This is a genomic window from Mariniphaga sp., from assembly GCF_041687215.1.
Taxonomy (GTDB): Bacteria; Bacteroidota; Bacteroidia; order Bacteroidales; family Prolixibacteraceae; genus Mariniphaga.
The window spans coordinates 1-115,343 of the sequence record NZ_JAWLCI010000006.1; the positions used below are offsets into that span (position 1 = coordinate 1).

Consider the following 115,343-nt stretch of genomic DNA (forward strand, 5'->3'; position numbering starts at 1 on the left):
AGAACAGTCGTAAAATCCAACAGGTGGAAAGGATTTTGGAATGAATTTTCTGAAAGGTATTATACAAAATTAACTGCGTAATATGAGAACTGCACCCCATTTATGCAATTCTATTTGTTTTTATTTCTGATTTTATTTCCGTTTTTTATTTGGGGGCAGAATTCGGAAAACGTAATTTTCGAAAAGTTGGAAAATGATGTCCACTGGAAATTAGAAATGTCAGATGACTGCACAAACAACTGGCAAACCAACTGGTTCCTCGATGGTGAAATTGCCAAAGTTGAAAACACAGAAAAAGGAATGCACCTGCAGGCAGGTCCCGAATTCGGCAACGACGCCCATCACATGGTTTTATGGACAAAAAAGTCGTTTCATGGAGATGTAAAAATTGAATTCGATTACACCAGAACAGACGAAGAAACCAAAGCGGTCAATATTCTTTACATTCAGGCCACCGGAAAAGAAGAAGGGGAATTTGTCAAAGATATCTCACATTGGAACCATTTGCGCACCGTGCCTTCCATGCGAACCTATTTCAACAACATGAAAACGCTGCACATCAGTTTTGCCGCTTTCCCAAACAATGAGGAAACGAAGGATTATATTCGTGTGCGCCGGTATCCGGTTTTGCCCGATAAAGGTTTCAGGGAACTGGAAGTGGAGCCCACTTTTTTTGATACCGGTTTATTTAAATCGGGTGAAACGTATATGGTCACGGTTATCAAAACAGACGGACGTTTATACTTTCAAATCATCGGAAAAGAGAAATCAAAAGTTTACTCATGGGATACCAGTCATCTTCCTCCTATAAAAGAAGGAAGAATTGGATTAAGGCACATGTACACACGTTCGGCAATTTATAGTAATTTTAAAATTTGGACAAAATGAAACTTTGGTTGAAATGTAAATATTATTAAGAATGACAATGAACAGAATAATACAAACTGGTAACCGATAAAAAGATAAACCAATGAAAAACAATTTACAAATCGCCTTTTTAGCCATCCTCTTTTTGTTATCCGGTTGTTCATTTAACAAGAATAAAAAATCAGAAAAGGTGGAAAGGCCCAACATTGTGCTGATTATTTCAGACGACCAGAGTTGGACAGATTACAGTTTTACAGGGCACGAACACATTCAAACTCCGCGTATTGACCAACTGGCAGCGCAGGGTTTAACATTTACGCACGGTTACACAACTGCGCCGCTTTGCAGTCCGGCACTGGCTTCCATTGCAACGGGTTTGTATCCGCACCAGCACGGTATTCTGGGCAACGACCCGGTTTTTTCTTCTTCAGAAAGAAAGTATTCTGCCGAATGGATGCAGGAGCGAATGGAACATTATCGTCCTTTAATTTCGAATTTTGAAGAACTGGAAACCATTGCCGATGTTTTAGGCGAAAACGGATATACCTCTTTGCAAACCGGCAAATGGTGGCTTGGAAATTTTGCAAGCGGAGGTTTCGAAAAAGGTATGACTCACGGTGATCCCGCACGCGGTGGTCGTCATGGCGACGAAGGTCTGAAAATTGGACGGGAAGGTCTCGATGAAGTTTACCGGTTTATCGATTCTGCCGAAGAACAAAACAAACCTTTTTATGTGTGGTATGCACCGTTTTTACCCCATGCACCACACACTCCGCCCGACAGCCTGAAACAAAAATACCTGCCACTGGCTCCCACCGAAGCTGTGGCAAATTACTGGGCTATGTGCGAATGGTTCGATATTACGTGCGGACAACTCATTGATTATGTGGAACATAAAGGATTGAAAAAAAATACATTGTTTGTTTATGTTTGCGACAATGGCTGGATTCAGGACCCGGACAAATCCAATGTTTATGCGCCCCGCTCGAAACGCGAACCTTATGAGATGGGAATCCGCACGCCAATTATTTTTAACTGGAACGGAAAAATAGAACCTGAATTTAATACCAAAAATCCGGTAAGCAGCATTGATATTGCCACCACTATTTACAGTATTTGCGGAATTGAACCGCCTGCCGGATTGCAGGGAATCAATGTGCTCGATACAACGGCTCTGAATAACCGGGAACTTATTTTTGCCGAAACTTTTGCACACGATTTTACGACCATCGATTCAAGTTTGTATTACCGCATGGCCATAGATTTTCCATGGAAATTAATCCTTCCGGACAAAACAAACAAACCAGAAGCTGAAACAGAGCTATTTAATATTGAAAAAGACCCGCATGAAAATGAAAACCTTGCCGGCAGTTTTCCGGATATTGTAAAAGATTTGCAGAAAAAAATAGAAAACTGGTATATTTCGAAATAAAAATTTAGAATAATGAATTCAATAAAAATCAATTTACTGGTATTGTTGTTTGGCACCTCCGGACTTGTTTCCGGAAACAAAACCGATCAAAAACAAGTTCAGGACAAACCCAACATCATTTTCATTCTCACCGACGACCAGCGTTGGGATGCATTGGGCTACGCCGGCAACAAAATCATCCAAACGCCTGAAATGGATAAGCTGGCAGAAAGCGGAGTTTATTTCCGAAACGGAATTGTTACCACTCCCATTTGCTCGGCCAGCCGGGCCAGTATTTTCAGCGGATTGCACGAGCGAACCCACAAATATACTTTTCAAACCGGGCCCATTCGTAAAGAATATATGGAAGAATCTTATCCTAAGCTTATAAAAGAGGCTGGATATTATACCGGTTTCTTTGGGAAATTTGGCGTGAATTTTTCTGAAAAAGAGAAGTTGTTTGATGTGATTGACGATTACGACCGGAACAACCAGTTCAGGGATTACCGGGGATATTTTTACAAAACAATAAACGGAGACACGGTTCATCTTACCCGTTACACCGGGCAACAAGCTTTGGATTTTATTGATGATGCCCCCACTGAAAAGCCCTTTTGCCTCTCGCTGAGTTTTAGCGCGCCACATGCCCACGATGGTGCTCCCCTGCAGTATTTCTGGCAGAAAGAGTCAGGAAAGTTGTATCAAAATATGGAAATGCCCGGTCCGGAACTGGCCGGTGACAAATATTTTCTGGAACAGCCGCTGCCTGTGCGCGAAGGATTTAACCGTCTGCGCTGGACCTGGCGCTATGACACGCCCGAAAAATACCAGCACAGCGTAAAAGGCTATTACCGGATGATTTATGGAATAGATCTGGAAATAGCCAAAATCAGAAATAAACTAAAAGAAAAAGGCCTCGATAAAAATACCGTCATTATTTTGATGGGCGACAATGGTTATTTTTTGGGCGAGCGCCAACTGGCGGGCAAATGGCTGATGTACGACAATTCGGTGCGTGTTCCGCTCATTGTTTACGATCCGCGGGTAAAACAGCACCGCGATTTGGATGATATGGCATTGAACATCGATGTGCCGGCAACCATGCTCGATTTGGCCGGGGTTCCGATACCACAATCGTGGCACGGAAAAAGCCTGTTGCCGGTTGTTTCAGGTGCGCAAAAATCACTGGATCGCGACACCATTTTAATCGAACACCTTTGGGAATTTGAAAACATTCCGCCCAGCGAAGGGGTGCGTACTTCGGAATGGAAATATTTCAGGTATGTAAATGACAAATCATCGGAAGAATTGTACAACCTGAAAAATGATCCAAAAGAAACCAACAACCTCGTTTCAAAACCGGAATATGCCGAAGTACTGAAGAAACTCAGGAACAAACTGGACAGGCTAACAGAAGAATATGCCGATCCGTATTCCGGTGTTCCTACAGGTTTGACCGTTGAATACATTCGCGATCCCCGGTTCACCAAAATTATCGATAGCAAACCAGAATTTAGCTGGTTTGTCCCGAAAGAAGCGGTCATTCAAAAAGGGTATCAAATCCTGGTTTCTTCAACCAAAGAAAATATTAAGAAAAATATTGGCGATGTGTGGGACAGCGGAAATGTGCGCAGCAACCAATCTGCCGATATTGAGTTTGGCGGTGAACCCTTGTCGGAAAACACGGAATATTTCTGGAAGGTGCGGATTTTTGATCAGGACAACCGGCTCTCGGAATATTCTGAACCACAATATTTTCAAACCGGAGAGTTTGGCGAAAAACTTACATCGCACAACTGGTTTCACGTTGAAAAAATAAAACCGGCAGCATTCAATAAGAATGCAGACAGAAGCTATTTTATCGATTTTGGAAAAGCTGCTTTTGGAACACTGGAATTGAATTATAAAGCAGAAAATTCAGAAACCCTTACCATTCGGCTGGGTGAAAAGTTATTGGACGGAAAAATTGACCGCAACCCCGGCGGAACAATCCGTTATCAGCAAGTTCAGTTGCAGGTTACACCGGAAAAGTCACACTACCAGATTGAATTAATTCCCGACGAACGAAATACCAACGAAATGGCCGTGGCTTTGCCCGATTCCTTTCCGGTGATTATGCCATTTCGTTATGTGGAAATTGAGGGAGCTCAGAATTTGACTTCGGAAGATATAGTGCAGGTCGCGTATTTTAATTATTTCGAGGAAGAAACAAGCAGTTTTTCCAGTTCCGATACCATTTTAAATCAGGTTTGGAAAATGTGCAAATATACCCAGAAAGCAACCTCATTTGCCGGAGTTTATGTGGATGGCGACCGCGAACGCATTCCCTACGAAGCCGATGCTTACCTAAACCAGTTGAGCCACTATTCAGTGGATAACGAATATGCCATTGCGCGCCGGACCATCGAATATTTTATGGAAAAACCCACCTGGCCCACAGAGTGGCAGTTGCATGTGGCGCTCATGTTTTTTCAAGATTACATGTACACCGGAAACACTGAGTTGATTGAAAAATATTACGAACCACTGAAACACAAAACGCTGATGGAACTCGAAGTTCAGGAAGGTTTGATTAGCACCCATTCGCCCAAACTTACAGGCGAATTTATGGCAAAACTCGGGTTTGCCGATACCACGCAGCGGGTCCGCGATATTGTGGACTGGCCGCCTGCCCAAAAAGACACGGGCTGGAAACTGCCGAAAGACTGGCCGCAGGGCGAACGCGATGGTTTTGTGTTCAGGCCTGTTAACACGGTCATCAATAGTTTTTATTACATGAATATGAAAATTATGGCCGAATTTGCCAGGCTGCTCAACAAACCCGAAGAAGAGCTGGATTTTGAACTTCGGGCTGCCAAAGCAAAAAAAGCCATCAACGAACATTTGTTTGTCGAAGAGGGTGGTTATTACCGCGATGGAATCGGAACCGACCACGGTTCGTCACATGCCAACATGATGCCACTGGCTTTTGGCATTGTGCCGGAAGCACACAAAAAAAGTGTGGCTGCGTACCTGAAAACCCGCGGAATGGGCCCCAGCGTTTACGGCGCCCAGTTTTTAATGGAAGCGATTTACAACGGTGGCGATGAGGATTATGCGCTCGAACTGATGACCGCTACCCACGACCGAAGTTGGTACAACATGATAAAAATTGGTTCCACCATTGCGCTCGAAGCTTGGGACATGCGTTACAAACCCAATGCCGACTGGAACCACGCCTGGGGCGCTGCGCCGGCAAATATTATTCCCCGTTATTTGTGGGGAATTCAACCCAAAACTCCTGGCTATGAGGTGGTGACCATCAAGCCACAAATGAGTACTTTAAAAAACAGTTCAATAAAAGTTCCGACCATTCGTGGTGAAATTCGCGGCGAATATAATCGTATAAACAACCGTTTAACCCGGTATAAAATTGAATTGCCTGCCAATGTAGTGGGTGAATTTAATGCCGGATTTTCTGCCGAAGATGTGGTGACCGTAAACGGAGAACCGGTGAATCTTTCCTTTGGATCGGTTCGTTTGAGCCCGGGTGTAAACGATATTGAAATTCGCGTCAATTCATTTTAAACCAAATATTTACCTGACATGAAAAAAATTATTTTGATTGTTTTATTGGCATGTTTTTCATTTGGAGCATTTTCCTATGAAAAACGAAATTTACTTCAAAAAGAGGCTGAAGAAACGAACCTGGCTCAGGCTTTGGTGAATGATTTTTCAACATTGGATTTTCCTGATTACACCGATCGTGAATTCTGGAATAACTTGCCGGAAACCATACGAAAGGAGTATATTCAGGATGCAGAAGAATACCTGGATTACGACTGGCCGATTGTTAAAGCCACCGATTACATCGAAATAATTCGCTCGGGCGACCGGAAACAGGAAGTTTATGCGGCACCGCGGGCTGCCCTCGTGGCGCTGGTAATGGGTGAACTGGCTGAAGGAAAGGGCCGGTTTACTGACCAAATTGTAAACGGCGCCTGGTATTACAGCGAACAAACCTGGTGGGGCTGGTCGGCGCACCTTACCGCACAGAAAGCGCCGCATGGTTTGCCCGATGCCGATGAACCGGTTATAGACCTCGGGGTGGGCGAAATAGCCAATGTTCTATCGTGGACCTGGTTTTTGTTTAAAGATGAATTCGATAAAATCCACCCGCTCATCTCCAAACGGCTGAAAGACGAAATCATGAAAAAAGCCGTGATTCCTTATTACGAGCGGGACGATTTCTGGTGGCAGGGTTTGGATGGTTCGCGGCATGTGAACAACTGGAATCCCTGGACCAACCACAACATGCTAACAGCTATTTTAATTTTGGAGGATGATCAACAACAGAAAATTAAAGGGGTGCAAAAAGTGGTTCGCTCGCTCGATGAATTCGTGAATGTGTATCCCGATGATGGCGGTTGCGACGAAGGACCCAGTTACTGGGGCAGGGCAGGTGCATCGCTTTACCAATGCCTCGACCTGCTGAAACGCGCTACCGGTGGCAAGTTCGATGTGTACGACAATCAGCTCATCAAAAACATGGGCAATTACATTTACAAAGCCTATATTGATTATCCGTACTTTATAAACTTTGCCGATGCAGATGCCACAACCGGAAGTCGTCCGCAAATTATTTACAGCTATGGCAAAGACATTGGCGACCCAACGATGCAAAAATTCGGGGCTTTTCTGGCTGAAAAGCAGGACTGTGGCAAAGAAACACCCGGCGGAAAAATCGACGAACAGATTATGCAGTTAATGCATTTGGAAGAAATAAAAAATGCGGAAACGGAAAATGCGCGCATCAGCGATTTTTGGCTGCCGCAAACTGAAGTGGCCGGCGCCCGCGACCAGGCAGGTTCTTCCGAAGGATTCTTTTTTGCAGCCAAAGGTGGGCACAATGCCGAAAGCCATAACCACAACGATTTGGGAACCTGTGTGTTGTATTTCAACGGAAAACCTGCGCTTATTGATCTTGGCCGCGAAACTTACACTGCTAAAACCTTTAGCAGCCGCCGGTATGAAATCTGGACCATGCAAAGCCAGTACCATCAACTGCCCAAAATAAACGGCGTGGACCAAATGCAGGGAAGAAATTTTGTGGCCTCGAATACCAACTTTAAAGCCGATGCAAAAAAAGCGGTGTTCTCAACCGACATTTCCAAAGCCTATCCCGAAGAAGCTGCTGTGAAAAAATGGGTGCGTACGTATCAGCTCGACCGCGGTAAACAGTTTATTGTTCACGACGATTATGAACTGGAAAAAGTGCTGGACGAACCCACCACCATAAATTTTGTAACCTACTGCAAAGTATCGGAACAGAAACCGGGCATTTTATTGCTGAAAGGCGACGGATTCGATCTGGAAATGAAATACAACACCAAATCGGTTACACCGCAAATAGAATTTAACGAGGTAACTGACGCCGGCCTCAGCCGCTACTGGCCCGATGGAATCACCCGAATTGTATTTACGGTAAACAACCCGAAAACCAAAGGAAAAAATGAGGTAGTGATAACAAAGAAGAATTAAAGCATGAAATATAAAAAAGTAGAAGCAGGTTTTTTGTTCTTAATCCTATTAATAATATCAGGTTGTTCTGAAAAAGAAGTTCCTTACATTTCAAATGACGAACAGCAGTTTATTGTTGAAACCGTCACCGGCTACCTCGATAGTTTGCCAATAACCGTTACTTCCGAAGTGTGCGAACGCAGTGCCGGCGGGCCCAACGACTTTTATTCCGAAGGCGATTACTGGTGGCCCGACCCTGAAAATCCGGACGGGCCTTACATTCAGCGCGACGGGGAAACCAACCCGGAAAACTTCGTAGCGCACAGGCTGGCCATGATTCGCCTGAGCAAGATTGCGGGCAAACAAACTTCGGCCTGGCTGTTAACCGGCGATCAAAAATTTGCCGATGCTGTGGGCCGCCATCTGGAAGCCTGGTTTGTGAATCCTGAAACCCGCATGAATCCCAGTCTGAATTATGCACAGGCCATTAAAGGCCGCTTAACTGGGCGCGGAATCGGAATCATCGATGCCATTCATTTGATTGAAGTGGCCCGTTCTGTAGAAATTCTGGACCAAAACAAGGCATTACCGGAAAGTTTGGTTTCACCTGTAAAAGCCTGGTTCTCCGAATTTGTAACCTGGCTCACCACACATCCTTACGGAATAGACGAGATGAACACCAAAAACAACCACGCCACATGCTGGGTGATGCAGGTTGGAATGTTTGCCCGGCTCACCGAAAATGAAAAAGTGCTGGAATTATGCAGAACCCGTTTTAAAGATATTTTGCTGCCCGACCAAATGGCTGATGACGGCTCTTTTCCGCTGGAAATCAGACGCACCAAACCCTACGGCTATTCGTTGTTTAACCTCGATGCATTTATGACTGCCGCCGAAATTTTGTCGGACGAAAATCATAACCTGTACCAATTTTCAACTCCCGATGGAAAAAACCTGGAGTTGGGTGCAGAATTTCTGTTTCCCTATGTGGAAGACAAATCGGAATGGCCCTATGGCGAGGATGTGATGTACTGGGACGAGTGGCCGGTGAGGCATCCGTTTTTGCTTTTTGCGGGCAGGGCTTACAACAAACCGGAGTTCATTGAATTGTGGAAAACGCTCGATGGCTATCCCGAAACGCAGGAAGTGATTAGAAATCTGCCCATCCGTAATCCGCTGCTTTGGGTAATGGATAAACCCGTTCAATAAAATTTGAAAATATGCTTAAAATTTTTTCGATACTCATTGGTTTTATTTTAATAACTTTTTCCTGCAAAGCCGAAACGGAAGATTTTCCGGAAGAAGAAAAACAAAAGGAGATAGTAAAAGAATCGCACCACCCATTTTTAATTGTAAAAAAAGAGCAGTTTCAGGAATTACGGCAAAAGGCTGCCAGTGAGCCCTGGAAATCGATGAAAGAAGATGCCATTTCCCGATCAAAAAACGGCAGCAAAACAGAAGCTTACGATTTGCAGGATTATGTTGGTGCGGCTGCACTGGCCTATATTCTCGAAGATTCAAATGCAAAAGTGCACGCGCAAAGGGTTCGCGATGCCATCGTAAACCAGTATTCAAAAATACGGGTTGAAGATGGGGGCGACTGGGGTGGCGTTGTTCCGCCAATGGGTTCATTTTTTGTGGCTATTCTGGCGCTCGATATTGTTTATGATGCGCTTACCTCTTCCGAAATTGAACGGTGCGAAGAGGTTATTTCAACGCAGATTTTTAAAATAAACCGCAAAGGATCGTGGGCTGATATCCGGCGGGGAACGCATGGTGCCTGGGATATTTACAAAGGCGATCGCACCACACCCGACGACGACTACTTCAACGGTATAATGGTGCAAATTACTAACGACGGCGTGAGTCCGGTTACCAACCACTATGCCTGGGAAAGGGTAGGCGGTGGCGACAGCCGCGTTTCGAAATCGGGTTACATGGATGTGCTTGAATTTACCGGCATCGATAAAAGGTATTACAATAACGAGCGGTTAAAAAAGTTTCACCGGTGGCTGTTTGGTTCCAGCGTAAACTGTGCCAAAGAGATGGCCATTTTTGGCGACATGCTTCCCACTCAGGGAATTAACAACGACATGCTGCACCGCCGCGTTGGAAATTTCGACGAAGAAGCGGCCGGGTATGCTGCCTGGTTTCATGAAGGAAGACCGGCAATCGGACATATTTTAACGTACATTCTTCCAAAGTCGGCGCTACCTGAACCGGTAGTTCCTTCCAGTCAGTTTTACGAAAACGGCGGGGCTTTTTTCCGCGAAAAGGAAGATGATCCAAACGGGTTGCACGGTGTTTTGTACAACATTAAATCTCAGGACGAGTGGCACACCCACAACGAGGTAAATGGCCTGGCGCTTTCAGGACTTGGTAACCGGTTGTTGGTTAACGGTGGACGGTTGGGTGAACCAACCCGCGCCGCTGCATTAAACAATACGTTAACCCTAAACGGGGAAAATCATAAATCTCGTCTCGGCGGTGGAATTGTGGAGGGATTTACCACCAGCCAGCTTGATTTTGCCTGCGGATTTTCAGGGCCCGCACTAACCGGAAGCAAACATTACCGAAATCTTCTGCTGGTGCATGGAAACGAAAAGGCACATGGTTATTTTGTTGTGATGGATAAGGTGGAATCAAATGCCGGAAATGTGGTCAAAAATTACATTCATCCGGCCAACGAAACAACGGTAACCGAAATATCGGCCAATTTGGAATATGAGGCAGAGATTGATCATTATCCAACCGTGCCCGGCACAAAACTTACCATTTTTTATGCCACTCTGGCTGAAGCAGTGCATGTGGAAAAAGTGCAGTCGGCGGTTCCCGACAGGTATCCAAATTACCCGGATCATAACCGGCTCGAGTCTGTTTATCCGGTTGATTCAGAGGGGAAAAGGAATTTGGTAACGGTTTTATTTCCAAGTGACGCTGAACATCCAAAAGCTGGTTTTCAGCGGATTCAGGGCGATGGATTTAACGTTTCTACTGTTACTCTGAATGAAGAAACCGATTATATTTTTGAATCTGAAGGTGTATCAAAAGTTCAGGTTGCCGGACACTCGGTTCAGGCTGAAATGGCTTTATTCAGGCAATCAGGATTTTGGTTTGTACGAAACGGAACTCATTTTTCTTCGTCTGATACCGGATTTGAATCCAATGTTCCGGTTACTGTTTATTTAAATGGAAAATCAGGTGCAATTGTCACGACCGGCGGAATAATTAAACTGAATGGGCCTGGAATTAATTCCGTTCAGTTTGATCAGGATGTTGAAGTATTGGAAACAGGCGACAATCTTGTAGAAGTGAAACTGGGAAAGGGCACCTTCTATTTTAACTAACAGGTAATTCGGATGGAAAGAAGAAATTTTCTGAAAAAATCAATATTTGGTGGAATTTCATACCTGATTCTTCCATCTTGCCTGAATTTCAGTAAAGATGCAGGTTTTGAGTTGAGTCTCGATGTCGTAACGAAACTATTCGATGGGGAAAAATGCTGGAGCCATCCGCGTGCCGGAATAGTTCCGGGTTTTGGGAAAAACGGTGCGCCACGGGTTGTAATGACCATGAACAGCCTCGATTTGGCGGGCAGCGATGTGTTTCGGGGAATGTTCGGGCTGGAAACCCATGATCTGGGAAACACCTGGAGCGAACCGGTGGAACTGGAAACGCTGAAACCCCGCTTTGAAATTATCGATGGCGTGGAACGCCCCGTGGCAGTAAGCGATTTCTGGCCGGGGTGGCACCAATCCTCGGAAAAACTGCTCGGCACCGGCCACACGGTTGTTTACACGCCCGAATGGAAAGTGACCAACCCCAGATCTCGGCACACTTCCTATTCGATTTACAATGCCGAAACCGGAAACTGGGGCGACTGGAAAAAACTGCAAATGCCAGCTGATGAAAAGTTTTACAATTCAGGTGCCGGTTGTGCCCAGCGTTTCGATTTGGAAGACGGCACCATTCTACTGCCCATATCGTTTCGTCCGCCTGGAAAAAATTCCAACGTTACCGTCTGCCGGTGCTCATTCGACGGGGAAGGATTGAACTATTTGGTACACGGCTCAGAATTAAATATTGACAATGACACCAGGGGACTGCATGAACCTTCGCTTACCCGGTTTAAGGGTGAATTTTTTATGACCATTCGAAATGACGAGAAAGGTTTTGTTGCCCATAGTAAAGACGGGTTACACTTTGGAAGTTATGTACCCTGGACATTTGACGACGGCAGCGACCTGGGAAATTACAATACCCAGCAGCATTGGGTAACGCACAGCGAAAGTCTGTTTTTGGTTTACACCCGCCGGGGCGCAAACAACGACCATGTTTTCCGGCACCGGGCACCGCTGTTTATGGCACAGGTCGATCCGGAAAAACTGTGCGTAATCAGGGAAACGGAACAAATTCTGGTACCTGAACGTGGTGCACGACTGGGAAATTTTGGCGTAACCGATGTAAGCAAAAACGAAACCTGGGTTACCGTTTCGGAATGGATGCAGCCGCATGGTGTGGAAAAATACGGCTCCGACGGCAGCGTTTTTGTGGCCAGAATTCATTGGAATTCACCGAATAAAAATTTCAGGAGTTGAATTTTCTTTACCTTTATCGCATAATTATTAAAAGTCAATACCATGTATCGTTATTCAGGCATAAGAGCATTTCTGTTAGTAGTTACATTTATTTTTTTAGGATTTTCTTTTCCCAGTAAAACTCAACAAAACCAATTGCCGGAAAAAACGCGTTATCTGGATAGAACTTTTAAAGAAGTTGACATTCAAAAAGATATAAAATTTGCTGAATCAGTGAATGAAAAAGGGGAGCTGGAAAATTTGAAGCTTGATATTTATACACCGCAAGGCGATGAACAACTGAACCGCCCGGTAATTTTATGGATTCATGGTGGTGGCTTTCGTCCGGGAAATGATAAAAGCCAGTCGTACATTGTTGAACTGGTCAAACGGTTTTCCATGAAAGGTTATGTAGGATTATCTATCGATTACAGGATTCGTGAACAGCCCAGGGAAAATCCGGAAGAAACAATTTTCGATGCTGTTGAGGATGCCGGAAAAGCCCTCGTCTGGCTTCGCGAAAACGCAGAAATGCTGAAAATCGATCCTTCAAAAATTATTGTTGCAGGAGGATCTGCCGGCGGAATTCTGGGTACGAATTTGTGTTTGAATGATAACAACAACATTCCGGGTGTGGACAATTCAGGAATAATTGCATTTGTGAATCTTTGGGGCAGTCCTTCAGCAGAATGGGGCGAACCAGTTGTGGATGAAAACGATCCGCCCACCATCATTATTCATGGCACAGAGGATGAATTGGTGGCTTATGACAACTCAGTGAAGTTAAAAGCAGAACTGGACAAAAATAACGTCAGAAACGAATTGGTCACCATTACCGGGGCAGGTCACACGCCGGTGAAACACATGGATGGATTCGAAGTAAACATTTCCCGGTTTCTGTTTGAAATAATTCAACAGCACTAAATTATACACTAAGACTGCCAATTCCGCATACTATTTTCTTGGTTTGTTTTTTGATGAGTTCTTATTTTGACCTAAATTTGAATAAGAATAATGAATATGACAGAACAGGAACTCAAAAAAATATATACTGAAATTTGCAGCAATCTGGCAGCAAGAAGGTTGAAACCGGCTTTTGATATGCTGGGAAAACTTATTGCTGAAAATGGTCTCGGTATATTTTACGACGAATATAAAAATCTGGAAGAAACCTACCACTACATGCTGAAATACACGGTGGAAGGAACTCAGGATCCTGAGCGGCAAAAGGTTTACCGTAAACTGATTGTGTCGGTTTTTGAGCTGGCTGAAAAAATAAATGAAGCCATTCGGCTCAGGTTTTCACCCACCATTGAATATGAAAAAAAGCGTGGTTTTAAAAATAATTTCATTCCCAACTTTACGGCCTGGTTGACGGAACTGGAAGATTATTACCTTCAGGATGAAAATCAGGGAGATGAGGTTGCTTCCCTTGAGGCAGCAAAAGAACATCAGCAAAAAATGCGGAGATTGTTTTACCACATCTGGTTTACAGACAAACTGTCACCTGCCGAAGCCGAACCATTGCGCAACTTTATTATGAGCCCGGTAGTTTTGGTTGCTTACAAATCGTATATGGTAACTGCCCTCATGCTCAGCCTGCAACGCTATTTCGATCCCGAAAAATTTACCCTTTTATTCGATGCCTACGATTCGGAAGAAATGGAAATTAACCAGCGCGCATTGGTTGGTTTGCTGGTAAACCTGTATCGGTACGATGCCCGAATACCCTTTTATCCTGAAATTACCGGGCGGTTGAAAATTCTGAACGAGAATCCGGAATTTAAACGGAACCTCGAACGGGTAATTGTTCAATTCATCCGAAGTAAAGAAACCGAAAAACTGCAGCAACGAATCCGTGATGAAATTATGCCGGAGATGATAAAAATAAGTCCAAACCTGAAAGATAAAATTAACCTCGACAGTTTGATGGACGAAGGATTTTCGGAAGATAAAAATCCGGATTGGGAAGAGATTTTTAAAGATTCGCCGGGTTTAATGGATAAAATGCAGGAGTTTTCGGAGCTGCAAATGGAAGGCGCCGATGTGTTTATGGGATCGTTTGCCATGCTTAAATCTTTTCCGTTTTATGGGGAAATGGGCAACTGGTTTATTCCGTTTTTTCCTGAAAATCCTGAAATTGCAAATGTTCTGAATATTAAGGATGATACCAGTAAGCGGTTGATGGAAGCTTTGGACAAGGCACCGGTTTTGTGTAACTCAGACAAATATTCATTTTGTTTCAGCATTCAGAGCCTGCCCAAAGAAAACCGCGAATTTATGACACAAGGCATTAATGCCGAAATGGATCAGCTTAAAGAATTGGAAGAAGACGAAGAACTGACACAACCCGGGCGCAAGGCAGAATTTATTTCGAACCAGTATATTCAGGATTTGTACCGGTTTTACAAACTTTTTCCGCGCAAAAACGACTTTGAAGATATTTTTAACTGGCGGTTCGATTTTCACAATAAACTGGCTCTGGGCGATATTTTAAGGGAAGACACAAAAGTATTGCGCAATATTGCAGAGTATTATTTTGGAAAGAACCATTTTGAGGAAGCTGCCGAAGTTTTTGGGTACTTAATTGAACAGGAAAAAAATGGTGAGTTGTACCAGAAAATTGCCTATTGTTACCAGAATCTGGGCGATTTTGAAAAAGCGCTGGAAGGTTATCTGAAAGCTGAATTGTATGACATAAACCGGCTGTGGAACCTGAAAAAAATAGCGCTTTGCTACCGTAACCTGAAACAACCCGGCAAAGCCCTGGAATATTACCAGGCTGCTGAAAAAATAGATTCGGAAAGTTTGAACACCCAACTTAATGTTGGACATTGCCTGCTGGAATTGGATGAATATGATGAAGCACTAAAATGCTATTTTAAGGTGGAATACCTGGCGCCCGGGAACAAAAAAGTGTGGCGGCCCATAGCCTGGTGTTCATTTCTTACCGGGAAAAAAGAACAGGCTGAAAAATATTTTCTGCAATTAATAGATGACGCTCCCAACAAACACGATTTTATGAATATGGGCCATGTACAGTGGAGCCTGGGAAATCGGAAATCAGCATTGGATTATTATAAAAAATCCATTTCGAAAGATGGTTTTTCGGAAGCAGAATTCCTTGCCGTTTTCGAAGAAGATTTGCCGCACCTGCTCAGTCAGGGTATTGAAAGTGAAGATGTACCCATTATGCTCGACCAGTTGAGGTATTTTCTGGAGGAATAAATCTGTCGAATTTTTAATCCGCAGGCAGGTTATTTGGATGTTCAACATTGAGTATTTTGCATTAAATATTTATTAAGAGAAATATTCAATATTCAATTTCGAATGCTCAATAAAGGAAAAGCTACGTAAAAAGTTCCAGTGAAAAGAAATGAATGCGATGAACCGGATTTTCATTAGTGGAGTTTGTCTTAAATCCTACTGAGAATCCTTCTGCTTCATTTTAAATATCTTTATTACTTTTGCAGCGGTTTTCATTTTCAGAAAATTATGAGTGATTCAGATTTACATTCAGTGGTTTATTCAAAAAATGTGGTGGAGTTTGTGACTGTCGCCAATGAATTTTGCGGGCTTATTGAAAAAGCCAGCACCATTCCCGTGGACCAAAATATAAAAAACCTGCAAAAAGTTTTGCCTTTGCTGTATTTGAAAGCCACACTGTTGCCCGAAACCGAAAAATTGCTGGAAGATGAATTGGAGAAATATGTTTCGGAACTGGACTATAATGTTTTGCAGCAACGCTGGCTCGAAGTTTTAGGTGAATACGATAGTTATTACGAAGTTTTCGATCCTGAAATTCAATTTGGGGAAGAAATGGTAACAGCCAGCATTTCAGAAAGCCTGCTGGATGTTTACCAGGATTTGAAGGATTTTTTGAATGCTTACAGTCTGGGCGATGAAGAAATAATGAACGATGCACTGTATGATTGTGTTTATCATTTCGAAGTTTTTTGGGGACAACGATTGGTGAACGTGCTGCGCGCAGTACATAAACTGGTTACCGACAAAGTTGAATTTCCGGCTTATAACAACTCCGGAAAAAACGACGAAGTACAACCTGGAAAAGGAAGCCCGGAATGGCTCGACAGGTTTTGGGGAACCGTTTCAGATGAGGAGTAAAAAATGTTTAAAGAAAGTATAACAAAAGAAGAATTAACAGATCTGCCGTTGCGGTGGTTTGAGGGAGATATTTATGTTATTGACAAACCCGGACAGGTGAATGATGTTGCGGAATTTCTTTCAACCCGGTCTGTAATTGGGTTCGACACCGAAACACGGCCTTCATTCAAAAAAGGAGTGGTAAACAAGGTTGCACTTTTACAACTTTCCACACAAAACGAAGCTTTTTTGATTCGGGTAAACAAAGTTGGCCTTCCGACTTCCATCAGGAATATTCTGGCCAGTCCTGAAATTATTAAAGCCGGCGTTGCCATTCGCGATGATATAAAAGGGTTGCAGGGAATTGCCAGATTTAGCCCTGCCGGATTTATTGAATTACAGGATCACGCCAAAGATTTGGGCATTCAAAATTTTAGTCTGAAAAAGCTCACAGCCATAGTTTTGGGGTTTCGAATTTCAAAATCGCAACAACTTTCCAACTGGGAGGCAGATCAGTTAACTGAAGCTCAGCAAAGTTACGCTGCCACTGATGCCTGGACCGCCCTGAATATTTACCGGAATTTTTCAAATAGCTGAATATGCCGCAGGAATTCGTAAAAATTGTATTAAAATCGGGCAAAGACCAGTCGCTGAAGCGGTTTCATCCATGGGTGTTTTCGGGTGCCATAAAAAAAATGTACGGGCAGGTTTCAGAGGGCGATTTGGTTGCGGTGTTTTCAAATAAAGATGAATTTTTGGGAATTGGTCACTATCAGGTTGGCTCCATTTCCGTGCGAATTATTTCTTTCACCGAAACTGAACTTAAATCAGATTTCTGGAAAAACAAAATTCAAAAGGCATGGAATTACCGGCAAAGTCTGGGATTTGGAAACGATGCTGAAACTAATGTTTTCCGGATTATTCATGCTGAAGGCGACGGATTGCCCGGATTGATTGTTGATTTTTACAACGGCACTGCAGTATTGCAAATGCATTCGGTAGGAATGCATCTGATGCGTAACGAATTGGTAAAAGCGCTTCAGGCGGTTTTGGGCAAAAAATTGAAAGCAGTTTACGATAAAAGCGAAAAAACGTTGCCATTTAAAGCAAATATTCAGCCCAAAGACGAATTGCTGTTTGGAAACCCAGAAAGCAATGAAGTGCTGGAATACGGTCTCAAATTTAAAGTGGATTGGGAAACCGGACAGAAAACCGGATTTTTTATAGACCAGCGCGAAAGCCGCTTGCTGGTTCAGCGATATGCCAAAAACCGCGATGTGCTGAATATGTTTGGATATACCGGCGGATTTTCGGTTTATGCCATGCAGGGCGGTGCAAAATCAGTTCATTCGGTGGATGCTTCGGCAAAAGCCATCGACCTGACCAACGAAAATCTGGAACTGAATTTTCCTGCTGATAAACGGCATGAAGCGTTCACAGCCGATGCTTTCGAATACCTGAAAGACATTCAGGAAAAATACGACTTAATTATTCTCGATCCGCCGGCATTTGCCAAACACCGCGCAACATTGCCACAGGCTTTGCAGGGATACAAACGCATTAATACGCGGGCATTTGAACAAATAAGGAGTGGTGGAATTTTATTCACATTTTCCTGTTCGCAGGTGGTTTCCAAAGACCGCTTTCGTGAAACAGTTTTTTCTGCTGCTGCCATTGCAGGCCGTACTGTTCGTATTATGCACCAGCTTACTCAGCCGGCCGATCATCCGGTAAATATTTACCATCCTGAAGGAGAGTATCTGAAAGGATTGGTGCTGTTTGTAGAGTAACTCATTTCAATTTATATATTTGCAGATTGCTGAATGTTTTAAAGGAAGTTAGAAATGGACGAGAATAAAATAGTACAACAACTCAATAAAGATTTATCCGGAAAATCGATTTTGGAAAAACTGGAATTTTTGGTTGAAAAATATGTTGGAAAAATTGTTTTTACCACCAGTTTTGGATACGAAGACCAGGTAATTACTGATATGATTTTCAAAAATGGATTACCAGTTGAAGTGGTTACGCTCGATACCGGGAGGATGTTTGAAGAAACCTATAAAGTTTTCAGAAGCACACTCGAACGGTATGGAAAACCCATAAAAGCTTATTTTCCTCCAACTGACAAGGTTGAAAAATTACTGAATGAAAAAGGCCCGTTCAGTTTTTACGAATCGGTGGAGAACCGTAAAGAATGTTGTTACATTCGTAAAGTGATTCCGCTAAAACGTGCGTTGGATGGTCATGAGATTTGGATTACCGGCTTGCGTGCTTCGCAATCGGCTAACCGAAGCGGCCTGCATGAGTTTGAGTGGGATGAAGGAAATCAAATCATAAAATTCAATCCGCTTTTGGATTGGAGCCTCGATGAGGTGAAAAAGTACGTAAAAGACAACAATGTACCATACAACATACTGCACGACAAAGGATTTGTGAGTATTGGCTGCGAACCATGTACCCGGGCAATTAAGCCGGGAGAAGATTTCAGGGCAGGTCGCTGGTGGTGGGAGCAAAATACCGGTAAAGAGTGTGGATTACATGAAAATAACTAAAGTCTGTTACTTTTTCGCCAGCTCCAGTTCATCCAAAAAAACATGCAATTCAGCTGAAGCTTTGTCCATGTCATCCTGAACCTTCAAAATTAGAGGCAGAATTTCTTCTTTCTGATTATTTTCGGCAAGCAATTGTATTTTTTTCAGGTTTTTTCCGGTTTCTTCCATCATGAATATCAAAACTGAAGATTTAGCAGTATGCGCTTCTTTCGCCAGATTTTCGATCTCGTCATCAATGAGAAACCGATGAAGATTTCTAATAAAATCAGGAATTTGTTTTAGAAAAATTCCTATTAATTCCTTTTTAAAATTGCTGTCCCCTCCGGAAATATCATCAAGATAACCGAGGTTTACGTGGTTTAATTGTCCGTCCATTTATTCTTAGAAAATTCGGGCGCAATTTATATATTATTTTTGACTTACCATTCAGAAAAACGATGATATATTTCATGTGTGGAAAATTGATGAATCTATAGTTTTGTACAATTCCTGTAATTTAAACAATTATGAAGCAAACTGCATTAAATAAAGTACACAAAGAAGCCGGGGCCAAAATGGTTGAGTTTGCCGGTTATGAAATGCCAATTGAATACAGTGGAATTAGAAACGAACATATGGCCGTTAGGAATGCGGTTGGAGTTTTCGATGTTTCGCACATGGGTGAATTCTGGGTAAAAGGACCAAATGCGCTCGATTTGGTGAAGAAAGTTTCGTCCAACGATCCGTCAATTCTGAAACCGGGCCAGGCACAATATACCTGTTTCCCAAACGGCAGGGGCGGAATTGTTGATGATTTTCTGGTGTATTGTTTTGATCCTGAAAAATATTTGATGGTGGTAAACGCTTCCAATATTCAAAAAGACTGGGAATGGGTTAACCTTCAAAATGAATTTGGTGCCGAACTTGAAAATGTTTCAGATAATATGAGTCAGTTGGCTGTGCAAGGCCCTGATGCTTTAAAAACTTTACAGAAACTTACAGAAATCAATTTACAGGAAATAAAATTTTACAGTTTCGAAACCGGCGGAATGGCCGGAATTGAAGATGTAATTATTTCTGCCACAGGATATACAGGAGCTGGTGGTTTCGAATTGTATTGCAAAAATGAGGATGCGGAAAAATTATGGCTTGCCGTTTTTGAGGCTGGAGAAGAATTCGGGATCAAACCCATTGGACTTGGTGCGCGCGATACTCTTCGCCTCGAAATGGGATATTGCCTTTACGGAAACGATATTGACGACTCAACTTCACCCATTGAAGCCGGGCTGGGCTGGATTACAAAATTCAACAACGGCCGCCAGTTTATCGATCGCGATTTTTTAATGATGCAAAAAAATGAAGGAGTAAAACGCAGGCTCCGTGGTTTCGTTCTTCTGGAAAAAGGAATCCCTCGTCATGGATACGAATTGGTTGATTATCAAGGTTCAGTAATAGGTCAGGTAACGTCAGGAACCATGTCGCCAGTTTTGAATAAAGGCATTGGGTTAGGTTATATTGCCAAAGAGTATGCTGCTTTTGGAACAGGCATTTACGTGAATATCCGGAATAAATCCATTCCCGCCGAAATTGTAAAATTGCCCTTTATTTAACTTTGGTTTAAATAACCCCTTATTTTCTTTTTTCTATTTAAAAAATAGCATTCTTGGGCAGAATCGCATAAATTTGTGTTCTTGAATTAAAAACGTTCATAGCACAAAAACTGAACTAGCCACAAAATTTTGTTTGGTCTGTTTCTATTTGGTGTTTAACTATGTTGTAGAACTCAAATTTTTATTATTTATATTGATTTTTCTCATCTGCTAATCTCCCGGGTTATCCGAAATTTGAACCGGGTGTTTTGCAAAAAATGATTTTATTAATTCACCTAAAAAGTTGGAAGAATGAAGAAACACAATTTTTATGCGGGGCCATCAATTTTACCCGAGTTTACAAAAGAAAAAACAGCCGAAGCAGTAATTAATTTTGCCGGTACCGGACTTTCGGTTATGGAAGTATCGCACCGCAGTAAAGAGTTCATTGCCGTTATGGACGAAGCCTGTGCGTTGGTTAAAGAACTGCTTCACGTGCCCGAAGGATATTCGGTGCTTTTTCTGCAGGGCGGAGCCAGCTTGCAGTTTTTAATGGTACCCTATAACCTGATGGGAAAAAAAGCTGCCTACCTGAACACGGGATCCTGGGCATCAAAAGCCATTAAAGAAGCCAAACATTTTGGCGAAGTAGTTGAGGTGGCTTCATCAAAAGATGCCAACTTCAATTATATTCCAAAGGGTTTTGATGTGCCGGCCGATGCTGACTATTTGCATATTACTTCAAACAATACCATTTTTGGTACCGAGTTGCTCAACGACCCGGATGTTGGAATTCCGCTGGTTGCCGATATGTCGTCCGATATTTTCAGTCGCCCGGTTGATGTGGCCAAATACAACCTGATTTATGCCGGTGCGCAGAAGAATCTTGGTCCATCAGGAGCAACCCTGGTCATTGTAAAAGACGATGCACTCGGAAAAGTTGACCGGCCAATTCCTACCATGTTAAATTATAAAACCCATATCGATTCCGGTTCCATGTTTAACACACCGGCTACACTTCCGGTGTTTGCCAGTTTGCAAACTTTACGCTGGCTGAAAGAAAACGGTGGGGTGGAAGCCATGGAAAAAGTGAACATTGAAAAGGCAAACCTGCTTTACAATGAATTGGACAGAAACAAGCTGTTTGTTCCTACGGTTCCAAATCCTGAAGACCGCTCGCGCATGAACGTAACTTTTGTTATGGCGCCCGATTATACCGAACTGGAAAAAGACTTTCTTGATTTTGCCACATCCAAAGGGATGGTGGGAATTAAAGGGCACCGTTCGGTAGGAGGATTCAGGGCTTCCATATACAACGCCATGCCTGTGGAAAGTGTAAAGGCGCTGGTTGAAACCATGCAGGATTTTGAAAAAAACAAATAAAAAAGATGCAGGGTGAAAATCCTGCATTTTTTTCTGAATAAAAAATTTGAGTGATGAGAAAAATCTTGATTGCAACCGAAAAACCATTTGCCCCTGTGGCAATAAAAAAAATCAGTAAAATTTTTGAAAAAGCCGGCAAAGAATATAACCTGGTTTTGTTGGAAAATTATACTGACAGAAATGAATTACTTCAGGCAGTTGCTGATGCCGAGGCTTTAATAGTAAGAAGTGATATTGTAAATACCGAAGTTTTTGAGGCTGCCCCAAAATTGAAAATTGTTGTTAGAGCCGGAGCCGGATACGATAATGTTGATTGTGATGCTGCCAGTGCAAAAAATGTGGTAGTAATGAACACACCGGGCCAAAACGCAAATGCAGTAGCCGAACTGGCCATTGGTTTGGCTATTTTCGGACTCCGTGAAATGTTTAGCGGAAAACCGGGTGGTGAATTACGTGGCCGCACACTTGGATTACACGGATTTGGATACGTGGCACGAAATGTTTTTCGCATTGCCCGCGCATTTGGAATGAAGGTGATTGTTTATACCCACTACAGCAAAGGAGCTGCAGCGGCCATCGGATTAAAAGTGACCAAATCACTCGAACAGCTCTACGAAAAAAGCGATATCGTTTCCATTCATGTTCCGGCTCGGGGAGAGCACATTAAATCAGTAAGTTACGAAGTTATGAAACATCTGAAAGATGGAGCTGTAATTGTAAACACTGCCAGGAAAGAAGTGATTAACGAACCGGATTTGATAAAAATAATGGAAGAAAAACCCAATATTAAATACATGTCGGACATTACACCTGACTGCGAAAAGGAGTTTGCTGCAAAATTTGAAGGCCGTTACTTTTTTACTCCGAAAAAAGCAGGGGCTCAAACTGCTGAGGCCAACATCAATGCGGGGGTTGCAGCAGCCGATCAAATTGTGGCTTTCTTCGAAAAAGGGGATGTTACTTATAAAGTGAATGGGTGAATGAGTGAAGAGTGAATGAGTGAATGAGGTAAGGGTGAATGAGGAAAGAGTGAATGGGTGAATGGGTGAAGAGTGAATGGGTTTTCTGAAAATGTACTTGATACTTAAATTTTAATAATTGTTTTAAAAGCCATTATGCAAAACTATCATGATACTATTTTTGATTTTGAAACATTAGAACTTTATAAAAAGTCACTTGATTATATCGATTTCATTTATGATTTAATAACCCATTTGCCTCAAAATGAGAAATATGAATTAACCAGTCAGTTAAAAAGAGCATCTCATTCCATAACGTTGAATATTGCTGAAGGATATGGTGAGTCTGTTCCTCTTGCACTGAAATATCTAAAAACGGTACGTGGTTCAATTCGTGAATGTCTTGCCTGTTCAACAATTGCATTCAGAAGAAAATATATTGATGAATCTTTATATTTTGAATCAAGGAAATTGTTAACGGAACTTTCAAAATTAGCAGCTGGTTATCGTAATTATTTAAGTAAGAAGTTGAATAAATAAGTATTTTAGGAATCATAAATTTTGGAGATAGTAAATGCTTTTGAGACACCTCATTTGCTCATTCTACTCAATCTCCCAATAACTTAAATATTGATATGGCAAACGTAAAACCATTCAGGGGGTTACGGCCTCCAAAAGATATTGCGGAAGAGTTGGCCTGTTTACCTTACGATGTAATGAATTCTCAGGAAGCAGCCCAAATGGCCGAAGGAAAGAAAAAATCGTTGTTGCGTATTACCCGCGCTGAAATTGAGTGCCCGGAAGTTGAGGATATTCATTCTGAAAAAGTTTATAACAGAGCGCTGGAAAATTTCAGGGCGTTTCAGGAAAAAGGATGGCTGGTGCAAGACGATGAGCCTAAGTATTACATATACGCCCAAACCATGAACGGGCGAACCCAATATGGCATTGTGGGAGGCGCTTCCTGTGCTGATTACGAAAACGGATTGATAAAAAAACACGAGTTAACCCGGCCCGAAAAAGAAGAAGATCGGATGGTGCTTACCCGCTATCTGAATGCCAACATCGAGCCGGTTTTTTTTGCATATAAAGCCGTTCCCGAAATTGATGCCATCGTAAACGAAGTTATCTCAAACAATGAACCTGTTTACGATTTTATAGCCGAAGACGGTTTCGGACATCATTTCTGGGTAGTAAATGGTGTTGAAAAAAACAAGGCCATTCAACAACTTTTCGAAACTAAAGTTCCTTGTACTTATGTGGCTGACGGGCATCACAGAACAGCAGCCGCAGCTCGAATCGGGCTTGAAAAAACTGCTCAAAATCCAAATCATACCGGCGATGAAGAATATAACTTTTTTATGGCCGTCCATTTTCCCGATAACCAGTTGCAGATTATCGACTACAACCGGGTGGTTACTGACTTGAATGGATTATCGGAAGCAGGTTTTTTAGCAGAACTGAGCAAAGCTTTTGAGTTAGAAAACATGGGTTCCGAAACTTACAAACCGGCCCGTTTGCACGAATTCAGTCTGTACCTTGGTGGCAACTGGTACAAACTAACTGCCCGCAAGGGAACGTTTAACGATGACGATCCCATCGGTGTTCTCGATGTAACCATTTTATCCAACCACGTTTTGGGGCCGATTCTTGATATTACCGATTTGCGCACTTCAAAGCGAATAGATTTTGTGGGCGGAATCCGAGGTTTGGGTGAGCTGAAAAAAAGGGTGGATTCAGGCGAAATGAAGGCAGCTTTTGCCCTTTTTCCGGTTTCCATGCAACAACTTATCGATATTGCCGACAGTGGAAACATTATGCCACCAAAAACTACCTGGTTTGAACCTAAACTTCGCTCAGGGTTGGTCATTCACAAATTGGATTGACAATGAAATTCAGATTTTAATGAAAGGTTCTGTAGGTTTTACAGAGCCTTTTTTGCATTTCAAACTTTCCAAATTCTGTATAACTTTCCTGAAAAATCGCTAATTTCAGCGAATTAAATTTGACATGTATGAATTTTAATATAGAAGACATTACACTTGCAAGTATTTATAAGCGCAAAAAAACTGACAGGGATATTTTTCAGGAACTCATGCCTTACAAGGTGAAGGAAGTTTTGCTGGTTGCTACCCTTTACGATTCATATACCATTGTTCGTGAAGGACAATTCAGCGATAAAATTTTTGGAGAATACCTTCAGTTGAATTTGTATGCAGCACCCCGTTTTACCAGTGTAAACTCCACTGAAGATGCGCTGCTGACACTTGAGCATAAAGATTTTGATTTAATTATTGTAATGGCCGGCCTGGATAAAGATTCTGCTGTTGAAACTGCACGTGCAATTGGAAAGCTGCGCCCTCGAATTCCGCTTCTGCTGCTGGCAAACAACAACTCCGATCTGCGCTTTTTTCAGGCAGAAGGACGAAAACTGGACTTTATTGACCGGATTTTTGTCTGGAACGGAAACTCCAACGTTTTTCTGGCCATGATTAAATATATTGAGGACAAAAAAAATGTGGCCCGCGATACGCAAAACGGGAATGTACGTGTAGTATTGCTGGTGGAAGACAGCATTCAGTATTATTCGCGCTATTTACCCATGCTGTACACCACAATCATGACCCAAACCCAGATTCTGGTGCAGGAAGATGCCAAGGATGAATTGCACAAGATTTTAAAAATGCGTGCCCGTCCCAAAGTTATACTGGTGGATACTTATGAAGAAGCTGTTCAGATAATTAACAGCTACCGCAGGTATATGCTTTGTGTTATTTCTGATGTGAAATTTGAAAAAGATGGAAAAGAAGACGGCGATGCTGGCATTGAGTTGCTCAAGTTTGCCAAAAGCACCTTAAAATATCCTATTCCGGTTTTACTTCAATCACAGGAAATTTCGAATGCAGCCCGGGCTAAAGAAATTCAGGCTGAATTCATCAATAAAAATTCAGAAAGCCTTTCAATGGATATTCTGAATTTTCTTTACCGGCGGCTGGGGTTTGGTAATTTTGTTTTTAAAGGAAAAGATGGAAAACCCATTACCGAGGCTGCAAATTTGAATGAATTCCAGGAAAAATTCAGGGAAATTCCTGCAGAAGCATTATTGTATCACGGACGCCGGAATTCTTTTTCAACCTGGCTAATGGCGCGTGGTGAAATAAACATGGCTGAACTTCTGCGTCCGATTAAAACGGAAGACTTTGAATCGGCGGAAGAACTTCGCCAGTTTTGCCTCGATGTTTTTAAAACTTCCCGGTTCGAAAAACTGAAAGGTACAATTGTGAACTTCGATCCTTCGCTGGTAAATTCCAACCGGCTGGTTGTTCGTATGGCAAAAGGTTCATTGGGTGGAAAGGGCCGCGGAATTGCTTTTATCTGCAACTTCATTGAAAATATTGATTTTCATAAACTAATTCCTGATTTGAATATCCGTATTCCGGCTACTGCGGTAATTGGCGCGCTTGAATTTGATAAATTTGTGGAAACCAATAATTTGTATGAAGATATTTATTCGCTGAACGACTATAATTCCATACGGCAGCATTTTCTCGATTCCGAATTTGATGAAAAAATCAGAGAACGACTCCTGGAGTATGTAAAAGGGGTTGACAAGCCCCTCGCAGTAAGGTCATCGGGTTTGTTTGAAGATTCGTTACTTCAACCCTTTTCGGGGGTTTATTCAACTTACCTTATTCCTAATAATCACCCCGATTTGGAAGTACGTTACCAGCAGCTTGAAACAGTAGTAAAATTAGTTTATTCCAGTATTTTTACTGAGTCCGCACAAGCCTATTTCGAAGCCATAAACTATAAAATTGAAGAGGAAAAAATGGCTGTTGTTATCCAGGAGGTAGTGGGGCAGAATTACAACAATAAATATTATCCTACCATTTCCGGAGTTGCACAGTCATACAATTATTATCCGGTATCGTATATGCAGCCCGAGGATGGATTTTCAGTTGCAGCCGTGGGTTTGGGAATGTATGTGGTTGGCGGTGAAAATTCATTTCGGTTTTGTCCCAGGTATCCCACTATTAATCCAACCACAATTGGCGATTTGCTAAGGAATTCTCAAAAAGACTTTTATGCCATCGATCTTTCTGTTTCAGAAATTGATTTGGTTACTGCCGGTGAAGATGCATTTATTAAAAAATACCGTATCAGAGAAGCAGAGCAAGATGGTACTTTGGAACATTCCGCATCAACCTATTTAATGGAGAATGACGACCTGGTGCCAGGTATTCAGGGTGAGGGACCAAAAGTAATTGATTTTGCCAATATTCTGAAATACAACTATCTGCCACTTTCAGAAACATTGCAAATACTGCTAAAACTATTTAAAGAGGCTATGGGTTCTCCTGTTGAAATAGAATATGCACTGGATCTTGATTCAGCCGAAAACGGACTGCCCACTTTTTATTTGCTCCAGATTAAACCACTTATCAGGGTGGAACAACAGGTTGACATTGACCTTGGACAGGTGGATGAAGAAAATGTTTTTATGTATGCTGAACGTGGCATGGGAAATGGAAAAATTGATACCATTAAAGATGTGGTTTATGTTGATCCTGAAATGTTTGACAAAACCAAAACCCGCCAAATGGCAACCGAAATAAGCAAGCTAAACCAATATTTTGAAACCCACAAAAAAGAATATATTTTAATTGGGCCGGGAAGATGGGGATCCCGCGACCCGTTTACCGGAATTCCAGTATTGTGGGCCAATATATCAAAAGCACGCGTAATTGTTGAAATGGGCTTGCCCAATTATCCACTCGATGCTTCTTTGGGATCGCATTTTTTTCATAACGTTACTTCTATGAACGTTGGTTATTTTTCAGTCCCGCATAATACCAGCGACGCAAAACTGAATATGGATGTTTTAAAACATCAAAAACTGGTAAACGAAACAGGCTTTATTAAACATGTTGAATTTGAGGAACCACTTACTGTGTTAATGAATGGGAAAGATCGCCATGCACTTATTCATTTTTAACATGAAGTGTTAATTTATTTTCAATCTGAATGGAATATACAATACTGAAATTTGGCATTTAATTTTATAGTATATCTTTGTCCGTTGGAGAAATTTTTTGTGACAGTAGCCAGACTTTAATTTTTTATTCAAAATAAAAACAGAAATTTTTAATCTAAACCGTAACATTTGTTACATAAAAATTATCATCTTATGAGTAGCATGTTTATTTTAGTTCCATTTGCTTCCATTCTTGCATTGGTTTTTGCCTGGTTTTTCTTCAAATCGATGATGAAGAATTCGGAAGGTACTCCCCGTATGATTGAGATTGCGCAGTATGTAAGGGAGGGCGCAATGGCTTATTTAAAACGGCAATACAAAGTAGTAGCCATTGTATTTATTATTTTGTTTGCGCTGTTAACAATTATGGCCTATTTCAATGTTCAAAATCCATTTGTGCCGGTTGCCTTTCTTACAGGTGGTTTTTTCTCAGGCCTTTGTGGTTTTCTGGGAATGAAAACAGCAACATTTGCTTCGGCGCGTACCGCTCACGGTGCATCGCAGTCGTTAAACAAAGGTTTGCAGGTAGCATTCCGCAGTGGAGCCGTAATGGGTCTTGTGGTTGTTGGCTTTGCACTGCTCGACATTGCTGCATGGTTTTGGATTTTGAATGAGTACGTTTATACTCCCGACAACATGGCCAATGGCCTTCACTTTTTAGGGTTAAACCTGGTTCATGCTCATCCTGAGTATGTAACAAACGGACTTATCAACTCTGCCGGAGAACGGGTTAAATTAATTGAGATTACTGTAACCATGCTTACATTTGGTATGGGTGCTTCTACGCAGGCTTTGTTTGCACGTGTTGGCGGTGGTATTTATACCAAAGCTGCCGATGTAGGTGCCGACCTGGTTGGTAAAGTGGAAGCCGGTATTCCGGAAGATGACCCGCGTAACCCTGCAACAATTGCCGATAATGTTGGTGATAATGTTGGTGATGTTGCCGGCATGGGCGCAGACCTTTACGAATCGTATGCCGGTTCAATCCTGGCAACTGCAGCATTGGGAGCATCCCTGCCTGCATTGGTAATGCAGGATGCAGGACTTACGGCTTACCAGGCAGTTCTCGCGCCAATGATGGTTGCTGCAATTGGTATTATCCTCTCGATTCTTGGCATTTTTATGGTTCGTACAAAAGAGTCGGCTACACAAAAAACTTTGCTTAACGCACTTTTACTGGGAACCGGTGGAAGTTCTCTTTTGGTTTTAATTGCAATGGTAGGCCTGGTAATGTTAGGTTGGGTAACCTGGGGTGTTTTCTGGGCAGTGGTAATAGGTTTAGCGGCCGGTGTAATCATCGGGCAGGCTACTGAGTATTTTACTTCCGATGAATACAAACCAACAAAAGGAATTGCCAAACAAGCTCAGCAGGGACCTGCTACAACAATTATTGATGGTCTTGCAGTGGGAATGTATTCTACCTGGATACCGGTTGTAACTATTGTATTGGGAATTATGGGAGCATTCTGGGCTGCCGGAGGCGCACAACATTTTGCAATGGGCGTTTACGGTATTGGGTTTGCTGCTGTGGGAATGCTTTCAACCCTTGGTATTACGCTTGCTACTGATGCTTTTGGGCCAATTGCCGATAACGCTGGCGGAAATGCAGAAATGGCTGAACTTGATCCTCAAGTACGCGAACGTACTGATGCGCTCGATATGCTTGGAAATACAACTGCAGCCACAGGTAAAGGTTTTGCCATCGGTTCTGCAGCACTTACTGCCATGGCACTTATTTCAGCCTATATGGAAGAAGTGAGATTATGGTTCGATAAAATTGCAAAAGCAGGTGAAGGCTTTGTTACCAAAGGCGGCTATGTTTTCTATCATGATGTGGCACCTGTTGTTGAAGATGGTGTAGAAGTTATAAAAATTTCAACTGCTTCGGTTAAACAATTTTCTGCTGCGTATGATATTACCCTGTTCAATCCATTGTTCCTGGGTGGAATTTTCCTCGGATCGATGATGGCTTTTGTTTTCAGTGCCATGACAATGAAAGCAGTTGGTCGGGCAGCAGGCGCCATGGTTGACGAAGTACGTCGCCAGTTCCGCGAAATTAAAGGAATTCTGGAAGGAAAAGCAATACCTGAATATGCCAAATGTGTTGAAATTTCAACAAAAGGCGCACAACGCGAAATGATGCTTCCTTCGCTGGTGGCTATTTTTGTTCCGGTAATTGTTGGAGCAGCCATGGGTGTTGCAGGTGTGGTTGGTTTGCTGGCAGGTGGTTTAACAACAGGTTTTACCCTGGCAGTATTCATGAACAACGCCGGAGGCGCATGGGACAACGCTAAAAAATTCATTGAAAAAGGAAATTACGGCGGTAAAGGTGGAGAAGCTCACAAAGCAGGTGTTGTTGGTGATACCGTTGGCGATCCATTTAAAGATACTTCTGGTCCTTCACTGAATATTTTAATCAAATTGATGACAATGGTTTCAGTTGTAATGGCCGGTTTAACCGTGACATTAAGTTTGATGTAACCAGTGTTTTTTTTAAAAAAAAAGCCATCTGCAAGCCCTGTAGGTGGCTTTTTTATTGCTTTTTTTGAAAGACATATCATTCAACTATATTCCCCATAGATATTATTGAAGGGAAATTCAATACAATTTAAATTCATTCTTGAACAAAATCTTTTTATATTTAGTTTTTTAATTAGAATATTAACTAAAAATCAAAGGATATGGCAAATCTTTCTGTTACCTACATGGGTATAAAACTGAAAAGCCCGCTTATTTTGGGCTCATGTAATCTGTCAATGAAACCTGGCGTTCCGGAACAACTCGAAGAAGCCGGAATTGGTGCAATAGTATATAAATCGCTTTTCGAAGAACAGGTTCAGTTGGAAGACCTGCAAATGTCGGAAGATTTATCAGAGTATGAGTACCGGAATGCTGAAATGGAGCGACTGTTTCCAAGTATTGAACATGCCGGACCCAAAGAACACCTCTTCAATCTCGAAAAACTCAAAAAGAGTGTAAACATTCCTGTTTTTGCAAGTTTAAACGCCATTTACGAACCTACCTGGGTTGAATATGCAAAGTTGCTGGAAAAAACCGGAGTTGATGGTTTGGAGCTTAATTTATATGCAGAACCCGGGTATTTTGAAATTTCGGGGCAGTCTATTGAAGACAAGCAGGTACAAATTGTGGAAGCTGTTAAACAGGCTGTAAAAATACCTGTGAGTGTTAAATTAAGTTTGTATTACTCAAATCCTTTGAACTTTATTAAAAAGATAGATGAAGCCGGTGCAGATGCTTATGTGCTTTTTAACCGGCTCTTTCAGCCCGATATTGATTTAGATGATCAGGAATTTCATTATTCATGGAACCTGAGTAACCGCAAAGATCATCTGCTTGCCCTTCGTTTTGCCGGTTTGTTATACGGAAATTTGGATGGCAGTATTTGTGCCAGCAGGGGAGTTTACAATGCCAAAGATGTTATTAAACTGATACTTGCAGGTGCCGACACGGTGCAGGTGGTTAGTACTGTTTACAAAAATAAACCAGAGGTTATTTCGGATATTTTAATAGATATAAATCGCTGGATGGATGAGCATGAATTCAAATCACTCGATGATTTCAGAGGTAAACTTTCGCGTAAAAATCTGAAAGATCCGTTTGTTTATCAGCGTGGACAATACGTCGATATTCTGATGAAGTCGGAAGAAGTATTCAAAAAATACCCGATGAAATAAAAATTACAGATATTAAAAACCAAAAAAAAACAGGGGCTTTAACAGTTCCTGTTTTTTTTGATTTTTTTACAGGTATTCAATTTCAACATGTTTAAAAAATTTGTTGGTCAGAATTTTAATAATACGTTTCACCACAAATTTTCTTAATTCAAGTTCCAGAGGCTGTTCCGGGTCCTGATGTGCCCAGTTAATACGGGTTCCTAAAATAATTTCAATGCTGTCGTGCTGTAAAAGCAACTTTACAACTTTTTCTGCCGGGCTGTCCTGAAGCCGGATTTCGCTGTTATAATTTTCCAGTAATTCTTCCACTTTCCCCAAGGTAAGAATTCCTTCGGTTACCATTTCAAATCCATCCATATGGGCAATTGGCGGCAACATTTCAGGATTTTTGGCCAAATGTTCTATTTCTACATTAATGTCAAGTTCACGGGCAATAATTTCGGCAGTTGTTCCGCCGCAAATAATTTTTTTTCCGTTGAAACTTTTAATGCGATCTGCAAAATCGTAGTCTTTTATTTTATAAAAAGGCGGTCCGGTAATGAGCATAAATTTCCGTGGTTCCCTGAAATAAATAACACCGCAGGTTGTATCGTCCTTCACTTCAAAATTATCGTTCATTGCTGCCTGGTTAACTATTTTTCGGGCCAGTTTTGAGGCGGAAATATCGGGCATCCGGTTTGCCTGGTTCAGAGCAAAATCGTAAACATTTTCAATTCCCCAACCCATTGGGTACCGTTTGTTTCCCAATCCTGACTGCACCACACCATCAGACAAAAAAACCATCCGGTCTTCTTTGCGGGCAGTAAATTCGCGGCAACGAAGCAGTTTACCCACATTCTCCCTGCCACGCACTTCCAGTTCATATTCTTTAGGTTGAAACAGTTTTCCGTTTCTGATTATCAAAACCGGCGGATTATCGTAATTGATAATTCGAACCTGCCCGTCGGTTTCCAATTCAATAATTGTAAAGGTGGCATAACTCTCTTTACCGTCGCTGCTTTTTGGCAATGCCTCCATAATAATCCGTGCCGAAATTTCGGGTTTGGTGTGAAAACGGGTATATTTTAAGGCCATGGTGGCAGTTAGTGTTGCCAGCACACTGGCTTTTATTCCGTGGCCTATTCCATCACTCAACACTAAAATAGTCCGGCCCTCTTCCCTGAAAATATCGGACATAAAAACATCGCCGCAGGCAATTTCACCTTTTGGTTTTTTTTGCTGAACATCTATTTCAATGTGGTAATTGGGATTATTGGTCGTCACCATATCTGTACGATTGAATGATTGAATTCAGTAATTCTTCGGTTTCTGCTGCATTTTCGCCAAGCAGGTGGGCAATTTTCTGAACGGTGTCAATATTCTGTTCTTTAATGCGTTGCGCCCGGTTTATAATTTCATCGCGGACAAGCAGGGGCGCCGACATGTCGCGAATTACGGCTCCAACTACCTTTTGTTTATACAACGTAACCACCGAAATATGCAGTAGTTTATTGCTGAATTTAATATCCCGTTCCAAAATTTCTTCGCCCGACGAAAGAATGCTCGACATCATTTTGAAAATAACTTCAGGAACCAGTACTTCAACATCGGCCCCTTTTAACCCGGGAATGGTTTCATACAACTCGGTTGTTTCTTCACCCATTAGCCGTGCAAAACTTTCGTTCGAATCCACAACTTTGTGGTTTTCGTCCATCATTATAATTCCTACGTTGATTTTATGCAACATGTGCGACGAAATTTCCATCGACTCCTGTGCTTTTTCCAGGCGTAATTCGGTTTTTTTCAGTTTGGTTACATCGTTTATCGATCCAACAATGCCAACAACTTCACCTTCGTTATTATGGATAGTTGCTTTATTTATAACAACATCCATGCGCGAACCATCCTTTTGCCGCACCTGGGTTTCGTACATCTGAACATCAGGATTGGCAAGCAACTCCTGGTCTTTATGGTAATAAATTTCGGCCATATGTTTGGTATGAATGTCGTAAACCGATTGCCCGATAATCTGTTCCCTGGGTTTTCCCGAAAACTCCTCGTGTGCTTTGTTGCACATTTGGTAAACACCCTTTAAATCTCTGTAAAATATGGGAATGGGTAGTGCATCAAAAATTTTCTGGTAAAATTCCGGATCTTTTATATTACCCGGCAGAAAAGACTTTTTATCGTAAATCATTTTTAGTTTTTTTCTGGTAAAAATTCAGTCGGAAAAATAGTGAATAAAAACCTTATTTACATTCATTTTAAATCTATTTAAAAACAGGAATTCTTGATATTTGGCATAAATTGAGCTTAATCTTACATTATCTTTGCTGAAAAGATTTTACAACCAATTTTAATTACTAACCGTGAAGATTAGTGACATTATAAAATATACTGAAGCGCATGTTGTTTCCGGAACATTAAAAAACGATAAAGAACTGGATAAAGCATTTAGTTCCGATTTAATGAGCGACGTGCTTACACTCGATGAAGATAATATTCTGCTTGTTACGGGCCTTGCCAATCTGCAGTTGATACGTACTGCTGAAATGGCTGATATTCATGTTATTTTGCTTGCCCGAGGAAAACAAGCCACTCCCGATATGATTGAGCTGGCCAACGAAAATGGCCTCGTATTACTGGAAACATCATTTTCCATTTACAAAGCAAGTGGAATTTTGTATTTAAACGGTTTAAAAGCGGTGTATTAATGGCGCTTGAGCTGGAATTTAAAATATCAGGAGGTGATTTTTCCAATGCAGGAAAAGCTTCGAGTCACATTAAAAAGATGTTGAAGCAACTGAACATTGATGCCAAAAGTATAAAAAGGGTGGTGGTTGCTGTTTATGAAGCTGAAGTAAATGTAGCTGCACACGCATGGGATGGGATAGTAAAAGCAACCATTGGCGAAAATGATATTATTATAGTTGTATCAGACCGCGGGCCGGGAATTGAAAATATTGAACAGGCCATGCAGCCTGGGTTTTCAACCGCTTCAAAAGAGGTGCGGGAAATGGGTTTTGGCGCTGGAATGGGCTTATCGAACATCAAAAAAAATACCGATGAATTAAGCATTGAAAGCCGGGTGGGTGAAGGTACAACATTAACTTTCAGGTGTTATTATTCATGAAAGAAAAACAAAAATACCATGCTTTGAAAGTGGATACAGAAAAATGTTTTGGCTGTACCCACTGTATGAAAAGTTGTCCAACTGAGGCCATTAGAATTGTTAACGGCATAGCGGTAATTGATCCTGGGCGTTGCGTAGATTGCGGGAACTGCCTGCGGGCCTGTCCGGCTGATGCCATTTATGTTGTTCACGACAATATAAGTCAGATTGAAAATTATAAATACCGCGTGGTTTTGTTTCCCTCGGTTTTCGTGGGTCAGTTTTCTGAGATTTATTCTGAAGGACAGATTTATGAAGCTTTGCTGAAATTAGGTTTTACACATATTTTTGAAGTAGAGCAACCGGTTGAATGGTTGATGGAATCGGTTAAAGAAAGCCGGAAAGAGGTGGCAGAGGGTCCGCTGATTTCTTCGTTTTGCCCGGCTGTGGTGCGTTTGATTCAATGCAAATATCCGTCGCTGGTTAACAATATTTCCCGCAGGAAAGCACCTCACGATTTAGCAGCTCATTTTGCCATTCAGCAATTGAAAAAGAAGGGAGCTACAGAAAACGAAATCGGAATTTTTTATGTTTCGCCATGTTCGGCAAAAATGGCAGCGGTGAACCAGCCGGTTGCTGAAAAAGAATCCATTGTTACGGGCATCATTAATATGAAAGATTTGTATAACCGCCTCATGAAACTGATTCCGGTAAAAGAGCAGATTAACACTTCAGAATACAGAAAATATCTGAGTAAAGAAGGGATTTTGTGGAGTTTGCCACGTGGCGAAACTTCGTGGTACAAAAAAAAGTCAATGGCTATTGACGGCATTCATAATGTGGTGAAATTTCTTGAACGACTTGAAAATGATGAAGTTCCCGAATTCGATTTTCTGGAACTGAAATCGTGCAACCTGGGTTGTGCCGGGGGAATTCTTTTAACCGGGAACCGGTTTCTTACAGTGGAACGTTTGCAAAAAAGAGCTGCACAATATCCAAAAGCCAGTCAGATTTTAACGCACGAGTGGGATAAGGAAAGCACGAAAGCCAAACTGGTTTCAGAAAAAATTGAACCAAAACCGGTATTTGTACTGGATGAAAACAGGACGCGTGCGCTCGAAAAAATGCAAAGAATAAACAATATTCTTTGCCAGTTGCCAGGCATCGACTGCGGCGGTTGCGGAGCTCCCAACTGCCACGCCCTGGCCGAAGATATTGTGCAGGGAAAAGCCCGGATGACGGACTGCGTTTTCTTGCAGAATAAATATGTGAAAGAACAAAAAATTAAACCGGAAAAAGCGTATAAAAACCTGGAAAAAAAGTGGGGTGAAAAACGCTTTGAAGCCGATTGTAATAAAAAAGGAAGACGAAATGAAGGTTTCTGATTTGGTGGAAAAATACAAACTGAAAGTTTTTGCCGGTGAGCAGGTACTTGATAATGAAATTTCAGGCGGATATGTTTCCGACCTGCTGAGCGATGTGATGGGGAATGCTGCCGAAAATGAGGTATGGATTACCCTGCAAACCCACCAAAATATAATGGCCATTGCTTCGCTGAAAGATTTGGCCGCGGTTATTTTGGTGAAAGGCCTTGAACCGGATGAAGACACCCTGGAACGTAGCCGGGATGAAGGAATTCCGTTGCTGGGAACAGATAAAGGAACGTTTGAAATGGCCGGAAAACTTTTTGCTGATTTAAATTCAGATTCGAACCAGTAATTGATTTTTCTGAGTTTCTCTCTTTACTTTGTACTTACATCTAAAATCTGTTATTATGAACAAATACAGGGCCGATTTACATATTCACACGTTGTTGTCGCCCTGTGCCAGTCTGGAAATGACACCGCAAGCTATTGTGGAAAAAGCCAAAGCAAGTGGCTTGCATATTATTGGCGTTACCGATCATAATTCAACAAAACACAGTTTGCTGGTTAAAAAGCTTGCCGAAAAGGAAGGGATTTTTACGTTAACCGGCGCTGAAGTTACCACAAAAGAGGAGGTACATTGTCTTGTTTTTTTTGAACAACCGGAACAACTAATTCAATTTCAGCAATATATTGAAGAAAATATTACCCGTATTCCCAACTCTGAGGAATACTACGGATACCAGCCGGTAATTGAAGAGGATGAAAATATTCTGGAGATGGTGCCTTATTATTTGCCGGCTGCACTAAAAGTTGGAATTGAAAAAATTCAAAAGCGTGTTGATGAGCTAAATGGACTGTTTATTCCGGCACATGTTGATCGATCTGTTAACGGAATATTAAGCCAGCTTGGGTTTATTCCACCCTCGTTAAAGTACGATGCACTGGGGCTTTCAAGACATGGTTCAGAAAAACATGTTATAGAACAATATGTTATACAAAATAAAACCACCTTTATTCGCAATTCCGATGCACATAATCCCGAACAAATTGGCGAAATTTACACCGTTTTTAATTTGGAAGAAATTAATTTTTCAGAGATAAAAAAAGCATTGAATCAACAAGATAACCGATTTTGTGAATTGCCATGAAAACCATCTCAGACCATGTGCTTGATATTGTGCAGAATTCGGTGAGTGCAAAAGCAACATTGATTGAAATCATAGTTGAAGAGGACAAAAAAAGTAACCTTTACAACCTGACTATAAATGACAACGGCTGCGGAATGAGCAGGGAAGTTTTGGAGCAGGCAGTCAATCCGTTCTTTACATCGCGAACCACCCGGAAAGTTGGACTTGGTTTGCCGCTTTTGAAACAAAATGCAGAAGCGACCGGTGGTTCATTTAAGATTAATTCCGAACCCGGAAAAGGAACAGAAGTAAAAGCCGTGTTTCAGCTTGGCCATTTGGACCGGCCTCCGATGGGCGATATTTGGAATACCTGGTTTTTGAACCTGCTGAGCCACCCGGAAATTCGTTGGATTTACAGACATAGCACCGAAGTAGGTTTTTTCGAGATGGATTCCGCGGAATTACTAACAATGCTTGAGGGAGTCTCTCTTCAACAAAAAGAGATAAAACAAGCCATTATTGATATGATAAAAAACAACCTTGATGAGATAGAAGCAAGTAAGTAAAATAAAAAAATAACCGTTTCAACTATGACAAAAATAAAAACACTGGCTGACCTCCGCAGAATTAAAGAGGAAGTTCAGTCCAAAATCAAATTAAGAGAGAACAGCGATCATCCCGAACAACTGGTTCAGGTTAAGGTGGGAATGGCAACGTGCGGGATTGCATCCGGCGCCAAAGAAACCATGAAATATTTTGTGGATGAGCTGGAGCAGCAAGCCATTGATGCCGTGGTTACACAAACCGGATGTATGGGATATTGTTATGCCGAACCGACCGTAGAAGTTACCCTGCCGGGAAAAGACTCCGTGGTTTTTGGTTACGTGAATAAAGAAAAAGCCGAAGAAATAATTGATGTGTATATTAAGCGCGGCGAACTCATTGATGGCGTTATTCCGGTAACATTTAAAACGATTGACGATTAACAATTTTCAACCAATCAGATATGACCGATTATAAAATACATCTGCTCATTTGCGGCGGAACCGGCTGTAAAGCAGCAGAAAGTGATGAAATAAAAAACCAATTGAAGCATTGGATTGAGGAAGTGGGTCTGGAGGACGAAGCGCAGGTGGTTTTTACCGGTTGCTTCGGATTTTGTGAAAAAGGCCCGATTGTAAAGGTATTGCCCGACAATACTTTTTATGTTGGTGTTACACCTGCCGATGCTGAGGATATTGTAAAAGAGCACCTGGTTAAAGGAAGGATGGTTCCGCGGCTACTTTACAAAGACCCCATTACCAACCAGCAGATTAGCGATTCCAAAGGCATGGATTTTTACAAAAAACAAACACGAATTGCCCTCCGGAATTGTGGTTTTATCAATCCTGAAAGTATTGATGAATACATTTCGCGCGATGGTTATGCCGCTTTGGGAAAATGCCTTACTGAATATTCGCCGGAAGAAACCATAAAAGAAATTAAAGAATCTGGTTTGCGGGGTCGTGGCGGTGGCGGATTTCCTACCGGATTAAAATGGGAAATCACCCGAAAATCAGAAGCTGATCAGAAATACGTGGTTTGCAATGCCGACGAAGGCGACCCGGGTGCGTTTATGGATCGTTCCATTCTGGAAGGCGATCCACACTCGGTAATTGAAGCCATGGCCGTTTGCGGGTATTGCATCGGCGCCGACAAAGGCCTGGTTTACATCAGGGCAGAATATCCACTTGCCATTGAACGACTGAAAACAGCATTAAATCAGGCACGCGAATATGGTTTGCTGGGTGATGATATTTTGGGAACCGGTTTTAATTTTGAAATTGATATTCGGCTTGGAGCCGGAGCTTTCGTTTGCGGCGAAGAAACCGCGCTAATCCATTCCATGGAAGGTTTGCGGGGCGAACCTACTTTTAAACCACCGTTTCCGTCCGTTTCAGGTTACCTGGGAAAACCTACCAACGTGAACAACGTGGAAACTTTTGCCAACATTCCGGTTATCATTAACAAGGGAGCAAGCTGGTTCAACAAAATTGGTACTGAAAATTCGAAAGGAACCAAAGTATTTGCATTGGCCGGAAAAATCAACAATGTTGGTTTGATTGAAGTCCCCATGGGAACCACGCTACGTGAGGTTATTTATGATATTGGCGGCGGTATTAAGGATGGGAAAGGGTTTAAATCGGTTCAAACCGGTGGGCCCTCCGGTGGCTGTTTAACCAAAGATTTTCTGGATACTCCAATTGATTATGACAATTTGCTTGCTGCCGGTTCCATGATGGGTTCGGGTGGAATGATTGTGATGGACGAAGACGATTGTATGGTTGGAATCGCCAAATTTTACCTTGAATTTACCCTGGAAGAATCTTGCGGAAAATGTTCGCCATGCCGTATTGGAAACAAACGCCTGCATGAAATTCTGGAGAAAATTACCAATGGGAATGGGGAGGAAGTTGATATTGAACGGCTGAAACTATTGAGTAATGTTATAAAAGATACATCGCTTTGCGGGCTCGGTCAAACATCGCCCAACCCGGTTTTATCCACCATTCTTAATTTTGAAGATGAATACCTGGCACATGTTAATGAAAAACGTTGTCCGTCTGGCCAATGCAAAGCGTTACTGAAATACGACATTATAGAAGATTTATGCACCGGTTGCACATTATGTTTCCGCAACTGCCCGGTGGGAGCCATTACCGGCGAAAGAAGGCAACCACATTACATCGACCAGTCGCTTTGCATTAAATGCGGAGTGTGTTACGAGAAATGCAAATTTAATGCTATTAAACTTTCATAGAAAAGAAATACAGGAACAATGGATACAGTACAATTAACCATAGACAACAAACCGGTAGTCGTTCAAAAGGGGATTACCATTCTTGAAGCGGCTTCAAGTGCGGGCATACATATCCCTACACTTTGCCACATGAAACTGGATGATTTAAATATTGAAAACAGACCCGGAGGTTGCCGCATTTGTGTAGTGGAAGTGGAAGGGCGACGCAATTTGGCGCCTGCTTGCTGCACGGAGGTAGGCGAAGGAATGATCATTAATTCTCATTCCATCAGGGTGATAAATGCCCGGCAAACGGTGCTGGAACTTATTCTTTCCGACCATCCGGCTGATTGTCTGATTTGTGCCAAGTCAGGAAAATGTGATTTGCAGGATATGGCGCATCACCTTGGAATACGTGAGATTCATTATAAGGGCGAACAGTCAACATATCGCGAAGATACCTCGCCGGCCATTATCCGCGATGTGGACAAGTGCATTATGTGTCGCCGTTGCGAAATGATGTGTAACGAAGTACAAACAGTTGGCGTACTTTCTGCCATCAATCGTGGTTTTAATGCGGTGGTTTCACCCGCTTTTGAAATGAATCTCGACCATTCGGTTTGCACCTATTGCGGGCAATGTGTAGCAGTTTGTCCAACAGGCGCTTTAACCGAAGTGGACCAAACCGCCCATGTTGTCAGGGCACTATCCGATCCTTCCAAAACCGTAATTGTGCAAACAGCTCCTGCTGTGCGTGCTGCACTTGGTGAAGAATTTGATATGGAACCAGGAACACTCGTCACGGGAAAACTCGCCGCTGCCCTTCGCCGGCTTGGATTCAATTATGTGTTTGATACCGATTTTGCGGCCGACCTTACCATTATGGAAGAAGGTACCGAAATGTTAAACCGTCTTTCACGGTTCCTTGAAGGCGATAAAAGTGTGAAATTGCCCATTCTTACTTCTTGCTGCCCAGCCTGGGTGAAGTTTTTTGAACACCAGTTTCCTCAGTTAAAAGATATTCCTTCTACTGCGCGCTCACCACAGCAGATGTTCGGCAGTATAGCCAAAACCTATTTCGCTGAAAAAATGGGCGTTAAAAGGGAAAATTTAGTAGTGGTTTCCATTATGCCTTGTGTAGCCAAAAAATACGAATGTGGCCGCGATGAGTTTAAAGTGAACGACAATCCGGATGTAGATTATGCCATTACAACCCGCGAACTTGCCGGATTAATTAAGCTGGCCAATATCAATTTTAGCAAACTGCCCAATGAGGATTTCGATTTGCCTATGGGTGAATCAACCGGTGCAGGTGTTATTTTTGGTACCACTGGTGGAGTAATTGAAGCTGCGGTAAGAACTGCATACGAATTATACACTAAAAAACCACTTCCAAAACTCGATTTCCACGAACTGCGCGGAATGGAAGGCATCCGCCAGGCAACAATCGATTTTGCCGGATTTCCACTAAAAATTGGGATTGCCCACGGATTGGGAAATGCCCGTAAACTACTTGAAAGAATAGAGTCGGGTGAAAGTGAGTTTCATGCCATTGAAATTATGAGTTGCCCGGGTGGCTGCATTGGTGGCGGTGGCCAGCCTTACCATCATGGAAATGCCGAAATTCTGAAAAAACGTCAGATGGCCATTTACCAGGAAGACAGCAATAAGAAAATTCGCAAATCGCATGAAAACCCATACATTATTCAGCTTTATGAAGAATTCCTGGGTAAACCGATGAGTGAAAAAGCGCACCACTTATTGCATACAGAATATTTTGACAGAACGTGAAGAAAAAGTCACTGGTCATCAGTCACTAGTCATTAGGAAAAAGAAGTAAATGGTCATTAGGGAAAGAAGTCATTGGGAGAAGAATAAGAAAAAAAGATAATTATGAAATTGGAAGATTTAAAAGTTTATCAGTTGGCAATGGAAATTGCAGATGACGTCTGGTTTCTTGTTGACAAATGGGATACTTTTCAAAAATGGACTACCGGAAAACAACTGGTTGATGCTGCAGATTCCATGGCTGCCAATATCAGCGAAGGTTACGGAAGATATTTCTATAAGGAAAACCAGCAGTTTCAGTACTATTCCCGAGGTTCTCAATCCGAAACAATTACCTGGCTAACAAAAGCTCACAACCGAAAACTTATTTCCGATGAAGTTTTTAACGATTTTATGAAACGGCTGGAAGAACTTGGAAAACGGCACAACAATTACATCAAATCTATTGGCCGGACTTCCACTCCTAATGACCAATGATCAATGACCATTGACAGTTCTTTTAAAACGGAATAATTGAATTTTTAAAGAGAAATACCAAAAATATTGATGTCATGCCAAAAATAAAACTTGCAGAAAATACAATTCAGATTATTAAGGATGTTTGTGCTGAATTCCACAACAGCGAGGGCGAACTGATTAATGTTTTGCATAAGGTTCAGCACAAGCTCGGCTACTTGCCTGCTGAAGTGCAGGAAGTTATTGCCAAAGAGCTTAAAACATCAGTGGCGAAAGTTTATGGGGTGGTTACATTTTATAGCTTTTTTACCATGATTCCCAAAGGGGAATTCCCCATTTCCATTTGCATGGGAACAGCCTGCTACGTTCGTGGCGCCGAGCAGGTTTTGAGTGAATTTAAAAGACAACTAAAAGTTGAAGTGGGAGAATCAACCGACGATGGAAAGTTTTCATTGAACTGCCTGCGTTGCGTTGGTGCTTGCGGACTTGCACCCGTGGTAATGGTAGGCGAAAAAGTCTTCGGAAGGGTGGCGCCTACCCAGGTAAAACAAATTATTGCTGAATACCGCGAGGGTTGTCCATCTGAAGTGGCAAAATCAGCTTAAAATTTCTGAATGTGAAATGTTGTTTGAAGTGAACCGGTAAAAAAACTAACGTGCCGGGTTTATTTATTGGTTCAAAAAAAACGCCTGGTTGAATTTCAAACAGGCGTTTTTTATAGGTGGCGCGAATTCCGATTCGCGCATTTTATTAATTACGGCGATTCCAAATCGTCGGTTCCTGTTACTTTATCATCTCAACACTGCGTTTTACAAATTTGTCCAAATCGGCACCTTTAAGTATTCCGTTGGCCAGAAGAGCCAAATCAACCAATTGTTTGGCCAGCTTGTTCTGCTTGCCAAAACCGGTCAGTTTTTCCCGTTTGCTTTCTTCCAGTTTGGCCAGTTCACTGTTCATGCTGTCCAGTTTTTCTTTGTCGGCCTGAGGAACTTCTTCCTCTTTTTTACCTTCTTTTGCTTTCTCCATTTCGCTGATTTCAGCTTTTTTTGCATCAATGTCAGCCACGAGTTTTTCCAGCGCTTTGCCTAACTTTTTGTCTTTGGCTTCCACTACTTTTTTCACCAACGGATGGGCGGTATTCACAACCAAATTCAGACTATCGGGCATATCGCCGTAAAAATTCATGCCGCCCTGGGCCGCGCTCATGTCTTTCATGCGGCGCATAAATTCGCTGCGGGTAATCACCATCGGGCTGCCGTTTTCGCCCAAATCCTGGAAATCGACTAAAAAGTTGTGGCTGTTGGTTTCAGGGCAAACGGCCTGGAAAACCGGCGAAAGTTCCTGTTTCTGTTCCCATGTAAGCTCTTCTTTTGATGAATCTTCTTTTTTGATGAGGTTTTCCACTACATCGGAATCCACACGCACAAATTGTTTGTCGGAATCTTTTTGTTCGAACCGGCTGATAATGTGCGGCGCCAAAACATCGTCGAGAACCAGCACATCGTAGCCTTTACTGCGGGCCTCTTCCACAAACGTGTATTGTTCTTCTTTGTTGGTGGTGTAAAGGTAAACCAGTTTTTTGTCCTTGTCGGTCTGGTTGTCTTTAATCAGTTTTTCGTACTCTTCAAAAGTAAAATATTTGTCTTCCGTGTTTTTAAAGAGGAAAAATTTCATGGCACGTTCGTAAAATTTATCGTCGGTAAGCATTCCGTATTCAATAAATATTTTCAGATCGTCCCATTTTTTCTCGAATTCGTCGCGTTTGTCTTTGAATATTTCAGCAAGCCTGTCGGCCACTTTTTTGGATATGTGGCTGCTTATTTTTTTAACGTTCGAATCGCTTTGCAGGTAAGAACGGGAGACGTTCAGCGGAATGTCGGGCGAATCAAGAACCCCGTGCAGCAAAGTCAGAAATTCAGGTACAATTCCTTCCACCGAATCAGTAACAAATACCTGATTGCTGTAAAGTTGAATTTTGTTTTTCTGAACCTCAAAGTTGTTTTTGATTTTCGGGAAATAAAGAATTCCGGTGAGGTTAAACGGGTAATCTACATTCAGGTGAATGTTGAACAGCGGTTCGTCGGCCATGGGGTAGAGTCGACGATAAAAGTTTTGGTAATCTTCATCTTTCAGGTCAGCCGGCATTTTGGTCCAGGTGGGTTCGGTGTCGTTAATCTGATTGTCTTCGCCTGTGTCCATCTGCTTGCCGTCTTTCCACTCTTTTTTCTTTCCAAATAATACCGGAACCGGTAAAAATTTGCAATACTTTTCAAGAATTTCGGAGATTTTGTGTTCTTCCAGAAACTCTTCCGAGTCGCTGTTAATGTGCATTACAATGTCGGTTCCTACCTCGGTGCGTTCAGCATCATCAATGCTGTATTCAGGCGTGCCGTCGCAGCTCCATTCTACGGCTTTTGCTCCTTCCTGGAACGATTTGGTGATGATTTCCACTTTATTGGAAACCATAAACGAACTGTAAAATCCAAGTCCGAAATGCCCGATGATGGCGTTGGCATCCTTTTTATATTTTTCGAGAAACTCGTTGGCGCCCGAAAAGGCAATCTGGTTGATGTACTTTTCAATCTCTTCAGCCGTCATCCCAATTCCGTTGTCGGAAACGGTAATGGTTTTGGCTTTTTTGTCCAATTTTACTTTTACTTTCAGATTGGTAACATCGCCGTTGTATTCTCCTTTCGATGCCAGCGTTTTCAACTTTTGCGTGGCATCCACCGCATTCGACACAATTTCCCGGAGGAAAATGTCATGATCGGAATAAAGAAATTTTTTAATGATGGGGAACAGATTTTCACTGGTTACGCCAATTTTTCCTGTTTGCATATTTTTCTGTTTTAAATGATACTTTTTATATGTTTTGCTCCCTAAGGTCAAACCCTGTGCCACGCAGCATTTCTGACGATTTGTCACAAATACCGGCCTTCATCTGGTGACTTTCAGTCACCTGATGAATCATTTCACTTTACACAGGCAAAAAAGAGATTGAAAAAACCTGATGAATTTTAGGTTGTATTCCCTTAAAAGAAGCTTATTTTGCATGCAAATTATCTCGAAGAATTCGCGTATGAGCAATCTGGAAAATTATTTCGCTTCGTTCAGAAAAAATATTGTGGGGATTGAACAGGATTTTGAGTCGGCTTACGGAAAGCAAAAAATAGTTTATGGCGACTGGATTGCCAGTGGCCGGCTTTACAAGCTGATTGAAGAAAAACTTACCAATGAATTTGGACCGTTTGTGGGCAACACCCACACCGAAACCAGCGAAACCGGTTTGCTGATGACACATGCCTATCACCGTTCACACGAAATTATTAAAAGGCATGTAAATGCCGGGCCAGATAATGTAATTATCACTGCCGGGTTTGGCATGACTTCGGTAATCAATAAGTTTCAGCGCATTTTGGGCTTAAAATATTGTGGTAGGTTATCTCACTCCAAATGTTTGCAGGAACGCGAACGACCGGTGGTTTTTATTACTCACATGGAACACCATTCCAATCAAACCTCGTGGTACGAAACCAGCGCCGAAGTGGTGATTGTGGAACCTGGCGAAGGAATGCTGGTTGAACCTGAAAACCTGCGCAAGGAACTGGAAAATTACAAGGACAGACCATTTAAAATAGGTTCATTTACAGCCTGTTCCAATGTTACCGGAGTGCGAACTCCATACAAAGAATTGGCCCGCATTATGCACGAATACGGCGGCGTTTGTTTTATCGATTTTGCCGCATCGGCGCCCTACGACGAGATTGATATGCACCCGGCAGATCCGCTGGAAAAACTTGATGCAGTGATGTTTTCACCTCACAAATTTCTGGGAGGTCCAGGTTCGTCCGGCGTTTTGGTTTTCGATGTTTCAATGTACAAAAACGAGGTGCCCGACAATCCCGGCGGCGGAACAGTGGACTGGACCAATCCGTGGGGAAAATACAAATATGTGGACGACATCGAAGCGCGTGAAGATGGCGGAACACCAGGTTTTCTGCAATCGATAAAAGCAGCGCTCGCTTTCCGGTTAAAAGATCAGATGGGCATTGAAAATATCAGAAAACGCGAAGAGGAGTTGCTTGATCGTGCTTTTAAGGGATTGGACGAAGTGCCCGGCCTGAAAATTCTGGCCGACAATGTACGCGACCGGCTTGGCGTGATTTCGTTTTATATTGAAGGGATTCATTATAATCTGATTGTACAGATTTTAAATGATATGTATGGCATTCAAACCCGCGGTGGGTGCGCCTGCGCCGGAACTTACGGCCATTTTTTACTGGAAGTGACCTACGAACAATCGCAGGAAATTACCGACAAAATCAACCACGGCGATTTGTCCGAAAAACCCGGTTGGGTGCGGTGGTCACTGCATCCCACAATGACCGATGCCGAGGTGGATTTGATGATTACCGCGCTGAAGAACATCGTGCAAAACATTGACCAATACCAAAACGATTACATTTACGACAACCGCAAAAACATTTTCTGGCACAAAAACGACCCGGATGATGAGGAGTTAATGCAGAAGTGGTTTTCTTTGTAATTTTAATTACTGAAATTTCTAAACACTACGAGAAATGAAAAAATATAAAACCGGTTTGGTACTTAGCGGTGGCGGAACCCGCGGATTTGCTCATCTTGGAGTAATTGCTGCCCTCTATGAAAAAGGAATACGGCCCGATGTTATTTCCGGAACCAGCGTGGGCGCCATTGTGGGCGCTTTTATTGCCAGCGGAAAAACACCCGAAGAAATTTTGAAAATTTTCAATAAAGGCTGGTTTTTCAAATACACCAACCTGCACATTCCTTTAGACGGGATGTTAAAACTGAACGGATTGCAGGAAGTCATTCAAAAAGAAATTTCGTATAAAAACATTGAAGATTTGCCCATACCCTTTTTCATTTCGGTTTCGAACCTGAACACCGGAAAAGTGGAATACAAAAACAGCGGTCCGCTTGACAAAACCATCCTGGCATCGTCATCTATTCCGGTGTTGTTTTCGCCGGTTTTACTGGATGGCCAAAAGTATGTGGATGGCGGCCTGGTGGATAACATTCCGGTTGAACCCATCAAAAATGATTGCGAAAATATTGTTGCGGTTAATATTAGTCCGCTGAATCCGCGCGAAAAGTTCAAAAACCTCATTCAGATTGCCACACGCACCTTTTATATGAGCGTAAATGCCAATATGAGCGAGGTAAAAAAATATTCATCAGTTTATATTGAGCCTGAAGGAATTGATACTTACGACATCCTCAGCTTAAGTCATGCACAAGAGTTGTACGAGTTGGGTTACAATTCGTTAAAAAAACAGGAATTGCCTTTTTGATTTTTGGGAGACTCTGTTCGTTCATTTTGTAAAAAAGTGTCTATTTGTTGCCTCCTGCATCCTCATCACTTACAAGTTTTTCATCGACGAATTTTTCTCCTTCAATAATTTTTTTCTCCACTTTACCAATTCTGTCTTTTTCATCTTTTGTCCGGATTTTTTCAATTATCCAGTTTAATGGCGGAAAATAAGTTGCCAGTAAAAACAAACTGGCAATCAGAAAAATATATCCCAGTGGAATAAAGGGAATAAACATAAAAAATGAGCCCAGGATCAACAGAATTAAACCGGCAACCAAACGGATATATTTTTTATGTTCAGAATTAATTTTCAAACTCATATTTTTTTGTTGAAAGACAATTTATGTGTTAAAAAATCCAATGTTGTGCCAATGTTCTCCGGCTAAAAAAATAATTATGGAAGTTCATTGAATTACAAAGTATTGGGTAGTGCACATTGTTAAAACCCGAAAAAGAATTTTGTCCATCAAATTCCACAGGTTTGTAGAAAATGCGTGCTCGTCTAAATGCAAATTAGCAAAAAAAGAGGTCGCAAATAAAATCAATAATTACAATTATTTGTTCGAAATGAATTGAGGTATTGAGCCTGATTTACGGTCTGTTGGTCCACTGATTTGGATTGGTTTAAGTTTATATTAGAACAGGAAACGTGGGAACAAAAAGCAAATGAGATGGAAAGCATTGTGGCTGAAAAAAAATAAACTGCCACGGTTAAATGGCTTTTCCCTGCATTTTGGTTAGTTTTGGGGCGAAAAAAAACAAAAAATGATACCTGTTTCCGTTTCAGAAGAATTAAAAATCCTTGTGCCGGATGTTACCCTTTCATGCATCGAATGTGATGTGGTGGTAATGGAAGATAATAAAGCATTATGGGCTGAAACAGAGGAAAAGACAAACAACCTGGCTGCATCACTCAAGGTGGAAGATATCAGCCGGTTGCCCGCCATTGCAACCTCGCGGCGCGGGTATAAAGCCTGCGGAAAGGACCCGGCCAGGTACAGGTTATCGGCTGAAGCACTGCTGCGGCGAGTGGTTCAGGGAAAAGGATTGTATCATGTGAACAATGTAGTTGATTTGCTGAACCTGGTGTCCGTTTCCACCGGTTTTTCCATTGGCGGTTACGATGTCGAAAAAATTGAAGATGAAGCCGTTTTTGGGATTGGACTTGAAAACGAACTCTACGAAGGCATTGGCCGTGGCGAACTGAACATCGAATCGCTGCCGGTTTTTCGCGACAAACTGGGGCCTTTTGGAACGCCTACCAGCGATTCGGTGCGCACTTCAGTAACCCGGAATACAAAACGTTTTTTGATGATAATCATTGATTTTGGAGCTTTAACCGAACTGGAAGATGCCACGGAATTGGCGGTGAACCTGTTGAAAAAATATGCAGGTGCTACAAATATGGAAATTAAGGAATTAAGATAGATGAAAAAAATTAGTGCGTTTTTACTGAAGCTGCTGGGCTGGAAAGTTGAAGGATCTGTGGCGCCCGAGCCCAAATGTATCATCATTGGTGTGCCGCATACCAGTTCATGGGATTTTGTAATTTCCTACCTGTTTTACGCTTCACTTGGCGGAAAAGCCAGTATTCTGGTAAAGAAAGAGTTTTTTTTCTGGCCTGCCGGCTGGTTTGTCCGGAAAATGGGCGGCGTTCCTATTGACCGATCTAAGGGGGCCAACGTAATTCGTCAAGCCGTGCACCTGTTTAATTCCATGGACCACCTGCATCTGGCCATGACACCCGAGGGAACGCGGAAACGGGTGGTTCGCTGGAAAGCCGGATTCCACTCCATTGCCAAACTGGCCAATGTGCCGGTTTACCTGGGCAGCTTCGACTGGGGCCGCAAAGTGATTTCCATCGGCGAAAAATTTGAACTCACCGACGATGCCCAGGCCGACATCCGACGTATGAAAGATTACTACCGCGAAAAAGGTATTCAGGGAAAATTCCCGGAAAATTTTACTACGGAATATTAGTTTTTATCCTGTTTTTAATTGGCAGAAGCCGGAAGCAGGAAAAAATACCTTTTTCTCAACTTCCAGCTTCATGCTTCCGTCCGCTGACTTCCCACTTCCCACTTCCTTACTCACCGTACCAGTTTATTTTCCGTGTAATGAACATGGTGAGGGAAAGCACCACAAACAACCCAATGCTGCCGGCCAAAAGTGCGTAGGTTTCCAATTGCATCAACACGTAAATAAATCCGAAAGAGAATGTTAGAATCAGTGTTTGAATAAATGCATGAAGCCATGTTTTCAGAAAGGTGCGGGAATAAAGCAGTATCATTATCAAAACCGACAACGCTGAAATCAGGTAAGCCAGGTTGAATCCCAGTTGTTCGGAAATGGAAAGCAGCAGCAGGTAAAACACGAGCACTGCAAATCCCACCAGTATGTACTGAAACGGGTGAACCTTTTGTTTGGTAATGATTTCATTCAGAAAAAAAGAAAGGAAAACAAACAGGATGACCAGAATACCATATTTGGCTGCCCGCGAACTTTTCTGGTAATGGTCGGCAACCGTGACCAGTCTTACTCCAAAATCGGAATCGGTAACCCGGTATTCGTCGTTTTTCCACTGCTGAGGAAAGTTGCGGCTGAAGTTCAGCACTTTCCATTTTGCCGAGAAACCATCTTTATTAATGGTGTGGTCAGTTGGTAAAAAGTTGCCTGCAAACCCCGGGTCGTTCCAGCTCGATTGCAATGTTACTTCGGTAGTTTCGCCCAACGGCGCAAATTGTAAAGATTCAGAACCTTTCAGGTGAAGAAAAAAATGAAACCCGGTTGGAAAATTTTGAGCAGTGAGGTTGCTGAGCGGCAATGAAATTCCGGTTGGCCCCAGCAGTTGGTTTTCCATTCCGGGAGTAAAAGCAAAAACGGAGTCATTCCATGTAAAGGAAATTCGGTCGCTTATTCCGCGTAAATCACTAATAGCAACCTGTATTTTGGCCTGTTCCCACAATATATTTTCGGGCGGAATTTTCAATGCCTGAATTTCTGAATCATCAAATTTACCCGTAAAATTTATTTCCGACTCATAAACCACGGTTTCGTAAATGCTTCGTTTTCGTTTTTCTGGTAATATTTTTCCTTTGATATTTAGATTTTTGGGCAGTATGTAACATTCACGAATAACTTCCGATACACCGTTTCCATTTTTTTCAATACTGCGTTCGATGTACGGAATGGCAAGTACAGGCCCTCGAACGGTTTGGGCAAGCGACCACGATTGCATCACCTCTCTGGAGCTTTCTTCAGCCGTATGTTGCCGTTGCCCGATGAGCTCGAGTATCATAAATTTTGGTACGAGCAGGGCAATGGTAATTATGCCAATAATCAACACTTTAAGTGTAATTTGCCAGTTGATGGACTTTGGTTTGTTTTGCGACGATTCTTTCATTTCCATGTTTTTTCTGTTTTAAATTGTGTTAATCAAAGAACTTTGAAATTCAAAGTTTAAGTATAAAAAAAATTAAAGTTGTTTCAGTATCTCTTCAAGCGCCTTTAAATGATTTTCAAAAGCTTCGGCACCTTCGGGCGTTATTTCGTAACTGGTATTTGGCTTGCGGTTTTTAAACCGTTTAATAACAGCAATGTAACCGGCAGTTTCAAGCGATTTAATGTGGCTGGCCAAGTTGCCGTCGGTAACTTCGAGCACCTCTTTCAGTTGATTGAAGGAAGCTCGCGAGTTCACCGATAAAACCGACATAATTCCCAGCCGTATTTTGTTGTCGAATGCTTTATTCAGATTTTGAAAACTGTTTTTCACCCCGTTATTTGTTTGATTTGTATTCGTACCGGAAATACATTACCGTACCGTAAATGATATGAATTACACCAAAACCAAGTGCCCAGAATAGTAATCCCAGGGAAGGAAACAGAGCTGCCAAAATGCCCAGTGAAACCTGAATTAATCCCATAAAAAATATTTCCTGGCGGGTGAACTTGGCGGCATTAATCAGTGCTAAACCGTAAAAAATCAACGTTCCGGGCGCAGCCATTTCGTAAACGCCTTTAAAGATGAAGATCAGAATAAATATTCCTCCGGAAATTAAAGGTAATGCCAGGTTGATTAACATTAACCGCGAACCCGGATTCCAGATTCTTGTACCAGCCTTTTTTGCCCTGCGGTAAGTAAGCAGAATTACGGTTAACAAGGATAAAAACAGGATTATAGCAGCTAAATATATCAGGTCAAACACAACATTTGCACCTAATAACCAGCCAAATAATTTGTTTGAGTAAATAATACTTTCCGCCATAAATGCCCCCAGCAGAGCATAAATTCCAACAAGAACTCCCGATAAACCACTTAACGACAGGAATCGACTCGATTCTTCCATCATTTTTCGGATTTCTTTGATTTCAGCTAAGTAATTTTCTGTAGTTTTCATTCTTAAAAGTACTTTGAAATACAAAGTAAAAAATAATTCTTTACATTTCAACTATTGTACTTCAACTTTTTTAAATGAATTAAAAAAAAGGAGGGAACTAACAGGTACCAATCGTTTAATTTGCAGACTGTTTCAACTCTTCTTTTTTCTTCAGCCAATCATTCTCCAATTCCTGTACTTTTTCGGGAAATTCCTTTGCCAGGTTGTTAATTTCGGTTGGATCTTCTTTCAGATTGTACAATTCCCAGGATTCGTCGTTGGCTTTTACAATTTTGAAATCGCCCTGCCGGAACATGCGAAACCGGTCGGTCCAGCCCGACATAAAAAATTCCGGTTCGGTTCGTTCTTTTCCCAGCAAAATGGGCATAAGCGAACTTCCATGCATTGGTTGCGGGTTGATATTGCCCATTTTTTCCGGGTATTCCACTCCTGCTGCTTCCAGAAGGGTAGGAGCCACATCTACAATATGCCCTTGCTGGTGTGTGATTAAGCCCGATTTTATTTTTTCGGGCCAGCGCAAAATGAAATGGGTATTTGTTCCGCCTTCGTGCCCGTATTGTTTGAAATAGCGAAATGGTGTATTTCCGGCATTGGCCCAGGCTGCGCAGAGAGTTCGGAAACCTTCTGCGACTCCGGGCGGGAAGTCGAAATCGCGGTTGCTGTCGTATGGACACGATCCGTTGTCAGACATGTACACCACGATGGTATTATCGGCAATTCCGTTGTCATCCAGATACTTCAGCAACCTCCCAATATTTTGATCCATGCGGTCAACCATGGCAGCATACACGGCCATTTCCAGATCGAGTTCGTCTTTTTCCTGTTCGTTCAACTCTTCCCACGGCCGGTAAAGTGGAATTTTTTCCCGGCGTTCTTCATCACCTGCCGGATGGCCTCTGAATTTGTTCATGTTGGAACTGGGCGGACTTAAAAGCACATTTTCAGGAATTAATCCTATTTCTTTGAGACGTTGCATGCGTTCCTCGCGGATTTTATCCCATCCTTTTTTGTAGGTTCCGCGGTATTTGGCAATGTCTTCGGGCCGGGCCTGCAACGGGTAGTGTGCAGCACCATATCCCATAAAAAGAAAAAACGGCTGCCCTTTTTGTACCGGCTCTTCCAGCCAACGTAGTGCATTGTCTGTTAAAGCATCGGTTTTGAAAAACGGTTTTTGTTCGTGGTAAATTCCGTTCACATTTACTGTATCTCCATTTAGAACAAAAGGCCGAGCAAATTCTCCGGAAGGCGGTTCAAAAAATTCATTCATCGCCCAAAATGTCAGCGACTGGTCGGATACATTTTTGGCCAAAACATGCTCCGGTGCCCAATTCATCCAATGTTCTTTTCCCGAGTGAATGACGTAATAACCAGAATTTCTGAGAATCTGAGCAAAATTGACTGCGTTTTTACCTCCTTCGTATAAACCGGTAAACAGTGAGGAACGCGATGGTTCGCATTTCGACATGTTGTAAAAATTGGCAAAGCGTATTCCCTCATCAGCCAGTCGGTCGATGTTGGGCGTTTTTATTTCGGAGCCGAACGCACCCACATCGGAATAACCCACATCGTCACTTAAAATAAAAATGATATTGGGTTTTTCTGCTGCTTTTTTTTCGGCAGTTTTTTCCTGAATTTTTACCCAGGCAAAAAAGGTTGCAAAAATGACGATCGTAATGAGGAGAAGGTAAAGGAATACTTGTTTCATTTTTAAAAATTTAGTCAGGAACGAAAATACGGTTCTTTTTAGGAATTTCAAATGAGAAACTGGAACAAATCTGGTTTTTCGTTCAGATATTCATATACAAAACCATTTTCTTCCATGCGCTGGACCAGTCCGTTAAAATCCTCTTTTTTTTGCACTTCTATTCCAATTACAGCAGGGCCTTTTTCGCGGCTTGTTTTTTTGGAATATTCGAAATGGGTGATATCGTCGGTGGAGCCGAGCACCAAATCCACAAACGTGCGCAGTGCCCCGGCCCGCTGCGGAAAGCGAACAATGAAGTAATGTTTCAGTCCTTCGAAAAGCAGCGAACGTTCTTTGATTTCCTCCATGCGGGTAATGTCGTTGTTGCTGCCACTCACGATGCACACCACGTTTTTGCCTTTTATTTCATTTTTGAAAAGGTTCAGTGCAGCAATGGACAGCGCACCGGCCGGTTCCATTACAATAGCATCGTGGTTATAAAGTTCCAGAATTTTGGTGCAAACGCGGCCCTCGGGAATGGTTACCATCTGGTCAATAACTTTTTGGCAAACCGAAAAGGAAATTTCGCCCACTTTTTTCACGGCAGCGCCATCCACAAACTTGTCAATTTCGTTCAGTTCAACTACTTTTTCTGCTTCCAGCGATTTTTGCATGGACGGCGCTCCGGCCGGTTCAACGCCAATAATTTTGGTTTGAGGGCTCACCTGTTTAAAGTAAGCGCCCACTCCGGCAATTAATCCGCCACCACCAACCGGAATGAAAAGATAATCAATAGGTTCTTTCGTGTCCTGCAGAATTTCGAGGCCTACCGTAGCCTGCCCTTCAATAATCTGTTCGTCATCAAACGGGTGAATAAATGCCATTCCTGATTTCCGGCAATCATTCAAAGCTGCAGTTTCGGCGGCATCATACGTATCGCCAATTAAAATCACTTCCACATTTTCCTTTCCAAACATCTCAACCTGCCTGATTTTCTGTCGGGGAGTAGTAGCCGGCATATAAATTTTCCCTTTGATATTCAATTTGCTGCATGAAAAAGCCACACCCTGTGCATGGTTTCCGGCGCTGGCACAAACCACCCCTTTTTCCAAATCGGTTTTTGAAAGTTGAGCAATTTTATTGAAAGCCCCGCGGATTTTATAGGAACGAACGGTTTGCAAGTCTTCCCGCTTTAGCATAATATTGGCTTTAAACTCTCCCGAAAGATCTTGATTTTGCTGAAGGGGAGTGTGCAATGCCACTTCTTTCAAAGTAATTTTTGCGCGGGTGATGTCTTGAAGTTGTGGAAAATATGTGGTTTCCGCTTGTTTCATTTCGAAAATAATTTGTGCAAAGATAACGATAATCGAAAAGCAAAAGAGCCGTTCTGTTTGTCGGAAAAAGTTTACTTTGGTCTTTTCAGAAAATACAGAACACAAAAAACCTTCAAAGTTTTCGAAACTTTGAAGGTTTATTTCAGGGAAAAATACGATCTAATTTTTTTCAATCCAATGTGCTATCCAATCACCCACAGCAGAAGTTTTATATGCCTGTCCTTCGGCAATGTCTTCAGTTACAATTCTTTCTGTCAGGGAAGCTGCAACGGCATCGCGGATAATTTTTCCTTCATCCGGCAAGTTGAAAGCATATTCGAACATCATGGCCGCTGAAAGGATGGTGGCGATGGGATTGGCAATATCTTTACCGGCTGCCTGCGGGTAGGAGCCGTGAATGGGTTCAAACACAGAGGTAAAAATGCCGATGGAAGCTGATGGCAACAAGCCGAGCGAGCCGGTGATTACGCTGGCTTCGTCGGTGAGGATGTCACCAAACATATTTTCGGTAACCATTACATCGAAATTTTTCGGCCACTGTATGATTTGCATAGCGGCATTGTCCACAAACATGTATTCGGTTTGAATATCGGGATATTTGGGCGCCATTTCCTGGGCGATTTCCCGCCACAAACGGGAGCTTTCCAACACGTTGGCTTTGTCAACCACGGTTAGTTTTTTGCGGCGTTTCCCGGCAAATTCGTAGGCCAGTTTCAGGATGCGTTCAATTTCTTCGCGGGTGTAGGTGTTGGTGTCGAAAGCGGTGTTTCCGTTGTCTTTGCGGCCTTTTTCGCCAAAATAAATGCCACCGGTGAGTTCGCGGATGCAGACAAAATCGGCACCTTCCACCAATTCGCGGCGCAGGGGCGATTTGTGCAAAAGCGATTCAAACGTTTCCACCGGACGGATGTTGGCATACAATCCCAATTTTTTGCGCATGGCCAGCAAACCCTGTTCCGGGCGCACCGGTGCTTTCGGATTGTTATCGAACTTCGGGTCGCCTATGGCGCCGAACAGCACGGCATCTGCATTCATACACAACTGGTGCGTTTCTTCGGGGTAGGGGTCGCCCACCTGGTCGATGGCGGTGGCACCGGTTAATCCGTATTCGTATTCCAGTTCGTGGTTAAATTTAGCCGCCACAGCTTTTACCGCTTTCATGGCCTGTTCAATGATTTCCGGTCCTATGCCGTCGCCGGGAAGTATGGCAATTTTTAATTTCATTTTATATTATATAGATTTTTTGACATTGAGATTTGAGTATTAAGACAAGAAAAAACAAACATAAAATAATTCTATTATTTCGATTTAATAGTATTTTCGAATAAACTAAATATTGTAATTCAAACTGGCTAAAATATCTTCTTTTTCCAATTCCGGGTGATCTGCAAGAATTTCATCGGTTGTCATTCCAGATCCGAGCATGTCAATAATTACTTCAACCGGCCATCTCATTCCCCTGATACATGGCTTTCCATGGCAGATTTCCGGGTTTGTGGTAATTCTTTCCAGGTAACTCATTTTATTTGTTTTACTACAAATTTAGTCAATTTATATAAATCAGAATTTTACAGAAAAGTGATTTTTTAAATCAGCTATTTTCTATGTTAACTAATTCTTCCAGTTTTTCAGGATTGAATTCATTTTCAATCATATTCAACATTCGTATGGTTGCTTTAATAGCCGCTGCATTTTGGTCTGAGTCGAGGCCTTTGGTTTTAAATTCACGTTTTCCTTTCCAGGTGATAACGGTTTCAACCAAAGCATCGGTTCTGCCACCGGGAGGAATTGTAACCACGTAATCGCCCAATATTGGAAGAGGTTTTTTCAGGCGTTTGTAAATTTTCCTAACTGCCTTGGCAAAAGCGTTAAACTGGCCATCTCCATCGCTGAATTCTTCGTAAACTTTTCCATCAATTTCGAGGGCCACATTGGCTACCGGACGCAAACCCATGGTATGATTTACCGAGTAATTAACAACTTTTATTTTTTGTTCCATATATTCGTTTTCCAATACATCGGCAACAATGTACGGCAAATCATCGTTTGTTATGGTCTCTTTTTCGTCGGCCAGTTCAATAATGCGGTTGGTCACTTTTTTTAGCGATTCGGCATCCAATTCAATTCCCAAATCTTCCAGGTTCTTTTTAATGTTGGCTTTTCCTGAAGTTTTCCCAAGTGCATATTGTCTGATTCTGCCAAAACGTTCGGGAAGCAGGTCGTTAAAATAGAGGTTGTTTTTATTGTCGCCATCTGCATGAATTCCACTGCATTGCGTAAATACAAACTCTCCGATTAAAGGTTTATTCGTTGGAATTCTGATTCCCGAAAATGTTTCAACTAATTTTGAAACCTTATTTAACTGGCTTTCATTTACATTGGTTTTCATTTTCAGGTGGTCTTTAATAGTTGCAATCACACTCGAAAGCGGTGCGTTTCCAGCTCTTTCACCCAAACCATTTACTGTGGTGTGTACACAACGAATACCCGCTTTTATGGCATGAAAAACATTGGCAATAGCCAAATCGTAATCGTTATGTGCATGAAAATCAAATTCAACCCCGGGATAGGTTTCAATCATTTCTTTGCAGAAATCGTAGGTTTCGTCAGGGTCAAGAATCCCCAACGTATCGGGTAGCATAATACGTTCAATTCTTTCATCTTTCAGGTTCGAAATCATAAAATGAACGTAATCTTTTGAATTGCGCATTCCGTTCGACCAGTCTTCCAGGTAAATATTTACATCGATTCCCATTTCCTGTGCGTATGCCAACACTTTTTTAATGTCGGCTATATGTTCTTCCGGGGTTTTTCGTAATTGTTCGGTAACATGTTTATACGAACCTTTGCAAAGCAAATTAACCACTTTCCCTCCAGCATCAGCAATCCATTGTAAGGAAATATTTCCATCAACAAAACCAAGTACTTCCACTCTTTTGAGGAGGCCTTTTTCTGCTGCCCATTTCATAACGCGTTGGGTTCCTTTAAATTCGCCTTCAGAAACCCTTGCCGAAGCAATTTCAATACGATCGACTTTTACATCTTCGAGCAGAACTTTGGCGACACTTAATTTTTCAGTTTCGCTAAACGAAACGCCCGAAGTTTGTTCGCCATCGCGCAGGGTAGTGTCCATTATTGTGAGGCACTTCCCTTCTATTTCAACTGTTTTGCCTGTCATTTTTTTCTTTCTAAAATTTACCTTGCAGCTTCAAATGCTGCAATATCATCTTTCATTTCCACCAGATAGTCGATGTCGTCGAGACCATTCTGGAGACAGTGTTTTTTATATGGATTAATTTCGAATTCTTCCGATTCGCCGGTTTCCAGAATGGTAAATGTTTGTTTTTCCAAATCAGTTTCGAACTCAGTTTCCGGATTTTTTTCGATAGCATCGAATATTTTTTGCAGGAATTCGGACGAAACAACAACCGGAAGCAGCCCGGTGTTCAGCGCGTTGTTCTTAAAAATATCTGCAAAAAAGCTGGAAACCACTACCCGGAAACCATAATCGTAAATGGCCCAGGTGGCATGTTCGCGGCTGGAACCGCTGCCGAAGTTTTTTCCGGCAACCAGAATTTTTCCTGAAAATTTCGAATCATTCAGCGGGAAATCCGCTTTCGGACTGCCATCTTTATTGTAACGCCAATCGCGAAACAGGTTGTCTCCAAATCCTTTGCGCTCAACGGCCTTTAAAAACCTGGCCGGAATAATCTGGTCGGTGTCCACGTTTTCGACCGGAAGCGGAACTGCCGGCGAAGTTATTTTTGAAAACTTGTCGTATGCCATGTAATTTATTATTTATGAATGATTATTTTAAAGAACTAACGGGTTTGAATTGTCTTTCTTGACGAAATAAATATTGCTATTAATTCTTTTGCTTCCTTCATTAATGGTTGTGCAATTTTAGGAGTGGTTAAACCTTCATCGAGTGCAAATTCTACCCAAAAATCACATTCGTCCGATTCTTCTAATACAACTGATAATTTTGCAGCAAAAGCCGGTGTTGAATGAGCTAAAAGAACAGCTCTGTAGTTGACTGCAACAGAGGATGCACATCTAATTAATTGGCCTTCAATATGGGTTCCTAGTTTATTTTTAGGAAGTGATGAAGCAAATTTTACACATTGATGCGCAAACAGTTTCGTTCTTTTTTTAAGTTCATATTTATCCATAACTGATGGTTTTTATGCGTAAATAATCAATAATCACTAATTATTAATCATTAAAAAATCACAGTAACTCTCTCGGGTCGGTAATTACCCCGGTAACTGCTGCTGCTGCTGCGGTGAGCGGACTGGCGAGCATAGTGCGGGCGCCCGGTCCCTGGCGGCCTTCAAAATTCCGGTTGGTAGTAGAAACTGCATATTTTCCTTCAGGTATTTTATCTTCATTCATAGCCAGACAGGCAGAACATCCGGGTTGACGCAGTTCAAAACCGGCAGTTTCCAAAATTTCAACCAGACCTTCAGCACGAATTTGTTTTTCTACTTTTTGTGAACCCGGCACCAGCCATGCTGTTACATTGTCCGCTTTTTTGCGACCTTTCACAAATCCTGCAAATGCCCGGAAGTCTTCAATACGGCCATTGGTGCAGCTTCCCACAAAAACGTAATCTACTTTTTTGCCCAGCATGGGTTCACCTTCGTGGTACCCCATGTATTGCAACGATTTCAGAAAAGTGTTTTTGTCGCTTCCCTGCATACCATTTGTTGTAGGAATATTTTGAGTAATTCCAACCCCCATGCCCGGGTTGGTTCCATAGGTAATCATGGGTTCAATATCATCGGCACTGAATGAATATTCGGTATCGAAAACAGCACCTTCGTCGCTTTTCAGTTCATTCCAGTGGGCTACAGCATTTTTCCATGCTTCACCTTTAGGGGCGTACTGCCGTCCTTTTACATAATTGATGGTGGTTTCGTCGGGTGCAATCATTCCGCCACGCGCACCGCTTTCAATGCTCAGGTTGCAAAGTGTCATGCGGCCTTCCATGGAAAGACTGGTGATGGCCGAACCTGCATATTCGATAAAATGGCCGGTACCACCACTGGTTGAAATTTGTGAAATGATGTAAAGCGCAATATCTTTTGCCGTTACACCTTTTTTCAATTCACCGTTTACCGTGATGCGCATTTTTTTGGGTTTGGGTTGCATAATGCATTGGCTGGCCAAGACCATTTCCACCTCGCTGGTGCCAATTCCGAATGCAATGGTTCCGAAAGCGCCGTGAGTGGAAGTGTGACTGTCGCCGCAAACAATTGTCATTCCCGGCTGGGTAAGACCAAGTTCGGGGCCGATGATGTGCACAATCCCGTGACCGTCACTTTGCAAATCATGGTAAGTGATTCCATGCTCTGCGCAGTTTCTTTTCAGCATTTCCACCTGGTTGCGCGACAATTCGTCCATAATGGTAAGATGCTGGTTTTCGGTGGGAACGTTGTGGTCGGGTGTGGCTGTGGTCATGTCGGGCCTGAATACTTTCAATCCCCGTGTTTTCAATCCCAAAAATGCAACCGGGCTGGTTACTTCGTGAATCAGATGCCGATCGATATACAACACATTGGGACCGCCTTCCACTTCTTTTACCACATGTGCATCCCAGATTTTATCAAACAATGTTTTCTTTTCCATATAATGAACTCTTATTGAGTGCTTAAATCTTTAAACTCGAAAATTTTAACTTTAAACTCTGAACTACAAACTCTTTACTGCGCCACCGGCAATTTATTCACTGCATCGAGAAAAGCTTCCACCGAAGCTGTAACAATATCGGTATGCGCTCCAAACCCATGGAAAATACCATCGTTGTATTCAATTTGCATGTGTACTTTTCCAATATCATCACTTCCACGAGTAATCGCTTGCACCAAAAATTCTTCAATAGTAACCTGGCGGTGGATAATTTGTTTAACCGCTTTTATGGCTGCATCCACCGGGCCATTTCCTGACGAGGTTGCCTCGAATTTTTCGCCTGAAATATCGAGCCTTACAATAGCCATTGGTGTAAGACTTTTTCCGGTAACTACCTGTAAAAAGTCGAGTTTTATGCGGCGTTCCTGACGAGTGGCATCGCCAACCAGCAAAGCAATATCGTCGTCGCGAATGTCTTTTTTCTTGTCGGCCAGTTTAAGGAATTGTTCGTAAACTTCATCCAGTTTTTCTTTGGTAAGTTCGAATCCCAGCAATTCCAACCTGTGCTTCAGTGCGGCTCGTCCGCTGCGCGCGGTCAACAAAATCGAAGATTCATTGATTCCCACATCTGCCGGGTCCATAATTTCGTAATTTTCGCGGTGTTTCAATACGCCATCCTGGTGAATTCCAGACGAGTGTGCAAAAGCATTTCGACCAACCACTGCTTTGTTAGGCTGCACAGGCATGTTCATCAATCGTGAAACCAACCGGCTGGTGTTGTAAATGTTTTTTGTGTTTATACCTGTGTCAATGCCTAAAACGGCATACCGGCTTTTCAGTGTCATAACCACTTCTTCCAGCGAAGTATTGCCTGCCCGTTCGCCAATTCCGTTAATGGTAACCTCGGCCTGACGGGCGCCGTTCATAATTCCTGAAATGGTGTTGGCTGTGGCCATGCCCAAATCGTTGTGGCAATGAGTAGAAATAACTGCTTTATGAATGCCATTAACATTTTCAACCAGGAATTTAATTTTTTCTCCAAATTCGTTTGGCAGCGTATAGCCAGTTGTATCGGGAATATTTACAACTGTGGCGCCGGCTTTAATTACAGCTTCAATCACTTTTGCCAAATATTCATTATCGGTTCGTCCGGCATCTTCGGCGTAGAACTCCACATCTTCCACATATTTTTTGGCATATTTTACAGCCGCTACAGCCCGCTCAATTATTTCTTCAGGATTTGAATTGAGTTTATATTTGATGTGAAATGGTGAAGTACCGATTCCGGTGTGAATGCGGCCTTTTTTCGCATATTTTAGCGATTCGGCTGCTACGTCGATATCTTTTTGAACTGCGCGGGTGAGGGCACAAATGGTTGGCCATGAAACCGCTTTTGAAATTTCTACTACCGATTCGAAATCGCCCGGGCTTGAAATAGGAAATCCGGCTTCAATAATATCTACGCCCAAATCCTGCAAGGCCTTTGCAACCTCAATCTTTTCAACCGTATTCAACTGACATCCCGGAACCTGCTCTCCGTCCCGCAAGGTGGTGTCGAAAATGAAAAGTCTGTCACTCATGTTTTTTATTTTAAGAATTGTTATTTCCTTTTATGAAAAAAGCCATCCTCTTTATCTGAGAATGGCCTATTCCGTTTCTTGTTTTATTATTAACAACACACCATTCTCATTTCTTCTTAATTAGAAGAATAATACCAATAATTAGGCTGAGAAGTGCTATGTTGTTTTGTAAATTCATTCCTTTTATCTTACGATTTGCTGCAAATATTAGAATATTTTTTTAAAATGAAAACAAATAACCTCTTTTTATTAATAAAAATTAATAAACAGATTGTTTTGTCTGATTTTAACCGGTAAGAATTAATTTTGGGTCCGTAAGAAAGATTTTTTTTCAGGAATTTCTGTGAATGAAGAATTACTCATTTTCTTCGAGAATTTCTGCATTTTCTGTTTCAGGAGCGGGGAGGGGTTGTTTAGGTTTAAACACATCATGCCGGGATAACGGGCGCAAATGAACTTTCCAGTCGAAACCTGACAGAGTTTTTTCTTCCTCAGTAAGCGCAAACAGAGGTTTCAAAACACCTTCAGGATTTTGAAAAAAGGAAATACCGAAAATTTTTCCTTCCCGGAAACGAATGGAAATACGGCTGCTTTCCACCCGGTTCAAACCAATAATTTCCTCATCTTGCCGGGCATAGTAAAGCGTTTGTCCGTTGCCGTCAACATTAATTCTGTTGAGTTCGTTGTTAATCACAAAGCCAGTCATCAATTTTCCCTTGATTTGATCAAATCGCCCCGAATCTAATTTCGAAATGATAAAGCCATTATTTCTGAGGTGGAGCTCGTCGGGTGAATCGGTATTTTGTTTCATTTCAATCTGGTCGGCACTTAACTGGTGCGCTTCTGACCAAATTACCGGATTATTGTATAATTGTACTAATGAGTCTTTGGTAAAGTAAACCAACGAATCGCAGACTCCCTGTAAATCATTACGGTAAAAACGGGTACCATACCAGGCCAGAATTATTTTTTCACCGTCAACCGTATCGGGTACCGTTCGAAGCGTATCAGCATGCAAAAATAAAGTATCACTTTCTGAATACATCATAAACAGAGCCGAGTCAGTAACGGTGGCAATTTCCAGCTTGTCGTTGTAATCTGATGTATTTCCGGTAACAATAACTTTGTTTTCAAAATCTTCCATGTGCACATTTCCCAGAGCTTTTCCATTGCCGTCGGCTTCGTTGTATTTAATGTAGTTGGCTTTTAACTGTTGGGTTTCATTATATACCAACGGATTTTTTAACAATTCGGCTTCGCCGGTTTTGGTGTCGTACCATCCATCTTCTGCATACAGGGTGTTTGAAGAATCGCGAATGGTAGTGGGGCCAACAATAAATAGCCTTCCGGTTTCGGTATTGTAATAGAGTGTATCGCTTGTGAGTGTATAATTGTCATTATACGCCTCCACATTTTGGTAAAAATGAACCAGGTCATTGTCAATAAAATATTTACCAATTACACTTGTTAGAATGTTGGTGCTGTCCACAATTTTTCCGTTATCCTCATAATATCCGATATTGGCGGCCATATCATATTGAAGTGTATCAGTAAACAGCGTTGTATTTTTATTTTCAAGTCTGACATCCTGATAAGCCATTGCTTCCCGGATATCACCGTTGTAATAAATTTTCCGGGCGTATAAATTCATGGTGTCACCCTGGTTTATGCGAACGTTTCCAAAAGCATCTACACGGTTGGTGCCTGTGTATGTATATGCACTGTCGCACCACATCAAAACATCCTGGTGCCTGATGCGTACATTTCCTACCAGGCGTTGTGCATTTGGTGCAATATTTTCGTCAGCTTCCAGGTAATCGGCCTGTTCAATCTCCACTCGTTTTTTCTCCTGTCCAAAAGAATAGCCGGGGAAAAATAAAAAAAACAAAACAAACACAAACAGCATGTTTGCAATGCTGAAAATACGCTGGCAGCGAGCCAATTTCCGGGAAATAAGACCAGCGCTTGTTTTATTTTTTAATTTGAAAATCAATATTTTTTAGTTGATGTTTCAATGGATTGTAAATCCGAATTGTAAATAAAATATCCGAAACTGAAATCAGAGCAGTTTATTGATGATTTCTTCCACTGAAATATTTTCAGCCTCAGCTTTGTAGTTTTTAATAATCCGGTGTCTGAGAATGGAAGGCGCCACGGCTTTAACGTCTTCAATGTCAGGTGAATATTTGCCATGAAGTGCAGCATGTGTTTTTGCTCCTACAACCAGGTATTGCGATGCCCTTGGTCCGGCACCCCATTTCAGGTACTGGTTGGAAACTTCTGCGGCCATTCCATTTCCAGGCCGGGTTTTGGCAGCCAGGGTAACGGCATAGTTCAACACGTTGTCATTAATTGGTATTTTCCTGATGATGTCCTGAAAATAAATGATTTCCTCACGCGAAATTACCGCATTTAAATCGAACTGAAGTGTAGAGGTTGTATTTTTAACAATGGTAATTTCGTCTTCGTATTTTGGATAATCGAGCCAAACCGAAAACATAAACCTGTCGAGCTGGGCTTCGGGAAGTGGATAGGTTCCTTCCTGTTCGATTGGGTTTTGCGTTGCCAGCACAAAAAACGGGCTATCGAGTTCAAAACGTTGTCCTGCAGCAGTTACCGAACGCTCTTGCATAGCTTCAAGCAAGGCCGACTGCGTTTTGGGTGGAGTACGGTTAATTTCGTCGGCAAGAATGATATTGGAAAACAACGGGCCCTGGATAAATTTGAACTGACGCTCTTTATCCAGAATTTCAGTTCCAATAATATCAGAAGGCATTAAATCTGGTGTAAACTGAATACGGTTGTATTTTAGTCCCAGAATTTTGGCAATTGTGGTTACCAGCAGGGTTTTTGCCAGCCCGGGCACGCCAATGAGCAAAACATGTCCGCGACTGAAAAGGGATACTAAAACCTGAGTAACTATTTCGTCCTGGCCGTAAATAACTTTGGTAATTTCGTTTAGTAATTCTCCGTATTTATTGCGCAATGCATCAAGCGCCTCCACATCATTTTTAAAACTTTTTTCCATATAAATTATTCCTTTTAAAAGGGGATTTTGGAATTATTTCATCCAGTTGTCGAACTCAAAATTGCAATTGGCATAGGTTTCATCAATTCTGATGTAGGTTTGAGCCTGTTTGTCATCAATCCATTTCTGCAGCGCTTTTTCCCTTTTTTTAGCCAGAAACAAGTCGGCCAGATGCTGATAATCGTTTTGCAGATTGGCTTTATGCCCTTCTGTTTTATCGATAAGTTTTACAATGGTGTAAACCGATTGTCTGGTTTCGGGGTCAATGGTTTCAAAAGGATCTGATATTTCATTGATTTTAAGGTTTGAAATAACCTTACTGATGTTTCCTTCCAGTTCTTCAACGGTAAATTTCGATGAAAGGGTATTCGGATTTATAGCTAATCCGCCGTTATTCCGGGTATTTTTATCGGATGAAAACCGGGCTGCAGCCTGTGCAAATGTAATTTCTTCTTTACGAATTAAATTGGATAGACTGTCTAACCGGTTAACAGCCAATTCTTTTGCTTCAACAGAAACCTTTGGGGTCATTAAAATATGGCGGGTGTTCACTTTGTCTGCCCGCCTGTCAATGAGTTGAATGATGTGGTACCCAAATTCACTTTCAACCACGTTGGAAATTTTATCGCCTTTCAGGTTAAAAGCTGCTGCAGCATATTCCGGGTCGAGTTGAGCACGACCCTGATATCCAATTTCGCCACCGTTGTTTGCTGAAGGACCTTCGGAATACATAACGGCCATTGCTGCAAAACTGGAACCAGCCTCAATCCGTCTTTTAATTTCGCGCAGCTCGGCTTTAACCCGGTTTTCTTCTTCCAGTTCAATTTCCGGGCGCATGGTAATCTGGGCATATTCATATTGAGTAGGAATCATCGGAATTTCATCTTCAGACAAACCGCGGTAAAACTGCCGCACCTCTGATGGTGTAACGGTAATGTCCTGAACGATTTTATTCCGCATTTGGGAACTCATAAGCTGATCCCTGATTACCTGCCTCATTTCGGCCCTGATGTCAGCAATGGGTTTTTTAAAGAAGTTTTCCACTGCTCTTTCCGAGCCAAAGTGGGCAACGTACATTTGAATTTGGCCGTCCATTTGCTGGTTAACCTGACTGGCGGTAACTTCAATAAGTGTATCGAGTTCGGCTTCGGCAACAAGCAATTTGTCGATTAGGAAATTTTCGAGGATTTCGCATTTCATGTCTCCGTCGGAGGTAACTCCCTGGGCTTGCTGGTCCATGTACATTTTTTCGATGTCAGATTTTAGTACAATGTTTCCACCCACCACGGCAACAATCTGATCCACAACCTGATCCTGTGCAAACAAATTACCGGTTATAAAGATGGATAACAATGCAATAAATCCTATTTTCAATACTTTATTCTGTTTCATCTGTTTCTGAATTATATATTTTAAAACTGTTTTTATTTCTGCCTTCCTGAAATATATTGTCCTCAACTTTTTTCAGAAAAGATATTTTTCTGCGGTTCAAAATTAAACTTTTAATGTTATCTGCCACATATTCTACCGGCGCCTGTTCGTTTCTCAGCATATAATCCTGAATAGCAACCAGGTAATAATAGCTGGAATCGGTATGTTCAACGAATTGGTTTCTACTCAAAAACTGTTCCGGGTTATCAACCGAAATTGGAAGATTCTGCATCACGGCATCGAGTTCAACCCACTGGTCGGTATAAATACCGAAACTTTTGGCGTATTGAATACAATAATCCCTTATCTCATTGATTCCAGGAGCGGAGGTGTCACTGGTTAGTTCTTTTAACATGGACGGATTGGCAAAATCGGCCGGCACTTTCATAAAAACAGCTTTAACAATTGCTTTTGTCAACTTGAAATTTTGCGCGTTTTCCGTATAATAATTCTGAATTTCAGAATCGCTGACAACCGTGTCCATTCGCTGGGCCATCAACTCGTTTTTGTACCTGAAAATAATTAACGATTTTCGGTATTCTTCAAGTTCGCGTGTTACGTTTTTTAATTCGGTAGAAAGGTTTTCCTCGGCTTTTTGCAGAATAAGTTCCTGACGCACCCATTTTCTGATATAATCTTCGGCCATAGCGGCACTGTCTTCCGGCTCCAGGTTATTTGGAATAACTGATGCAACTTCAGAAAATAACAGTCTTTTACCACCCACCTCAGCAACAACTTTGTCGTTTGCTGGCATGTTTGGATTGCAGCCAAAAATAAGTGTGGCAGCTAAAATCAGGATACTGTATTTAAAAAATGACTTAAACATGCGGTATCGATTTCAGCATTTTTTTGTTCACTTTTACTTTGTACTTTTTACGCAGTTCTTTTAACCAGTTACTTTCCAAAAAGTTCTGGTATTCTGAAATGTATAACCCGCGGGCCTCATCCAAAGTTTTAGGTTCGGGCGGAATTAAATCGCCTCTGATAAAGGTCAGTTCGGGATTTAATCCTGATGGTTTTGGCCCGTCCCAAACGTAATAATCAACCGTTGAATTTGTACCTTTTTCCCAGGCGCCAGATTCTGTTTTAATGGCCTGTTCCTCCGCGTTTAATAAATCTTCAATTTCCTGCACCGGCATTTCTGCTTCAAAATATTTTTCAGCTTCTTCTCTGGTTTCTGAATTTTTGCAGGTTATTATTAATCCTTTAAACCGTTCTTCCCAATTAAATTTTGCTTTGTTTTTCTGATAAAAATTCTGAAGTCCCAAGGTGTCTTCGGCTGCAAATTTCCAAATTTTTTCTTCCATAATATTGAAAAGCAGCAAACCATCGTGGTATTCCTGCATTAAATACCTGAACTCCGGATATTTTTTTTCAAGCTGGGCATCTTCGTATGCAATAATTTCGGCACTAACCCAGTCATCAAAGTGGTTGGAGTATTTTCCGTTGGAAATATTTTTGTTTTGAAGGTATTTATTAAAATCATTCTGTGAATATTTTTTTTCACCAAATGAGAACAAGTGCAGGTTTTCCTGTTCGTTTTCATTCACATTTAACGAGATAATTTTTTCAATATTCCCGCTAATTTCTTCAAAACTATATTCATTCTTTAATTTTTCAATAAACACTTTTCGGGTGCTGTTGCTGCGTTCGGGGTCGCGTTTAATTCGTGCTTCAATGTCGGCACGCACTTCCTCAAGCGGTGGAACAGGCTTTTGCCCGGTTTTTTTTATAATATGAAATCCGAATGAAGTTTCAACTGGTTTTGAAATGTCGCCAATGTTTTGCAAAGCAAATGCAGGTTCTGAAAATTCGGGAATCATCCGTCCGGCTGAGAACCAAGGCATCTCACCTCCCTGTGCTGCCGAACGTTTGTCGTCGGAATATTTTTTGGCCATTTCGCCGAAATCCGCTCCGTTAACTATTTCATGGTAAACAGAATCAATTTCGGATTTTAGCTGGCTTTTATCAAAATCAGGTTCACCCTGCGGAAACATTTTCATGATATGCGAAACCTGAATTTCACCCTGGTTTTCACGAACATCGTGAACTTTAACAAGGTGGTATCCGAACGAAGTACGAAAAGGTTCTGAAATTTCACCTACGGGTGTGGTGAAAGCTGCATTCTCGAAAGGTGTAACCATTTGAAAAGCAGTAAAATAACCGAGTTTTCCGCCATTGGTTTTTGCCGAAGGGTCTTCGCTGTATGCTGTTGCAGCTTCATTAAAATCCCGGCCATTCATAATTTCTTCCCGAATTGTTTTGATTTTAGCCAGAACTTCCTGCTCTTGTTCAGGGGCGGCATTTTCAGGCAATCTAAGAAGAATATGACTGGCGTTTACTTCGGTTTTCATCCGCTGGTAAAGTTCTTCAATCAGCTTTTCATCGTACTGCATATCGGTTAGGTAAGGGGCCGCCAACTCCTTCCGGTATCCTGCCAGTTCTTCCCTGAAAGCCTGAATGGTATCCATTTTCAGGTTCATGGCTTCCACTACTTTCAGCTTAAAATCAATGTACATGTCCAGGTAATCTTTTGGCGATTTAACATCTGATTGTTCCAAAAGATTTTGATTGTTTTTCCGGTAAATGCGTTCAAATTCCTGCCGGGTTATTTCAGTTTTGTCAATAGTAATCAACACATCATTTTTTTGTGCTTTAACCAAATTGAAAAATGAAATTGTTCCCAGCAAAACAAGTAACGAAATTGTCCCTTTCATACTACAAAACTTTTAACGTGCGCTGTAATTCGGAGCTTCGCGGGTGATGGAAACATCGTGCGGATGGCTTTCCTGCACTCCTGCATTGGTTATTTTGGTGAATTTAGCTTGTTGTAACTGGTCAATATTAATTGCGCCACAATATCCCATTCCGGCACGCAAGCCTCCTAGGAGCTGATAGAGAACTTCGTACAATGTGCCTTTGTAGGGAACCCGTGCGGCAATTCCTTCGGGAACAAGTTTATTGATGTCTTCTTCCATATCCTGAAAGTAGCGGTCTTTGGAACCTTTTTGCATAGCCTCAATAGAACCCATGCCACGGTACGATTTGAATTTCCTTCCCTGATACAAAATGGTTTCGCCCGGAGATTCTTCAACTCCTGCAAACAAACCTCCCGCCATAACTGAATTTGCGCCGGCTGCTATCGCTTTCACAATATCGCCCGAATAGCGTACACCACCGTCGGCAATTACCGGTATTCCGCTTCCTTTAATGGCCTTAGCCACACTGTACACTGCCGAAAGTTGCGGGATTCCTACTCCTGCAATTACCCGGGTGGTACAAATTGAACCTGGTCCAATACCCACTTTTACGGCATCAGCGCCAGCTTTTACCAGGGCTTTTGCAGCCTCTTCAGTTCCAATATTTCCGGCTACAATATCTTTTTCAGGATATTTCGCTTTTATGCGTTTCAACATTTCAACCACACCTTTCGAATGGCCGTGGGCAGTATCAATAACCAGTGCATCAACCTGAGCTTTAATCAGTTCGTCCACGCGGTCCATGGTGTTTTCAGCAATGCCAATTCCAGCGGCAACCCGCAACCGGCCTTTTTCATCTTTGCAGGCCAACGGTTTGTCTTTGGCTTTGGTAATGTCTTTGTAAGTTACCAACCCAATCAATTTGTTGTTTTTGTCCACTACCGGCAGTTTTTCAATTTTATAGTGCTGAAGAATTTCTGCAGCTTTTTCCAGGTCGGTCGATTCGGTAGTTGTAACCAGGTTCTCACTGGTCATCACATGTTTTATCGGACGGTTCATGTCTTTTTCAAACCGTAAATCGCGGTTTGTAACAATCCCCTGAAGATGCCCTTCCCTGTCAACCACAGGAATTCCGCCAATTTTGTACTGGGCCATAATTCCCAATGCATCGGCAACTTTTTTATCCTGGGTAATAGTAATCGGGTCGTAAATCATTCCGTTTTCAGCCCTTTTAACAGTGGTTACCTGGTGAGCCTGTTCTTCAATGTCCATATTTTTATGAATAACCCCAATTCCTCCTTCGCGCGCAATGGCAATGGCCATTTTATGCTCGGTAACTGTATCCATGGCCGCCGTTACAATGGGAGCATTGATGATAATGGAACGGGTAAAGTGAGAAGTAAGATCCACCTGGCGAGGTAAAACTTCTGAATATGAAGGAACTAAAAGAACATCATCGAATGTTAAGCCTTCAAAAATTATTTTATCGGAAAAAAATGACATGGGCTTCTTTTTATGATTAAAAAATAAAGCGCAAAACTACAAAAATTTAGGTTATTGCTGGTTAATAAAACGCAGAATGCCGGCATTCAGTCTAATAAAAATTGTTAAACATTAAAATCGGAAGGAAATATTAATTTTACAGGCAACAGTTGTTACTGGAAATGGATTTGACGGCTATTGAATGGGAAATTTCAGCGAAATATTAAACAAGTACTGGGGATATACTGAATTCCGGCCGTTGCAACTTGAAATTATTGAATCGGTTGCAGCAGGAAAAGATACGCTTGGCCTGATGCCAACCGGCGGCGGAAAATCCATTACTTTCCAGGTTTATTCCCTTTCCCAAAAAGGAATTTGTATTGTAATTACCCCGCTTATTGCGCTTATGAAAGATCAGGTTGAAAATCTTCATCGAAGAGAAATTAAAGCCCTGAAAATTCACAGCGGAATGTCGCACATGGAAATAAAAGTGACGCTTGACAATGCTGTTTGGGGCGATTACAAATTTCTGTATGTTTCGCCCGAAAGGTTAAACTCCGAATTTTTTAAGGAGCGTCTTGCAAAAATGGACGTTAACCTGATAACGGTTGACGAAGCGCATTGTATTTCGCAGTGGGGATACGATTTCAGGCCAAGTTACATGACTGTCATTCAGTTGCGGGAGCTGTTGCCAGGCGTTAAATTTCTGGCCTTAACCGCCACTGCCACCCCAAAAGTTGTGGAAGATATTCAGGATAAACTGGGTTTTGAAAAGCCTAACGTGCTGAGTATGTCTTTTCAGCGCGAAAATCTGAGTTACCTGGTTCGGTTCCGCGAAGACAAAATGGGGTATTTGCTGGAAACGCTTAAAAAGGTAAAAGGCTCGGGAGTGGTTTATGTGCGCAGCCGGAAGGGAACACGTGAAATAGCAACAGAACTGCGGAAAAACAAAATTTCGGCTGATTTTTTTCATGCCGGCTTAAGCACTGGTGTTCGGCACGAAAAGCAGGATGAATGGCTGGCTGGAAAAAACCGTGTGATTGTGGCTACCAATGCTTTCGGAATGGGAATTGACAAACCCGACGTGCGTTTTGTGGTTCATGTTGATCCACCCGATTCACTGGAGGCTTATTTTCAGGAAGCGGGCAGGGCAGGGCGCGATGGAAAAAAGGCGGCAGCAGTGCTTCTGTTCAGCAATGCCGACAAAACCAAGCTGAAAAAGCATGTTACTGTTGCATTTCCTGAAATTGAGAACATTAAACGTATTTACCAGGCACTATGCAATTATCTGCAAATAGCCGAAGGTTTTGGAAAAGGCCAGGTTTTTGAATTCAGCCTGCAGGATTTCGCACAAACCTTTAAATTTCAGCAGGCTATGGTTTATAACAGTCTGAAAATTTTACAGCGTGAAGGATACCTGGAATTTACTGAAGAAATGGATAATCCTTCCCGAATTTATTTTTCCGTTTCACGCGATGAATTGTATAAATTTCAGGTTGCGAACGAAACATTTGATGCATTTATTAAACTTATCCTTCGCTCTTATACAGGCTTGTTTAACGGCTATGTAAACATTGACGAGGAATTGCTGGGACGCAGAGCAGGAATCGATCAGGATACCGTTTATAATTTTTTGAAACATTTGCGGAAATCAAAAATAATCGACTATGTTCCGCGAAACCGGAATCCGTTTATTTATTTCAGCAAAGAAAGAATCAGTTTGAACCGGCTTAAAATTTCAAAAGAGAATTACGATTTCAGAAAAAAAGATTTTTTGGCCAGGGTGGGAGCAGTAATTCATTATGCAACCAGCACTACCACCTGCCGGAGCCAGTTGCTTTTGCAGTATTTCGGTGAAAGCGATTCGCCTGAGTGTGGCATTTGCGATGTTTGTCTGGCCATGCACAAAATCGGGCTCACTTCTTTTGAGTTTAATGAAATCAGCAAACAGGTGAAAAAGATTTTGGAAACACCAAGTTCTTATGAAAATCTGCTTTTAAAGTTGAAGGGAAATCGCGAAAAATCAATGGAAGTGTTAAAATGGCTTTTAGACAATCATAAAATTGTTTTCAGGGTTGACCGCAAACTGGAGTGGAATGAAAATTAGTTCAGGCTAAATTTCGATTAGGACTATCCAGAAGATTCTAATTTTGGTTTGCTTTCAATTTTTCCTCTATTTGCAACAGCACTTTCCTGTCATTAAATCCACTGCAATGTCCTGTCATGGGAGAAAATTGAATAACGGCATCTGACTTTGGATTTTCCTTTTTTTGCAGCATTTCATCAAAAGCGCGAAGGGCATGATTGAGGTAAAATTCATCCATGTCGCCCATCCAAATCCAAATCTTTCCCTGTATTTTCGGTCCCAGTGTTTCCCAGTTGGTTTCAACGTAATGTTTCAGATCGTATTTGCGCCAGTGTTCAGCCACTTCGTGGTTAATTTCTCCGGTTTTCGGGTCGAACAACGGTTTGGGAAGGCCATCTTCACCTTTCGGACTGTAAAGTGCTGTAAAAGCGCTAAACTGCCCGCCCGATGTAGTGTAGGTGTCGTTCCACCCCAATACATTTTCAAACTGAATAAAATCCCTTTGTGAAACCACAGGTTCGCCTGAAATGTCACGTACTATTGGGCGAAGGTAGCCATGCTCGTTTATAAAAGCATTCTCATCGCGGTAAATATCGATGAGCTGGAAGTTTTCAAAATCAACCGGATCCGGACTGTAGGAAAAACATCCGCCAAAAAAATCGGGATAAAACAGTTGTATAGCCAGCGAAACCCAGCCACCGGTGCTGCAACCATCCACAAACCGTGATTCCGGCTCACCGATTCCACGGAACTGCGTTTCAATTAACGGAATTAATTCTTGAATCAAAGCCGTTCCGTAAGGCCCGCTGTTTTCTGAATTTAGCTGGTAGCAGTCGCCAAACGGACCTTCGCCATCCAGAAAAACATTGATAATTTGCGGTGCTTTGTCCGACTGCCACCAGTCGAGAAAAGATTTATCCCACTGAACAAACTGGTTGGCACGGGTGTAACGGCCGCCGTAACCGGCAATGTTGTAACGCACCGGATATTTGCGGTCTGGTTCGCTATAAAATGAGGAAGGCAACAAAACCGCCGCTTTTATGCGCATTTCTTTATTCCACCATTCCGAAAGCACCGGACTTCGGTATTCAACTTCTTTTAACAACGGATGTTCGGCAAGTTGCTGAGGCTCAATTTTAAATTTAAGCGGCAATTCAAATGTTTCATCTTTTTGAAAATCAATTCGCACCGATTCACTGTACAAATTTCCTGGTGCATTTATTCGCGATTCCTGCATGTCCTGATCCCAAAGTACCTGAACAGTGTAATTTCCATGCGGAAATTCACCGAGTGAAATATCAAACGATTTGGTAAACTCCGCTGATGCATCAAAAGTAAATACATTGTTTTTTTCCCAGTTCTCAAGGTTTTTTGCAAAAATCATATTCGATTTAGTTGGCCAGGTATTTCTGCGTGGCTGATTCATTTGGCTTGTGCTGACAAACAGGTAAATTCTTCCGCTGGGTTTATTTTCATTTTGAACTTCTTCTGAAATCCAGGTTTTTACTGAAAGTGAGCCGGTTTGAGCCTGACTTTGCTGAACAAGCACCAAAAAGGCTATAAAAAAAACAAAAAGTAACTTTTTCATTCGAATCGTTTTTGCTGGTAATTCCTAATACACGAAAGTTTCTAATTCGAAGCCAAATTTAGAAAATTCTGTTAAACATGATGAGCAACCCAGAATTGTTAACAGTTAAATTTCGAAAGTTATATCTTTGCACAACGTTCAATTTAAACAACAAAAAAATGACAGATTTTAAATACCAGAAACCGTTTCCGATATTAAAAGATGAAACCGAATACCGGTTGCTAACCAGGGATTTTGTTTCAGAGGTGGAATGCGATGGGCGCAAATTGCTGAAAGTGGCTCCGGAAGGACTGGAGTTACTGGCCAGGGAGGCTTTCACCGATGTGTCGTTTTACTTGCGGGCAGCTCATTTGGAAAAATTGGCGAATATTCTGAAAGACCCGGAAGCAACCGACAACGACCGTTTTGTGGCGCATACCATGTTGCTGAATCAGGTGGTTTCGGCTGAGGGTGAATTGCCGACTTGTCAGGATACCGGAACAGCAATAGTTATGGGAAAAAAAGGTGAAAACGTGTTCACTGGTGTAAACGATGCCAGGCACATTTCGAAGGGAATTTTCGATACGTTTAAGGAAAAAAACCTGAGGTATTCGCAGGTGGTTCCGTTTAGCATGACCGAAGAAAAAAATACCGGTACCAATCTGCCGGCGCAAATCGATATTTATGCAGAAGAAGGCGACACGTACGAATTTTTGTTTATTACAAAAGGTGGCGGTTCGGCCAATAAAAGCTTTTTATATCAACAAACAAAATCGTTGTTAACAGAAGAAAATCTGACAAAATTTGTTCGGGAGAAAATTAACGATTTGGGAACTTCTGCTTGTCCTCCATATCACCTGGCACTTGTTATTGGCGGAACTTCGGCAGAAGCAACGTTGGCTGCAGTGAAAAAAGCATCTGCCGGATATTTTGATCATTTACCTACAGAAGGAAACGAAGGCGGACAGGCATTCCGTGATTTGGAGTGGGAAGAAAAAGTAACGCAAATTTGCCGCGAAAGTGGCATTGGTGCCCAGTTTGGTGGAAAATATTTTGTACACGATGTTCGGGTAATCCGGTTGCCACGCCATGCAGCTTCGTGTCCGGTTGGACTCGGTGTAAGCTGCAGTGCCGACCGTAACATCAAGGCAAAAATTACTGCCGACGGAATTTTCCTGGAAGAACTGGAGAAAAATCCGGCGCGATTCCTGCCCAAAGAAGCGCCGTATTTGCAGCCTGCTGTTGATATAAACCTTGACCAGCCCATGCAAGACATTCTGAAAGAGTTGAGCAAACATCCCGTGAAAACACGGTTGAACCTGAACGGAACCCTGATTGTGGCTCGTGACATTGCCCACGCGCAAATCAAAAAAATGCTTGACGAAGGTCAGCCCATACCCGAATATTTCAAGAACCACCCGATTTATTATGCCGGGCCGGCTAAAACACCCAAAGGAATGGCTTCGGGAAGTTTCGGACCAACAACTGCCGGCAGGATGGATCCTTACGTGGATGAGTTTATGAGCCACGGCGGCTCCATGGTAATGCTGGCCAAAGGAAACCGTTCGCAAGCCGTAACCGACGCCTGCAAAAAGCATGGCGGATTTTACCTTGGTTCCATCGGCGGTCCGGCGGCCATTCTGGCAAAAGACAGCATCAAGTCGGTTGAAGTAATCGATTTTGAAGAGCTGGGAATGGAGGCGGTGCGGAAGATTAAAGTGGAGAATTTCCCCGCTTTCATTATAGTTGACGACAAAGGGAATGACTTTTTTAAACAACTTTAATTCTTTCAGGATTCCATTTTTTTTGAACCAGGTAGAAAAAGAATCAGAAAAAGATGGAATCCTTTTTTACTGAAAATAATCGGAATACGGTTCACATTCAGCAAAATATTCGCCCGGAGTATAACCCGAAAGTCTTTTAAAATCGTTAATCATGTGCGACTGGTCGTAATAGCCGCAATCGCACGCAAGTTGTGTGAGTGACATTGATTTTTGTCTGAATTTGATATGGAGCGCATGTTGGAAACGCACTGTTTTCAGGAATTGCCTGGGTGATGTTCCCACAAATGCCGAGAAATTTCGTTCAAACTGTTTGCGGCTCAGGCAGGTTAATCCCGACAGTTTTTCTGTGGAAATCAGTCCTTTCGTGCGGTTAATTTCCGAAAGACAAAAATTTATTCTGTTGAATTCGTGGTGTTTGTAGTAATTTTTCAGCCTCGCCAGTAAAAACTTTTCAGCAATTGCTACTTTTTCCTGAAAAGTGTTGGTTTCCTGAAGTTTTGTTTCCAAATCAGTTGCTTCGTGATTTACGATGAATACCAGCGGAACATTTTGCTCAAAGAGTTGATTGATGGGTACATCAAAAATCTGAGCTGCTCCGTGCGGCTGAAACAAGATGGAAAAAAGCGAAAGTTTACCGGAAATTTGAAGATCGTAAAATTCTTTTTGCTGCCCTGAAATACAGGTGTTTTCCGGAATTGATTTTTTATAGCCGACGGTTTTTGGCCGGTGTTCAAAGTAAAATATGAGCTCCGGCAGGCCGCTGGGCACAATGCGTTGTATGTGCTTTTCGCCTGCCGGCAGACAATTCTCCAATGCCCAGTATTTTTTAATAAATGGTGCCAGGGCTTGGGAAGGAAAAGCATTCTGGAAATTCATGTTTTGGATTAACTTTTACAGTATAAACTATTTCTCAGCAAAACGTTTTGTACTAATAAAGTAAGACCGTAATAAATTATTAACAGCATTGTCGGAATCATGGCCCAACTCTTTCAGCCAAATTGCAATATCCTCATCAATTTTTAATTGAACAGATACTTTTTTTTGTGGATATACGGCAACTGCATCTTCCCAAAATTCAACATCTGTGGCAGGAATATCAGAATAATTTATTTCTGAGTCATTTTTATTATTTTTTTTACTATCCATGTTTTTTAAATTTTTCATGATAAATACTCCTTTCAATTTTGTTAGCTTTCCTTGCTGAAATAATCCGAATCGCTTGTTTTCTGTTAGTAAAGACAACAACGACTATTCCGTTTTTTACAATTCCGAGCGCAATCCAACGCTTTTCGCCATAATCTTTTCTTTTATCTTCTTTGACCAAATATGGATTTTTAAATAATTGAATTACATCAGCAAAATCAATATTGTGCTTTTCAAGATTCAAAAAACGTTTTTTATCGTCCCATTCAAACAACATTTTCTTTTTCGTTCAAAATTAATTTATTATCAGATGAATCCAAAAATCTTAAATCTCAAAAAAAGAATTGTAATCGGTTCATTATAAAAATCAGTTGAAAATTGCTGTTGGTTGAAAAGATTTTTTGCCTTTTAACCAACAGCAATTCATTTAAAGACGGTCAGATGTTACATGTCGCCATAAAGTCCCATCCGGTTTCCTTCGGAATCGGTGAATAGGGCAAAGTAACCGCGTCCTTCAGCTTCGATTTTTGTTTTGGGCTGAACCACTGAACCACCGTTTTGAACGATTTTTTCGAGCGTGGCCTCCAGGTTTTTTCCGGCGTTCAGACTTACAATTACGCCGTCTTTCGATGGCTTAAAACCTGGTGCTAACGAAATGGCTCCTTCGCCCGAAGGGAAACAGGCCATTTTTTCTACGCCGAAATCGATGCCCTCCAAACTGAGATTAAAAACTGCGTTGTAAAAATTAACTGCACGTTCGAAATTTTCTGCCGGGATTTCCACCCATGAAATAAGTTTTTCCATTTTCTGAAATTTTTAAAATTTGACTTTGAATTGACCCGACAAAAATATTTTACAATTGATACTCATAATTGGAAAAATGCGACATTCTTTAATTGATGTGATTTTTGAAAAACTCCACGATTTCATTTTTTACCGATTCGGGTTGTTCGTGGTCAATTCCGGGGAAAGTTTTTATCGTGGCATTTACGTTTTCTTTCTCATAAATTTCCCTGCATTTTTGCCAGCGGGCAGGTTGCATCTCTTCGCCAAGCAGGTTAAAAACCAGTTCGCGTTCATCCAAATCGTAACCGTCCTCATACGGAATGGCATCGTTGTCGTCCAGTTCGCCCATAAACAGAAACTGCGGCGTATTTTTAAATGCGTCGGTATTAAACGGTTTCCCAAACAGGTTTTGAAAATCATTCACCCCCAGCGGAAAGTTTAAGGATTCGTTTTCCAGTTCTGAAAGTGGAATCATCACCAGCCCGTTCAATCCACCAGCTGCGGCAGCCAGCACTTTTTCTGGATGAATTGCCGTAAACCGGTTCACAAATGTTCCCGATGCCGAAAAGCCAGTCATCAAAAATTTTTCATTCAACAGGAATCCTTTTTCTGAGAGTTTCTTTTTGGCATCTTCCACCATAGCCAGCAGTTGCAAGTCGATTCGTTCCAGTTCATTGTTTTTTTGATGAGCCAGGTCACGGTCGAAGGCGTGAGTGTAAATTTTCCAGTTGGTTCTGGCACGCGGAAATACCGGCACAAGCAGCGGATACTGCAGTTTTCGGGCCACATAATTCCCGGTATAAAATTCCCTGCTAGCAGTTCGTTGGGCCTTTTCAATGTGCTTTTGCAGGTCGTCATCTACAAATCCTGAGTTGTTGGGTTCCACAATTAAAACCTGTTCATTTTGAACACTCATTTTATCGGGAATAAAAAGAAAATAAGGAAAGTTGAATCCACTTTCAGGCCGGACTTCGGTAAAAATTAATTCTCCGTTTTTTACTTCAGGCGAACATGCCAGAAGCGCAATCATTCCAATAATTACAAATTTTTTCATCTGGTTTGAATTAACTGTTTTCAACTGCTTTATTAAGGATATCATCCAGGTAAATATTTTCATCAAATGCCGAATTTTTCCAGTTGGGCATCAGCCGGTCAAGCATAAGGGCCTGCAGCATTCCGCCGTAATAAAAACGGCTTTCTCCGGGGCGCGATGCTGTTCGTTTTACTTCATTTACCTGCCGTTTTAACCAGGATGAACGGTTCTTGTAATTTTTAAAATCTGAAATAGTTTTAATGGACTCCACCGGTTTGTAGCCCGGATTGTTTTCTGCTTCCAGCCCGATATTCAGTTCGGCATATTTTGCGAGGCCTTCCAACCATTCCCGGTTTTTTTCGTACTGAATAAATTCTTCTGAAAGATTTGCAGTTTGCCTGCGCTCTTCTCTTTTTTTAAGAAACTGAATGGTGTAATAGTGCATTCTGTCCTTGTTTTCTGAGCGGTAAGCCTGAAGGAGTAAATGGGTTTCTTCTTTCCAACATTCGGTGTTTTTGGGTTGCTCCCATGGGTATTCCGACGAAAGGCGGGCTGCGTTTTCACCATCAGCCAAACGCGCAGGAACAACCGTTCCCTGGAAAGCGTGAAAAGCTTCATGAGTCATTCCTTCAATGTAATTTTCAGCTTTCCCCATAAGCAAATTCCAGAAAATTTTATAGGGAAAAACAGCGTTCAAAACCGGCGGAAGTTCTTCTTTAAAGCCGTTGTAAAAAGCCACTGCTGCATACTCTTTGGTTTGCATGGTAACTACCCAGCGGTCGCCCACTTTTACTGTAAAATTTTCGGGTATGATTTCCGGATTGGGTAGCGGCTGGCGGTAGTACACCTCTCCGAAAAAATCATCGTCTTCAACAGGTTTCCAGTCACTTCCCCTGAATTCTTCGGCGGGCATTTTTTTCCAACCTGCCGGGGGATTGGCATAACCGGTTAAAAAAGCATATTTTTCATTGTAAACCATAACCGGGATTTGCTGCTCGCCCCAGCCCGGCCAAACCGAATTGCCCAGGTTCAGTTGCAGATTCATGGCTTCGGCAATGTAAGCTTTTTCTTTTTCCGAGAGTTTTTCAGTAATTTTTGACTGCGTTGGAAGTGTCAAATTGTACAAGGCAGAAACCATTGCCAGTGCAATGATTACGATAAATGTCCATTTAATCGCTTTTAAAAGAAAGCGAAATACTCTTTTCATTGTCTTCATTTTGGCTTTTTAATAAATCGGAGGATTCGTCTTTAACAGTATGCAAAAATTACAAATTCAATTAGAAATGATGCCTGAATCGTTTTTTTTTATTGCTATTTTAAATGAGCTGGTTCAGATTTTTTGGGTCAGGATTGTAATCCACTTCAGCAATTTCGAGTTTTAGCCACGTCCACGGGCCGGAGTCCAGCATCCACGTAGCTTCCAATTTAGAAGGGATTTTAATGCCGTTAAATTCAGCATGTTCCTGCGCGGTTATTATCCATTCATAACGTTTGGCATCCTTTGCGTTTCCATAATAGCGCATAGCAACAAATTTTTCGAAAATCCCTTCGCTATTGAAATAAAAATTGCCCGAACCGGATGTTTCCTTGAAATTCATGGTTGCTTTTGCGGAGTGTGGGTCCAGTTCCTGCCATGAAATATGAGGACTTACCATCCCCGATGGAAACCAAACGGTTTCGCCCAGGTAGCGCTGTAATGTGCCTTCGTCCATTTTTTCGCCGGTTTCTTTTCCGAGGTTGAGAATTCCGTTCAGCGTCATCTGCATTTCGCCTTTACCGTCGATAAATTTGTCGCGCCCGAGTACCGAAACAAAAGGCGCCATTTTCATTCGAACCGTCCAGATAAATGCCGGGTTTTCAGCATTAAAAAACTGCTGGGTAATGGCCTGTTTCCAATTTTTTTGTTCAGGTTTCAGTTTCATTTGAAAGCTTTGTTTTAAAGCGACTGTCCTGATTTTTTCTTTACCAATTGCTCCCGAAACTTTCAGCCACTTTTGAACTGGCGCAGGAAGGTGAAGTATTTCTTTTTCAGTTAAAATTTCACTTTTCCGGGAGGTTGTGTTTCCCAATACAACCGAAGTTTCTTCTTTTATTTTTTGTTTGAATGAAGTCATATCCTGTTTTTTTTGATGTTTTTCACCATTAAAAATGCACATAAAATGGTAACCAGATTGATTGCAGGAATAATAAAAACCGCCGGGATGATATTCACACCATTGATTCCCATGGCGATGATTTTTGCGCTGAGAGCGGTCATTAATAACGCAAGAAAGACAATATAAGGAACGCCCGTCAAAAATCCCATTGGTCTTTTTTTCAGAAGCAACCAACCGGCCACAAATGAAATCGGCAGGAGCAGGCCCAAATCGAACCCCTGCACAATCATGGTGGTGTAGTGTTGCAAATCAACCGGGTAAACTGAGCCATCGAGCAGGGGAGGGACCACCCGGCCCAGCCACAAGAGGGCTATGGCGACGGAATTAAAAATCAGAAAACCACCGGTAAATTTTGCAGGCGCCCGGTATGAAAAATACCTTGAAATTGTTTTTAAATCGAAAGAAATGAACAGATTGAATAAGGCGAAAAAAGTTAAGCCGAGCAGCACTACGTAACCCAGGAAAAGTTCATTGTACATGCCCATGGCCGTGTAAAACAGGTAGGTTACAAAAAAGTAACCAACTGTTCCGGTAAGCAAAAAATGTCCTTTTACCGAACCTCTTCGGTAACTGAAAAGCACAATAATTAAAAGCGGAATTCCGATAGCGAGTGTTACCACATCCTGCGCTATTCCCTGAATGGCAACATCGGCTGACATGTGTTTGTAAATTCCTTTCCCGTAAATGGTTACTATTTTTCCACGAATGGTTTCATAATCGAAATTCCCAGGCCCGCCAGTAGTAAATATTCCCACCAGGGTTGCAATTACAGACAAAATAATGATGGAGCCAATCAGAATGGTAATGGTCTGTTTTCGCTTCATTTTTGGTTTTTTTTGAGTTCACCCTAAAAATGCCATAATCTCATTAAATTGCCAAAATTTTACAACTGTTTTATGAAATGCAAATCGGTTTCCAGTGGTATTTTTGCCATTCTTCCTTCAGCAATTTCCTTGAAATTTCTCTTCCGTGGCCGGGCAAAAACAACCGGCACCTGGTGTTTAAAAGTTTTCCCCAGCTTTTTATCAATTCCGGCACGTCGTTGGCAAAAGGGGGAAAAACCGAATTTTTGAAAATGCTAAAAAGTGTGTCGCCTACCAGGGCAATTTCATTGTCAACCAAAATGCTTAACGAGCCTGCAGTGTGGCCGGGCGTTGAAATGATGCGAACCAGTCCTCCGAACTCCTGCAATTCCAATTCATTTTCAATTAGAATATCAGGCTTGAACGTTTCGTAACTGAAACGTTTTATTTTGAGCCGTTTTCCCAAACCAACAATAATCCTTGAGAATTTAAACGTTCCCGAAGGCAGCGGCGTAAATCCGTTTTTGCAAAATTCTGCTTCTTTTTTGCTTACCAGAATTTTACAGTTTTCCTGCGCCTGGATTTTTGCGGCATTCTGGCAGTGGTCATAGTGTGTGTGGGTAAGTGCCAGAAAATCTATGGTTTTCCCTTCATTTTTTAACTGTTGAAGATTCTTGTTCAGCTTTTTCCCGGAAGATTTTTTACCGGTGTCAACCAATAACCCACTGGTTCCGTTCCATACAAAATAAACGTTGCTCCTTCCGTTTAAAACCTTCAGGATTTCGAGATTATGAGCTGTTGTCCATTTTTTCAGGTTCTCCGGCATTGGATTTTAATTTTTCTGGAGTACATCCAAAATATGGTTTCTGAGGGCTTTTGTGTTCAGCGCGCCGGTTATATGTCCGTTTTTAATAACTTTTACCGGATGTCCGGTGTAACTTTCTTTTTGCACTTGGTACTCGATAAACTGGTCGTAACGGCCCAGCAAGGGAAATACATTGGGGCTGTTTACTTTTTTAAATGCCTCGTCAAAATTCAAAACATTTTTTAAAGCTTCGGCATTTTTAAGCGCATTTTCAGAAGTAAGCTTTTTGTATTTGCTGCGAATAAATAATTCCCCCAAAAATGTACCGGCCATTAATGGAATATAAACTGTGGAAGTATTGAAATAACTTCGGTGCAGGTTGGTCACCCATCCGCCCAAACTAATTCCCGATGTCAGAATTTTGTCACAGCCCTTGCTGCTCAACTCAGAAATAATAGCTTCGTTTAATTTTACCGATGTGGCAATCATTGTAGCAAAGTTCTGCAAATCAGTCATTTTTTCCTGGTATGCTTTTATTGAGCTGTTATGGAACGGTGCTCTTACCACAATTAAGTTTGCTTTAATTTCTTCCGGCGAGTTCACAAATATCTGGAAAAACGTGTTTTTTGCACTTTTTCTGAAATCGAAAGGTCGTTCGTTGTTTCCGTGATGGTAAATGATTGTTGGGAAATTATTTCCATGCCATTTTACGACTTTGAAAGCCGGGTCCAAAATTCCAACGGGAGTTTCAGCCTCAAGTTCATAAGTTCCTTCCTGAAATTTTCCGGACAAATGAATTTCTGTATTATTAATCAGCGCTGAAAACCCCTGACTTTTCAAACTTTGGCTGAAAAACTTCTTTTTTCCTGTTGCCAGAGCTCCAATAGTTGCAGTAAGGTTATCGAAAAAAATATGTTGGTTCATTTTTTGGTTTTTGGAATAGGTATCCAAAACCGTCTTATCGTTTCAAATTTTTCTCATAAATTTTAATCCATTCTTCTACGGTCATTTTTCCTGCCAGTTCGCCAATCAGTTCAAAAGGAATTTGTTCCGGCTTTTTAAACCGAAGGCAGCTTTTTCCCATATCAAGTTTGGTTTTTATGTGTTTTGGATATTCCTGAAGAAACCAGTCCATAAGGTTTTGGTGGGCATACAAACCAAAATGATAAATTGCAATGTGGTTTTTTTGTGATGCCAGATTGATAAACGGAAGCGGCAATTCATGATTCGAACGATAACCTTCCGGGTAAATTGATTTGGGAACCACATACCCAATCATTCCGTAACTCATTTCTTCGGCAAATCCTTCGGACAGGTTTTCAAGAATTACTTTTCTGAGTTTTGAAACGACTTCTTTTCTGTCATCAGGAAGTTGTTCGATGTATTGTTCCGGTGTGGTTGCTTCAATCTTCATTTTTTCAGAAATTTGGTAAAAGTTCGATAAACCGGCTAAACAGATCAGGCTTTAAAATAATGGGAAAAACAAACCCGAAAACGGCACCCAGAAAGTGTGCATCGTGGGCCACATTGTCTGTTTTGCGTTTGCCCATTTGGTAAGAATAAATAAGGTAACCCACCCCAAAAACAATTCCCGGAATGGGGATAATGGCAAACAGGTAAAGCATTTCCCACGGGTCGAGAAAAATAAAGGTGAACAACACAGCAGATACCGCTCCTGAAGCGCCCACTGCGTTGTAATAGTAATCGTTTTGGTGCTTAATCAGGCTCCAGATATTGGATGCCAGCATGCCGCCCAAATAGAGCAGGATAAAGTAAAAAACAGCTTTATTCCCGAAAAAGTAACCAAAGTAAGTCTCCACATTTCTTCCGAAAAAATACAGAACCAGCATGTTCACAATCAGGTGGGTCCAGCTTACGTGCACAAACGCATGTGAAATTAAACGGTAATATTGTTTCCGGTGAACCACCTGCGCTGCGTTGAACTGGAGTTTTTCCATCAGCGATACATTCTGGAACGCTAGAAAGGAAACCACAGCAGTTATTCCGATTATAAAGTATGTTATCATCAGTGTAAAATTTTATAAATCATTTCTTTTTGCAGTTCGGCTTGGTCGGTGAGTGTGGAAACACCCAATCCTTTGCTTTTCAGGTCGTATTCGCGTAAAATCCCCATTATTTCATACAACTTGGTGGGATTGTATTTTTTTGAAGCTGCAATTATTTTTTTGATGTAAAACGGATGACCGCCCATGGTTTTTATGGCGCCTTGCTCCGATTTATCCTTTAGAAAGTGGTAAGCAAAGATTTTGGAAAAATAACCAAACAGTGTGGCAATGGTCATCTGTATGGGGTTCTGCTGTGGATTGGCGCCAAAGTAGTTGATGATTTTGTTGGCTTTAAGTACGTTTTTGGCAGCCAGGGCATCCTGCAGTTCAAGCACATTAAAATCCTTGCTCAGCCCAATGTTTTTTTCAATGTGTTCGGGTGTAATCCGGTTGGTATCTTTTACTGCTATTACCAGTTTATTCAGTTCGTTGGCTATTTTGCTGAGCCCGGTGCCCAGCGAGTCGGTTAAAATCTGGCAAGCCTGCGGTGTTATCGTGTATTCGTGTTGTTTCAGGTATTTGTCAATCCAGACCGGCACCTGATTTTCGTAAAGCCTTTTTGTGGTAAGAATTACGCCCTTCGATTTTATGGCTTTGTAGAGTTTGGTACGTGCATCCAGGTTTTTGTATTTGAAATTGAGCACCAGAATGGTCGAGGACATTGGCCGTTCGGCATACGGGGCAAGGTTTTCAATTTTTTTCAGGCTTTGTGCTTCTTTAACAATAACAACTTGTTTTTCTGTCATCATCGGGTAGCGCCACGAAGTTTCGGCAATGGTCTGTTCTTCAGTATCTTTTCCGTAAAAAATGGTTTGGTTAAATCCTTTTTCGGCTTCTGAAAGTACATTTTTTTCTATGTAGTTTGAAATCTCGTCGATAAAATAGGGTTCTTCACCCTGAAGTAAATAAATGGGGTGGTAAACCTTTTTTTTCAGGTTTTGCATGATGGCTTCAAATTCCATATCAGAATTTTAAGTGTTTAACTGAAAGTCCGTTGTTTTTTATTTCCAGCAGTGCATCAATTCCGGCCTGAATGTGCACATCCACATATTTCAAGGTAACCAGTTTATCGCTTTCACTGGTTTTTACCCCGGCCGAAATCATGGGTTGGTCAGAAACCAGCAAAAGTGCCCCGATTGGAATTTTATTGGCAAAACCCACGGTAAAAAGCGTTGCCGTTTCCATATCGATGGCGATTGCCCGTGTTTTAGTCAGGTATTTTTTGAATTTTTCGTCGTACTCCCACACCCGGCGGTTGGTGGTGTAAACTACGCCTGTCCAGTAATCGTGACCAGAGTTTCGCAGCACATGAGAAACCGCCCGTTGAATATTAAATGCCGGCAGGGCAGGAACTTCGGGAGGCATATAGTCAGACGATGTTCCTTCGTTGCGGATGGCTGCAATGGGCAGGATAAAATCGCCCAACTGGTTTTTCTTTTTCAGGCCCCCGCATTTGCCAAGGAACAACACACCTTTGGGTTTCAGTGCACTTAATAAATCCATTACGGTTGCTGCATTGGGACTTCCCATACCAAAATTTATGATGGTGATACCTTCTGAGGTGGCGTTTGGCATATTTTTGTCGCTGCCCACAATGGGTACTTCAAAACGCAGCGAAAATTTTTCAACGTAATTGGCGAAGTTGGTGAGCAGAATGTAATCACCAAAATCTTCCAGCTTTTTTCCTGTATAGCGCGGGAGCCAGTTATCTACAATTTCTTTTTTTGTTTTCATTTCCCTAAAATTACAGCAGAATCGTTTAATTTGTTCAAAAATCCAGGTCAACACAAAAGTACATTTTTCCGGTTGGCCTGCAATATTTGTTTATAAGTTAAGTAACGAAAAAAGCCGATGCAGGAATTAAATTTACCCGTTTACGAATTCAGAATAAAAACAGAAGGAACGAAAAAATTTATTTTCGATTTGGTGCGCAGGCGTTTTGTTTTGCTGACTCCTGAGGAATGGGTGCGGCAACATTTTATGCGTTATCTCATCGAAGAAAAAAAATACCCGGAATCTTTGATGGCGGTGGAAAAACAAATTACACTGAATGGAAAGCTTTTTCGTTTCGATTTGCTGGTTTACCGGCGTAACGGACAGCCGCTGCTCATTGCCGAGTTTAAAGCACCCGGTATAAAAATTTCTCAGGATACCTTCGACCAGGTGGTGCGCTACAACATGTCCCTGAAAGTGGAGCGGGTGGTGGTTTCAAACGGTTTGCAGCATTTTGTATGCGAGGTTGATTACGAGCAAAATAGTTATAAATATTTGAGAGAGGTACCGGAATTTTGAACTGCACTATTCAGAATTGATGGAAATTTGAATTATCTTTGATTTATGGAAATGAAAGAGTTAACAAAAAGGATAAAACAAGAACTGCTTCAAATCGAACCCGAAGCAGAAATTTATCTTTTTGGTTCAAGGGCAAGGGGCGATTATAAAAGTGATTCTGATTGGGATGTTCTGGTTCTTTCACCACAAAAGTATATTACTTATGACTATGAACTTAAATTGCGGGAACCGATTTTTGATATTGAACTTGAAACTGGTGAAATAATTTCACTTTTAATATATTCGAAAACCGATTGGAAAAACAAGAAGGACATATCACTTTTGTTTCATCAGGTTTCCAAAGAAGGTTTGAAAATTTAGCATGAGGGAGGATTATATAAAATACAGGATAGTACGCGCAAATGAAACCTTTTCAGATGCTGTTTCCCTTTTTGAAAAGAATAGCTGGAATTCATGCATCAACCGACTTTATTATTCAGCTTTTTATGCTGCAATTGCCTTACTATTATTTTACGAAATTGAGGTGAAATCTCACAATGGAGTGAAGCGGAAATTGGGTGAGATGGTTAAACGCAATATTTTTCCAAAAAATCTTGCAAAGCATTTTGGTGTTTTATCAGACTTGCGACATAAAGGAGATTATGATGATCTATTTGATTTTAACCAGGAATTAACAGAAAATTTAATCGAACCAACAAGATTGTTCATCAGTTCAATCGAAAAAATTTGTTTAATGAAACGAGCATGATAAAAATTATCACCCAAGGGAATGATTCATCCCGATTCACGAAAAATCTTCTTATCTTTTCTTGCTAAACCCTGGTATTCAAAAAAGTGTACAAATCTTCATCGGTGTTCAGGTTAAGCTTTTTCCGGAGACGCGAGCGGCTAATGTACGAACTGGATGGTTGAATATTCAGGATTTCAGCAATTTCCTTTGAATTGAGTCCGATTTTCAGGTAGGCGCACAACCGCAAATCGTTGCTCGACAGCCCAGGAAACTTTTCTTTCAGTTTTTTGAAAAAATACTGGTGCAATTCATCCATCTGTATTTCAAAAGTATTGTCTTCCACATTTAAATAGGAATCCAGTGTGCGTGACATTTCTGCCAGTTTTAACTTGGTAATGGAAGGGTTTTTTTGAGCTTTCTCGCACGTCTCTTTTAAAGATATAATCAACCGGTTTTTTTCTTCGTTATCGCGCGCTTTGTTGGCCAGCTCAATGGTTTTGTTTTTTAACTGCTGTTTCAACTGGTCATATTCTTCCTGCAGTCGTTCCTGTTCAATTTGCTGAAGTTTCTGCCGGTGTTTTTCAGCTTGTTTGCGTAAAGCGTTTTGCTCTTTGAGCAGCATTTTGTGTTTTTGTTTTTTCAGCGCTTTTTTATGCCGTGTCCGAATTACAAAAATTATTGAAAAAATAAGCAGTACATAAAAAAGATATGCGTACCAGGTACGATACCAGGGCGGAAAGATATTCAGTAAAACGGATTGTTCGCCGGTCATTTCATCTTGAACCGATGCGCGGAACCGGATTTCGTGTTCGCCGGGTGAAAGGCCAACAAAATCGAAAGTATTATCCGGAATCCAGTCGCTCCATTCAGTTTCATCATTTAATTTGTATTGGTACAGAACATTTTCCTGGTTGGGAACAATACATTCAATACGAAAATTATTGAACGGAAAAGGGACTTCTGCTCCGGGAGAAATTACCTTTTCTTCCCGGTTTCTGAAGGCTTCAATTTTTCGAATTGACAGCGTGAAATCCTGAGGTTCGGAAAACTCATTGTTCCGTAAATATTTTAGTGCGAAACCATTGTACACCGGATAAAATTCATAATTGGAATTCAGTATAACAGACTTGTAGATACCTGGCAGAACTCCTTTCAATCCTTGTGTTTCCTTTGATTGCGGAACCTGTAAAAATTCTTTTTCGGCGGCGTTAAACATGTATTGAAATTTATCTGTCAGCACCTGAATTCCATCTTCATTTTTAAAAAGGAAAGCATCGTTTCCTTCAAAATCTTCTTCAGGAAAAATGATGCGCTCTTCCGGATTCAATTCATCGTTTAACACGGCTCTGATTAACCCGAAATTGGGAATGTTCACCCAAAGGATGTTGTCTTTTTCAATGAGCAGTTGATTACAAGACCCCAGAATAAGTTCCATTTTTTTCAGGTAGCTCCACTGATTTCCCTGTTTCTGATAAATGGAAATGCCATTGTAATTTCCGGCCAGCAAATACCCGTTGTACGGGAGGATTGACCAAACCCCTTCCTGTCCGTTTATTTTTTCCACCGAATTTTTGTTTACAACAAACAATCCTTTGTCGTGCCCCATAAACACGGTGTTGTCAACATTTTCAAGTGTCCACACCTGGCCCTCGGTTTCGGGAATAATCTGCACCTTAAAAAACTCCAGGTTGTTATTCAACCCTTCCCAATCCGAGTGATAAAGTCCCTGGTTAGTACCGAGGTAATATTCACTGTTTTTTAGCAAGGCGGTGTAACCGGTTCCAAAATCACCCCGGTAGTCGAAAAACCAGCTATAATTATTTTGAAGATTGAGTGACGAAACGCCATAATCCATCCCGAGCCATAATTTACCGGCCCGACTGTAGTGCAAAGCCAGCACGGTATTGCTGGGCAAACCTTTGTGTCGGTTGATGCGATGGATAATTTTGCCTTCAAAATCAGTGATATACAATCCTTTCAGTACGGTTCCAAAAGCGAAGTGTTTTTCGCCAAGCTGCTCAAAACTAAAAACTTTGGCCGTTTCCAGATTAGCAGACAGTTCATTTTCCAGCCTGCTCAACCGGCCTGAAACAAATTGGTACAGTCCCCGGTTTCGGGTTACAATTACAAGTCCGTTTTCATTTTCATAAATGCCTCCTATTTCGAGGTTCAAATTATCAGGAAAATCAAATACCTGCTGAAGTGAATAATTATCGAAAACATACAACCCATTTTTCTCGTCGGCAAGATACAGTGTGCCGTTAATCTGAAAACTGCCTGTAAACCGCGAAGGCGCTGCTGTTTTTACAAGTTGTTCGTTTTGGTAAATGTAAATGTTCTGAAATGAAACAAAAATGATGGCCTCTCCAAGCTGATAAACGTCCCAGAATTCTTCGCTTATTTCCTGCACAACTTCCTGAAAAGGATACAATGAACTGTAGTCGAAACCCTGAAATTTGTTCTTTTTCCAAATACCAAAATCGAGATCGGAACCGGTAAAAATCAGTGAATCATTTACAACCTGCACCGAACGGGTAAAACCGTTGCTGCCCTTAAAACTGTTCCAGGTTTTTCCGTCGTATTCCAGCAAACCTTTGTCGGCAGCCATATAAACCATACCGTTGGGCGCAGTTTTTATGTCCCAAATTTTGCCTTTGTTTTGGTATTGAAGGGGTGTGAAATTTTCGAGCAGAGGCACACCTTTTTCAGGGATAATTTGAGCAAAAGTCACTAAAGTGCCCCACAAAAAAAGAATAAGATATACGACTGTTTTTTTCAATCAAACGGTTTAAAGATGTTATTAACACCGTGCAATATAAGAAAAAATGTCGTCGTCATGTGTGTTGTATTTGAAGTTGCCTGAAATTTTTTTCTGGATAGTTTTCTGCAATTTTCCTTTTTACAATTAATAAACCCCTCTGCAGTTTTCCTTTAAAAAAACGCTTAATCTGGTAACCTCATTGGCTCCTTCCGGAATTTCATCCAATTCCAGACCAGGGTATGAAAGCATATCTTTCCACTGCTGAATGGTAGTACTGAAAAACCGGGAGGCATTTGCATCCGCCTCATAAACAATAATTTCATATTTTTCTCCTTTGTCCCCTCCGAACCGGGTGATAACCTGCCATTCTCCGTTTCTTTTATACGAAGTATTTGTGTGGTCAGATTGCGGGTAATATCTGTTGTCGCTTGGTTTTAACAGTACCCATAAATCTTTATCATGCGATTCCGGATAAACGCCGGAGGTTAAAATCCTGCATTCAACAGAATCATTTTCAAGTGGATATAGAACCTGAACATTTTTTACAGGATACTCTACCGGTGCTTTATTTCCTGTTACCGGCTGTTCAACCTGGCCTGGTAAGTTCGCACCTCCGTAAGCGTAAGCGCCATAAAATATCAATAAAATACCCAACACTGCCATCGGGATTTTTACTTTAATATCAACTAAATTCAGGGACGATCCATTAATTTTCAGGCTATCCACAATTGCAACAAGAATGAGGACAGCACCAACGATTATAATGATTATTTCTGAAGACATTTTTTGAAATTTTCAGTGAATGGAATAAAATAAACCTGAAAAGAAAACAAAAAAGAGGAAAAAGAGGCTGTTCAAAAATTCTGGTTCTAATATGAAGCATTAACAAATTGAAAGTTTTATCTTAAGATTGACCCCCTAAATCCCCCAAAGGGGGACTTCTCCTCCCCTTTGGGGAGGTTGGGTGGGGTCAATAACTTCCAAATCAAAAGTATATTTTTCATTAGTTCCAATTTTTGGACAACCTCTTTTCAGTTATTCACCAAATTTATTTGACAATGAGCTTATTTATTTGGATTTTCCCTTTTTCAGATTGTATTCTCACAAAATAAATTCCTCGTTTCAATCCGTCAGTTTTAACTGATGAGGTGTTGTGTTTTGTCAGAAGCAATTTTCCGGTAAGGTCAATTACATCAACCTGGCTGACAACGGAACCAAACTGAACTGGAGTGCCGGAAGTCACCGGATTTGGATAAACACGAAATTCATTTTTTTGCAATGCTGAAATCGAAGTGGGAACCTTGAAGAAATACAAGTTATCGAGATAAATGGTGGGTGAACCATCTCCGCCATCAAATTTAATCTGAATAACGTCAGCCAAATCAACACCTTCAAATTCTGACAATGGAATATCATAACTTACCCACTGGTTTGGGGTAACAGGCAGTGAATATGCTTTTTCAACCGGACCGGTGCTAATGCAGAAAATATTCACTGCAGTGGCATCAGCAGTCCACATATCTACATGCAGATACTCCATTCCTGTTACATCCAAAGCACTGGCAAACTGAATTCCCTGGTAATTGAAACTGGCATATTTAAATGTATGATTTTCTAATATTTCAACTGTTGAAACCACTGTTGACTGTCCCCATCCGGGATTGAAATCGGTGCCTTCAACATTGGTATAAGCATTGCTGAAAACTGATAATACATTTTCGGCATCCCTTGCAGGAGGTGCAGGCGCGGCTGTTGCAGGCTCATCGGATGGACCACCCTCAGCAGAATTAAAAGTGATGTTGTCGAAATAAACCACATTGTCCTGCTCCCTTCCATCCAGATTGAAATCAGGGAAAATGGCAATCTGATCATACTGCCCCTCAGCTTCGGGTGGGTTTGGATAGTCTGAAAAATCAAAAGTAAGTTCTTCCCATTCATTTACAACGGTATTAGCAACTTTGAGCTCAGGCTGGGCCCAACCACTGTTTGCAACCAGTTTGATGCCCACATCGCTGATAACCGATTTCCAAACCATAATTTTCACAAGTGAGTTGGTTTCATCCAGCACGAATGGACCTAAGTCGGTATCTCCATGTGAAGATTCAACTCCTGCCCAGGCTGCACCTGTCTGCAGAGCAGTAATTTTGGCCACCTTAGCCGAAGTGTTGCCTCCACTGGCATCGGGATTATCAATAATTTCCAGTGCTGGGTTGGAGTCGTTCTCGAAAACACTCCATGTCCAGTCGGCGCCAAAACCGTCAGCTTCGAAATCAATCGGGGCATTAGGTCCGTCTTCCACTACGGTACCCTCACCTTTATAAAAATAAATGTTATCAAGGTAAATGGCAGGCGAACCATCGTCACCGGTAACCTTCAACTGAATGATGTCTGCCAAATCAACTCCGGCAAATGCGGTTAACGGGATGTCGTAACTAACCCATTGGTTTGGAGTAACCGCAAGTGAGTATGCCGTTTCTGCCGGACCGGTGCTGATGCAGAAGATATTTACTTCGGTGGCATCGGCAGTCCACATATCAACATGCAGATTGTTCATTCCCGAAACATCCAGGGCACTTGCAAACTGGGTTCCCTGAAAATTTAAATTGGCATATTTCAGGGTTTGATTCCCTTCTATTTCCACTGTAGATACAACGGTTGACTGTCCCCACCCCGGATTAAAATCAGTTCCTGCAACATCGGTATAAGCATTGCTGAAAACCGAAAGAACATCTTCGGCAGCGCGCGCAGGTGGTGCGGGTGCTGCGGTTGTCGGCTCGTCAGAAGTACCTTCCGAAGGATTAAATGTAATGTTGTCGAAATAAACCACATTTTCCTGTCCTCTTCCATCCATGTTAAAATCGGGGAATACTACAATCTGATCATACTGACCTTCAGCTTCAGGTGGGTTAGGATAATCAGAAAAGTCAAAGGAGAGTTCTTCCCATTCATCAACCAGTGTGTTCGCTACTTTAAGTTCAACCTGCGCCCAGCCACTATTAGCAACTAGTTTGATTCCAACATCACTGATCACAGATTTCCATACCATAATTTTAATGGTGGAGTTTGTGGCATCGAGAACAAAAGGTCCCAAATCGGTTGTTCCGTGAGCCGATTCAACTCCAGCCCATGGGTTTCCTGTCTGCAAAGCAGTAAATTTGGCCACCGAATCCGAAGTGTTGATTTCACTCGAATCGGGGTTTTCAATAATTTCCAAAGCCGGATTGGTATCATTTTCAAAAACGGTCCAAGTCCAGTCGGCTCCAAAGCCGTCCGATTCAAAATTAATCGGTGAATTTTGTGCAAAACTTACGGATGCAAAGAGCACCAGTAAAATAAATGTAAAGTTTTTCATGATAATGAAATTTTAAATTAAACATAAATATACAATTTTCTAAGGCCTTAAAAAAGAATTTTTTAGCTTTTATTTTTTATTAACTTTTTAATCGCCATTTTAGGTGTTCTGTCGATATAAAATAATCCCCAGTGTTTTTCTGGTTCCAGAGGTTCCGGTGAACCTTTCCATGATTCGTCGAAAGCTTCGAAGAAAAAAGTGAGGATGTTTTCCTTTTTTGTCCAGTCCATCAGCATTTCGTAGTAAATTTTCTGGTATTCTTCGTTTACATTTTCGGGATTGATTCCCCGTCCGTTTGAGTTGGTGGCCCAGCCGGCTTCGGTAATGATTACCGGTTTTTCCGGGTATTTGCGGGCAACCGAGTAGTAGTTTTCCTTTGAATAATCCAGCGCTTCGTCAATGTGTTTGTATTCCCAAACCGGGTAAGTATGGATAGAAATAAAATCCACTTCGCCGGCCAGTTTCTCTAATTTGTAAAGCCAGGGCACATAATTTTCGCAAAAAGTAACGGGTTGGTCTGCATTTCTTTTTACCTGTTTTACGTATTCAATTACCTTTTTTTCAGCTACATAATGGTCGGTCCATTCCACGCAGGCTTCGTTGCCTACTGAAAGCGAAAAGATGATTTCGGGGTACTGGCCGGCCAATTCAATTAATCTCGAAATTTTTTTCCGGTTATCCAGGCAATTTTGCATCAGTACTTCTTCGGCATAGGTTCCGCCGCCCCACGGGCAATTAAAATTGTTCATTTCGGCATTGATGAATGCACCCTGCATGACCTTAAAATCCAGCTTTTCTTTTTTGATGACTTCCAGTACGGTTTCAGCGTGTTGGTCGCAATCGTAAAGCCGGAGGTATTTCCAGTGTTTATGCAGAAGCAACAGGTCTTCCTTTACCTCATCGTAGGTTGGGAATTTCCCGCCCGGTTGCTGCCCGTGCCTAAAGCCCGAGTAGCATAATGCTTCTGCGTTGGTAATATTTAAGGCTTTAAACGTGTTCATTTTAAAATTTCAGCTTTTCATGTTTGTCCCAAATTCCCCAATAGGCGCCCACTTCGCCTTCGGCGCCCACTTTCCACGATTCATCGAACGAGGAGAAGTAGAAAACTTCAATGTTTTCATCTATCGCCCAAAGCTGGGTGTTTACGAAATATTTCAATGCGTTAATGTGCGATGGAACAGCATTCCCCAATGATTCGCCTTTGCTGGGCCAACCTGTTTCAGTAATAATGACTCTTTTCCCCTTTCCTGCCTCAACAGCCTGCTGGTACATTTGCTGCATGTGCGGCAGGGAATAGTTGTAATCCGTTCCCTCCCAAAACGGGTAACAATTGCACAAAATCACATCGCAGAGCTCGGTTATTTCGGGGTGCTGCACAAATTCGTAATAGGCATCCACATAGCCAACCGAAATGCCCGGAAGTTCATTTTTTACATGGCTGATGGTTTCCAGAAGTTCTTCTTTCGGTAAATCATTCCGGTAGAGCACTTCGTTGCCCACAGCGGCAATATCAACAAAACCATCTTTTGCCAACTGAATCAGGTTTTCTATTTCCTGGCGGTTCTTTTCCTTGTCGGTTCCCAACCAGGCGCCCACAAGGGTTTTTATGCCCAGTTCTTTGGCAATTTGCGGAATCAGCTCATTTCCTTCGATACACGAGAATGACCGAATCCATTGCGTATAAGGTTTTAATTGTTGCAGCCGGCGCCTGATTTGCCCTGCTGAAATAATATCGCCGGGTTTTTGCCCGTCTTCGTAAAGGCTGAAACAAAAACCGTGAACGCCTCCGTACAGAATTTCCAGAAAAAGGTTTCTGATATCTTCATCTGATTTTTTTTCGAGGGGCTGTTTATCAAACTTTTTTGATTCCCTGAAGTTTAAAAATTGTTCTGGTCTGAATGACATATCTTTGATTATTAAAAATTTACATTACAATGATTCAATAGAAAGAGGCATTTTAAAGTTCTCCTCTTCGTCTAACCAATTCTTCTTTAATTTCTCTGGCTTTTTTCTCAGTGAGGTCGTACCCCCACATCACCCATATAGCCAGGCCGGCGGTAAATGCAGGCACGATAATATCGGCAAGCCTCAGGTTTATAATGGTATCGGCTGTTTGCTGTGCGGCAAGCTGGTCGAAACCTACCAGTTTGAGCACCAAACCACCCAAAACAAGAGCAAGACCTTGTCCCAGTTTCACCATCCACCAGTAAATGGCTCCGAATGTCCCTTCCTTGCGGGGCATGCCATTGTTTAACTCGTCGAGGTCGCACACATCGGCGGTCATGCTCATCATCAGGGTAAACAACCCGCCAATTCCAAATACCATTAGGGGTAGGGGCATAAACATTAACCATGGATTTTCAGGATTGAAGCCCCACCATTTCAGTGCATATCCCACCATGGAAAGAGCGGTGGCATAAATGAATGCTTTTCTTTTTCCCCATTTGTTTGCCATCCAGGTAATTACCGGAATGATTAAAAATGCAGTAAACACAGCGCTGATGGTTGAGAACCAGGCCGGCCAGGTACCGGCAGCGCCATAATCACCTTTAAACATATAGAATACAATGATGAAATAACTGAACGAAGCTACCATTTGGAAGCCGTTGAAGACCAGGAATGTTGCTCCGCAAAGCCTTACAAATGAAACGTTCTTAAAAATCAGCACCATATTATGGAGCAAACTTTTTAAACTTTTATAAATATTTCTTATCGTTAGTTCGTCGCGGTTGGTAAGGTTTGCCTGGTCAATTTCTTTGCAGAACAAGGCGGGCAACATACCCAATATCATACAAATGCCACCAACAATTATGGCCAGCCTGCGAACACCAATAGCCTGTGTTTCGAATAAATTGGGGTTGGCAATAAGTACCCAGAACCAGGGCACTATCATCCAGGCTACCTGACCGAGAGTTTGCGAAAAACCCATTAAACGGGTTCGCTCATTGTAATCCGACGTCATTTCATAACCCAACCCAATAAGAGGTGTTGAAAACATGGTGTTTCCAAGCAGATATACCATGGAAAGAATGAGAAAATACCAGAAGTTGTATGCCTGGGTATTATCGGGATTAAGTTGCCACAAAACGGCAAACAAAACACCGCTGAGAATGGCGCCTACAAAAATATAGGGTTTCCGGCGGCCAAACCTCGATTTTGTATTGTCTGTAATATAACCCATAATGGGGTCGGTAATGGCATCGAAAAACCGAGGCAAACCGCCGAGTAAACCAGCCAGAAAAGGGTCCATTCCAAAAGCTGTAAGCAAGAAAAAGGCGAAAACCCCTAAAGCACCGGGCAACAGGTTGTTAACTAAATGTCCGGCGCCAAAGGCTGCCTTTTGTCCGAAGGGAACCCTGTCTTTTAGCGGTGTTACATACTTTGACATAATTTATTGATTTTAAGTTATAATTTGTTGTTCTGAAATTTTCTATAAGGTTTTAATTAAAATGGATTGAATGGCTTTTCCGCTGATGACGAATTCCACTGATTTTTCATTCAGGTTAAGTTGAATACCTTTTGTCTCCTCCTCAGGATTGAAGACGATTACGGCTATACTTCCATCGGTATTTCGGGCAGCGGTTACCATTAAATTATCAGCACTGTTATCAAACCCGATTCGTACAGCGCCCGGCCTTATGTACCTGCTGAAATGGGCCAGCGCATAATAAAGCGGTGTAATGTAAACTTCATCCTGCTCCGGGTCAACAATAACCGGCGCCACACACCAATTTTTCGCCCAATTGGGGCCGCCCTGCCGGTCGAGCACCATGTTCCAGTCCACCCAGCCATCTACCCCGTTGTTCAGGCAACCGATAATGTCGCGGGCATACCGGAACACCGGAACGTATTTGGGGTGTAGATGTTTTTGTTCTTCGGGTGCCCAGTCCCATCCCCAGTCAGTGGCATCCTTCGACCAGTACCAGGCGTCGTCGTTCCAGCGAGGAACCTGCGCGTCAATGCAGGCCTCGGTGTTGATGAGGTGCTTGCCGGGTGCTTTGTTGTACGCGTATTGCAACGCTTCGGGGAAATATTCCACGGTGCTGGCATACCAGTGTACAGCTGTTCCGTCGAAATAATCGCGTGCCTTTTCGTCGCCAAACATCACATCAACCCAAATTTTCAATTGCTCGTCGCGGTTTTGGTCGAAGCCGAGGATTTTTACTTGATGCCCGTTTTCCTGTAGTTTAGGCCACAAGTGATTCTTTACAAATTCCGTCATTTCTTCCGGGGAGTAATGCATACTTTCCCAGTTGCTGTCATTCCCCAGCGGTTCGTTTTCAACGGTAAAACCCCAGATGTCGATTTCTTCAGCACCGTATGCATCAAGGTATTTCGAGAAGAACAATGCCCAGGTTTCGTAATATTCCGGCAACAGTTTTCCGCCGCGCCAGTCGTTGTTGTCTTTCATCCACGGTGGAGCAGTCCAGGGCGATGAAATGATTTTGAAACCGTCTTTGGAGATGGCCTGCGCATCTTTAATCATGGGTATAATGTCATCCAAATCTTCTTCGATGGAAAAATGTTCCAGTTCAAAATCGCCTTCCACAGGAGCGTAAGAGTAATTTCCCAAAGAGAAATCGGAGGAGTTCATGTGTGTGCGGGTCAGGGAATATCGGGCGCCCGATTCGCCAAAATAAGCTTCCAGAATTTTATCGCGGTTTTCCTGGCTTACCTGGTTGAGCAGATAAGCAGAAGCCTCCGTGAAAGAACCGCCAAATCCGGTGATGGTTTGGAATTCTTCGTCGGGCAAAATGGAAATTTTCACGATGGAGTCTGTCTCCGGAAATTCAGATAATTGGGTTAGTTTATTCCCATTGGCTGAAGTTTCGAAAACTTCCACCTCAAGTTTTTTTGAATTCATACAACTACTTATGAGAAATATGGTGAGAAAAACAGGTATTAGTTTTGGTAAAATTGTCTTCATTCTGTTTGATTTTTCAACTTGCATCGCTTGCATTATTAATCGATTTTATTCTTGTTCTTCTCTTCTCTGTTCCAGTTCTTTCTGCATCACAAGGCAGGTTTTGTGGTCGATGGCATAGTAGAAGAGCAGAATAGCGCACGACATGTACAGCACTCCGGGAAACACTGAAATCATCAGTTTTATGCCGTTTATGGAGGTGGCTGTTTGTTCGGCATTGGGCACAAACTGAAACAGGGCCAGCATCCAGCCTGCCAGTGCGCCGCCAATTCCCCATCCGGCTTTTTGTGCGAATGTGGCTGCCGAAAACACCAGTCCGGTGGCACGCCGGTTGAATTTCCATTCAGAATAATCTGCCGTATCCGCAAGCATGGTCCAAAGCAATGGAACAGCAGGGGCGTAAGTAAATTTGGCCAGTATATTCAGGATGTAAACGGAATAGATGTTTTCATTTCCGGGAAGATATAAAAGGATGAAAAACAATCCCGAAAGCAGTGAACTCGCCATATAAACATTCCGTTTTCCAAAACGTTCTGCCAGTGGTTTCGAAAAAGGGATACCCACAATTAAAGCTACCGTTCCAATAACATTAAACAGTTGTACGCTTTCTTCCTTCCCGATGTAATATTTGAAGTAATAGGCAATGGAAAGGTTTTGCAAGGCAAACATGATAAAAGAAACAATGCCAACGAAAAACAGGATAACCCAGGGTCGGTTTTTGAACAGGTTTTTAATATCCTGTTTCAGATTTTTTTGCTGTTTTGACGGGGGTTGTATCCTTTCCCTGGTGGATTTAAACGTAATCATGAACAGCACAAAACTGATGGCCGCAAACAGCATCAGCGTATATTGATACCCTTTGGCATTGTCGCCTTTGCCAAAATAATTGGCCAGGTAAAGCGCGGTTCCGGTAACAATAAACTGCCCGATAAAAGCGAAAATGAAACGGTAAGAATTTAATCCGGCCCTTTCGTAGGAGTCGGACGTCATTACAGCGCCCAGCGAAGAATAGGGAAGGTTGATGGCCGTGAAAACCGTCATCAGCAATAAATAGGTAACCCCGGCATAAATTACTTTTCCCGTGTTTCCAAAATCGGGTGTTGAAAAAGTCAGCACAGCCAGCACGCTGTAGGGGAGCGCCATCCAGAGCAGATAGGGACGAAATTTTCCCCAGCGGGTATTGGTGCGGTCGGCAATAATGCCCATCAGCGGGTCGCTGAACATGTCCCAGAAACGGGCAATCAGCATGATGGTTCCTGCTGCTGCAGCAGATATTCCAAAAGTGTCGGTGTAAAAAATCAGAATCCAGAAGCCCACCATGTCCCACACAAAGTGCGAAGCCGTGTCGCCCAGACCATAGCCTATTTTTTCCTTAACAGATAATTTTGCTGTGTTTTTGTTCATCGTTATTTGTTTATTGAAATTTCAACTTTTTCTATTTCACCGGTTCTTTTGAATAGTAGGGTGCTGATTTCCTGACTCAGCGTTTTACCTGCAATTTCTACCTTGCTTTCATCAGCAAAATGAACGGTTATATTTTCGATTTCGGAGAGCGAGTAAACCACCGGTGTCTGACAGATTGTAAATGCCAACTGACCGGATGAGAGTATGATTTTTCTGATTTCGCCGCTGTATGTTTGGTATTCAAACGTTTGTGCTTCATTCAGAAACTCCTCTTTTCTAAGCAGTAGTGGATTGAAACGCAGTTTTCCATCTTTTACAAATACCCCCAACTCGCCAAACCTCACCAGGATATCTTCCTTCACCTGACCGGTCATTCCGGGTTGCTGGGCGCCCCGGTGCTGTGGTGTGTGCGAATACGGGTCGGTGGGGAATGCGCCATACAACTCAGGCGATTTGTGTACTCCGATTCCTGCTTCAATTTCGTAGTAGTGGTCAAGCAGCCTTCCGGTCACTTTTTCATCGGCGCCCTCTTCCATGGCTTTCAGGCAAACTTCCTGCACCGCCAGATGCAGTTTAGATACCATGTGCCAGTAAATGGAGCCCAGTCCTTCGTAGGAATAAAATGTGCCCGACCTGCCCGTAAAAGCCTTGTGGTTAAATACTTTCTCAAAGATATCGAGAACCAAATTCCGGTCTTTTTCAACCAATTCTTTATATTCACTTTTCGATATCCTGCTTAGCGCATCTTCCAAATCGCGGGCATTTTTGAAATTCCCGTTGAAATGCAATCCACCCTGAATGTCCTGGTTAACAATTGCTTTATTCCCATCGGAAACCAGTTTTTGAAGCAATGCTGATTTTTGCAGGCTGTCAGCCGGAATATTGTTCTTTTCCAAAAAGCCGGGGAGTTTTTTATTGGGATATAAAATATAGCTATACTGGTCTTCGCGGAAAAGGGCGCTGCTTTTAAGTGCATCCAAAACCTCAAGCGCCTGCTCTGAATTTAAGTAACCCGAACTCAAAACCGCCACCTGTCCTTCGAGCATTTCTGAGAGATACGAAACAGAAACTTCGGTATCAGTGGCCGACATCAGGTTATAGGCATGGTACAGTTTATCCGGTCGCTGATTGGCGCGGATGGAATGTTCAATAAAATCGAGGCAAACGCCGGTAAAAAATTTCAACTCTGTTATTGTAATTTCTTCTTTTGTACCTTCAAATCCATTTTGGTAAATGTGCTGGCGATAGTCCGATGCAGCATTTCCAAGCCGGTCCAGAATATTTTTTCGTTCCGTATTGCTTATTTTTCCAGTCAGTAAAGAACTGGATTCTGCAAGCGTATTTTGAACAGATTGGTAAAAAACATTCAATTCGGCAGAAATTGTTGCGTGTTCCATTTCGCAACTTTTTAGGGTATTTTGAAAAAACTTCAGAAAACGGTGCAGATAGTAAAGCGTAACCATCGACACCCCGTTTCCTACCAGCGCATTGTTGGCGTCGTTCCATTCCGGCCGCTGTGTGTTCATCCAGATTCCGGCTTCGGGAATAAAATTCGACAGTTTTGCCAGCAGGGTGGCCAGCACTTTTTCAACGAAATTCACATGGTAAATTTCCTGTTTGCCGGAAGTTAGCAATGCGCCGTCGGCCCCAATTGATTCACGCTGCTTTCTGATGGAACCATCCCAGTTGAGGTCAAATTCAATAGTATCTTTCGGGTTTTTCAGGAGTTGTTCGTAAGGTTTAATTTTATACGGAACCGCAGCGTAAACAAACCAATCCTTGTTAAAAAACGATTGTAATTTACCGGGGTAATATTTTTCGATGATTTCAAAAAACTTCTGCAAATAAATAATCTGATGGTCGCCCCAGTAACCGATGTACGACCAGGGATTGTCGGGCTCGATGGTTTCCCAGTCGAATCCGTCTTTGGTCACCCGATACGGATTGTACCCGTCGAACGTTGAGGCATTTAGAAACTTGAAAATCATTCCATCAATAAACTCAGGGAATGAATGGGCCAAAGCCTCCCAGTTTTGGAAAATATCCCGCCAGTTTCCTTCATAATCCAGTATTTCTGAGCCATCGTTTTCGTTTTGAATGTTGATGGTGAAATAGTTCCAGGGCCGGCTGGGGTCGCCGTGCCGGCGGCTGAATTTCAGAGGCAGGTACTCTACCGAAAGCCGGGTTAAATCAGTGTCGCTGCTGTTTTGCAGAAGCTCCTTCAATGCAAAAAGACTGAAAATTTCGGGAAGTTTCGCAATAAAATTCTGGTTTCTTTCCACCACATTTTTATTGGCATTAACCAGGTATCGGATAAAATCTTCCTTTTTAATTTGGTAGTTGTCGTCAAAAATTCCACCGCGCATAATATTGAACAGCACGTTGGAAAAATGGCGGGAGTCGATTAGTTTATCAGCCGTAAATTGCTGACCGTCTGCACTCGCCACCAGTTCAACCAGCTTTTCTGTTCCAGAGTCGATATCTTCCTGAATTTGCCTGTCAAGTTCAGCTTTGTTTTTTATTTTTTGAAACAGTTCAACGATTTGCGCATGATTCTGATTGACATTGGCTAAGATTTTCCAGCCCTTTTCACCTTGGGCAGGTAACCGGATTTCTTCAGAAATAAAATAAGCTCCCTTTTCTCCTTTAATATCCTTTTCATTTGCCAATTCTCCGTTCCTTCTGAATTTATCCAGTTGCAGTGAGGAAAGCAGGTGTTTTGGTTTTTCCAATCCCAATGACCATGCGATGTTTGCTTTCAGCGCTTCGCTGGGTTCTGCTTTGTCAACAATTATAGCGCTGAGGGCATAAATTCCCAATCCGGATTCCGGCTCCAGTTCACTTCGTTTGTAGGCATCTACCAGGTTGCTGGTAGAACGCTGCAAGTCGCTGGGCACACCAAAAGGCATAATGTTCTGAATTCCGTCCAGCAGGGTAATTTGGTAATCGTTGCCGGAAGTATTTTTCAACGAAACTTTTTTGACGAAACCAAAAATCTTCGATGAATTCCACTGATAGCTGAATTCCAGCCCCAAATCATGGTTGATTTCTTCGAAAATGATTTTGTTGCCGTAAATGCTTTTGCAGAGGTTCCGGCTGATGTTGTATTTCCCGGTAAACCGTTCAGAGAAAGGTTCCCAAACATGAACCTGATTTCCCTCGCGTACACGGAAAATTGTTTTACTTCCTGTAATGTCGGCCGACTCGGTAATTTTATCGTCGGTGTAATAGGGGAACAAAGCATACTCAGGGTTTTTGCGTCCGGCCGAAATTCCGCCATTGCTCGAAATAAACATCCAGTGATTCGAATCGCTGACGATGCTCATAAAGAAGGGGCGCAGGACATCGCAATTTGTTATTTTAAAGTAGCTTTCATTCTCGTATTCAACTACCTGCATTTCCACTTTTTTCATTCCACTATTTTTTTCAGATATATTTTGCTCATTGATTCAAAAATGATTTTAATGAACCATTTCGTTTATTTCACTTCCTGATAAACTTTTACATAATCGATAATCATTTTTTGCGGGAACGGCGTGTCGGTTGTAGGAAATCCAACGTAATTGCCACCAACCGCCACATTCAGCAAAATGAAAAAGGGCTGGTTGTACACCCATTCGCCGGGCACATCTTCGCGCTGGATGCGCTGGTACAGGTAATCATCCACAAAAAAGTCGATTTTATCCTCATCCCATTCCACAGCAAAAACGCGAAAATCGGTGTCAAACCTGCTGTTGGCAAGACCATAGCTTTTTGTAATGGGGTTGCCGCCTGAATACCCTGGTCCATGAATGGTTCCGTGAATAATGTGAGGCTCCTGGCCCCTCAGTTCCATGATGTCGATTTCACCACATTGCGGCCATGGTACCGTTTCGATGTTTTCGCCCAGCATCCAGAATGCAGGCCACAAACCGGGACCGTACGGTGTTTTTAAACGGGCTTCGAAGCGGCCGTACTTCTGCGCAAACAATCCCTGGGTTTTAATGCGTGCCGAAGTAAACCGGTTGCCGCTCTGAATAGCTGTTATAACGAGGTTTCCGTCGCCATCGAGCGAAACATTTTCGGGACTGTTGGTGTAACTTTGCAATTCAGCGTTGCCCCAGCCACCGTCACCGGTGCCAATGTCGAAAGTCCATTTTGTTGCATCGGGCAATTGCCCGGCAGGGCCGTCAAACTCATCACTCCAGGTTTCCTGCCAGTTGCGCTCTTCCAGTTTCTGGAAGTCGTCCCGCTCGCATCCTGCAAACAAAACCATTAAAGCAATGATTATGAACGGAATGCGGATTTTTTTGATTGTATCTGTCGTATTCATTTTTATGCTGATTTAATTTTTTCTGAAGTAAATGTTGTCCAGGTAGATGTCACCGTTTCCATCGAATTTGAGTTGAATGACATCGCTTAAATTCACAGGCGAAAAAGTCGATAACGGAATGTCGATACTCGTCCAGCCTGAAGTTGGAACTGTAAGGGAATAGCCTTTTTCAACCGGCCCGGGGCTAATAAGAAAAATGCTTACTGCTGTTGAATTGGCTGACCAGAAATCCAGATGTAAAAAGTCCATTCCTGAAACATCCTGGCTTGACCCCAATTCAATTCCCTGGTAGTTCAGTCCGGCCATTTTTAAGGTGTTGTTTCCCTGTATTTGCATTATTGATGTAGCAGTTGCCTGTCCCCAGTCAGGATTAACGTTTGTTCCCGCTATATCTGAATAGGCATCGCTAAATACACTGATTACATTGGCAGCGCTGTGTGTGGGCGCCGGAGCAGCAGTTGCCGGAACGGAAGGCGCGACAGCTTCATTGTAGAAATAAATGTTATCGACATAAAAGTTTGAAATATTGTTATTTACATCTACCAAAATGATTTGGGCGAGATTTGTTTTTGCGCTTAATCCGCTTAATTCTGAAAAGGAAATATCGAAACTAACCCATTGCTGCGATTGTGCTGGTGTTATAGTCTTCGTGACAGTTCCGCTTACGTCAGCGCCAAAATCCACCACTTCAAAACTTATACGTGCATTGGTTGTAAGCACATTCGGAATAAAAATATCCATGTGCAAATGTGTCATTGAAGAAGCATTAATTGTGGGAGAGCTGAATTCAATGCCCACAAAGTTAAAGTCAGTGTAATGCAGCACATGGTCGCCGGCAACTTCAAAATCTGCTGAACCTGTAGTTTGATAGGGCTGCCAGTATCCGTTGTAATAATTCACGGGAGCATTGGGATAGGCGTTGCTGAAAATAGAAATTACATTCTCGGCAGGATGTGTAGGCGTGGGTGCATGTTGAAATTCGCCCTGCGATTGTACCGTTAATGAACCGTCAACTGTTTCGCCTCCAACTGATGCTGTAATTTTGGCTTCACCCGGTCCTCCTGTAACCGACATGTTTCCGGCTTCATCAACCGAAGCAATGGATGGGTTGGATGACTCAAATTGAAAATAGGCAGGCGAAATATTAATTTCCTGGTTTACACCCGAAGGCATATTGTAAATAGAAGTCAGTCCTCCAATTGTTTTTGCAACTCCAATGAAAGAAGTTTCGGTTTGGTCTTCACCGTTGAGAATTCCAAATTGGGGATGGGCAATGGTCCCCAGGTTTTCGAATTTCAATTCATCAATCCAGAAAGAGTAACCTTTTTCCTCAGCCGGCCCAACAGAATAGAAAAACATTCCTCGTTCGGATTTTAGTTTGGATGGATCGGGAAGCGGAATGATGAATTTTTTCCAACTGGTACTCACACTCAGGCCTGAAATGGTGACCTGGTATTTTGAGGCGCCAAGGTCGTTCCCCAAACCAACCAGGTCAAGGTTTGCCGATTGGGAGGCTTTGGCCCAGAATGTTAAGGCATTGTAACTCGATAAGTCTCTGCCAACTTCGGTGGAAAAAACACCTCCGGCATAAGCTCCTTCCGGGTCTCCTGCATTGGGAACATCAAACCGCATGGAAGCTTTGGAATTGTTGTACGTTACATCGTTGTCCACATCGAAAGCCGTTGGAACTGAACCTCCAAAAGCTGAATAATTCAGACCTGAACTGAAACCGTCAATAAAGACTTCCGGATTATCGGGAAAGGTAACTGGTTGTAAATTCTCAAGTTCGCGTTCGCACCCCATTAAAAGTATCAGCACGATACTAACAGGAATAATTTTTTTTAATATGACCAGAATATTTGTATTCATCTTAGTGAGTTTTTTTATTTACCAATGTTTATGCGCACATAAGTTCTGATTTCCCATTCGTTGCCGTTTTCAAATCCGATAGCATCCGGGTCGGGAACCAAAGCTCCACTCTCATCCAATTTTTGGGTGGGTGAGTAGCGCGGGGAATATTTGTCCAGCGTACGGTAAGTTGCCCGGATGCCAATATTGGTATCCGGAAGGTCGAACCAGTCGGGTTTGCGCAGTGAGGTTGAAAGATCGGCCATCAACTGGAGCGGGAACGTGAGGTTGTAGTCCCGGTGATAATCGTAAGGTCCCCAATCGTTTATCCGGGCGAAAGAGATGAGCTTCAACTCTTTGTAAATCATGCGTAAATCCATTCCGTAACGCCGGATGAGCCTATCATCACTACCGTTGGCCTGGGCATCGCCGGCATATAAACTGGCGATAAAACCAAAATCGTGATTCACTTTCGAAATTATTTTAGAGTGAACCTCCCATAAATCCTGTGCGGGTGCTGCGCCCGGGAAAGCAAAAATGGTGCGGCCATCTGGCAAAATTCCCACAGCGGCATCCTGCGTGGTGGGCAGATGGCGGTAAACTAAACCTAAGTTAAAGGCAAATTCTGAATCTTCAGACCGGTCGCTGTCCCAGTTGTACATCCAGGTACCGGGCGTAGGGTCGAAAGTGAATAGGATTTCTCCTGCAACCTGTTCCCTGTTTCCCCGAACCACAAATGGATCATCGAGAATATTTCTTGGTCTTCCGGGAGCAGGAACTTCTGCAGGAATTGGGCCTTCAAGCGGCTTTTGCCACAAAAAGTTCGGCGCAATCTGCAAATCTCCAATTAAATAAGTAAACCCTGTAAGAAAATTGTACTGGTTGCCGCTGCCGCTGTCTTTCAGTTTCCATCCGGTGAAAGTAATGGTCTGTTCGGCGCCACCCTGCGCTACAAGTCCCATGGCAGCCGATTGTGCATACCAGTTAAACCTGCCGCCTTCGTATGTGAATTTAATTTTTCCCCCGAAATTGTCCTGCGATTTTATTTCATCCTGATATACGGTGTAATTTCCTTCTTCGCCACGAACCACCTGAAACTCCCTTCCTTGTAGTGGTTGTCCGGCCCAAATTCCGCCCAAATCAACACCGAACTTGCCAAACTCCCTGTTCAGATACAACGTAAGCCGCCGGGTTTTTGGTTGCGGAATGGCAAACGAACTTTCAGTTAGACCAAGTTGTGCAAGGTCTTCATGAAAAATTCCGGTGAAGTTAAATTTTGCCAGGCTTTTGCTGTATTTCAGTAACAGGGCCGGATTGGCACCCCACCAGAGTTGCGGACCAAAAGCCAGTTTAAAATCACTGAAAATTCTCTTTCCCTCCATCTCAAAACCTGACGGCGCCACACCGTTATAAATATCGATATTGGGCCCGTAGTTGGCTTCAGGATAAAGACCAAAAAAGTCGCCTTCGTAACCCCAGTGGTAATGGCCTGTGCGGTAAAAACCATCGAGAGTAAAATATCTATGGTTCCACTCGTAACTTGCCCGGTAAACCTGAACCCTGTTTATCGATTCAATATTCAGGTTGCCGTCATCGCTGGTTACTTCAACCGGCCGGCCTCTGTTTTCATAAAAGATTTGATCTATTGGATTCTGCGCCACATTTCCCAATACATTTATTTCTGCGTTGGCCCTGAAATTGGGTGCAGGATTGGCCTCAAAACCAAAATAGAACGACTGCATCTGGTCAAATCCAAGTTTGTTCGGGAATGTATTGCTGCCCGGGTCGGCTTCCTCCGGGGTAGAAATTAAGCTACCGCCTGTATTAAATGTAGTGTATTGTGCGCTAAACCGGCTCAGACTGATTTTTTTCAGTTTTTCACCTTCCATGGCAGCTTTGTCGCCTCTCGCTTTAAAAACCGACTCCATAACCATAATGTTGCTGAAGTGCTGCTCAATGGTTTGCAAGGTGGTTCCTCCCGCATAAGGATTCAATTGGTGGGCTTCTTTTAATGCATAATACGCCGCCCTCGGAAACAACTGGTAAAATCCTTTTGAGTCGGTAGGACCTTTGGCGCATATCCCAAACCACTCTTCATTCATATTGTTTTCGCCTTCTTCGTAATCATATTGATATCCGCCATTTACCCATGAAGCATTGGCATCGTGAACATCCAGATTTCTGGTTTGGCCAAATTTCCACCAGCCATCGCTGAACTGAAAAGTAAAACCGCCCAGTGAATTGCCTGCTTTCCCGATTCCTGCCGCATTTTCGTAAATTTCTTTCCAGTTGTCCACATCGTATATGGCCTGTTCCTGCTGGGCCTCCTCCATGGTAATGGCATTAAAGGCATCAGCGCCAAATTCGGTAAGTAATGTCGGTTTTCCGTATTCATTTTTAACCCTGTCGAACAGGTCGGTAAATGAAATTCCGCGGTAAACATTTATGCCTAAAATGTCCACATCCTCACATTCTTCGGCAATAATATCGAGAAACAGTAAATCGCCGTTACAAATGGATACAGGATGATTCGGGTCAATGGATTTCATTTCAATTGCGGCCTCGTTGAATAATTGGTACATGTACCTGGCTCGCTGTGTCGATTCCCTGTCTTCCATAGGAATATCCTCGGTTTCGGCACCACCCCAGAAAAGTCCGTAGTTGTTTTCGTTGCCCAACAGGTATAAGAGCAGTCCCGGAGTGTTTTGATACTCTCCGGCCAGTTCTTTTACCTCCTTCAGAAGAAGTTCTTTTGTGCGGGGGTCAGAATACTCCGTATTGGGCACCCAGGCTCCATCGAGCGTAAGTCCGTAACGCCCGAAAGAGTGATTGAGCATGGTGTAAATGCCATACGTTTCGTAAATATACGTTATCCATTTGGGCTGAATGCCCGTGTAAACACGAATGGCGTTTACATTCATGTTTTTCAGCATTGACATTTCGTCGTCGAGTGCTTTTTTAATGAAATCGTCGGATTGATTCCACAAACTGTAGGAAAAATTGGTGCCGATGGGGAAATAATCCCAGTTCATGCCATTTACCATAAATGGCTCTCCGTCCACCTGAAGCCTCCATCCGTCTTCCTTTTCCACTACCGCCACCCTTTCGGCCTGCGCAAACAGGGAAACAGAAAAGCACAGAAAAATTTGAAATAAAATAAATTGTTTCATCTGATATATGTTTTGAATTGATTTAATCATTTTGACAAAGGACATTTCTTTAAATTTAGGTACTTTGAATTGAATCGTTGTATAAACATTTCATATACAAGTTTTTTTTAAGCATTCTTTCTAAAAAACAATAGAGAATTTATCCAATTGATACAGAGTTATTTGTGGAGTAAGGGGTTTTTGTTGTTTTTGATATAATATTTTTTGTGTGCTTATACTTTGTATATAAGTACTGTACTTTATACAAAATCAATGAATTATGATTTGATTTCAGGCTTAGGAATGAATTTCTGTAGTAACTTTTGTGGGAGAAGATTTATCAGAGAAGGTTTTTCTTAAAGGTATCGTCCTGAATTTGCAAAGAATCCTGAAAGGAATTTCTCAGTTAAGTCGATTTAGGTTTCAAACGTAGAAATACTCCGGAAAATTCTGTTTTGGTAAATAATACCACTCCATTTTGAACGGGTTGCTTACCCTGCCGGAAATCAGATTTTAGGCGAATTTTTTCCAGAAAAGTGATCATACCACGTCTTTCTGATAAATCTTCCTGGAAAAACAGTTAATATCATTACTTTAAAGGATTAATGCCGGTAGTTTAGTCTGTTTTATAGGAATACATTTGACTGTTGTATGCATTCAGATCGATAAAATAAAGTCGGTCTTCAAGGGAAAAAACAGAAACAAGGAGGTGATGGGGTAGTGGTAACGGTATTAATGAAACCGGAATCCATCTGTCGTTATCTATATCATACCGGTAAATTTTTTCTTCATAATTCAAGTCGCAAACATATCCGTTATCTTTATAGTTGAAGCCAAAAGAATGAGCACTGTAGTAATTTTTGCTGAAACTATTTTCTGCTTTTTCAATCCACGTATCATTTGTGTCGTCGTATTGAAATGTTTTTCCGTAGGTAACCATAAACACCTTGTTTTCACTTAAAAAAGAATATCCGAACGAATTTGTGAAAGTTTCAGGAAAATTATTCAGTTTTTCATATTTTTCTTCCGGGAAATTGCATTTCCAATGTTCTCCGTTGCCGGTAATTATATGTACAGCATCTCTGAATTTGAAGTATGTAGCATTGGAGAATTCAAAAGGTAAATCCTGCTTTTTATGCCATTGCCTGTTTTTTATATTGAACGACCATAGTTGTTTTTGTAAATTGAAATCCCAATGTCCTCCAACCAGATAAAGTGTATCGTTTAATACAATGTGCAAACTGTTTTCGTATCTGCCTGCAGGATGCGAAGCAGTCGTTTCCTCCCTCCACTTATCACTTTGCGGGTCGTAAATATGGATGACGTCTCTGAATTGTTCAAGCACATAAGCATTGTTGTTCCAGGTAAAAACCTCTTCATTTTGTATTGGGTATGCTATGCTTGTTTTTTTATCCCAAGCAGGTAAAATTGTGTAGCCTTCATCATATTCAGCGGATTTCAGACCATTCACAATTTTAATAATTGCCGGATATTCTTCAAACAGTGAAAAATAGGGCTGGGAAGGAACTACTGCCGTTATTTCAGAGTCACTTACAGTTGTTAAAAATGCCTTTTCCGTTTCAAAATAAATTTCTGTTGTTTTTCCGTTTTTGGTGAAATTTTTTCCTGAAATGGTTATGTACTCACCCGAGTAGCCTTTAAGTGACGAAATGTCGGTTATTTCCGGTCCTTTTACTGTAAATTTATCATGGCTTATAACCGAATCTTCACCGGCAATAATTTTTATTTGTGCCTCCCCAATAAATTCAGATTCAGGAATTTTAAACACAATGGTATCATTGCCCTGGTAAAGTATTTCGGCTTGCTTTTCGTTAATTTTAACTTTATTTCGGGAAGGATTGAGGCTAAAATACGAACCAGTTGCAGTCACGGTGGTGCCATCAAACCCCTCTGTCGGTGAAAAATTTTCTATAACCGGTGTTTTTGATCCTTCGCTCAAAAATTCAACATCATTTCCCAGAATCAGAAATTCAGGAGTTTGAATATAGGCTCTGTAAATGTAAACTTCGTTATTTTTCAGATCGGATGATACGCGTAATGAAAAATCATCTGTGTTTTTTACGTTTTTAACAGAATAAGTAAACTGGGCTCTGGAATTTCCCCATTTAAAACCATAATCTGTTATGGTTTCTTTGCCTTTATCCAGTATGTCAGCAATCAGTGTTACTCCGGTAGGATCAGTATTTTTTACAGGTTTCGAAATGACAACCGGAAATTCTTTGGATTGAATTTCTGCTTCCTGTTCACATCCGGTAAAAACCAGAATTAAAAAGAGAACGATATATGAAGTTGCCCTTTTCATACTATTAAAATTGTTTGTTTTCTAAGGTATAGTATGGAACTCGCATGTATTTTAATTATTCTCTTGGGCGTAAATATTTTACATGCTCGTTTCATGCTAAAAATTGAAACCTGTTATGAACTGCCAGTCCGAAAGTTGTAATGATCTTTCATCACCTGAAAGTCTGTTATGGCGGACTTCGAAAGAAAGCGATTTTCGGTAATTTAAATCATATTCCAATCCCCCTCCGAATGCAAAACCTGTCTGCCAGTTTTCAGGTCGGGGAGCATTTTGGTTGATATCATATTCAATCACACTTTCATGGATTTTCGTTTCTAAATAAATTGTATTGTTTTTTAGATTGTAATTTACAATGCCGCCAAAGTTTATAAAAGGCCTTATTTTAACAGACGGATATGTGTAGCGAAAGAGAAGAGGCATTTTCAGGGAACTCGTGTTAATAACAAGGTCCACTTCTTTTTCATCAATGTGCTCATTATGCAAATAACCATGAGTGGAATGAGATAGTTCAGCATGTAAAGAAAAATCAGTTATCCTTAATGGCAAATCTAAAAAAATACCATACATGAATGAACCTTCCGGGGAATAGTCTAACAGATTTAAATAATAGATTGCAGGATTGGAAGGAGATAAAAATTTTGAAAATTCATAACCCGCCAAAAAACCGAATTTAACATGTGGAAAAGGCTTCCTGACACAGTTATTGTATCTTTTTACAAACAGGGACAAGGAGTGTTTATTGTACCTGACCAGTTTGGCAGCATCCTTTACAGCATCGCAATCGACTGTATAAGTTTCCAGTTTATTTCTGAAATAGTCTGTACTACCTTTTTGTCCTTTGGGTATTTGCACTGTGCCGGTATTCTCTTTTTCAGCGAAAAAAGTCTGAATATGCTCATCCGCATAAAAATAAAGATTGGTTTTACCTTGTACCAGTTGTTCAAGAAATACCATTTTTGAGGTATCTCCAACAAAAATTCTTTTGGAGACAAATACACGATCTGAATTTAACCATGATATTTTTCGGAAAAACGGGACATATGTTTTGATAAAACCGTATTCTGTAATTTTATCAGGATACATTTTAATAATCTCATCACCTTTAATTAATTGCATGTATCTGGAGTTTATTACCTGACCTCCGTCTTTTATCGTTACTCCTGCGTTCATGCTTGTGTCGGTTTTGAAGTAGCCAATTTGGCTAAAAACCAGTTGTGGCAACAACCAGAAAAGAAAAGCAATACTGATTGATTTTTTCATTCTACTGGAAGTTAATGAGTGTCAGATTTTCGGTGTGTCCTTCCCCGGAAAATGTTCGTACCACTCTTTCCAGAAAAGTTGCACTTCGTTTTTCATCTCTTTGGCCAGTGAAAGAATGCCGATAAGGTTTGGAATAGTCATCAGGGCAATGGTAATGCCAGATAAGGTCCAAACGATGGTAGTGTCGGTAAACGAAGCCAGGAAAAACCCGAGTACATATAAAATGCGGTAATAAATAATGCCTTTAATTCCAAACAGGTAAGTCACAGCGCGGTCGCCGTAATACGACCAGCTAATGGCAGTAGAAAAGGCAAACAGCAGCAAACCGATAGCCACAATGTACTTGCCGTAATCGCCCAGCCAGCTTCGGGTGAACGCAACTGTGGTAAGCGGCGCACTGTGTAAAAGTGAATTACCCGTGAGGTAAACTCCCGCCTGGCTGACCAGTTTTCCCGAATTAAACGCAATGGTTCCGGTAAACGGCTCGTTGTTGGCCCAAACCATAACATCTTCGGCAACCGAGCGGGCGTGCAAAATGGTTGGCTGATTCTGAATGACACCTTCTGAAACTTCGAGACTTCCTGTAAGGAGCGTCAGACTGGCTTCTCCGGCCAGAAATTCGAACAACTTTTCCTTGTCGGCAGGATTGGATTCATCATATTCATTCTGCAACACCATCAAATCGGTTTCCTGGAAACGGTTGGGCAGTTTTTCGTTCCAAACGCCGGATGAAAGCAACACCAAACCGGTGAGCGAACAAATTATAATGGTGTCGATAAATGGTTCAAGCAGCGCAACCAAACCTTCTGAAACCGGTTCGTGGGCGCGTGCAGCCGCGTGTGCAATAGGCGCAGAACCCTGGCCTGCTTCGTTTGAAAAGAGTCCGCGGTTTACGCCCCGATTAAAGGCAAAAGCAATGCTTCCGCCCAGAAATCCTCCAACAGCAGCCGTTCCGGTAAATACATCGCCAACAATTGCCACAATAGACGGAATTATGTTTTGGAAATTGAAGCCAATAACCAGCATGGCGCCTGTAAAGTAAATCAGGGCCATAATAGGAACCAAACGCGAAGTAACCTTGGCAATTCGCTTGATTCCGCCAAGTATTACAAGTGCCAGCAACACCGATAAAACTGCCCCGGTAAGCACATGGTTCAGCCCGAATGTTTCGTACAGCGAATTGGAAATACTGTTTATCTGGGGAAGGTTCCCGGTGCCGAATGAAGAAAAAATAGTTGCGACTGCAAACAACGCCCCCATCACTGCGCCGGTTTTTATAACCTTTCTATTTTTCAGGTGAATGTTTAATCTGCTGCGCATATAGTACATGGGGCCGCCGGCAATGGAACCGTCGGAAGCTTTTTCCCGGTATTTGTGCGATAAGGTAACCTCCACGAATTTGGTGGTCATACCCACTGCCGCAGTTACCAGCATCCAGAAAAGTGCAGCCGGTCCGCCCAGGTGAATGGCCAGTGCAACCCCTGCAATATTCCCGGTACCAACTGTTCCCGAAAGGGCAGTGGTTAAAGCCTGAAAATGAGAAGTATCACCCTCGTCACCTTTTTTGTCGAATTTTCCGCGAACAATACGAATGGAATGCCGCAGATAGCGGAACTGTGGAAATTTCAGATAAATGGTAAAAAACAGGCCGGTGCCAAGCAATAAAAAAACGAACCATTGTGATCCGCCAATTTGGTTATCGATTAGTGATAAGAAATTGTTCAATTCGTTCATTTCAGGTTCATTTTTTTTAATTCCGGCTAAAAATAGCAATCTATTTCATAAATTAGCAACATAATTTTTAAAAGTAAGTATCATGTTACCCAGATTTCTTTTAGCCGACAATTCTTTGGAAACACCCGAAACCATTTTTGTGGTG

The 115,343-nt window shown here is 42.0% G+C and carries 95 protein-coding genes (1 of these 95 running past the window's edge); 42 read left to right on the plus strand and 53 right to left on the minus strand.

Annotated elements, in window-relative coordinates:
* Positions 1 to 216 precede the first annotated feature (216 nt).
* The 13 genes from ACESMA_RS04000 (at position 217) to ACESMA_RS04060 (ending at position 19,013) form a co-directional block, all read left to right on the plus strand.
* Positions 217 to 888, plus strand: a complete 672-nt coding sequence (locus tag ACESMA_RS04000; RefSeq protein WP_372947477.1) for a DUF1961 family protein — start codon at positions 217 to 219, stop codon at positions 886 to 888.
* Between the two features lie 82 nt (positions 889 to 970).
* Positions 971 to 2,299: a sulfatase gene (locus ACESMA_RS04005; RefSeq protein WP_372947478.1), complete on the plus strand. Its 1,329-nt coding sequence runs from the start codon at positions 971 to 973 to the stop codon at positions 2,297 to 2,299.
* A 12-nt stretch (positions 2,300 to 2,311) separates the two neighbouring features.
* The gene (locus ACESMA_RS04010) at positions 2,312 to 5,845 is read left to right on the plus strand and encodes a family 78 glycoside hydrolase catalytic domain (protein ID WP_372947479.1); all 3,534 of its coding nucleotides are present in this window, start codon (positions 2,312 to 2,314) and stop codon (positions 5,843 to 5,845) included.
* Between the two features lie 18 nt (positions 5,846 to 5,863).
* Positions 5,864 to 7,798: a heparinase II/III family protein gene (locus ACESMA_RS04015; RefSeq protein WP_372947480.1), complete on the plus strand. Its 1,935-nt coding sequence runs from the start codon at positions 5,864 to 5,866 to the stop codon at positions 7,796 to 7,798.
* A gap of 3 nt (positions 7,799 to 7,801) precedes the next feature.
* On the plus strand, positions 7,802 to 8,986 hold the full coding sequence (locus ACESMA_RS04020) for an alginate lyase family protein (RefSeq protein WP_372947481.1): 1,185 nt from the start codon (positions 7,802 to 7,804) through the stop codon (positions 8,984 to 8,986).
* An 11-nt stretch (positions 8,987 to 8,997) separates the two neighbouring features.
* Positions 8,998 to 11,124 carry a hypothetical protein gene (locus ACESMA_RS04025; protein WP_372947482.1) on the plus strand — a complete coding sequence of 709 codons (2,127 nt, stop codon included), beginning with the start codon at positions 8,998 to 9,000 and terminating at the stop codon, positions 11,122 to 11,124.
* A 12-nt stretch (positions 11,125 to 11,136) separates the two neighbouring features.
* Entirely contained in the window at positions 11,137 to 12,375 is a 1,239-nt protein-coding gene (locus tag ACESMA_RS04030; protein WP_372947483.1) for a sialidase family protein, read from the plus strand.
* A gap of 42 nt (positions 12,376 to 12,417) precedes the next feature.
* The gene (locus ACESMA_RS04035) at positions 12,418 to 13,278 is read left to right on the plus strand and encodes an alpha/beta hydrolase (RefSeq protein WP_372947484.1); all 861 of its coding nucleotides are present in this window, start codon (positions 12,418 to 12,420) and stop codon (positions 13,276 to 13,278) included.
* A gap of 90 nt (positions 13,279 to 13,368) precedes the next feature.
* Complete coding sequence (locus ACESMA_RS04040; RefSeq protein ID WP_372947485.1) at positions 13,369 to 15,582, plus strand: tetratricopeptide repeat protein; 2,214 nt, start codon at positions 13,369 to 13,371, stop codon at positions 15,580 to 15,582.
* Between the two features lie 267 nt (positions 15,583 to 15,849).
* Positions 15,850 to 16,479: a DUF5063 domain-containing protein gene (locus ACESMA_RS04045; RefSeq protein WP_372947486.1), complete on the plus strand. Its 630-nt coding sequence runs from the start codon at positions 15,850 to 15,852 to the stop codon at positions 16,477 to 16,479.
* A gap of 3 nt (positions 16,480 to 16,482) precedes the next feature.
* On the plus strand, positions 16,483 to 17,055 hold the full coding sequence (locus tag ACESMA_RS04050; protein WP_372947487.1) for a 3'-5' exonuclease: 573 nt from the start codon (positions 16,483 to 16,485) through the stop codon (positions 17,053 to 17,055).
* Between the two features lie 2 nt (positions 17,056 to 17,057).
* A complete protein-coding gene (locus ACESMA_RS04055; protein WP_372947488.1) occupies positions 17,058 to 18,248 on the plus strand; it encodes a class I SAM-dependent rRNA methyltransferase in 1,191 nt (396 codons plus the stop codon).
* A gap of 54 nt (positions 18,249 to 18,302) precedes the next feature.
* Entirely contained in the window at positions 18,303 to 19,013 is a 711-nt protein-coding gene (locus tag ACESMA_RS04060) for a phosphoadenylyl-sulfate reductase (RefSeq protein ID WP_372947489.1), read from the plus strand.
* A gap of 6 nt (positions 19,014 to 19,019) precedes the next feature.
* Here the strand turns inward: ACESMA_RS04060 and ACESMA_RS04065 are convergent, their stop codons facing one another.
* Positions 19,020 to 19,388 (minus strand): hypothetical protein, encoded by a 369-nt coding sequence (locus tag ACESMA_RS04065; RefSeq protein ID WP_372947490.1) that lies wholly within the window; start codon positions 19,386 to 19,388, stop codon positions 19,020 to 19,022.
* A 131-nt stretch (positions 19,389 to 19,519) separates the two neighbouring features.
* Here ACESMA_RS04065 and gcvT point away from each other — a divergent pair, with 131 nt between their 5' ends.
* The 8 genes from gcvT (at position 19,520) to ACESMA_RS04105 (ending at position 31,653) form a co-directional block, all read left to right on the plus strand.
* The gene (gene gcvT / locus ACESMA_RS04070; protein WP_372947491.1) at positions 19,520 to 20,602 is read left to right on the plus strand and encodes a glycine cleavage system aminomethyltransferase GcvT; all 1,083 of its coding nucleotides are present in this window, start codon (positions 19,520 to 19,522) and stop codon (positions 20,600 to 20,602) included.
* Between the two features lie 291 nt (positions 20,603 to 20,893).
* Positions 20,894 to 21,964: a 3-phosphoserine/phosphohydroxythreonine transaminase gene (serC, locus tag ACESMA_RS04075; RefSeq protein WP_372947492.1), complete on the plus strand. Its 1,071-nt coding sequence runs from the start codon at positions 20,894 to 20,896 to the stop codon at positions 21,962 to 21,964.
* Between the two features lie 53 nt (positions 21,965 to 22,017).
* The gene (locus ACESMA_RS04080) at positions 22,018 to 22,944 is read left to right on the plus strand and encodes an NAD(P)-dependent oxidoreductase (protein WP_372947493.1); all 927 of its coding nucleotides are present in this window, start codon (positions 22,018 to 22,020) and stop codon (positions 22,942 to 22,944) included.
* Between the two features lie 135 nt (positions 22,945 to 23,079).
* On the plus strand, positions 23,080 to 23,463 hold the full coding sequence (locus tag ACESMA_RS04085) for a four helix bundle protein (protein WP_372947494.1): 384 nt from the start codon (positions 23,080 to 23,082) through the stop codon (positions 23,461 to 23,463).
* Between the two features lie 95 nt (positions 23,464 to 23,558).
* A complete protein-coding gene (locus ACESMA_RS04090; protein WP_372947495.1) occupies positions 23,559 to 24,809 on the plus strand; it encodes a DUF1015 domain-containing protein in 1,251 nt (416 codons plus the stop codon).
* A 128-nt stretch (positions 24,810 to 24,937) separates the two neighbouring features.
* Positions 24,938 to 27,919 carry a PEP/pyruvate-binding domain-containing protein gene (locus ACESMA_RS04095; RefSeq protein WP_372947496.1) on the plus strand — a complete coding sequence of 994 codons (2,982 nt, stop codon included), beginning with the start codon at positions 24,938 to 24,940 and terminating at the stop codon, positions 27,917 to 27,919.
* Positions 27,920 to 28,111: 192 nt separating this feature from the next.
* Positions 28,112 to 30,439, plus strand: a complete 2,328-nt coding sequence (locus ACESMA_RS04100; protein ID WP_372947497.1) for a sodium-translocating pyrophosphatase — start codon at positions 28,112 to 28,114, stop codon at positions 30,437 to 30,439.
* 200 nt (positions 30,440 to 30,639) lie between these two features.
* Positions 30,640 to 31,653 carry a dihydroorotate dehydrogenase-like protein gene (locus ACESMA_RS04105; protein ID WP_372947498.1) on the plus strand — a complete coding sequence of 338 codons (1,014 nt, stop codon included), beginning with the start codon at positions 30,640 to 30,642 and terminating at the stop codon, positions 31,651 to 31,653.
* Positions 31,654 to 31,719: 66 nt separating this feature from the next.
* On the opposite strand, the gene ACESMA_RS04110 is transcribed toward ACESMA_RS04105, so the two are convergent.
* A complete protein-coding gene (locus tag ACESMA_RS04110) occupies positions 31,720 to 32,919 on the minus strand; it encodes a SpoIIE family protein phosphatase (protein ID WP_372947499.1) in 1,200 nt (399 codons plus the stop codon).
* A complete protein-coding gene (locus tag ACESMA_RS04115; protein WP_372947500.1) occupies positions 32,903 to 33,829 on the minus strand; it encodes a PAS domain-containing protein in 927 nt (308 codons plus the stop codon). Before ACESMA_RS04115 ends, ACESMA_RS04110 begins: the two co-directional genes overlap by 17 nt.
* 172 nt (positions 33,830 to 34,001) lie before the next feature.
* On the opposite strand from ACESMA_RS04115, the gene ACESMA_RS04120 reads away from it, so the two are divergent.
* The 11 genes from ACESMA_RS04120 (at position 34,002) to ACESMA_RS04170 (ending at position 42,866) form a co-directional block, all read left to right on the plus strand.
* A complete protein-coding gene (locus tag ACESMA_RS04120) occupies positions 34,002 to 34,346 on the plus strand; it encodes a hypothetical protein (protein ID WP_372947501.1) in 345 nt (114 codons plus the stop codon).
* A complete protein-coding gene (locus ACESMA_RS04125) occupies positions 34,346 to 34,765 on the plus strand; it encodes an ATP-binding protein (protein WP_372947502.1) in 420 nt (139 codons plus the stop codon). The genes ACESMA_RS04120 and ACESMA_RS04125 overlap by 1 nt, the downstream gene beginning before the upstream one ends.
* Positions 34,762 to 36,129 (plus strand): [Fe-Fe] hydrogenase large subunit C-terminal domain-containing protein, encoded by a 1,368-nt coding sequence (locus ACESMA_RS04130; protein WP_372947503.1) that lies wholly within the window; start codon positions 34,762 to 34,764, stop codon positions 36,127 to 36,129. The genes ACESMA_RS04125 and ACESMA_RS04130 overlap by 4 nt, the downstream gene beginning before the upstream one ends.
* Positions 36,116 to 36,463 (plus strand): DRTGG domain-containing protein, encoded by a 348-nt coding sequence (locus tag ACESMA_RS04135; RefSeq protein WP_372947504.1) that lies wholly within the window; start codon positions 36,116 to 36,118, stop codon positions 36,461 to 36,463. The genes ACESMA_RS04130 and ACESMA_RS04135 overlap by 14 nt, the downstream gene beginning before the upstream one ends.
* Positions 36,464 to 36,518: 55 nt before the next feature.
* Complete coding sequence (locus ACESMA_RS04140) at positions 36,519 to 37,259, plus strand: PHP domain-containing protein (protein ID WP_372947505.1); 741 nt, start codon at positions 36,519 to 36,521, stop codon at positions 37,257 to 37,259.
* Positions 37,256 to 37,804: an ATP-binding protein gene (locus tag ACESMA_RS04145; RefSeq protein WP_372947506.1), complete on the plus strand. Its 549-nt coding sequence runs from the start codon at positions 37,256 to 37,258 to the stop codon at positions 37,802 to 37,804. Before ACESMA_RS04140 ends, ACESMA_RS04145 begins: the two co-directional genes overlap by 4 nt.
* Before the next feature lie 24 nt (positions 37,805 to 37,828).
* Positions 37,829 to 38,224, plus strand: coding sequence for a (2Fe-2S) ferredoxin domain-containing protein (locus tag ACESMA_RS04150; RefSeq protein WP_372947507.1), 396 nt, complete (start codon positions 37,829 to 37,831; stop codon positions 38,222 to 38,224).
* A 2-nt stretch (positions 38,225 to 38,226) separates the two neighbouring features.
* Positions 38,227 to 40,038, plus strand: coding sequence for an NADH-ubiquinone oxidoreductase-F iron-sulfur binding region domain-containing protein (locus ACESMA_RS04155; RefSeq protein WP_372947581.1), 1,812 nt, complete (start codon positions 38,227 to 38,229; stop codon positions 40,036 to 40,038).
* An 18-nt stretch (positions 40,039 to 40,056) separates the two neighbouring features.
* Positions 40,057 to 41,808, plus strand: coding sequence for an NADH-dependent [FeFe] hydrogenase, group A6 (locus tag ACESMA_RS04160; protein ID WP_372947508.1), 1,752 nt, complete (start codon positions 40,057 to 40,059; stop codon positions 41,806 to 41,808).
* Positions 41,809 to 41,910: 102 nt separating this feature from the next.
* Positions 41,911 to 42,282 (plus strand): four helix bundle protein, encoded by a 372-nt coding sequence (locus tag ACESMA_RS04165; protein WP_372947509.1) that lies wholly within the window; start codon positions 41,911 to 41,913, stop codon positions 42,280 to 42,282.
* 74 nt (positions 42,283 to 42,356) lie between these two features.
* Complete coding sequence (locus tag ACESMA_RS04170) at positions 42,357 to 42,866, plus strand: NAD(P)H-dependent oxidoreductase subunit E (RefSeq protein WP_372947510.1); 510 nt, start codon at positions 42,357 to 42,359, stop codon at positions 42,864 to 42,866.
* 178 nt (positions 42,867 to 43,044) lie between these two features.
* Here ACESMA_RS04170 and htpG read toward each other — a convergent pair whose 3' ends face one another.
* The gene (gene htpG / locus ACESMA_RS04175) at positions 43,045 to 45,099 is read right to left on the minus strand and encodes a molecular chaperone HtpG (protein WP_372947511.1); all 2,055 of its coding nucleotides are present in this window, start codon (positions 45,097 to 45,099) and stop codon (positions 43,045 to 43,047) included.
* A gap of 214 nt (positions 45,100 to 45,313) precedes the next feature.
* Between htpG and ACESMA_RS04180 the strand changes: the two genes are divergently transcribed.
* On the plus strand, positions 45,314 to 46,807 hold the full coding sequence (locus tag ACESMA_RS04180) for an aminotransferase class V-fold PLP-dependent enzyme (protein ID WP_372947512.1): 1,494 nt from the start codon (positions 45,314 to 45,316) through the stop codon (positions 46,805 to 46,807).
* Between the two features lie 34 nt (positions 46,808 to 46,841).
* The gene (locus ACESMA_RS04185) at positions 46,842 to 47,594 is read left to right on the plus strand and encodes a patatin-like phospholipase family protein (RefSeq protein WP_372947513.1); all 753 of its coding nucleotides are present in this window, start codon (positions 46,842 to 46,844) and stop codon (positions 47,592 to 47,594) included.
* 40 nt (positions 47,595 to 47,634) lie between these two features.
* Here the strand turns inward: ACESMA_RS04185 and ACESMA_RS04190 are convergent, their stop codons facing one another.
* Positions 47,635 to 47,934, minus strand: coding sequence for a hypothetical protein (locus ACESMA_RS04190; protein WP_372947514.1), 300 nt, complete (start codon positions 47,932 to 47,934; stop codon positions 47,635 to 47,637).
* Positions 47,935 to 48,379: 445 nt separating this feature from the next.
* Between ACESMA_RS04190 and ACESMA_RS04195 the strand changes: the two genes are divergently transcribed.
* Together ACESMA_RS04195 and ACESMA_RS04200 are read left to right on the plus strand one after the other, a co-directional pair.
* Complete coding sequence (locus ACESMA_RS04195) at positions 48,380 to 49,042, plus strand: B3/4 domain-containing protein (protein WP_372947515.1); 663 nt, start codon at positions 48,380 to 48,382, stop codon at positions 49,040 to 49,042.
* Positions 49,043 to 49,594 carry a 1-acyl-sn-glycerol-3-phosphate acyltransferase gene (locus tag ACESMA_RS04200; RefSeq protein WP_372947516.1) on the plus strand — a complete coding sequence of 184 codons (552 nt, stop codon included), beginning with the start codon at positions 49,043 to 49,045 and terminating at the stop codon, positions 49,592 to 49,594.
* 106 nt (positions 49,595 to 49,700) lie between these two features.
* On the opposite strand, the gene creD is transcribed toward ACESMA_RS04200, so the two are convergent.
* The 18 genes from creD to guaB all read right to left on the minus strand — a co-directional run bounded on the left by creD (position 49,701) and on the right by guaB (position 70,901).
* Positions 49,701 to 51,023 carry a cell envelope integrity protein CreD gene (creD, locus tag ACESMA_RS04205; RefSeq protein ID WP_372947517.1) on the minus strand — a complete coding sequence of 441 codons (1,323 nt, stop codon included), beginning with the start codon at positions 51,021 to 51,023 and terminating at the stop codon, positions 49,701 to 49,703.
* A 66-nt stretch (positions 51,024 to 51,089) separates the two neighbouring features.
* Entirely contained in the window at positions 51,090 to 51,386 is a 297-nt protein-coding gene (locus ACESMA_RS04210; RefSeq protein WP_372947518.1) for a winged helix-turn-helix domain-containing protein, read from the minus strand.
* A 4-nt stretch (positions 51,387 to 51,390) separates the two neighbouring features.
* The gene (locus ACESMA_RS04215) at positions 51,391 to 52,011 is read right to left on the minus strand and encodes a hypothetical protein (protein ID WP_372947519.1); all 621 of its coding nucleotides are present in this window, start codon (positions 52,009 to 52,011) and stop codon (positions 51,391 to 51,393) included.
* A 115-nt stretch (positions 52,012 to 52,126) separates the two neighbouring features.
* Positions 52,127 to 53,716 (minus strand): arylsulfatase, encoded by a 1,590-nt coding sequence (locus tag ACESMA_RS04220; protein WP_372947520.1) that lies wholly within the window; start codon positions 53,714 to 53,716, stop codon positions 52,127 to 52,129.
* Positions 53,717 to 53,763: 47 nt separating this feature from the next.
* Positions 53,764 to 55,029, minus strand: a complete 1,266-nt coding sequence (gene ilvA, locus ACESMA_RS04225; protein ID WP_372947521.1) for a threonine ammonia-lyase — start codon at positions 55,027 to 55,029, stop codon at positions 53,764 to 53,766.
* A gap of 159 nt (positions 55,030 to 55,188) precedes the next feature.
* Entirely contained in the window at positions 55,189 to 56,253 is a 1,065-nt protein-coding gene (gene leuB / locus ACESMA_RS04230) for a 3-isopropylmalate dehydrogenase (RefSeq protein ID WP_372947522.1), read from the minus strand.
* A gap of 105 nt (positions 56,254 to 56,358) precedes the next feature.
* A complete protein-coding gene (locus ACESMA_RS04235; protein WP_372947523.1) occupies positions 56,359 to 56,550 on the minus strand; it encodes a DUF433 domain-containing protein in 192 nt (63 codons plus the stop codon).
* A 70-nt stretch (positions 56,551 to 56,620) separates the two neighbouring features.
* A complete protein-coding gene (locus tag ACESMA_RS04240) occupies positions 56,621 to 58,207 on the minus strand; it encodes an alpha-isopropylmalate synthase regulatory domain-containing protein (RefSeq protein WP_372947524.1) in 1,587 nt (528 codons plus the stop codon).
* Positions 58,208 to 58,224: 17 nt separating this feature from the next.
* A complete protein-coding gene (gene leuD, locus ACESMA_RS04245) occupies positions 58,225 to 58,815 on the minus strand; it encodes a 3-isopropylmalate dehydratase small subunit (RefSeq protein ID WP_372947525.1) in 591 nt (196 codons plus the stop codon).
* A 35-nt stretch (positions 58,816 to 58,850) separates the two neighbouring features.
* Positions 58,851 to 59,201 (minus strand): four helix bundle protein, encoded by a 351-nt coding sequence (locus tag ACESMA_RS04250; protein WP_372947526.1) that lies wholly within the window; start codon positions 59,199 to 59,201, stop codon positions 58,851 to 58,853.
* Positions 59,202 to 59,259: 58 nt separating this feature from the next.
* Positions 59,260 to 60,660, minus strand: a complete 1,401-nt coding sequence (gene leuC, locus ACESMA_RS04255; RefSeq protein WP_372947527.1) for a 3-isopropylmalate dehydratase large subunit — start codon at positions 60,658 to 60,660, stop codon at positions 59,260 to 59,262.
* A 74-nt stretch (positions 60,661 to 60,734) separates the two neighbouring features.
* Positions 60,735 to 62,240: a 2-isopropylmalate synthase gene (locus tag ACESMA_RS04260; protein WP_372947528.1), complete on the minus strand. Its 1,506-nt coding sequence runs from the start codon at positions 62,238 to 62,240 to the stop codon at positions 60,735 to 60,737.
* Positions 62,241 to 62,595: 355 nt separating this feature from the next.
* Positions 62,596 to 64,233, minus strand: a complete 1,638-nt coding sequence (locus ACESMA_RS04265; protein WP_372947529.1) for an OstA-like protein — start codon at positions 64,231 to 64,233, stop codon at positions 62,596 to 62,598.
* Positions 64,234 to 64,299: 66 nt separating this feature from the next.
* Complete coding sequence (locus tag ACESMA_RS04270) at positions 64,300 to 65,268, minus strand: AAA family ATPase (RefSeq protein ID WP_372947530.1); 969 nt, start codon at positions 65,266 to 65,268, stop codon at positions 64,300 to 64,302.
* 33 nt (positions 65,269 to 65,301) lie between these two features.
* On the minus strand, positions 65,302 to 66,660 hold the full coding sequence (locus tag ACESMA_RS04275; protein WP_372947531.1) for a peptidylprolyl isomerase: 1,359 nt from the start codon (positions 66,658 to 66,660) through the stop codon (positions 65,302 to 65,304).
* Positions 66,647 to 67,525, minus strand: coding sequence for a hypothetical protein (locus ACESMA_RS04280; RefSeq protein ID WP_372947532.1), 879 nt, complete (start codon positions 67,523 to 67,525; stop codon positions 66,647 to 66,649). Before ACESMA_RS04280 ends, ACESMA_RS04275 begins: the two co-directional genes overlap by 14 nt.
* Positions 67,518 to 69,416, minus strand: coding sequence for a peptidylprolyl isomerase (locus tag ACESMA_RS04285; RefSeq protein WP_372947533.1), 1,899 nt, complete (start codon positions 69,414 to 69,416; stop codon positions 67,518 to 67,520). Before ACESMA_RS04285 ends, ACESMA_RS04280 begins: the two co-directional genes overlap by 8 nt.
* A 12-nt stretch (positions 69,417 to 69,428) precedes the next feature.
* The gene (guaB, locus tag ACESMA_RS04290) at positions 69,429 to 70,901 is read right to left on the minus strand and encodes an IMP dehydrogenase (RefSeq protein WP_372947534.1); all 1,473 of its coding nucleotides are present in this window, start codon (positions 70,899 to 70,901) and stop codon (positions 69,429 to 69,431) included.
* A gap of 181 nt (positions 70,902 to 71,082) precedes the next feature.
* Here guaB and ACESMA_RS04295 point away from each other — a divergent pair, with 181 nt between their 5' ends.
* Positions 71,083 to 72,987, plus strand: a complete 1,905-nt coding sequence (locus ACESMA_RS04295) for an ATP-dependent DNA helicase RecQ (RefSeq protein WP_372947535.1) — start codon at positions 71,083 to 71,085, stop codon at positions 72,985 to 72,987.
* Positions 72,988 to 73,024: 37 nt separating this feature from the next.
* On the opposite strand, the gene ACESMA_RS04300 is transcribed toward ACESMA_RS04295, so the two are convergent.
* Positions 73,025 to 74,554: an alpha/beta hydrolase gene (locus tag ACESMA_RS04300; protein ID WP_372947536.1), complete on the minus strand. Its 1,530-nt coding sequence runs from the start codon at positions 74,552 to 74,554 to the stop codon at positions 73,025 to 73,027.
* 158 nt (positions 74,555 to 74,712) lie between these two features.
* On the opposite strand from ACESMA_RS04300, the gene ACESMA_RS04305 reads away from it, so the two are divergent.
* Positions 74,713 to 76,317: a fumarate hydratase gene (locus tag ACESMA_RS04305; protein WP_372947537.1), complete on the plus strand. Its 1,605-nt coding sequence runs from the start codon at positions 74,713 to 74,715 to the stop codon at positions 76,315 to 76,317.
* 66 nt (positions 76,318 to 76,383) lie between these two features.
* Here ACESMA_RS04305 and ACESMA_RS04310 read toward each other — a convergent pair whose 3' ends face one another.
* The 14 genes from ACESMA_RS04310 to ACESMA_RS04375 form a co-directional block, all read right to left on the minus strand.
* Positions 76,384 to 77,193, minus strand: a complete 810-nt coding sequence (locus ACESMA_RS04310) for a DUF6597 domain-containing transcriptional factor (RefSeq protein WP_372947538.1) — start codon at positions 77,191 to 77,193, stop codon at positions 76,384 to 76,386.
* A 27-nt stretch (positions 77,194 to 77,220) separates the two neighbouring features.
* A complete protein-coding gene (locus ACESMA_RS04315; RefSeq protein ID WP_372947539.1) occupies positions 77,221 to 77,463 on the minus strand; it encodes a hypothetical protein in 243 nt (80 codons plus the stop codon).
* The gene (locus ACESMA_RS04320; RefSeq protein ID WP_372947540.1) at positions 77,456 to 77,737 is read right to left on the minus strand and encodes a BrnT family toxin; all 282 of its coding nucleotides are present in this window, start codon (positions 77,735 to 77,737) and stop codon (positions 77,456 to 77,458) included. Before ACESMA_RS04320 ends, ACESMA_RS04315 begins: the two co-directional genes overlap by 8 nt.
* 167 nt (positions 77,738 to 77,904) lie before the next feature.
* Entirely contained in the window at positions 77,905 to 78,264 is a 360-nt protein-coding gene (locus ACESMA_RS04325) for a VOC family protein (protein WP_372947541.1), read from the minus strand.
* A gap of 88 nt (positions 78,265 to 78,352) precedes the next feature.
* Entirely contained in the window at positions 78,353 to 79,300 is a 948-nt protein-coding gene (locus ACESMA_RS04330; protein ID WP_372947542.1) for a hypothetical protein, read from the minus strand.
* Positions 79,301 to 79,310: 10 nt separating this feature from the next.
* Positions 79,311 to 80,486, minus strand: a complete 1,176-nt coding sequence (locus ACESMA_RS04335; protein WP_372947543.1) for a hypothetical protein — start codon at positions 80,484 to 80,486, stop codon at positions 79,311 to 79,313.
* 109 nt (positions 80,487 to 80,595) lie between these two features.
* Positions 80,596 to 81,393 carry a DUF6544 family protein gene (locus tag ACESMA_RS04340; RefSeq protein ID WP_372947544.1) on the minus strand — a complete coding sequence of 266 codons (798 nt, stop codon included), beginning with the start codon at positions 81,391 to 81,393 and terminating at the stop codon, positions 80,596 to 80,598.
* The gene (locus ACESMA_RS04345; RefSeq protein WP_372947545.1) at positions 81,390 to 82,259 is read right to left on the minus strand and encodes a hypothetical protein; all 870 of its coding nucleotides are present in this window, start codon (positions 82,257 to 82,259) and stop codon (positions 81,390 to 81,392) included. Before ACESMA_RS04345 ends, ACESMA_RS04340 begins: the two co-directional genes overlap by 4 nt.
* 70 nt (positions 82,260 to 82,329) lie before the next feature.
* Positions 82,330 to 83,064 (minus strand): MBL fold metallo-hydrolase, encoded by a 735-nt coding sequence (locus tag ACESMA_RS04350; RefSeq protein ID WP_372947546.1) that lies wholly within the window; start codon positions 83,062 to 83,064, stop codon positions 82,330 to 82,332.
* 6 nt (positions 83,065 to 83,070) lie between these two features.
* Positions 83,071 to 83,967: a hypothetical protein gene (locus tag ACESMA_RS04355; RefSeq protein ID WP_372947547.1), complete on the minus strand. Its 897-nt coding sequence runs from the start codon at positions 83,965 to 83,967 to the stop codon at positions 83,071 to 83,073.
* A gap of 34 nt (positions 83,968 to 84,001) precedes the next feature.
* Complete coding sequence (locus ACESMA_RS04360) at positions 84,002 to 84,457, minus strand: DUF1801 domain-containing protein (protein ID WP_372947548.1); 456 nt, start codon at positions 84,455 to 84,457, stop codon at positions 84,002 to 84,004.
* A gap of 4 nt (positions 84,458 to 84,461) precedes the next feature.
* Positions 84,462 to 85,070 (minus strand): rhomboid family intramembrane serine protease, encoded by a 609-nt coding sequence (locus tag ACESMA_RS04365; RefSeq protein ID WP_372947549.1) that lies wholly within the window; start codon positions 85,068 to 85,070, stop codon positions 84,462 to 84,464.
* On the minus strand, positions 85,070 to 86,071 hold the full coding sequence (gene holA / locus ACESMA_RS04370; protein ID WP_372947550.1) for a DNA polymerase III subunit delta: 1,002 nt from the start codon (positions 86,069 to 86,071) through the stop codon (positions 85,070 to 85,072). The genes ACESMA_RS04365 and holA overlap by 1 nt, the downstream gene beginning before the upstream one ends.
* Position 86,072: 1 nt before the next feature.
* Positions 86,073 to 86,843: an AMP nucleosidase gene (locus tag ACESMA_RS04375; protein WP_372947551.1), complete on the minus strand. Its 771-nt coding sequence runs from the start codon at positions 86,841 to 86,843 to the stop codon at positions 86,073 to 86,075.
* Positions 86,844 to 86,960: 117 nt separating this feature from the next.
* Here ACESMA_RS04375 and ACESMA_RS04380 point away from each other — a divergent pair, with 117 nt between their 5' ends.
* From ACESMA_RS04380 to ACESMA_RS04390, 3 genes are read left to right on the plus strand one after another with little or no spacing between them, the layout of a single operon-like run.
* On the plus strand, positions 86,961 to 87,401 hold the full coding sequence (locus tag ACESMA_RS04380; protein ID WP_372947552.1) for a type I restriction enzyme HsdR N-terminal domain-containing protein: 441 nt from the start codon (positions 86,961 to 86,963) through the stop codon (positions 87,399 to 87,401).
* 51 nt (positions 87,402 to 87,452) lie between these two features.
* The gene (locus tag ACESMA_RS04385) at positions 87,453 to 87,761 is read left to right on the plus strand and encodes a nucleotidyltransferase domain-containing protein (RefSeq protein ID WP_372947553.1); all 309 of its coding nucleotides are present in this window, start codon (positions 87,453 to 87,455) and stop codon (positions 87,759 to 87,761) included.
* Position 87,762: 1 nt separating this feature from the next.
* Positions 87,763 to 88,149 carry a HEPN domain-containing protein gene (locus tag ACESMA_RS04390; RefSeq protein WP_372947554.1) on the plus strand — a complete coding sequence of 129 codons (387 nt, stop codon included), beginning with the start codon at positions 87,763 to 87,765 and terminating at the stop codon, positions 88,147 to 88,149.
* 64 nt (positions 88,150 to 88,213) lie between these two features.
* On the opposite strand, the gene ACESMA_RS04395 is transcribed toward ACESMA_RS04390, so the two are convergent.
* The 15 genes from ACESMA_RS04395 to ACESMA_RS04465 form a co-directional block, all read right to left on the minus strand.
* Positions 88,214 to 90,910, minus strand: coding sequence for a hypothetical protein (locus tag ACESMA_RS04395; RefSeq protein ID WP_372947555.1), 2,697 nt, complete (start codon positions 90,908 to 90,910; stop codon positions 88,214 to 88,216).
* A 126-nt stretch (positions 90,911 to 91,036) separates the two neighbouring features.
* The gene (locus ACESMA_RS04400; RefSeq protein WP_372947556.1) at positions 91,037 to 91,675 is read right to left on the minus strand and encodes a hypothetical protein; all 639 of its coding nucleotides are present in this window, start codon (positions 91,673 to 91,675) and stop codon (positions 91,037 to 91,039) included.
* Between the two features lie 265 nt (positions 91,676 to 91,940).
* Positions 91,941 to 94,244 (minus strand): T9SS type A sorting domain-containing protein, encoded by a 2,304-nt coding sequence (locus ACESMA_RS04405; protein ID WP_372947557.1) that lies wholly within the window; start codon positions 94,242 to 94,244, stop codon positions 91,941 to 91,943.
* A 62-nt stretch (positions 94,245 to 94,306) separates the two neighbouring features.
* Positions 94,307 to 95,245 carry a hypothetical protein gene (locus ACESMA_RS04410; protein WP_372947558.1) on the minus strand — a complete coding sequence of 313 codons (939 nt, stop codon included), beginning with the start codon at positions 95,243 to 95,245 and terminating at the stop codon, positions 94,307 to 94,309.
* 1 nt (position 95,246) lies between these two features.
* On the minus strand, positions 95,247 to 96,149 hold the full coding sequence (locus ACESMA_RS04415) for a glycosyl hydrolase family 17 protein (protein WP_372947559.1): 903 nt from the start codon (positions 96,147 to 96,149) through the stop codon (positions 95,247 to 95,249).
* A 52-nt stretch (positions 96,150 to 96,201) separates the two neighbouring features.
* The gene (locus ACESMA_RS04420) at positions 96,202 to 97,632 is read right to left on the minus strand and encodes an MFS transporter (protein ID WP_372947560.1); all 1,431 of its coding nucleotides are present in this window, start codon (positions 97,630 to 97,632) and stop codon (positions 96,202 to 96,204) included.
* 42 nt (positions 97,633 to 97,674) lie between these two features.
* Positions 97,675 to 99,171 (minus strand): glycoside hydrolase family 30 protein, encoded by a 1,497-nt coding sequence (locus tag ACESMA_RS04425; RefSeq protein ID WP_372947561.1) that lies wholly within the window; start codon positions 99,169 to 99,171, stop codon positions 97,675 to 97,677.
* A 45-nt stretch (positions 99,172 to 99,216) separates the two neighbouring features.
* Positions 99,217 to 100,572 (minus strand): MFS transporter, encoded by a 1,356-nt coding sequence (locus ACESMA_RS04430; protein WP_372947562.1) that lies wholly within the window; start codon positions 100,570 to 100,572, stop codon positions 99,217 to 99,219.
* Between the two features lie 2 nt (positions 100,573 to 100,574).
* Positions 100,575 to 103,985, minus strand: a complete 3,411-nt coding sequence (locus ACESMA_RS04435; RefSeq protein WP_372947563.1) for a hypothetical protein — start codon at positions 103,983 to 103,985, stop codon at positions 100,575 to 100,577.
* 65 nt (positions 103,986 to 104,050) lie between these two features.
* Positions 104,051 to 104,884, minus strand: coding sequence for a family 16 glycosylhydrolase (locus ACESMA_RS04440; RefSeq protein WP_372947564.1), 834 nt, complete (start codon positions 104,882 to 104,884; stop codon positions 104,051 to 104,053).
* A gap of 12 nt (positions 104,885 to 104,896) precedes the next feature.
* Positions 104,897 to 106,753 carry a hypothetical protein gene (locus tag ACESMA_RS04445; RefSeq protein ID WP_372947565.1) on the minus strand — a complete coding sequence of 619 codons (1,857 nt, stop codon included), beginning with the start codon at positions 106,751 to 106,753 and terminating at the stop codon, positions 104,897 to 104,899.
* Between the two features lie 14 nt (positions 106,754 to 106,767).
* Entirely contained in the window at positions 106,768 to 109,902 is a 3,135-nt protein-coding gene (locus ACESMA_RS04450; protein WP_372947567.1) for a glycoside hydrolase family 2 TIM barrel-domain containing protein, read from the minus strand.
* A 595-nt stretch (positions 109,903 to 110,497) separates the two neighbouring features.
* Complete coding sequence (locus ACESMA_RS04455) at positions 110,498 to 112,204, minus strand: IPT/TIG domain-containing protein (RefSeq protein ID WP_372947568.1); 1,707 nt, start codon at positions 112,202 to 112,204, stop codon at positions 110,498 to 110,500.
* 96 nt (positions 112,205 to 112,300) lie between these two features.
* On the minus strand, positions 112,301 to 113,464 hold the full coding sequence (locus ACESMA_RS04460; RefSeq protein ID WP_372947569.1) for an outer membrane beta-barrel protein: 1,164 nt from the start codon (positions 113,462 to 113,464) through the stop codon (positions 112,301 to 112,303).
* Between the two features lie 21 nt (positions 113,465 to 113,485).
* Positions 113,486 to 115,198: an alanine/glycine:cation symporter family protein gene (locus tag ACESMA_RS04465; protein ID WP_372947570.1), complete on the minus strand. Its 1,713-nt coding sequence runs from the start codon at positions 115,196 to 115,198 to the stop codon at positions 113,486 to 113,488.
* Positions 115,199 to 115,280: 82 nt separating this feature from the next.
* Here ACESMA_RS04465 and ACESMA_RS04470 point away from each other — a divergent pair, with 82 nt between their 5' ends.
* Positions 115,281 to 115,343: the 5' end (the start) of a hypothetical protein gene (locus ACESMA_RS04470; RefSeq protein WP_372947571.1), read on the plus strand. It continues 189 nt past the right edge of the window; the window shows 63 of its 252 coding nt (coding positions 1–63); its start codon is at positions 115,281 to 115,283; the stop codon falls past the right edge of the window.

What these genes read in the sequence shown, in the direction of transcription:
- ACESMA_RS04000 (WP_372947477.1), top strand. Translation starts at nt 217, where the DNA reads ATGTCAGATGACTGCACAAACAACTGGCAAACCAACTGGTTCCTCGAT.
- ACESMA_RS04005 (WP_372947478.1), top strand. Translation starts at nt 971, where the DNA reads ATGAAAAACAATTTACAAATCGCCTTTTTAGCCATCCTCTTTTTGTTA.
- ACESMA_RS04010 (WP_372947479.1), top strand. Translation starts at nt 2,312, where the DNA reads ATGAATTCAATAAAAATCAATTTACTGGTATTGTTGTTTGGCACCTCC.
- ACESMA_RS04015 (WP_372947480.1), top strand. Translation starts at nt 5,864, where the DNA reads ATGAAAAAAATTATTTTGATTGTTTTATTGGCATGTTTTTCATTTGGA.
- ACESMA_RS04020 (WP_372947481.1), top strand. Translation starts at nt 7,802, where the DNA reads ATGAAATATAAAAAAGTAGAAGCAGGTTTTTTGTTCTTAATCCTATTA.
- ACESMA_RS04025 (WP_372947482.1), top strand. Translation starts at nt 8,998, where the DNA reads ATGCTTAAAATTTTTTCGATACTCATTGGTTTTATTTTAATAACTTTT.
- ACESMA_RS04030 (WP_372947483.1), top strand. Translation starts at nt 11,137, where the DNA reads ATGGAAAGAAGAAATTTTCTGAAAAAATCAATATTTGGTGGAATTTCA.
- ACESMA_RS04035 (WP_372947484.1), top strand. Translation starts at nt 12,418, where the DNA reads ATGTATCGTTATTCAGGCATAAGAGCATTTCTGTTAGTAGTTACATTT.
- ACESMA_RS04040 (WP_372947485.1), top strand. Translation starts at nt 13,369, where the DNA reads ATGAATATGACAGAACAGGAACTCAAAAAAATATATACTGAAATTTGC.
- ACESMA_RS04045 (WP_372947486.1), top strand. Translation starts at nt 15,850, where the DNA reads ATGAGTGATTCAGATTTACATTCAGTGGTTTATTCAAAAAATGTGGTG.
- ACESMA_RS04050 (WP_372947487.1), top strand. Translation starts at nt 16,483, where the DNA reads ATGTTTAAAGAAAGTATAACAAAAGAAGAATTAACAGATCTGCCGTTG.
- ACESMA_RS04055 (WP_372947488.1), top strand. Translation starts at nt 17,058, where the DNA reads ATGCCGCAGGAATTCGTAAAAATTGTATTAAAATCGGGCAAAGACCAG.
- ACESMA_RS04060 (WP_372947489.1), top strand. Translation starts at nt 18,303, where the DNA reads ATGGACGAGAATAAAATAGTACAACAACTCAATAAAGATTTATCCGGA.
- ACESMA_RS04065 (WP_372947490.1), bottom strand. Translation starts at nt 19,388, where the DNA reads ATGGACGGACAATTAAACCACGTAAACCTCGGTTATCTTGATGATATT.
- gcvT (WP_372947491.1), top strand. Translation starts at nt 19,520, where the DNA reads ATGAAGCAAACTGCATTAAATAAAGTACACAAAGAAGCCGGGGCCAAA.
- serC (WP_372947492.1), top strand. Translation starts at nt 20,894, where the DNA reads ATGAAGAAACACAATTTTTATGCGGGGCCATCAATTTTACCCGAGTTT.
- ACESMA_RS04080 (WP_372947493.1), top strand. Translation starts at nt 22,018, where the DNA reads ATGAGAAAAATCTTGATTGCAACCGAAAAACCATTTGCCCCTGTGGCA.
- ACESMA_RS04085 (WP_372947494.1), top strand. Translation starts at nt 23,080, where the DNA reads ATGCAAAACTATCATGATACTATTTTTGATTTTGAAACATTAGAACTT.
- ACESMA_RS04090 (WP_372947495.1), top strand. Translation starts at nt 23,559, where the DNA reads ATGGCAAACGTAAAACCATTCAGGGGGTTACGGCCTCCAAAAGATATT.
- ACESMA_RS04095 (WP_372947496.1), top strand. Translation starts at nt 24,938, where the DNA reads ATGAATTTTAATATAGAAGACATTACACTTGCAAGTATTTATAAGCGC.
- ACESMA_RS04100 (WP_372947497.1), top strand. Translation starts at nt 28,112, where the DNA reads ATGAGTAGCATGTTTATTTTAGTTCCATTTGCTTCCATTCTTGCATTG.
- ACESMA_RS04105 (WP_372947498.1), top strand. Translation starts at nt 30,640, where the DNA reads ATGGCAAATCTTTCTGTTACCTACATGGGTATAAAACTGAAAAGCCCG.
- ACESMA_RS04110 (WP_372947499.1), bottom strand. Translation starts at nt 32,919, where the DNA reads ATGGTGACGACCAATAATCCCAATTACCACATTGAAATAGATGTTCAG.
- ACESMA_RS04115 (WP_372947500.1), bottom strand. Translation starts at nt 33,829, where the DNA reads ATGATTTACGATAAAAAGTCTTTTCTGCCGGGTAATATAAAAGATCCG.
- ACESMA_RS04125 (WP_372947502.1), top strand. Translation starts at nt 34,346, where the DNA reads ATGGCGCTTGAGCTGGAATTTAAAATATCAGGAGGTGATTTTTCCAAT.
- ACESMA_RS04130 (WP_372947503.1), top strand. Translation starts at nt 34,762, where the DNA reads ATGAAAGAAAAACAAAAATACCATGCTTTGAAAGTGGATACAGAAAAA.
- ACESMA_RS04135 (WP_372947504.1), top strand. Translation starts at nt 36,116, where the DNA reads ATGAAGGTTTCTGATTTGGTGGAAAAATACAAACTGAAAGTTTTTGCC.
- ACESMA_RS04140 (WP_372947505.1), top strand. Translation starts at nt 36,519, where the DNA reads ATGAACAAATACAGGGCCGATTTACATATTCACACGTTGTTGTCGCCC.
- ACESMA_RS04145 (WP_372947506.1), top strand. Translation starts at nt 37,256, where the DNA reads ATGAAAACCATCTCAGACCATGTGCTTGATATTGTGCAGAATTCGGTG.
- ACESMA_RS04150 (WP_372947507.1), top strand. Translation starts at nt 37,829, where the DNA reads ATGACAAAAATAAAAACACTGGCTGACCTCCGCAGAATTAAAGAGGAA.
- ACESMA_RS04160 (WP_372947508.1), top strand. Translation starts at nt 40,057, where the DNA reads ATGGATACAGTACAATTAACCATAGACAACAAACCGGTAGTCGTTCAA.
- ACESMA_RS04165 (WP_372947509.1), top strand. Translation starts at nt 41,911, where the DNA reads ATGAAATTGGAAGATTTAAAAGTTTATCAGTTGGCAATGGAAATTGCA.
- ACESMA_RS04170 (WP_372947510.1), top strand. Translation starts at nt 42,357, where the DNA reads ATGCCAAAAATAAAACTTGCAGAAAATACAATTCAGATTATTAAGGAT.
- htpG (WP_372947511.1), bottom strand. Translation starts at nt 45,099, where the DNA reads ATGCAAACAGGAAAAATTGGCGTAACCAGTGAAAATCTGTTCCCCATC.
- ACESMA_RS04180 (WP_372947512.1), top strand. Translation starts at nt 45,314, where the DNA reads ATGCAAATTATCTCGAAGAATTCGCGTATGAGCAATCTGGAAAATTAT.
- ACESMA_RS04185 (WP_372947513.1), top strand. Translation starts at nt 46,842, where the DNA reads ATGAAAAAATATAAAACCGGTTTGGTACTTAGCGGTGGCGGAACCCGC.
- ACESMA_RS04190 (WP_372947514.1), bottom strand. Translation starts at nt 47,934, where the DNA reads ATGAGTTTGAAAATTAATTCTGAACATAAAAAATATATCCGTTTGGTT.
- ACESMA_RS04195 (WP_372947515.1), top strand. Translation starts at nt 48,380, where the DNA reads ATGATACCTGTTTCCGTTTCAGAAGAATTAAAAATCCTTGTGCCGGAT.
- ACESMA_RS04200 (WP_372947516.1), top strand. Translation starts at nt 49,043, where the DNA reads ATGAAAAAAATTAGTGCGTTTTTACTGAAGCTGCTGGGCTGGAAAGTT.
- creD (WP_372947517.1), bottom strand. Translation starts at nt 51,023, where the DNA reads ATGGAAATGAAAGAATCGTCGCAAAACAAACCAAAGTCCATCAACTGG.
- ACESMA_RS04215 (WP_372947519.1), bottom strand. Translation starts at nt 52,011, where the DNA reads ATGAAAACTACAGAAAATTACTTAGCTGAAATCAAAGAAATCCGAAAA.
- ACESMA_RS04220 (WP_372947520.1), bottom strand. Translation starts at nt 53,716, where the DNA reads ATGAAACAAGTATTCCTTTACCTTCTCCTCATTACGATCGTCATTTTT.
- ilvA (WP_372947521.1), bottom strand. Translation starts at nt 55,029, where the DNA reads ATGAAACAAGCGGAAACCACATATTTTCCACAACTTCAAGACATCACC.
- leuB (WP_372947522.1), bottom strand. Translation starts at nt 56,253, where the DNA reads ATGAAATTAAAAATTGCCATACTTCCCGGCGACGGCATAGGACCGGAA.
- ACESMA_RS04235 (WP_372947523.1), bottom strand. Translation starts at nt 56,550, where the DNA reads ATGAGTTACCTGGAAAGAATTACCACAAACCCGGAAATCTGCCATGGA.
- ACESMA_RS04240 (WP_372947524.1), bottom strand. Translation starts at nt 58,207, where the DNA reads ATGACAGGCAAAACAGTTGAAATAGAAGGGAAGTGCCTCACAATAATG.
- leuD (WP_372947525.1), bottom strand. Translation starts at nt 58,815, where the DNA reads ATGGCATACGACAAGTTTTCAAAAATAACTTCGCCGGCAGTTCCGCTT.
- ACESMA_RS04250 (WP_372947526.1), bottom strand. Translation starts at nt 59,201, where the DNA reads ATGGATAAATATGAACTTAAAAAAAGAACGAAACTGTTTGCGCATCAA.
- leuC (WP_372947527.1), bottom strand. Translation starts at nt 60,660, where the DNA reads ATGGAAAAGAAAACATTGTTTGATAAAATCTGGGATGCACATGTGGTA.
- ACESMA_RS04260 (WP_372947528.1), bottom strand. Translation starts at nt 62,240, where the DNA reads ATGAGTGACAGACTTTTCATTTTCGACACCACCTTGCGGGACGGAGAG.
- ACESMA_RS04270 (WP_372947530.1), bottom strand. Translation starts at nt 65,268, where the DNA reads ATGGAAAAAAGTTTTAAAAATGATGTGGAGGCGCTTGATGCATTGCGC.
- ACESMA_RS04275 (WP_372947531.1), bottom strand. Translation starts at nt 66,660, where the DNA reads ATGAAACAGAATAAAGTATTGAAAATAGGATTTATTGCATTGTTATCC.
- ACESMA_RS04280 (WP_372947532.1), bottom strand. Translation starts at nt 67,525, where the DNA reads ATGTTTAAGTCATTTTTTAAATACAGTATCCTGATTTTAGCTGCCACA.
- ACESMA_RS04285 (WP_372947533.1), bottom strand. Translation starts at nt 69,416, where the DNA reads ATGAAAGGGACAATTTCGTTACTTGTTTTGCTGGGAACAATTTCATTT.
- guaB (WP_372947534.1), bottom strand. Translation starts at nt 70,901, where the DNA reads ATGTCATTTTTTTCCGATAAAATAATTTTTGAAGGCTTAACATTCGAT.
- ACESMA_RS04295 (WP_372947535.1), top strand. Translation starts at nt 71,083, where the DNA reads ATGGGAAATTTCAGCGAAATATTAAACAAGTACTGGGGATATACTGAA.
- ACESMA_RS04300 (WP_372947536.1), bottom strand. Translation starts at nt 74,554, where the DNA reads ATGAAAAAGTTACTTTTTGTTTTTTTTATAGCCTTTTTGGTGCTTGTT.
- ACESMA_RS04305 (WP_372947537.1), top strand. Translation starts at nt 74,713, where the DNA reads ATGACAGATTTTAAATACCAGAAACCGTTTCCGATATTAAAAGATGAA.
- ACESMA_RS04310 (WP_372947538.1), bottom strand. Translation starts at nt 77,193, where the DNA reads ATGAATTTCCAGAATGCTTTTCCTTCCCAAGCCCTGGCACCATTTATT.
- ACESMA_RS04315 (WP_372947539.1), bottom strand. Translation starts at nt 77,463, where the DNA reads ATGGATAGTAAAAAAAATAATAAAAATGACTCAGAAATAAATTATTCT.
- ACESMA_RS04320 (WP_372947540.1), bottom strand. Translation starts at nt 77,737, where the DNA reads ATGTTGTTTGAATGGGACGATAAAAAACGTTTTTTGAATCTTGAAAAG.
- ACESMA_RS04325 (WP_372947541.1), bottom strand. Translation starts at nt 78,264, where the DNA reads ATGGAAAAACTTATTTCATGGGTGGAAATCCCGGCAGAAAATTTCGAA.
- ACESMA_RS04330 (WP_372947542.1), bottom strand. Translation starts at nt 79,300, where the DNA reads ATGAAAAAATTTGTAATTATTGGAATGATTGCGCTTCTGGCATGTTCG.
- ACESMA_RS04335 (WP_372947543.1), bottom strand. Translation starts at nt 80,486, where the DNA reads ATGAAAAGAGTATTTCGCTTTCTTTTAAAAGCGATTAAATGGACATTT.
- ACESMA_RS04340 (WP_372947544.1), bottom strand. Translation starts at nt 81,393, where the DNA reads ATGACTTCATTCAAACAAAAAATAAAAGAAGAAACTTCGGTTGTATTG.
- ACESMA_RS04345 (WP_372947545.1), bottom strand. Translation starts at nt 82,259, where the DNA reads ATGAAGCGAAAACAGACCATTACCATTCTGATTGGCTCCATCATTATT.
- ACESMA_RS04350 (WP_372947546.1), bottom strand. Translation starts at nt 83,064, where the DNA reads ATGCCGGAGAACCTGAAAAAATGGACAACAGCTCATAATCTCGAAATC.
- ACESMA_RS04355 (WP_372947547.1), bottom strand. Translation starts at nt 83,967, where the DNA reads ATGAACCAACATATTTTTTTCGATAACCTTACTGCAACTATTGGAGCT.
- ACESMA_RS04360 (WP_372947548.1), bottom strand. Translation starts at nt 84,457, where the DNA reads ATGAAGATTGAAGCAACCACACCGGAACAATACATCGAACAACTTCCT.
- ACESMA_RS04365 (WP_372947549.1), bottom strand. Translation starts at nt 85,070, where the DNA reads ATGATAACATACTTTATAATCGGAATAACTGCTGTGGTTTCCTTTCTA.
- holA (WP_372947550.1), bottom strand. Translation starts at nt 86,071, where the DNA reads ATGGAATTTGAAGCCATCATGCAAAACCTGAAAAAAAAGGTTTACCAC.
- ACESMA_RS04375 (WP_372947551.1), bottom strand. Translation starts at nt 86,843, where the DNA reads ATGAAAACAAAAAAAGAAATTGTAGATAACTGGCTCCCGCGCTATACA.
- ACESMA_RS04380 (WP_372947552.1), top strand. Translation starts at nt 86,961, where the DNA reads ATGCAGGAATTAAATTTACCCGTTTACGAATTCAGAATAAAAACAGAA.
- ACESMA_RS04385 (WP_372947553.1), top strand. Translation starts at nt 87,453, where the DNA reads ATGAAAGAGTTAACAAAAAGGATAAAACAAGAACTGCTTCAAATCGAA.
- ACESMA_RS04390 (WP_372947554.1), top strand. Translation starts at nt 87,763, where the DNA reads ATGAGGGAGGATTATATAAAATACAGGATAGTACGCGCAAATGAAACC.
- ACESMA_RS04400 (WP_372947556.1), bottom strand. Translation starts at nt 91,675, where the DNA reads ATGTCTTCAGAAATAATCATTATAATCGTTGGTGCTGTCCTCATTCTT.
- ACESMA_RS04405 (WP_372947557.1), bottom strand. Translation starts at nt 94,244, where the DNA reads ATGAAAAACTTTACATTTATTTTACTGGTGCTCTTTGCATCCGTAAGT.
- ACESMA_RS04410 (WP_372947558.1), bottom strand. Translation starts at nt 95,245, where the DNA reads ATGAACACGTTTAAAGCCTTAAATATTACCAACGCAGAAGCATTATGC.
- ACESMA_RS04415 (WP_372947559.1), bottom strand. Translation starts at nt 96,149, where the DNA reads ATGTCATTCAGACCAGAACAATTTTTAAACTTCAGGGAATCAAAAAAG.
- ACESMA_RS04420 (WP_372947560.1), bottom strand. Translation starts at nt 97,632, where the DNA reads ATGTCAAAGTATGTAACACCGCTAAAAGACAGGGTTCCCTTCGGACAA.
- ACESMA_RS04425 (WP_372947561.1), bottom strand. Translation starts at nt 99,171, where the DNA reads ATGAAGACAATTTTACCAAAACTAATACCTGTTTTTCTCACCATATTT.
- ACESMA_RS04430 (WP_372947562.1), bottom strand. Translation starts at nt 100,572, where the DNA reads ATGAACAAAAACACAGCAAAATTATCTGTTAAGGAAAAAATAGGCTAT.
- ACESMA_RS04435 (WP_372947563.1), bottom strand. Translation starts at nt 103,985, where the DNA reads ATGAAAAAAGTGGAAATGCAGGTAGTTGAATACGAGAATGAAAGCTAC.
- ACESMA_RS04440 (WP_372947564.1), bottom strand. Translation starts at nt 104,884, where the DNA reads ATGAATACGACAGATACAATCAAAAAAATCCGCATTCCGTTCATAATC.
- ACESMA_RS04445 (WP_372947565.1), bottom strand. Translation starts at nt 106,753, where the DNA reads ATGAATACAAATATTCTGGTCATATTAAAAAAAATTATTCCTGTTAGT.
- ACESMA_RS04450 (WP_372947567.1), bottom strand. Translation starts at nt 109,902, where the DNA reads ATGAAACAATTTATTTTATTTCAAATTTTTCTGTGCTTTTCTGTTTCC.
- ACESMA_RS04455 (WP_372947568.1), bottom strand. Translation starts at nt 112,204, where the DNA reads ATGAAAAGGGCAACTTCATATATCGTTCTCTTTTTAATTCTGGTTTTT.
- ACESMA_RS04460 (WP_372947569.1), bottom strand. Translation starts at nt 113,464, where the DNA reads ATGAAAAAATCAATCAGTATTGCTTTTCTTTTCTGGTTGTTGCCACAA.
- ACESMA_RS04465 (WP_372947570.1), bottom strand. Translation starts at nt 115,198, where the DNA reads ATGAACGAATTGAACAATTTCTTATCACTAATCGATAACCAAATTGGC.